We start from the raw sequence: 115,343 nt of genomic DNA on the forward strand, positions 1-115,343 counted from the left end.
CTCAAGACCACCGACGCCGAGTACATCGTCTACATGGACGACGACATCGAGATCGAGCCCGACTGCATCCTGCGCGCGCTGGCCTTCTCGCGATTCGCCAAGTCGCCCATCCTGACCGGCGGCCAGATGCTCAACCTGCAGGAGCGCTCGCACCTGCACACCATGGGCGAGGTCGTGGATCGCGGCATCTTCATGTGGACCGCGGCTCCCAACGTCGAATACGACCACGATTTCTCGAAGTACCCGCTGCGCGACCGCGACAATTCGAAGCTGCTGCACCGCCGCATCGACGTCGATTTCAACGGCTGGTGGACCTGTGTGATCCCGCGTCAGGTCGCCGAGGAGATCGGGCAGCCGCTGCCGCTGTTCCTGAAGTGGGACGACGTCGAATATGGTTTGCGCGCACGCGAACACGGCTATCCGACCGTCACGCTGCCGGGTGCGGCGGTGTGGCACATGGCGTGGAGCGACAAGGACGACGCCATCGATTGGCAGGCGTACTTCCATCTCCGCAACCGCCTGGTCGTCGCCTCGTTGCATCTGCCGAACGACGGCCGTCCGATGGTCATCAACACCGTCAAGGCGACCCTGAAGCACCTGCTGTGCCTCGAGTACTCGACGGTGGCCATCCAGAATCAGGCCATCCGCGACTACCTCGCCGGCCCGGACAAGCTGTTCGAGTTGCTCCCCACCGCGCTCGGCAAGGTGCACGCCATGCGCAAGGAGTACCCGGACGCGGTCATCGTGCCGTCCTCCACCGAACTGCCCATGGCCTCGCGCGCCGATGTGGGCGCGGTCGGCGAGCCGGGCAATCCCATCGCCAAGGTCGCCCGCCTCGGCAAGGGCGTGCTGCACAACTTCCGCAAGGCCAAGCCGCAGCATCACGAGACCCCGCAGCTGAACGTGCCCACCCTGGACGCGCGCTGGTTCCTGCTCTCGCAGGTCGACGGCGTGACCGTAACGACCGCCGACGGCCGCGGCGTCGTCTACCGTAAGCGCGATCCCCGCAAGGCCGCGGAGCTGTTCAAGGAAGCCATGCGCCTGCGCAAGGAACTGGCCGAACGGTTCCCGGAGGTGCGAGAGCAGTATCGTGCCGCGCACGCGCACCTCAGCAGCAAGGCCGCGTGGGAGAACGTTTTCGGCATCACAGGAAATGAGACCAAATGAGCGCACCCCAGTCGGCGTCCGATTCCGATCGCGGTCTGCGAGTGGTCCCGGATACGCCGGCGGCCCCCGCGCCCGCCGAGGTCAAGATCATCAACGCGGTGCAGGCCACCATCGGCCAGAACCCGGCGGTGGTCAAGGCCGCCCGCGGCATGTCCCACTTCGGTGAGCATTCGCTCGGCTGGATCGGCATCGCCGCCGTCGGCGCGCTGGTCGACAAGCCGCGCCGCCGCCAGTGGGCGGGTGCGGCCGTCGGCGCGTTCGGCGCGCACGCCGCCTCCGTGGTGATCAAGCGGATCGTCCGCCGCCCCCGGCCGAACGATCCATCCGTGCAGGTCAACGTGTCGACGCCGAGCAAGCTGAGCTTCCCGTCCTCACACGCCACCTCCACAACGGCGGCGGCTGTGTTGCTGGGCAGGCTCACCGGGCTACCCTTGCCTGCGGTGCTCGTCCCGCCGATGCTGCTCTCCCGGGTCGTCCTCGGAGTGCACTACCCCTCCGACGTGCTCGCCGGTTCAGCGCTGGGCGCCGCATCAGCCGCCGTAGTGCTTGCCGCCGAAAAGAGACTCGCCAAGTGACCGCATCACAGGAAAGAGCGCTTGTTGACATGAGCGAAGAGCCGACCAGCACCGAGCTAGACGAGGCGGTCGTCAAGGGACCGCCGAAGACGCTGGCCGGCGGCCTCGTGAAGGCCATGCGCCCGCGTCAGTGGGTCAAGAACGTCCTGGTGCTGGCCGCTCCGCTGGCCGCGGGCAAGACCGCGGCCGGCGATCTGGTCATCGGCGACTGGCAGGTGCTCGGCAACCTCGGCATCGCCTTCGCGGTGTTCTGCATGGCGGCGTCGGGCATCTACCTGGTCAACGACGCGCTCGACGTGGATGCCGACCGGGCGCACCCGACCAAGCGGTACCGGCCCATCGCCGCCGGCGTCGTGCCGGTCAACCTGGCCTACGCGCTGTCGGTCGTGCTGCTGGCGGCCTCGATCCTGCTGTCGTTCATCGCCTCCTGGAACCTGGCCGTGGTCATGGCCGTCTACATCGGCATCCAGCTGGCCTACTGCTTCGGCCTCAAGCATCAGGCCGTGCTCGATATCTGCATCGTCTCCTCCGGCTTCCTGCTGCGCGCGGTCGCCGGCGGTGCGGCGACCGGTATCGCGCTGTCCCAGTGGTTCCTGCTCATCATGGCGTTCGGCTCGCTGTTCATGGCGGCCGGCAAGCGCTATGCCGAGCTGAAGATCGCGCTCGACACCGGCGCCAAGATCCGCAAGTCCCTGGAGTACTACACGCCGACCTACCTGCGCTTCGTCTGGACCGTGGCGGCCACCGCCCTGGTGGTGTTCTACGGTCTGTGGGCGTTCGAACAGGGTCGGGCCAAGGACACCGAGATGTACGCCATCTCGATGGTCCCCTTCACCATCGCCGTCCTGCGCTATGCCGTGGACGTCGACGGCGGTGAAGCCGGTGAACCCGAAGAGATCGCCCTGGGGGACCGGGTCCTCCAGTTCCTCGCAATCGCCTGGATCGGAGCGGTAGGTGTCGCTGTCTATCTCACCTGACGTGGTAGAGGGAGAAGAGCGAGAGGAGGGCGCGCCGACGGCACAGTTGCCGGTCGGACGCGCCCGCCGGCGTGCGGTCGATTCCGCGCGCGGCTTCACGCGACTATCCCGAACCGTATTCGTCGGTGGGATCCTGCTGACCGCGACCTTGTTCGCGGCCGGCGGCTGGCAGCGGCGCTGGATCGCCGATGACGGCCTGATCGTGCTGCGTACGGTGCGCAACCTGCTCGCGGGCAATGGTCCCGTGTTCAATATGGACGAGCGCGTCGAGGCGAACACCAGCACGGCCTGGACCTACATCGTCTGGTTCTTCAGCTGGCTCACCCAGATCCGGCTCGAGTACGTGGTGCTCGGCATCGCGCTCACGCTCTCGGTGCTGGCCGTCGTCTTCGCCATGCTCGGCGCGGCCCGGCTGTGGGGCGGAACGGGTTCCGTGCTGCTGCCGGCGGGCGTGCTGGTCTACATCGCGCTGCCGCCGGCGCGGGACTACGCCACCTCCGGGCTGGAGTCCAGCCTGGTCATCTTCTGGCTGGCCGTGCTGTGGTGGTGGCTGATTCGCTGGAGCCAGACCGAGAAGCCGCGCCTGGCGAACTTTTTCGGGCTGGTGTTCTTCGCGGGCCTGGCCCCGCTGATCCGGCCGGAGATGACGCTGGTCGGCGCGCTGGCCCTGCTCATGATCTTCTGCGCGCCGCTGCCGGCAACCCGGCTGCGGCCCATGGTGTTCCGCGCGCTCATCGTGGCGGTCGCGGGCCTGGTGCCGGTCGGCTACCAGATCTGGCGCATGGGCTACTACGGCCTGCCCTACCCGAACACCGCCGTCGCCAAGGACGCGGGCGGGGCCAAGTGGGGTCAGGGCTTCGTCTACCTGTGGAACTTCATCGGCCCGTACTGGCTCATCGTGCCGCTGGTGGTGCTGGCGGTAGCCGGTATCGCCGCCGGGCGGGCGTACCGCGCCGACCACACGGGCGGCCGCCATACCGCGGATTCCGATGCGGCCCAGGACAAGAGCCTGCGCCACCGGATCCATCGCCTCAGCCGGTGGCTGCACTCACCGGCCGCGGTGGTCGCGCTCATGCTGGGCAGCGGTGCGCTGCTGACCGTGTACGAGATTCGCGTCGGCGGCGACTTCATGCACGGCCGCATGCTGCTGCCGCAGCTGTTCTGCCTGATCCTGCCGGTGGCGGTATTGCCGCTGCGGGTACCGGCGGGCTGGTTCGGGGTGCCCGGAACGCGCCGACTGGACTGGGCTTTCGCCATTGTGCTGCTGGCCTTCGCGGGCACCATCGGCTGGGCGCTGTTCGCGGCCAACACCACGGCCATCAAGACCGGCACCAAGATCAGCTCGACCGGTATCGTGGACGAGCGGATCTACTACGTGCTCAATACCGGTCACGATCATCCGATCCGGGCCGAGGACTATCTGGACTACCCGCGCATGCGGGCCATGGTGCAGGACATCGCCAACAATCCCAATGGCGGTCTGCTGCTGAACTCGCCGTCGTTCATGGCGTGGTACATCGCGCCGCCGCCGCTGCCCATCCCCGAGGGCGGCGCCGGGCATACCGTGTTCTTCCTGAATCTCGGCATGACCAGCATGAACGTGCCCTTGAACGTGCGGGTCATCGATCAGATGGGTCTGGCGTATCCGCTTGCGGCGCATACCGAGCGGCTCACCGACGGGCGCATCGGACACGACAAGAACCTCTACCCGGACTGGGTCGTGGTGGACACCGGCATGGTGGACAAGCACCCGTGGACGCCCTGGTATCTCGACGAGCGGTGGATGACGCAGGCGCGAGCCGCGTTGAAGTGCCCGGAGACCGAGGCGCTGCTGGTCTCGACCCGGGACCCGATGACCTTCGAGCGCTGGCGGCACAACTTCAAGAACGCGCTCGACTTCGCCAAGTACCGCATCGACCGGGTGCCGAAGTACGAACTGCAGCGGTGCAATATCCCGGATCCGACCGCACCGGTGCCGCCGAAGTAATTCGAAGACGAGCAACCCCCGCGCCCAAAACGGGCGCGGGGGTTTTATTTTGGGGCTTTTGGGCGGGTTTCGTGTTTGGGGGGTTAGGGGGCGAAGCCCCTGAGAACCCCGAGAGTTGTCTTCCGTCTCGATTTGGTAACGCCAAGACCTCGGTTCCGCGATACGCTCTCTGACAACGGCTGGTGCGGCTGATCTTGTATGGGCCGCAACGGCTGTCGCAGTAAACGGATGAAAGGCCGGACGGGTATGCGGGGCGTCACGAGACGAGAAGTGCTGCGGAAATCGGCGCTGGGGGTGGGACTGGCGGCATTGCTACCGTTCGGGGCGACGATGGCGGGAGCGCCCGCGGCGCGTGCGGCCTTCGACCCCAGCGGTTTCGACTTCTGGGTCGAATCGTCCATGGGGCCGATCAAGTCGCGGATCTTCCGTGCGGCGGACGGCAATACGAACCGCGTCGTGTACGCGCTCGACGGTATGCGCGCCCGCGACGATCTCAACGGCTGGGAGATCGACACCAATGTCTCCCGGGCGCTCACCGCCGCCAATATCAATGTGGTGATGCCCGTGGGCGGCCGGGCCAGCTTCTATGCCGACTGGAACGAGCCGAGCACCTTCGCCGACACTCCCGCCGGCACCGACGGCGGCACCGCGGACAACGGCTGGACGCAGATGAACGCGGGCGGCCCGGGCAAGACCTACACCTACAAGTGGGAAACCTTCCTCACCCAGGACCTGCGCAACGCGCTCCGGGATCGCCTGAGCTTCAACGCCACTCGCAACGGCGTGTTCGGGCTGTCCATGAGCGGCAGCTCCGCGCTGCAGCTGGCCGCGTTCCACGCCGACCAGTTCTCCTTCGCCGGTTCGTTCTCCGGTGTGCTGGATATGTCCATGGCCGTTATCCGGCAAGCCATCCGGGTCGCCATGATCGATGCCGGCGGCTACAACATCGACTCGATGGCCGGGCCCAAGGACAAGAAGTGGGGGCGCATCGACCCGGTGCAGTTCGCGTCGAGGTTGAAATCCTCCAATACCCGGCTGTGGATCTCGTGCGGCAGCACGCTGCCCGCGGAGGAGGGCGCCGTGAACGACTCCCAGGTCAACGCAATCGGTTTGGAGGCCGTGGCGCTGCTCGGCACCCGGTCCTTCGAAGCCAAGTTCAACAGCATCGGCGGGCGCAACGCGAGTTTCAACTACCCCGCCGTCGGCGTCCACGACTGGGCCAACTGGGAGGCCCGGCTCACCGAAATGCTCCCCGATCTGTCCGCGAACATTGGCTAAGTCATTCTCGATTCCGCTCCATCCCGCTGGCGGCTTCAGCGCCGAAGCCGCTGGTCAGCCCGGTCGGGGCCACAAAATCGCCGCACAGTGGCCCGGGTCACAAATGTCTCAGTCTGATAACGCCCGGTTAGCCCAGCCACGATAGGGTCTCGGGACGCCCGCCGTGGTCACAAGCACGCGGTGGAACGAACGCGATACGAAAGGCCGAACGGAATATGCGAGGCGCGCACGAAGGACGTCGGAGATCTAGCGGCGGTTGGTTGAAGAAGTCGGTGCTCGGCGTGGCGGTGGCCATGCTGCTACCGCTCGGGGCGTCGGTGGCAGCGGCTCCCGCCGCGAACGCGGCCTTCAACCCGGCAGGGTTCGACTTCTGGGTCGACTCGGCAGAGATGGGGCCGGTCAAGACGCGCATCTTCCGCGCGGCCGACGGCAACACCAACCGCGTGGTCTACGCGCTCGACGGCATGCGCGCCCGCCAGGACCTCAATGGCTGGGAGATCGACACCAATGTCGCGCAGGCGCTGACCGACGCGAACATCAATGTCGTCATGCCGATCGGCGGCCAGTCCAGCTTCTACGCGGACTGGAACGCGCCGTCGAGCCTGCTCGGCATCGAGGGCGGCACCGGTTCGGCCTCGGGTTCGGGCACGCTGTCCTCCTCCGGGTCCTCCTCGGGCTCGGGCGGCCTGCAGATCCTGTCCGGTGGTCCGGGCAAGAGCTACCGCTACACCTGGGAGACCTTCCTGACCCAGGACCTGCGCAATGCGCTGCGTGACCGGCTCGGCTTCAAGTCGACCAACAATGGCGTCTTCGGTCTGTCCATGGGCGGTTCCGCCGCCCTGACGCTGGCCGCCTACCACCCGGATCAGTTCGGCTACGCGGGCGCGTTCTCCGGCTACCTGAACATCTCCGCGCCGGGTATGCGCGAGGCCATGCGCCTGGCCTTCATCGACGCCGGCGGCTACAACGTCGACTCCATGGCGCCGCCGTGGGGCCCGCAGTGGCTGCGCATGGACCCGTTCGTGTTCGCGCCGCGCCTGGTCGCCAATAACACCCGCCTGTGGATCTCCGCCGCCAGCGCCATCCCGGCCGCGGGTGACGTCACCGGTGTCATGTCGGTCATCCAGGGCATGCCCCTGGAGGCGCTCGCCCTCGCCAACACCCGCGCCTTCCAGGTGCGCATGGCCACCCTGGGCGGCGGCAACGCGACCTACGACTTCCCGGCCAGCGGCGTCCACAATTGGCGCAACTGGGAGGCCGAGGTCTACCGCATGCTCCCGGACCTGTCCGCCCACCTCGGATAGGACCAACTCTCGGGACTCTCAGGGGCAAGCCCCTGAAACCCCAAGCTGAAGACGCCCCCGCCCTATCGGGCGGGGGCGTCTTGCGTATGGATTGAGGCGGGAACAAGCGCCAGCCCGCAGTGGTGCCGGGGCTGGCCCGCAGTGGTGCCGGGGCTGGCCCGCAGTGGTGCCGGGGCTGGCCCGCCGTGGTGCCGGGGCTGGCCCGCTGTGGTGCCGGGGCCAGGCCCGCTGTGGTGCCGGGGCCAGGCCCGCTGTGGTGCCGGGGCCAGGCCCGCTGTGGTGCCGGGGCCAGGCCCGCTGTGGTGCCGGGGTCAGCCCGCTGTGGTGCCGGGGTCAGCCCGCTGTGGTGCCGGGGCTAGGCCCGCAGTGGTGCCGGGGCTAGGCCCGCAGTGATGCCGGATTTTGGGGTTGAGCCTCCGCATTGTCGGGGGTTTGGGGGCGGAGCCCCCCGATGTGGTGGAGGGGTTTCAGGGGCTTGCCCCTGAGGGCTCACCGGGAGTGGGTGTTGATCTCGTTCTGGACAAGGCGCGCCTGACACGCCTAACACGCCGAGTTGGACGTCCGATACTCGATCCGTAACGAAGATCAGTACTGCAGGTCGGTTGTGCTCCTTGACGAGAGGGCTAGGTCGATGCGGGTCCGAGGCTTCAAACAGACGGTTCTGGGCGTGGCGGCCGCGGTGCTGTTGCCACTGGGGGTCTCGGTGGTGAGTCCCCCGACAGCATCGGCGGCCTTCGATCCATCCGGATTCGACTTCTGGGTCGACTCGCCCGTCATGGGGCCGATCAAGTCGCGGATCTTCCGGGCGGCGGACGGCAATACCAATCGGGTGGTGTACGCGCTCGACGGGATGCGCGCCACCGAGAACATCAGCGGCTGGGAGAACGACACCAATATCGCGCAGGTGCTGACCAGCTGGAACATCAATGTGGTCATGCCGGTCGGCGGCCCGTCCAGCTTCTATGCGGACTGGGCTGCGCCGAGCTCCTTCTTCGGGATTCCGGCAGGTGCGGGTTCGTCGGCCAATACCGGTTCGGGCGCCACCGAAGTCCTCGGCGCCGGGCCGGGCAAGAGCTACCGCTACGACTGGGAATCCTTCCTCACCAATCAGCTGCGCTGGGCGCTGCGGGATCGGCTGGGGTTCAACCCGTATCGCAATGGCGCTTTCGGCCTCTCCATGGGCGGCAGCGCGGCCCTGACGCTCGCCGCCTACCACCCGGACCAATTCAGCTTCGCCGGATCGTTCTCGGGCTATCTGAACATCTCCGCGCCCGGCATGCGCGAGCTCATCCGCACCGCCATGATCGACGCCGGCGGCTACAACGTCGACTCCATGGCGCCCCCGTGGGGCCCGCAGTGGCTGCGCATGGACCCGTTCGTCTTCGCGCCCACCCTGGTCGCCAACAACACCCGCTTGTGGATCGCCGCGGGCAGCGGCTTGCCGATGGAGGCGGATCTGCAGGTGCCGTTCGGGGTCGCGGCCGATCGCCTGCTGCGCGGTTCGCCGCTGGAGGCGCTGGCCCTGGCGAACACCCGGGCCTTCCAGGTGCGCATGGACACCCTCGGCGCGCGCAATGTGGTCTATTCGTTCCCGAATGCGGGCCTGCACGCCTGGACGAACTGGCAGGACGAGGCCTATCGCATGGTTCCGGACCTGTCGGCGAATATCGGATAGCCGCCGAACTCTCGCTCCATCCGATGCCGCCCGCCCTGACAGGCGGGCGGCATTGTCTTTTATGCCCGCAGTATCACGATTCGGTATCCGGAGGTGTTTCGCTGATCATTGGCTCCGAATAAGAGCCTATAGAGAACTCCAGAGCGGCAACAGCTTCTGCATTTCGGATGTGGTCAACGGTGACCACGCTCGTGAAAGGCGAGTCGATGCGGGTTGTGCGGGTACGCGGCACGAATGTGGTTCGGTACGGGCGCACGCTGTTGCGCCGCTCGCTGGCGGGCGCGGCGCTGGCGCTGACCTTGCCCTTGACGGCGGCGCTGGGTGGTGGGGGAGCCACGGCGCAGGCGGGTTTCAATCCCGCTGGGCACGATTTCTGGGTCGATTCGAGCATGGGCCCGATCAAGACGCGCATCTTCCGCGCACTGGACGGCAATACCCAGCGCGTGGTCTATGCCCTCGACGGCCTGCGGGCGCGCGATGACCTGTCCGGCTGGGAGATCGACACCGAGATCTCCCGGGTGCTGCCCATGTGGAACATCAATGTGGTGATGCCGGTGGGCGGCCGGTCCAGCTTCTATTCCGATTGGCTGGAAACCAGCAATACCAATGGGCAGACCGTGCGCTACGAGTGGGAGACCTTCCTGACCCGGGATCTGCGCAATGCGCTCTCGGCCCGGCTGGGTTTCAATCCGCGGGGCAATGGCGTGCTCGGGCTGTCCATGGGCGGCAGCGCCGCATTGGTGCTGGCCGCCTATCATCCGGAGCAGTTCCGTTATGCCGCATCTTATTCCGGTTATTTGAATGTCTCCGCACCTGGTATGCGGGAGGCGCTGCGGATGGCGATGCTGGATGCCGGCGGCTACAACATCGACGCCATGTGGGGCCCGCCGTGGAGCGAATTGTGGTTGCGCAACGATCCTTTCGTCTTCGCGGAACGCCTGCGCGCCAATGGAACCCGGCTCTGGATCTCCAGCGGCAACGGCCAGCCGGGCCCGCGAGATCAGGTGCGTTCCCCGCTGGATGTGTACAACCTGACGAATGCGGCGGGCCTGGAGACCGTCGCGCTGGCCAATACCCGGGCCTTCCAGGCCCGCATGGAGTCCTTGGGTCCCTGCAATGCGGTGTTCGACTACACGCCCGACGGTGTTCACTCCTGGCACTACTGGCAGGATCAGGTCTTCAAGATGCTGCCGGACATGAGTGCGAACATCGGCTGACTCGGCACGGGGCCCGGAGTCGAAAGGGGCGTAAGGGATTTTCCCGTTGCCGCGACATCACTGGCGTTTCGCGATAAGGTCACCGCACGATTACGGTCGTGCGGGATGGTGGAAATCGGCCACTCATTAGCACCACCTTGCCAATCGCTCGGAAGGTCGAATACCCTCCAGCGAGCGCAAGTGTGATCCAGACCGTGGTAGCGCTTCGCTCACTTCGAAGTGTCGGGATTCGGAGTGAGCGCATCGAGTATGCATGCTGCGGCTCTGCCCTGCGTGCTGCAGCGATGACAACTGAAGACTATTGCAGTAAGAGAAGGAGCAGTATCCATGCGTTTCGGCAGGTCCGCCATGCCGGAGGGAGTCCAGCCCGGACGCCGTAGTGCTCATCGTGGTTGGGGCGCACGACTTCTGGCAGCCGGCGCCGCGGCGCTGGCCATCCCGACCGCCGCTGCGGTAGCAGCCCCGACCATCGCCTTCGCGGCGCCGGTGTACACGCCGATGCATCGCACTCCGGCGGGTGGTTTCGAAGAGCTGATGGTGCCGTCCTCCATGGGCCCGATCAAGGTCCAGGTGCAGTGGGCGCGCAATGGCGGTGGCTCCGCCCTGTATCTGCTCGACGGCCTGCGCGCTCGTGACGACCGCAATGCCTGGTCGTTCGAGACCAATGCGATGGAGCAGTTCGCCAATGACGACGTCACCCTGGTGATGCCGGTGGGCGGTCAGTCCAGCTGGTACGCCGACTGGGTGTCGCCGTCCAACACCAATGGCCAGAAGTACACCTACAAGTGGGAGACCTTCCTGACCAAGGAGCTCCCGGATTTCCTTGCGGGCTACGGTGTCTCGCGCACCAACAATGCCGTGGTGGGCCTGTCCATGAGCGGCCCGGCCGCACTGCGGCTGGCGGCCTTCAACCGCGGTCAGTTCAAGCACGCCTCGTCGTTCTCGGGCCCGCTGAACTGGAACGCCCCGGGTATGCGTGAGGCCATCCGCATCATGATGCTGGATGCCGGCCGCTTCAATGTGGACTCGCTCGCCGCTCCGTGGAGCCCGGCGTGGCTGCGCATGGACCCGGCGGTGTTCGCGCCGCAGCTGAAGGGTCTGCCGATGTACATTTCGGCGGCCTCCGGTCTGCCGGGCCAGCACGATGCGCCGAACTCGGCGGTCGGCGTGTTCAACACCGCGAATGCCATGGGCATCGAGGCCATTTCGATGGTGACCACCCGCCTGTTCCAGGCTCGCCTGAACTCGCTGGGCATCAATTCGGCCATCTACGACTTCCCGGCCGCGGGTACGCACTCCTGGAAGTACTGGCAGGACGAGCTGTGGAAGGCGCGGCCGCACATTCTGGCCGCCCTGGGGCAGTAAGAACCGAATAAGCACGAGAGACCGGCCGTCCTACGGGGCGGCCGGTTTCTTTGTGGCTCCCCATGTTTCGCCCGGAGCCTGTAGAAAACTAATGTGACACCTGTGGTGTGTGATGGATGGGGGAGACGCGGGTGCAGAACTCTGCTGGCGCTCGCGGCGATCACGACAGTACTGGCGACCGCCCCCGCGGCGGTCGCGGAACCGGGGGCGGCGACGGCAGCGGCGCCCGCGATCCGAAATGTGGTTTGGCTGACCGAGAGACGCGTGGCCCTGTGGATCGACTCGCCGGCCATGGGCACGCGGATACAGGTCCAGCTGCTGCTGCCGCGGGACTGGTACAGCCAACCGGATATGCGGTTCCCGACCCTGCTCATGCTCGACGGCCTGCGCGCCGGGGACGATCAGAGCGGCTGGACCAAAGACGCTGGGGCGGAAGCGTTCTACGCGGATAAGAACATCACTGTTGTATTGCCCGTCGGCGGCATGTCCAGCTGGTACACCGACTGGCGCAGACCCGACAATGGCAAGACCTACAAATGGGAAACGTTCCTCACCAAGGAATTACCGCCGCTGCTGGACCAGGGCTGGCGCACCACCAATGTGCGCGGCGTGACCGGATTGTCCATGGGCGGCAGCGCGGCCATGACGCTGGCGGCCCGGAATCAAGGTTTCGTCCGCTATGCCGCCTCGTTCTCCGGCACGCTCACCACCACGACCCTCGGCATGCCCCAGGCCATCGCCTATTCCATGCGCGATGCCGGCGGATACGACGCCGACGCCATGTGGGGCCCGCCCGGCGATGCGGAATGGGCCGCCCACGACCCCTACTCGCTGGCCGAAAAGCTCAGGGGCACCAGCCTCTACGTCTCCAGCGGCAGCGGGCTGGCCGGAGCCTATGACATTCCCAGTGGAATTCCGGGCGTGAGCACCAACTGGGCGGGCATGGCCCTGGAGGTCATCTCGCGTTTCTCCTCGCAGTCCTTCGTCGCCAAACTCAACAAACTCAGCATTCCGGTCTCGGTGAATTACCGTCCCTCCGGGACGCATTCGTGGCCGTACTGGGATTTCGAAATGCGCCAGGCCTGGCCGCAGGCGGCGGCCGCGCTCGGCGTGGAAGCGGCCAAACCGGACTGTGCGGCCGCCGGTGAGATATTGCCGGTGGCGCTGGCCAAGCCCTGGCTGGGGGAGTGCCTGACCAGCGAGTTCGCGGTGGCCGGCGGCGCGGCTCAGGATTTCCGGGGCGGCCGGGTGCTCTGGTCGCAGGCCACCGGCGCGCATGCGGTGGGCGGTATGATCGGCGGCGCGTACGAGGGCGCGGCGGGACCCGCTGGGCGGCTGGGCTTTCCAACTTCGGACGAATCGCCCATTCCTGGCGGGGCGGAGCAGAATTTCCAGCACGGCCGCATTGTGTTCCGGGATGGTAAGGCCGAAATTCAGCTCGGCTGACTGTAAAGTGCTGCGAGGTCCGTGACGCCGATCACTCCATGGTGTCTTTTCCCTGCGGTTCAGGAGTCATTCTCATGGCAGCACAGGGCGAGTCGTGCCCAGGTTCGGTTCGAATAGCGGCAACACAGCATGGCTGGCGGCGCATGGTGGCGACCGTCGTCGCGGTGATCGCCCTGCCGGGATTGGCGGTGCCGGCGCTCGCCGACCCGCCGGCCGACCCCGCGCCGGTGGCCGAGCCCGCGCCGGCGCCGATCGCGGAGCCCGCACCCGAACCGCGCAGGCCCGCAGGCGGATTCGAGGAGCTGATGGTGCCCTCGAGCATGGGCCCGATCAAGGTGCAGGTGCAGTGGGCGCGCGACGGCGGTGACGGCGCGCTGTACCTGCTCGACGGGCTGCGCGCCCGCGACGACTTCAATGCCTGGTCCTTCGAGACCGATGCCCTGCGCATGTTCGCCGAGGACAACATCACCCTGGTCATGCCGGTCGGCGGGCAATCCAGTTTCTATTCCGATTGGCGCGCGCCCTCCAGCACCAATGGCCAGAAGTTCACCTATCGGTGGGAGACCTTCCTGACCGAGGAGCTGCCCGCCTTCCTCGAGGGCTACGGGGTGTCGCGCACCAAGAACGCGGTGGCGGGCTTGTCCATGGGCGGTTCGGCGGCGCTGGCGCTGGCGGCCTATCACCGCGATCAGTTCAAGCACGCCTCCTCGTTCTCGGGCTATCTGAACATCTCCGCGCCCGGTATGCGCGAGGCCATTCGCCTCGCCATGCTCGATGCCGGCCGCTTCAATGTGGACTCCATGGCCTGGCCGTGGAGCCCGGCCTGGCTGCGCATGGATCCCTTCGTCTTCGCGCCGCAGCTGCGCGGCCTGCCCCTGTACATCTCGGCGGCCTGGGGCGTGCCCGGCGGCTACGAGGATCCGAGTTCGCCGGTCGGGGCCTTCAATACGGTGAATGCCGTTGCGCTGGAGGTGTTGTCGATGCTGAACACCCGCGCGTTCAAGACCCGTCTGGAATCGCTGGGCATCGATGCGCGCTACGACCTGCCGGTGCGGGGCACGCACGCGTGGGGCTACTGGCAGGAGCAACTGGCCAATGCGCGCCCGGATATCCTCGCGGCGCTCGCGTCCTGAGGAAAACCGGTCGTTTGCTGAGTGTCTCGGATTCCCGCGCGTCCTACCGGGGGAATCGCCCGATCAGGGGTACAAACATTGTGTGGCTGGAGTTGTTCGTGGGACCGGGCGGGCGCGCAGACGCTGGACGGCGTGCGCCGCGGCAGTCGTGTTTCCGCTCGCCGCGGGCACTTTCGCGGGCGCGGGACCGGCGGCCGCCGCACCCGAGGCGCCGCAGGCGGTACAGGTCCCGGCCACCCTGCAGAAGGCGGTGTGGCTGGGAGATCGCCGGGTGGCGCTGTGGGTGAACTCGCCCGCCATGCAGACCCCGATTCAGGTGCAGCTGTTGCTGCCCCGCGACTGGCGCGCCAAACCGGACGCCAAATTCCCGGTCATGTTCATGCTCGACGGCCTGCGCGCCACCGATGACGAGAACGGCTGGACCAAGGAGGCCGGCGCGGCCGGCTTCTACGCCGATAAGAACGTCCTGGTGGTGCTGCCGGTGGGCGGCCAGTCCAGCTTCTACACCGACTGGCTGGAACCCTTCAACGGCCACAACTACAAGTGGGAAACCTTCCTCACCAAGGAGCTGCCGCCGCTGCTGGAAAGCCAGTGGCGGGCCACCGATGTGCGTGGCGTGGCGGGACTTTCGATGGGCGGCACCGCGGCCATGATGCTGGCCGCGCGCAATCCCGGCTGGGTGCGCCACGCCGCCTCCTACTCCGGCTTCCTCACGCTCACCACGCTCGGCATGCCGCAGATGGTCAACTTCGCCATGCACGATGCGGGCGGGTTCGACTCCACCGCCATGTTCGGGCCGCCGACCAGCCCGGCGTGGAAGGAGCACGACCCCTACGAGCTGGCCGACAAGCTGAAGGGCGTCAACCTGTACGTGTCCAGCGGCAGCGGCACCGCGGGCGCGACCGATCCGCCCGCCGACATTCCGGGCCTCACCACCAATTACGCCGGTATGGGCCTGGAGGTGCTGTCGCGGCTGAGTTCGCAGAACTTCGTGGCCAAACTGCAGAAGCTGAGCATTCCGGTGCAGGTGAACTATCGCCCCTCCGGCACGCACACCTGGCCGTACTGGGATTTCGAGATGCGCCAGTCCTGGCCGCAGACCGCGACCGCGCTGGGCGTGGACAACACCGCGAGCGACTGCAAGCTGGGCGGGGCCATCGGCGGTGTGGCACAGGGCAATACCTGGCTCGGCGACTGCCTGACCGCCGAATACCAGATCGCCAACGGCGTGGCGCAGGACTTCCGCAACGGCATGGTGGTGTTCTCGCCGGCGACGGGCGCGCATCCGGTCGGCGGCGCTATCGCGGGCGCGTACTCCGGTCTGGACGGCGCGGCCAGCGGCCTGGGCTTCCCCACCGGCGACGAGCGCGCGCTGCCGGACAATCGCGGCCGCTGGCAGACCTTCCAGAACGGCTCCATCTACTGGACGCCGCAGACCGGGGCCAATGCCGTGCGCGGCGCCATTCTGGACGCCTGGGGCGCACAGGGATTCGAGCGCGGCCCGGCCGGTTATCCCACCGGGCCCGAACAGCGCACCCCGAACAAGGACGGCGTGGTGCAGGGCTTCGAGAACGGGCCCATGTACTTCAGCCCCAAGACCGGCGCCCATTTGCTGCAGGGCCTGATCCTGGGCAAGTACGCGCAGCTCGGCTTCGAGAACAGCCCGTTCGGCTTCCCCGCGTCCGGGGAGCAGGCGGTCAAGGATCTCGGCCGGTTCGTGAAATTCGAGGGCGGCAATATCTATTGGAGCCCGCTGTCGGGATCCTGGGGCGTGCGCACCGGCCCGATCATGGATGCCTGGGGTGTGCTGGGCTTCGAGAACGGCGTGCTCGGCTTCCCGATCGGCGACGAGGTGCCGGTCGCGGGCGGCACCCAGCAGGCCTTCCAGGGCGGTTCCATCCTGGTGCGCGACGGGAAGGCCCAGGTGCTCGGCCTGACCGGGCAGCCCATCTCACTGCCCAGCCTGTCCCCCTTGACCCCGCAGCCGGTGACCCAGCCCGCCGCGCCCGTGCCGTCCGCCGCGCCGCAGGCTGTGCCCTCCGCGGCGCCACCGGCGGTGCTGCCCGCGCCCCAGCCCGCCGAGCAGCCGGCCGCCCCGCCCGCCGAGGGCATGCCGCTGCCCATCCCGGCGCTCGGTCCCGAGGTGCGTCCCAACTGAGCCGTGCGGCCCGTCCGATCACTGAGAAAGGTATGAGGTTCGGTTGCGAGGGGGTCACGGATGGATGGGTTGCCGCTAGCCTGGTGGCCGAAACTGTGCCCGCAGACAGAGCAAGGAAGCGAATAGATGCATCGGACCCGTGGAAAGGTTCTCGGCGTGGTCGTGGCCTTCGCTGCTACCGGACTGCTCGCCGCGTGTGGCGACAACGATTCGACCGCGACGAGCACGCCCACGCTGGCCCCGACCACGACCAAGGCCAGCACCGCGGCGACCACGCCCGGCGGTGAGACCTCGGCGTCGGAACAGCCCGCGCCCCAGGCCACCGAGACGCCCACCACCGAGGCGGAGCGCCCGCAGCCGGTGCCCACCGAATTCCTCACCACCCCCAGTGACGCCGCGCCGCTGAGCGATCGGGACAAGACGTTCCTGGAGGCGCTGAAGGCCAAGGGCATAACCCCGGCCGCCTCCGATATCGCGCTCACCGCCGCGAATCTGGTGTGCCAGGGCAAGTCCGAGGGCGCCTCCGACGACCAGATCCTCACCTACGTGACCGCCATCGCCGGATCCGATCCGGGCTTCGACGAGTCCAAGATGACGGTCGAGCAGGCCGGCAAGATCTACGTCGAAACCGCGACCGCGAGCTACTGCAACCGGTGATGAGCCGACGCCGATCCGGGGGCCGGAAAGCCAGGGGGTGCCTGCTGGCCGTCGCGCTGATCGTGATCGCGATCATCGTGGTGGTGCTGCTGTGGTACCTGCTGGCGGGCCGCCTGCGGGTGCCGGGGCCGGAGAAACCCGGCCCGGAGAAGCCGACCTCGCAGCCCGCGTCCTGCCCGGATGTGCTGCTGCTGTCCGTGCCCGGCACGTGGGAGTCGTCGAGCACCGACGACCCCTACAACCCGACCGCGAATCCGGCGTCGCTCATGCTGCACATCACCAATCCGATCCGGGCGGCGTTCCCCAATGAGCGGCTCGAGGTCTACACCGTGCCGTACGTGGCCCAGTTCTCCAATCCCATCGCGATTCCGCCGGACGGGCAGCAGTCCTACAACAACAGCCGCTCCGAAGGGATCCGGCGCGCCACCGACAAGCTGGCCGAGACCTATCGGGTCTGCCCGCTGACCACCTATGTGCTGGCCGGGTTCTCGCAGGGCGCGGTCATCGCGGGCGATGTCGCCGCGAGCATCGGCGACGGCAAGGGCCCGGTGCCGGCGGATCAGGTGCTCGGCGTGGCGCTGCTCGCCGACGGCCGCCGCGACAGCGGTCCGGGGCAGGCCATCCAGATCGGCACCAATAATCCGACCGGCGTCGGCGCGGAGGTCGCCCTGCGCGGCCTGAACGTCCCGGGCATCACCATGACCGGCGCCCGGCCCGGTTTCGGCAGTCTGGCCGACCGCACCTACTCCATGTGCGCCGCGGGCGATCTCATCTGCGACTCCCCGCGCCAGGCGCTCAATCCGGCCAACATCATGAGCAGCATCGGCATTCTGGTGCGGGCCGCGGGCAATCCGGTGCACAGCCTCTACAACAGCTCCACGGTGGACGGCAACGGCACCACCGCGACCGGATGGACGGTGGGCTGGGCGACCGGTCTCATCGAGAACGCCCCGCATCCGGCCCACTCCTGAATTCGACCGACCCCCTAGTTTCGGGGTCACGCTGTAGAGTGCTCCGAGATCACGGCCACACCCGGCCGAATCGCCGGACCCCTCCGCCGGGTGCGGCAACTCACACCGATGTCCTACTCGGGGGTAATGACCGACCAAATAGCGACGTTCGCCCCGGTGATCCCACTGGGGCCGAGCCAGTGAGCTGGGATATGTTTGGCCGCTCCGGAGCATGGCCGGACCGCCGCTCTGTAACATGTCTCTGGTTTGAGGACATCTAGCCAATAGACGGTCACCGCGCAGACCGCAATACAAATCTGCAGGTTGGCTCTCGCAAGACGAGCTCCCCCGCGGGCGAAGAGAGTCGGGGCCTCACAGGTAAGGGCGCAGCGCGCCCTCCTGATGCGTGCGCCTCGGAGGAGAAGAAGGAATGGACGAGACTTTCGACGATTACCTCGACGAAACGGGGAACATCACGATTCCCGAGGGCCGCACCCTCGTCGACTACGTCGAGAAGCACACCCACGGTAATGACGCCGATGATCTGGCCTACCGGTACATCGACTACTCACGTGAGCGCGACGGCGTGTACCAGGACCTCACCTGGAGTCAGTTCGGGACTCGGCTGCGCGCGGTGGCCGCCCGACTGCAGCAGGTGACCAAGCGGGGCGATCGCGTCGCGATCCTGGCTCCGCAAGGGCTGGATTACGTCATCTCCTTCTTCGCCGCCATCTATGCGGGCACCATCTCGGTGCCGTTGTTCGATCCGGACGAGCCGGGCCACACCGATCGCCTGCACGCGGTGCTCGGTGACTGCACTCCTTCGGCGATCCTGACGGCCAGCTCCTCCGCCGCCGGGGTCCGCCAGTTCTTCCGTGCGCTCCCCGCGGCCCAGCGCCCCCGCATCATTGCCGTCGACGCGATTCCGGACTCCGTCGGCGAGTCCTGGATCCGCCCCGACATCGCGGTCGACGATATCGCGTACCTGCAGTACACCTCGGGTTCGACACGCGTGCCCGCCGGTGTGGAGATCACCCACCGCGCCGTCGGCACCAATGTGCTGCAGATGGTGAACGCGCTGGACCTGAACTGGAATTCGCGCGGCGTCACCTGGCTGCCGCTCTACCACGACATGGGCCTGCTGACGGTGATCCTGCCCGCCGTGGGCGGCAAGTACATCACCATCATGTCGCCGAGCGCCTTCGTGCGCCGCCCGGCGCGCTGGATCCACGAACTGGCCGCGGTCTCCGACGGCGCCGGAACCTTCGCCGCCGCACCGAACTTCGCCTTCGAACACGCCGCCGCGCGCGCCGTGCCGAAGAACGGCGAGGCCCTGGACCTGTCGAACGTCATCGGCCTGATCAACGGCTCCGAGCCGGTGACCACCTCCTCGATGAAGAAGTTCAACGAGGCGTTCGCCCCCTACGGCCTGCCCAAGACCGCCATCAAGCCCTGCTACGGCATGGCCGAGGCGACCCTGTTCGTCTCCGCCACCCGGCACGAGGACGAGGCCAAGGTCATCTACGTCGACCGCACCGAGCTCAATGCCGGTCGCATCGTGAAGGTCGAACAGGGCGCGCCGAACTCCATCGCCCAGGTCTCCTGCGGCTATGTGGCGCTGTCGCAGTGGGCGGCCATCGTGGACGCCGATTCCATCGACTCCCCCGAGGGCGCGCGCGAACTGCCCGAGGGTCGGGTCGGCGAGATCTGGCTGCACGGCAACAATGTCGGCATCGGCTACTGGGGCCGCGCCGAGGAAACCCAGAAGACCTTCCGCAACAAGCTGGCCAACCGCGTCGAGGGCAGCGTCCACACCGAGGGCGTTCCGCTGGACGGCAACTGGCTGCGCACCGGCGACTACGGCGTGTACGTGGACGGCGAGCTCTACATCACCGGCCGTGTCAAGGACCTGGTCATCGTGGACGGCCGCAACCACTACCCGCAGGATCTGGAGTACTCCGCGCAGGAGGCCTCCAAGGCGCTGCGGCCCGGCTTCGTGGCCGCCTTCTCGGTGCCCGCCAACCAGCTGCCCGCCGAAGTCTTTGCCTCCGACAGCCATTCGGGCATCAAGTACGACGCCGACGACGCCTCCGAACAGCTGGTCATCGTGGGCGAGCGCGGCCCGGGCGCCGGCAAGGCCGACCCGCAGCCCATTGCCGACGCGGTGCGCGCGGCCATCTCCACCCGCCACGGCGTCACCGCCCGGGACATCCTGCTCGTCCCGGCCGGCTCGATTCCGCGCACCTCCAGCGGCAAGATCGCGCGTCGCGCCTGCAAGGCGGCGTACCTGGAAGGCACACTGCGTGGTGGTTACACGCAGCAGGCTTTCCCCGATGCTCCCGACGAGGAGTGAGAGGCGAATGCCTCGATGCGAATGGCGCGGGCCGACTCGGCTCGCGCCATTCACTGCTTGAATCACTGCCGAATCATTGCCGCGCACCGTACACCGACAGGTAGCTTGAGGAACTGATGGCTGAGAACGAGGGCATGACCCCCAACCAGACGACCGAGAACGCTCCAGCGGTGTCCGGCGACGCCGACGCCAAGCCCGCAGGCACCGATATGACGGTGACCGAACTGCGCGAGTGGCTGCGCAAGTGGGTCGCGGACGCGACCGGCCAGCCCCTGGAGAACATCACCGTGGACCGGCCGATGGAGGAGTTCGGCCTGGCCTCGCGGGATGCGCTGGCGCTCGGCGGTGATATCGAGGAGCTGACCGGGGTCGTGCTGAACGCGACCATCGTGTACCAGCACCCGACCATCGGTTCGCTGGCGGAGCGAATCATCAACGGGGAGCCCGACGTTCCGGCCGAGGCCGCCGACGACTCGTTCTACACCGCGGGATTCACGCCGGACGAAGCGCATGATGTCGCGATTGTCGGGTTGTCCACGCGTTTGCCGGGAGCCGGGGACACGCCCGAGTCCACCTGGGAATTCCTGATCAACCGCGGCGACGCCATTCGCGAACTGCCCGAAGGCCGCTGGGACGAGTTCACCGGCGACCCGCAGATCGCCGCCGCCGTCGAGAAGGCCAATACCAAGGGCGGCTACCTCGATCAGGACGTGATCAAGGGCTTCGACGCCGAGTTCTTCGCGCATTCGCCTGTCGAGGTCGAGCGGATGGACCCGCAGCAGCGCCTGATGATGGAGCTGACCTGGGAGGCGTTGGAGCACGCCCGGATTCCCGCGAACACGCTCAAAGGCGAGCCGGTCGGTATCTTCATTGGCACCTCGACCAACGACTTCGGTTTCATCGCCGCGAACAGCCTGGCGGCGCCGCGCGATCCGAACGTGCCGCTCTCTGCCGAGGCGTACGCGCTGATGGGCTCGTCGTCGGCCATCATTCCCAACCGCGTCTCCTACTTCTACGACTTCCGCGGCCCGTCGGTGGCGGTCGACACCGCGTGCTCGTCCACGATCGTGGCCGTGCACGAGGCGGTCCGCTCGCTGCGCAGCGGTGATGCCGATCTGGCCCTGGCCGGCGGCGTGAACTTGATCCTCGCGCCCATGGCGACGCTCGGCTTCGAGGCCAATGGCGCCATCGCCAAGGACGGCCACCTCAAGGCGTTCTCCTCGGATGCGGACGGTTTCGTCCGTTCGGAGGGTGCGGGCCTGGTGGTCCTCAAGCGTCTCGCCGACGCCGAGCGCGACGGCGACAAGATCTACGCGGTGATCAAGGGTTCCGCCGTCAACAATGACGGCCGCTCCAATGGCCTGCTGGCACCGAACCCGGACGCACAGGCAGATGTGCTGCGCCGGGCTTACCGGGATGCCGGAATCGCGCCGTCCACAGTCGATTACATCGAGGCGCACGGCACCGGCACCTTGATCGGCGATCCGATCGAGGCGGACGCCCTGGGGCGTGTCGTCGGTCGTGGACGTGATGCCGACAAGCCGGCGCTACTCGGTTCGGCCAAGTCCAACTTCGGCCACCTGGAGTCGGGTGCGGGTGCGGCCTCGCTGGCCAAGGTGATCATGGCGTTGCAGAACAACGTCATTCCGCCGAGCGTCAACTATGCCGGTCCGAACCCCTACATCCCGTGGGAGCAGGTGCGCCTGCAGGTCGTCGCCGAGCCCACCGAATTCCCGCGCTACAGCGGCAAGGCCACCATCGGCGTCTCCGGCTTCGGTTTCGGCGGCACCAATGCGCACGTGGTCATCCAGGAGTACGTGCCCACCGCGCCCGCTCCGGAAGCCGCCACCGAATCCGATTCCGTCGCCGAGGCCACCGGACTCGACGCCGAGACCACCGATGTGGTCGCCGAGGCCGAGCGCATCGTCGATGCCGCCGCCCCGGAACCGGAGTGGGGCCACCGCGACGAGCCGCTGCCGCTGATCCTGCCGGTGTCGGCCTACCTGCCGTCCCGTCGCAAGCGCGCCGCCGCCGACCTGGCCGATTGGCTGGAAAGCGAAGCGGGACAGGCGACTCCGCTGGAGAATGTCGCCCGCTCGCTGGCCAAGCGCAATCACGGCCGCTCGCGCGGCGTGGTCATCGCCAAGAACCATGACGAGGCCATTGCGGGCCTGCGCGCCATTGCCGAGGGCAAGCCGGGCACTGGCGTGTTCACCGCCGACGCTCCCGCCGCCAAGGGCGCGATGTGGGTGATGGCCGGTTTCGGTGCGCAGCACCGGAAGATGGGCAAGCAGCTCTACACCGAGAACTCGATCTTCCGGAAGACCGTCGACCAGGTCGACGAGCTCGTCATGGACGAGGCCGGATATTCGGTCAAGGAGCTCATGCTCGATGACGCCCAGGACTGGGATCTGGGCACCTCGCAGGTCGGCACCTTCACCATTCAGGTCGGCCTGGCCGCCATTCTGCGCGCGCACGGCGCGGAGCCGGAGGGCGTGGTCGGCCACTCGCAGGGTGAGGTTGCGGGCGCGTACATTTCGGGCGGTCTGAGCCTGGAAGAGGCCGTGCGCGTCATCTGCGCCCGCTCGCGGCTGATGGCCGAGGGCGAGGCCATGATCACCGATGATCAGGTCCGCAATATGGCCCTGGTCGAGTACAGCGCCGAGGCCATTCAGGAAGCGCTGGCCGACTATCCGGATATCGAGGTCGCGGTGTACGCCGCGCCCACCAACACCGTCATCGGCGGTCCGCCGGATCAGGTGGCCGCCATCGTGGCGCGTGCCGAGGCCGAGGGCAAGTTCGCGCGCGTGCTGCAGACCCGCGGCGCCGGCCACACCTCGCAGATGGATGTGCTGCTGGGCGAGCTGGCCGCCGAGCTGGCGGGCATCGAGCCCACCAAGCTCAAGCGCGATCTGTACTCGACCGTGCACAAGGACACCGTGTACCGCGCGGGCCACGCCCCCGTGCACGATGTCGACTACTGGGTCACCAACATGCGCGGCTCGGTGTACTTCACCAATGCCATCCGGCAGGCCGTGGACACCGGCATCACCACCTACCTGGAGCTGGCCCCGAACTCGGTGGCGCTCATGCAGGTGCTGGGCACCACCTATGCGGCGGGCGTGCACAATGCCGCGCTGATCCCGACGCTCAAGCGCAAGGAAGACGAGTCCGCGGGCGTCATCTCCGCGCTGGCGCAGCTGTATGTGCAGGGCCACAAGGTGGATCTGTTCTCGCTGCTGCCCGCCGGTGAGTACGCGGACGTGCCGCGGACGGCGTTCCTGCGCAAGGAGTACTGGCCCAAGGTCGCCGGTTTCGGCGGCGGCTCCGGGAACACCCGGGTGCCGGGCGCGTCGGTGGCGCTGCCCGACGGCCGCCACGTCTGGGAGGTGCAGGCCTCCGCCGTCACCGACCTGGCCGCGCTGGTGCATGCCGCTGCCGCGCAGGTGCTCTCCGAGGTGACCGTCGGCGCTTCCGTCGCGCACGGCGCGATTCCGGCGACCGGCACCCTGACCACCACGCTCACCCCGCATCCGGGCGGCGCGTCGGTATCGGTGCACGCCAAGGAGGGCAATGCCTTCCGGCCGCTGTTCGACGCGGTCGTCACTGCGTCTCTCCCCGCCCACGCACCCCTGGGTGCTCCGCTGCCGGAATCGGCTGCCCCGCAGCCGGTCGCGGCCGCCGCGGTCGAGGTCGCCGAGACCCCCGGTGAGCGCTGGGATCCCAATGGCAAGCAGACCATCGAGGAGCGCCTGGCGATCATTGTCGCCGAGTCCATGGGTTACGCCGTCGAGGATCTGCCCATGGAGATCCCGCTCATGGAGCTGGGTCTCGATTCGCTGATGGCCATGCGCATCAAGAACCGCGTCGAGTACGAATTCGACATCCCGCAGCTGCAGCTGCAGGCCGTGCGCGATGCCAGCCTGCTCGAGGTCGGCAAGGTGCTGCGCTACGCCATCGAGCACCGCGAGGAGCTGGAGGCCGTGGCCGCGCGCCAGGCCGCCGGTGAGGACATCACCGTCGACGCCGACTTCGTCTCCGCCGCGCGGGCCGCCATGGCCGCGGGCGCCGATCCGCTGGCGGCGCTGCCGCAGGCGGCCAAGGACAAGCTGGCGCAAGGCTCCGGAGATGCGGTGCCGACCGTGGCGGATCGCCTGGATGTGGTGACCGATGACGTGGTCGCCGAGGCCACCGAGATCACCGAGGAAGCCGTCGAGGCCGAAACCGCCACCACCGAAGCCGATTTCGAGGCCGCGCCGCCGGTCACCGAGACCGACAAGGACAATGTCCCGCCGCGCAATGCTCCCGAGCGACTGGTGTTCGCGACCTGGGCGCTGGTGACGGGCAAGTCGGCGGGCGGCATTTTCAATCCGCTGCCGAAGCTCGACGACGAGCAGTTCGACAAGCTCGTCGCACGGCTGTCGGAACGCGCCAAGGCGCAGATCGATCCTGAAGAGATCCGGGCCGCGGAAACCATCGAGCGACTGGCCGAGGTGGTGGCGAGCTACCAGGAGCACGGCGACGATGTCGAAGGCTTCGTGCGCACGCTGCGCGCGAAGGAATCCGGCTCGGATGCCACGCCGGTCTTCGTGTTCCACCCGTCGGGCGGCAACACCCTGGTGTACGAGCCGCTGCTCAAGCGCCTCCCGGCCGGCACGCCGATGTACGGCTTCGAGCGTGTCGAGGGCAGCATCGAAGAGCGTGCGCGCCAGTACATTCCGGAGATCCGCAAGCGCCAGCCGGAAGGCCCGTACGTCTTCTACGGCTGGTCGCTGGGAGCCGTGTTCTCGCTGACCGTCGCCCAGATCATGCGCGCCGAGGGCGCGGATGTGCGCCTGGTGGGTCTGATCGATCTGGCGATTCCGGTAGAGCCGGAGATCAATACGCCGGAGGAGCGAATGGAGCGGATGCGCCGCTACCAGGCGTTCGCTCAGAAGACCTACGGGTTCCAGGGCGAACTCGATGACGAGCAGTTGGAAGAGCTGGCCGCGGCGTCCGATGAGGAGCAGATCCAGATCATCACCGAGCTGGTCAAGTTCGCCGGCGTGAACATCCCCGGCGGTGTGCTCGAGCATCAGCGCACGTCGTTCATCGAGAACCGCGAACTGCAGAAGCTGGAGCTGTCCGACTACGACGGACCGGTCGTGCTCTACCTGGCGGACCGCTACCACGACGGTCTGATCGAACTCGAACCCAGGTTCGGCGATCGCCGCCCCAATGGTGGCTGGGACGAGCACATCTCGGATCTGGAGATCATCCACATCCCGGGTGACCACCTGCAGATCATCGATGAGCCGCGCATCGCGACCATCGGCGCCGATCTCACCAAGAAACTGAACGTGATCAACACGGCCGCGAAATAGCGCCATAGCGAAACGGGTTCTGCGAAAGTAGGTTTTGCCGAAAGGAGTCCAGTTGAGCACCACTGCCGAGAAACTCGCCGACCTGCGCCAGAAGTTGGACATCGCGAGGGAGCCGGCAGGTGAAGCGGGAGTCGCGAAGCGGGCCAGGAAGGGTATTCCCTCGGCCCGCGACCGGATCAATATGCTCCTCGATCCGGGGACCTTCGTGGAAATCGGTGCGCTGGTCCGGAACCCGGGTGACAAGACCGCGCTGTACAGCGATGGCGTGGTCACCGGCCACGGTCTGGTGGAGGGCCGCCCGGTGGCGGTCTTCTCCCACGACCAGACCGTCTACGGCGGTTCGGTCGGCGAGATGTTCGGCCGGAAGGTCGCGGGCATCATGGAATTCGCGGCCAAGGTGGGCTGCCCGGTGGTGGGCATCAACGACTCCGGCGGCGCGCGCGTGCAGGAGGCGGTGACCTCCCTGGCCTGGTATGCCGAACTGGGCCGCCGCCAGGAACCGTTGTCCGGCTTGGTGCCCCAGATCTCCATGATCCTGGGCAGCTGCGCCGGCGGCGCGGTGTACGCGCCCATCAATACCGATGTGGTGGTGGCCACCGAAGAGGCCTATATGTTCGTCACCGGCCCCAAGGTGATCCGCGAGGTGACCGGTGAGGATGTCAGCCTCGAGGAGCTGGGCGGGGCGCGCAGCCAGGCGGAGTACGGCAATATCCACCATGTGGCCAAGGACGAGGCCGCGGCCTTCCAATGGGTGCGCGACTATCTCGGCTATCTGCCGTCGAGCTGCCAGGAATTGCCGCCCATCGTGAATCCCGGTCTGGAGCCGGAGATCACGGAGTCGGACCTGGAACTGCGCGGCATCGTGCCGGATGCCGACAATGCCGGCTACGACATGCACGACGTCCTCATCCGCATCTTCGACGACGGCGACTTCCACGAGTTCGGGGAGTCCGCGGGCCGCAATGTCATCTGCGGCTTCGCCCGCGTGGACGGGCGCAGCGTGGGCGTGGTGGCCAATCAGCCCATGGTCTACGCCGGGGCCCTGGACGCCCGCGCCTCCGACAAGGCGGCGCACTTCGTGCGGCTCTGCGACGCCTTCGAGATCCCGCTGGTCTTCGTGGTGGACACGCCCGGCTTCCTACCCGGCGTGGAACAGGAGAAGATCGGCGTGATCAAGCGCGGCGGGCGCTTCATCTTCTCCTTCGTGGAGGCCACCGTCCCCAAGGTGACCGTCGTGATCCGCAAGTCCTACGGCGGCGGCTACGCGGTCATGGGTTCCAAACAGCTGGGCGCCGATGTGAACCTGGCCTGGCCCACCGCCCGCATCGCGGTCATGGGCGCCGAGAGCGCCGTGACGCTGATCGGCGCGAAGACACTGGAGTCCGCGCCCGAGGAGCAGCGGGCCGCCATGCGGCAGCAGATGATCGACTTCTACAACGCCACCGTGGCCACCCCGTGGGTGGCGGCCGAGCGCGGCTATATCGACGCCGTCATCGACCCGGCCACGACCCGCCTGGAGATCCGCAAGGCCCTGCATGTGCTGCGCGACAAGAAACTCCCGCGCAATCCCCGCAAGCACCACCTGCTGCCGCTGTAGGCGCGCTCGCACCCGCTGCGGCTCGCCGATTGTGGCGAATCGATCGGGTGCATTGGGTGGGTATGAGAGTCTTCAGCTATGAGTAGCTCACCGAAGGCATTGCTCGAAGGCGGGCCGGACGGCCTGAAGCAGCGGATCGTGCCGATTACGCCGCCCGGGATCGAACTGCGGGTGGCGCACGGGGGCGGGTACGAGCGGTTCAAGGTGACGCCCAGGTGGCAGGAGACGCCCGAGGGAAGCCTGCCGGTGTACGAGTGGGTTGCGCACGTCGACGCCTGAGGGCGCCGGCGGATCAGGAGCGTGCGGCGCGGCGGATGGGCTGGCGCGTCGGAATGGGGTCGCCGGCGAGGAAGTCGGCGACCACGGTGTAGACCTCGGCCGGTTTCTCCATGATCAACAGGTGTGAGGTGCCGGGGATGACGGACAGTTCGGAGTCGGGAATGGCGCGGTACATCGCGAGGGTGTGCTCCAGCGATACCGCGTCATCGTCTCCGGACATGACCAGCGTGCGGGCCGTGACGGCCCCGAGGTCGGCGGGGGTGAAGGCGGGCTGGGTGCGGCCCATCTCCAGCAGTTTGGCGGCGACCACCGGGAAGTGGTCCTCGCCGTCGGGGGAGACCTCGGCGTAGCGGCTGCCCAGGAAGCGGATGGTGTCCGCGTCGCCGAAGTCGTCCAGCACGCCGGGCAGCACGCCGTCGTGATGGAAGTTGCCGCTGATCAGGACCAGTCTGCGGACCAGGTCCGGGCGGCGCAGGGCCACGATCAGCGCGACATTCGCGCCATCGCTGTGGCCGACCAAGTGGGCGGGTTCGCCGACCACCTTCTCCAGGAACGCGATGGTGTCCGCGGCCATCTGCTCATAGGAGAAGGGACCCTCGACATCGGGGGTGTGGCCGTGCCCGCGGCGGTCGGTCTTGTAGACGCGGAAGCGGCCGACCAGGCTGGGCATGGCGGGGGCGAACATGCGGGAGTCGACGAAAGCGCTGTGCAGCAACACCACCGGCGCGCCGTCGCCGTGGACGTCGTACCAGGTTGCCACTTCGCCGAGCTGAATGTTCGCCATGGGGAACATCCTGCCGGTAGGGGGCGCGCCACTCACAACGGGGACCGGTGTGGTGTGAGCCTCACCCCGGCGGCGGGTGGAAAGCGCAGCGGCCGCCCGCGCATGGCGGACGGCCGCTGTACCGGTCGGCCCGGGCTCAGACGCGCATCTTGCCGGGGGACCACAGACCCGAGCGGGTCTCGGTGCCGGTCTCGATCTGCGCGGGCTTGGCCGGGTAGTACTGGTCGTACTGCTCCAGCGAGCCCCAGTCCCGGTCCCAGTTGTCGTTCAGATAGGTCGGAATGGTCTTGGAGGCCGCCAGCATCTGCGCGAAGCCGAGCGGGCCGCCGAACTCCTCCGCCTGCCAGGTATTGGTGGAGCTGACCGCGAGCGGCCGGTCCGGCAGGATGCGGTAGTTCGGCGCCTCGGCCACGCCGTAGCGGTGGTCGAAGGGCCGCTGGCACGGGAACTGCAGGCCCACCGCCCAGTCCAGCAGGATCGGCTGGGTGCGGCCGAGGTAGCTGTCGATGGTCTGCAGCTTCGGCACCCGCGGCGGGGTGAAGGCCAGCCACTGATCACCGATCAGGATCTGGTCGCTGGCGTGGATGCGCACCGTGTCCGCCTCGGCGGGCAGCGCGTCCAGCGGCACCCGCAGATTGCGCCACGACGGCGCGGGGCCGATGTCGTAGGGCCGGTATTCGCCCAGCTTGGTGACGCTCCCGTCGGCTTCCTTGTGCCCGTACTCGACCAGCAGCTGCTGGCCGTAGGTCATATTGCCGGTGTCGTCGAAGGACATGATGCGCCCGGCCGCCGAGATCACCACCAGCGGGGAATCCACTGCGCGCGGGGGCAATTCGTACCAGCTGGAGTACATCTCGGCGGGCTGCTGCACGCCGTCCTGCCAGCTGCCCATGACCGGGGTGGTGGCCGGATCCAGGCCGAAGGGCAGGGCCACGGTGGAGCCGTTCACGCCCTCGGCGCCCTTGCCGCCGCCGGTGCCCGCGTTCTCGCCGTCGGCGAAGGCGGGGCCCACGGTCTGGGTGGAGGTATTGCCGGTGCCCGGCTTCACCTCGACGCTGTCGGCGTCCAGTTTCTCGGGAACGCCATTGGGGGAGAAGCCGATCGGGTTCGCCCCGGCCAGCGGGTCGCCGTCCTTGGGCGGGTTGGCCGGATCGATGATCGGGGTCAGATTGCCGCCGTTGGGATCGGCTTCGACCAGCACGTCATTGGCCAGGCCACACGAATTGCCGCCGAGGGCATCGAAATTCGATCGCGCCAGCGAGTAGGCCGGATACTGCGAGGCCGCGCCCTTCACCAGCGACAGCACCTCGAACGCCACCATGAGCGCGGCGACCACGGTCAGCGGAATGGCCGCGAACTTGCGAATCCGCCGCCCGCGCTTGGTCTTCCCGTTCTCCAGCGGTTTGGCGTAGCCCTCGCGCAGCGACTGCCACGCGACCACCGCCAGCGCCAGCCCGAACAGCATGAGCATGAGGGTGTTGGACTGGTAGCCGTGCAGCGAGACCCGCTTGTCGAACCACGGCACGCCGAAGCTGGACACGTACCAGTAGCCATTGATGCCCGAGAAGGAGACGGCGAGGGTGAACAGCAGGCCCGCCAGGAAGACCGATCGATTCTTCCTGGACCGCAAGGCCGTTGCCGACACCGCGACCGCGGTCACCGCCGCCAGCGAGCCCGCGATGCCCGCGTACGCGCCGAAGTGGTGCGTCCACTTGGTCGGGTTGAACATCATGAAGAAGATGGTTCCGAACACCACGCCCATGAGCCGCCAGGTCGGCGCGCTGGCAATGCCCGGCACCTGCCGCCGGCGCAGCAGCACCAGCATGGTGGTGATGAGGCAGAGGATCATCACCAGGAAGGCGAACCGCCGCGACAGCGAGCCGTCCACCGTCTCCACGAACAGGTAGTAGTACCGCAGATAGTCCTCGTACCAGGCCAGATTCGGCCCGGTCGCCTGCCGCACCCGGTTGGCCTCCATGATCCCGGCGAAGGTCTGATCGCCGAAGACGACCACCAGCACCAGGAATCCGGCCGCGGCGATGGGCGCCAGCAGGGCGGTGGTGCCGAATTCCTTGTGGCGGCGCACCACGATGCGAACCAGTGGACGGATACCGGCCAGCAGGGCGGCCACACACATGAGGCCGGTCGGCGCGGCGGCCAGTGTGAAGGCCGCGACCAGCACCGCCACGGCGGCGGGCAGCAGGCGCGCGGTGGCAATGGCCCGCTCGATGGACACCCAGGTCAGCAGCGCGCCGAGCGCCACGATCGGCTCCGAGCGCAGGCCGTTGTCATAGGGCAGCCAGAACGCCAGGAACACCAGGCCGCCGGTCCACAGCGCCACCTTCGAGGTGGCGACCCCGCGACCGAGCCGCGGCACCACCTCGCGGCTGATGACCAGCCAGCACAGGATTCCGCACAGCAGCGCGGGAATGCGCACCCAGGGGCTCGCGGTGGAGATCTCGGCGAAGGCCTGGATGACGTAGTAGTACCAGCCGAACGGCGCCTCCGGCACGCCGAACCAGCGGAAGTAGTTGGCCATGTACCCGGCGTGCGGCGCCACCCGCACCATACTCAGGATGTAGCCGTCGTCGGAGGTGTTGGCGCCCACGAAATGCCACAGCACGAGCGTGCCGATAATGCCGCCGTCCGCCCAGGTCGGCTTCAGCCAGTGCCGCGGGAAGATGCGCCGGTGCCCGCGCCCGTCACTGGTGTCGAGCACCGCCAGCGCGCCCATGGCCAGCAGGGTCAGCAGCACCGCCGCCACAATGGCGCTCAGCTTCAGTGCGGTCGGCGTGGAGGAGAATCGCGAGTCCACGTCCATGTGGAACGAAAGGCCCTCGGGGACAGCGCCCTTCAGGTCGGTGAAGACGCCCACCACCTGCGGCCGCAGATCGCCGAGCAGCTGCCCCTCGACCGGCACGGTGACGAGCTCGCGCCCGCCGTCCGCGGTCGGCTGCTCCACGGTGCGGGTCAGGCCCTCGAACCGCGCGTAGGTCCGCTTGTTGTCGGAGGTGATGGTGATGGCCGAGCAGTTCGCCATCTCCGCGCGCGGGGCCGTCGCCACCACGGCATTGCGATCCAGCACGTCGACGGTGTCGCCCGACACCCGCACGAACATGGCCTGCAGATCGGCTTCCTTACCCTGCGGCGGCGCGGTCGAGAGCAGAATGCCGCCGCGCGGATCCAGCTGGTCCACCGCCGAACACGGGATGGTGATCGCCAGCTCGGTCGGCACCTGCGACATGAGCGGCGCCTGAATACTGTCCAGCGTCCCGCCCTGCGGCCAGTTCACCACCGCGGTGGTCTGCTGCACCGGCAGGAAGGGCGCGGCAATGGCGAAGACCGCCCCCAGCACACCCGCGACGATCGCGATGAGCTTCGCGATTCTGTAGTCGCGCGGCGTCGCCGGTTCAGCGGCTGCCGGGGGATTCGGCTTGGTCAAGACAGCGGAGGCGTCGGGCACGGTTGCTGATCGTAGCCCCTCCGCCTCTCCGTGACTTTGCGCACAGCTGGGAGCCGTCGCCCGTTTCGCACGCGTGGCGGCGGTCGGGTGGGGCACCGATTTCGGGGGTACCCCTGAAGTTACCCGGACCTTGCGAAATCAGTTGTTACGTCCCGTACAAAGCCATTGCTCACTTGGCCCGGATCGGGTCGTCCTTGGCCAGTCCGGAGCGGGTTTCGACCGTCACCGACAGCTTCGCCGGATCGGCGTCGGGAACGTACGGCGTGAACTTCTCCAGCGAGCCCCAGTCCCGGCCCCAGTCGTCATTGAGATACGACGGAATGGTCTGGGACTTCAGCAGCAGACCGGTCCAGCCGAGCGGGCCGCCGCCGATATCGTCCTGCCAGGCATTGGAGGCGTCCGCGCCGACGCGGTCGGGCAGGATGCGCCATTCGGGCACCTCGGCCACGCCGTCGTGGTGGTCGAAGGGCCGCTGGCAGGGGAAGGCCAGGCCGACGTGCCAGTCCTCCAGCACCGGAGCGGTGTGGCCGACAACGGAATCCAGGGTGGCCAGGCGGGGCAGGCGCGGCGGGGTGACGGCCAGCCACTGCTTGGGGGTGATGTCCGGGTCATTGGCGACCAGGCGAATGGCATTGGCGCCCACCGGGATCTGGTCCAGCGGGACCCGCAGGTTGCGCCAGGACGGGGCCGGGCCGATATCGATGGGGCGAACCTTGCCGACATCGCTCACGGTGCCGTCGGCGGCGCGGGTGCCGTATTCGACGAACAGGTCCTGGCCGTAGGTTTCGACGCCGTCCTTGTCGATGGAGCGAATGCGGCCGGCCGCGGTCACCACCAGCACTTTGTAGGCCGGATCGGCGCGCATGCCGTCGGTCAGGTCGAGGCGGTACCACTCGGTGGTGAGCTCGGCGGTGGCCTGCTCGCCCTCGGTGTAGCTGCCCATGACCGGCGTGCGCGCCGGGTCCAGGCCGAAGGGCAGGGCCACGGTGGAGCCGTTCACGCCGGCCTGGGCGGTGGTGCCGCCGCCGGTCCCGGCGCCGGTGGTGTTGGTGGTCTTGTTGTCGGAGTCCTTGTCGACGGAGTTGGCGCCGCCGGTCACGGTCTCCTCGGCGTCGGCGGTCAGGTCGGAGGCCACGCCATTGGGGGTGAATCCGGTGTTCTCCGCGGCCAATCCGTCGGCCACCGAACCGGTCCAGGGTTGCAGGAGCGAATCGGCGGTATCGGTCTCGACCAGCACCTCATTGGCGAGGGCGCACGAATTGCCGGTCAGCGCACGCAGATTGGATTCGGCAATGGAGTAGGCCGGGTACTGGGTGACGGCCGCCTTGGCCAGCGAGGCCACCTCGAACAGCACGAGCACGGCGGCCGCGATGGTCAGCGGCATGGTGGCGAACTTGTCGAAACCGCGCACCGGCTTGGGCCGCGTGTACGGCTCGCGGTAGTGCTGCCAGGCCGCGAAGAGCAGGCACAGCACCGCCAGGCCGAGGAACAGCGTGGAGAAGCCCTTGCCCGCGATCAGCGGCGCCTTGTCGAACCACGGCACGCCGTAGGACGACACGTACCACCAGCCATTGGGGCCGGTGAAGGTGATGGCGAGCAGGAAGAACACGGCCGCGGTGAACAGCGTCCGATTGCGCGGCGAGCGAATCCCGTTGACCCCCACCGCGACCGCCGCCAGCGCGGCCACCGAGCCGGCCAGCCCGGCGTACACGCCGAAGTGGTGGGTCCACTTGGTGGGCGTGAACATCATCAGGAACAGCGACATGAAGATGATGCCGAGAATCCGCACCGCCGGGCCGCGCGAGGTGCCCGGGATGCGCCCGTTCTTGCGCAGCATCACCATGACGCACACGAACAGGCACAGGAGCATGGCGAGAATGCCGAAGCGGCGGGCCAGCGAGCCGTCGGGGGAGAGCATGAGCAGCGAATCCCAGCGCGTGCGTTCGTCGAACCACGCCACATTGGGTCCGATGAGGGTGCGCACCCGCGTCGCCTCCATGATCGAGGCAATGGTCTGGTCCGCGAAAACGACCACCAGCACCAGGCTTCCGGCCGCGACCCCCGGCGCGAGCAGCGCGGCGTAACGCAGCAGCGCCGACCCCTGCCCCTTGGCGCGCTTGATGACGACCTGCAGGACCGGCCGGGATCCGGCCACCAGCGCGGCGATGCAGATGAGCCCGGTCGGCCCGGCCGCCAGCGAGAAGGCCGCGATGAGCACCGCCACCGCCGCGGGCAGCAGCCGCCCGGTGGCAATGGCGCGTTCGATGGAGCACCAGGTCAGCAGTGCGCCCGCCGCGATGAGCGGTTCCGGGCGCAGGCCGTTGTCGTAGGGCAGCCAGACGGCCAGGAACACCAGCGCGCCGGTCCAGATGGCGACCTGATCCCGGCGCACCCGGGCGCCCAAGCGGGGCAGCACTTCCCGGCTGATCACCAGCCAGCAGACGATGCCGGCCAGCAGCGACGGCAGCCGCATCCACGGGCTGGCGTCGCTGATCCGCGTCATCCACGCCAGCAGTTCGTACGGCCAGCCGAAGGGCGCCTCGGCCACCCCGAACCAGCGGTAGTAGTTGGCCATGTACCCGGAAGCCTTGGAGGCGCGGGCCATATTGAGGATGTAGCCGTCATCGGAGGTGTTGGCGCCGATGAAATGCCACACCACCAGCGTGCCGAGCACCGTCACATCGGCCAGGCGGAAGCGCCACCAGTGCGCGGGCAGGAAGCGGCGGGCGCGGCGGCCGTCGGCGGTGTCGAGCAGGTGCAGGGCGATGAGCGCGATGATGGTGAACACCACCGCGCCGAGGATCGCGGCTCGCTTGAGCCAGCTCGGGCTGGAGGTGAAGCGCGCGTCGATCTGGGCGGAAGCCGTTGCGGTCCCGAGCTGTTCGCGGGTCAGATCGGTGAACATGCCGACCAGCTGGGGCCGGTTGTCGCCGCTCACCCGACCGGTGAACGGGGTGCCGTCCTGCCGGGTGACCCCGGTGAACTCGACCCTGGTCTGGTGCGCGTCCGAGTGCAGCGTGAGCGCCGTGCAGTCCTGGACCTCCGCCAGCGGGGCGGACAGCAGCGGGATGAGCCGGTCGATCACCGAGACCGTGCGCCCGGTCCCGGCCCGATCCTCGATCTTGATGACCACGCCCTTGTCGGCCGCCTGCCCCGAGGCCGCCGGGATGGTGGAGAACAGCGTCCCGTCCGGCGCGTCCCGCAGCACCTGGCAGGGCAGGTGCACATCCAGGCTCAGCGGCACGTACGACACCAGCGGGGCGTCGATATTCGCCGTTCGGCCCTGCGGCCAGTCCAGTGTGGGCCGATCCTGCCGCACCGGCAGGATCGGGGTCAGCACCGCCAGCAGGAATCCCAGCAGTCCGGAAACAATGGCCACCAGCCGGATGCGATGAAACCCTCGAGTGTCTGCGCGCACGGGTCCCGACTCTATCGACCGGATCCGATACACCGGTCCACGACTCGGCGTCCGGGCCGCCGACACCTCGTAGGATGGGTGTATCCGAACTGGGCGAGGGGCCGGGCCGGGAGAACGTACGAGGAATCAATGACCGAGCTGCGACCGGGCGAAGTACTCGCCGGGTATGTCATCGCGCGGCGAATCGGGTCCGGGGGGTCGGGCGTTGTCTATGCGGCGCGGCATCCGCGCCTGCCCAGGCTGACCGCTCTCAAAGTGCTCGAGCGCGATGAGGCTCGCGGTGACGACGAGGTATGGCGGCGCTTCGAGCGCGAGGCCGATATCGCCGCGCACTTCGATCACCCGAATATCGTGCAGGTCTACGACCGCGGCGTGGCCGAGGGCCGGTTCTGGATCTCCATGCAGTACATCGACGGCTCGGATGCCGGTGAGCTGCACGGTATCTCGCCGGACCGGGCGCTGCGCATCGCCGCGGAGATCGGCGCGGCGCTCGACTACGCGCACGGCAAGGGCGTGCTGCACCGGGATGTGAAGCCCTCCAATATCCTCATTGCCGATCCCGACAGCGGCCGCCCGGAACGGGCGCTGCTCACCGATTTCGGCATTGCCCGGCTGCGCGACGAGACCACCCGGCTCACCCACACCGGAAACATCTCCGCCACGTTCGCTTTCGCGTCCCCCGAGCAGGTGTCGAGCCAGCCGGTCGGGCCGCGCTCGGACCAATACTCGCTGGCCTGCACGCTTTTCGTGCTGCTGACCGACCGCCGCCCGTTCACCGCCGATACGCCCATCGGCTGGGTGCACGCGCACACCCAGGAGCCGCCGCTGCGGATCAGCGCGGTGCGCCCGGATCTGCCCGAGGCGCTCGACTCCGTGCTGGAACGCGCCCTGGCCAAGGATCCGGAGGACCGGTTCCCCAGCTGCGCCGAGTTCGTGACGGCCGCTACCCAGGCCTACTACGCGGACCCGGCGATGGCGGTGACGGCGCCCGCCCGGCCGATCCCGGCGCCGCCGCCCACCGACAAGCGGCGAAAGCGGCTGGGGCAGCGCCTGTTCCGCAGGCAGCTCCTCGTTCCGGCGATGGTCGCGGCCCTGGTCGGCGCGGGTGTGGGATTCGCACTCTCCCGGCACGATTCGACCCCGCCACCGGAGAGCCTGGTGCCGGGCGAATTCCTCGGCACCTGGCTGGCCACCGAAGGCCAGACCAACTATCGCCTGGAGCTGGATCAGGGCCGGCCCGGCGATCATGTGCTGTCCAGCATCGTGGACGGGGTGCTGCCCAATGGTTCCGCCTTCCACTGCGAGTTCTCCGCGCCACTGGTCGCGGTGCCTTCGGAAGGCGACCGGCTGCTCATCGGGCCCTCCGAAATCATTGCCGGCGATCCGGCCAATGCCTGCCGCGCTAACCGGCCCACCACCCTCAGCTTGCTCGACGACGGGCGGGTGAGCCGGAAAACCGATGTGAGCGGGCTGATTACATATACGAACGCGGACGAGCTGGCGAGTTCCTGGGGTGCGGGGCACGCCGCCATCGCCCAGGCCTTCCCGAGCCTGGTGGGGCAGCTGGCCTCCAATGGCCGCTCGGTGGGCTGGCAGGGGGCGGGTTGTCAGAAGCGCGATCCGGGGCCCGGCGATGCCGAAACCGCGCAGGGCGCGCGGCGCATCCTGTGCAATGCCCAGGACGACACCGGGCAGGTGCGCTTCGACTTCTTCGACTTCGGCACGCGCCCACCGCAATCCGCCGGCGTGCTGTTCTTCGGCGGCACCGCCGACGCCTCCACGGTCACGCATCAGGATGTGGCGGGCGCGCTGACCGTCACCACCGACAGCGGCGTCGATGCCGATCAGCCCGATACCGAGGCGCGCCGGATCCTGACCGCCGTCACGTTTCCCGATGGCGATCCGAGATCTCGTTTCGTCCTGGTGGTGCGCTGGCCGGAGCACACTGTAAATGCGGTACTGAGCGAATGGCTTTCGCGTGCGCCGTTGAAGTAGGAGTGCGGACCATGGCCGACCTGGCACCGGGTGCGGAGATCGCCGGATACGTCATCGTGCGCCGGGTCGGGTCCGGTGGTTCGGGCACGGTGTACGTGGCGCAGCATCCGCGCCTGCCGCGGCTGGCGGCCATCAAGGTGCTCGATCCCAGTGGGGTGACCATCGATCGGGAGGCGTGGCGCAGGTTCGAGCGGGAGGCCGATCTCACCGCGCGCTTCGACCATCCGAATATCGTGTCGGTCTACGACCGGGGCGTGGACGCGGGGCGACTGTGGATCGCCATGCAGTTCGTGGAGGGCGCGGATGCCGAAACTCTCAGGGGCATACCGCCGGACCGGTCCTTGCGGATCGCCAGCGGGATCGCGTCGGCGCTGGACTACGCGCACGGCAAGGGCGTACTGCATCGCGATGTGAAACCGTCCAATATTCTGCTCTCCCCGGCCGAGGACGGCCGCGCCGAGCGAGCCTTGCTGACGGACTTCGGGATCGCGCGGCTGCGTGACGAGTCCACCCATCTGACCCGGACCGGGAATATCGCGGCCACCTTCGCTTTCGCCTCGCCGGAGCAGATCCAGGGCTTGCCGCTCGATCCGCGCACCGACCAGTATTCGCTGGCCTGCACGCTGTTCGTGCTGCTCACCGATCAGAAACCGTTCGTGGCCAATGACCTGTTCAGCTGGATCCACATGCACACGCAGGTGCCGCCGCGGCGCATTACCGAGGTGCGGCCGGAGCTGCCCGCGAGTTTCGACGCGATCTTCGAGCGGGCGCTGGCCAAGAGTCCCGAACAGCGATTCGGGGGCTGCACCGAGTTCGTGAACACCGTGTGGCAGGCGTGGGATGCCGAATTCGGCCGGGCCACCACGGGTCCGGTGCATTTCACCGCCGGACCGGGGACGCGAGCGCCGACGACGGTTCCGGCCCGGCCGCCGAACGAGGCCTTCCGGTCGCCGCGGGATGTCCGTCCGGCGCATCGGGCGCCGCCGCCCGCGCGCGATCGCGGCGGCGGGCGGATGGTGGCGGGGATCCTGTTCGGGGCCGCCGCGATATTGCTGGCCGGGGCCGCCTTCCTGATCACCGTGAAACTGGAAAGCGGTGGGAAGCCCAGTGGCGCACCGATGACCGGTGCGGTCACCAGTGTGGTGGAGACGGGATTCCCGCAGACCGGCAGCACCACGGTCCCGGCGGCCGGCCCGGTCGTCACCGCCCCGCCGGCGGGGCAGGTTCCGGCGGGCTATATCGGCACCTGGTCCGGCACGAGCAGCAGCAACAATGACGATTACCGGCTCATCATCTGGCAGGGGAATCTGAACGAGGTGATCATGACCTCGACAATCTTCCGGGGCGGAAGCGTGCTGTGCACCATTGACTACCGGCTGCTGGACGTGTCCGCCTCGGGTGCCGTCACCGTCGGCGACGGCGTTCTCCAGGCGGGAGTCTCGGGGTGCGTCGTGCAGGGGACGCAGACCCTGCGGCTGACCGATGGCACCATCGTGCGCGATCTGTCCGTCAGCGGCCGGGTGACCTATTTCCGGGTGGGCTGAGCCGCGCTCAGATCAGGGCACGCACATCCCACAGCCACACGCCGTCCACCTGCTGGGCGGGGAAGCCGAGCAGCTGATCCATGGTGAGGCGCAGCGCCGTGCTGTTGTCGGTCGGCGGGAGCACCACCACATCGGCCTGCCAGTACCGCAGATCGGCGAAGGCCTGATCGCGCATGGCCTGGTCGACGATCGGAACCCGGTTGGCGCGCTGCGCTTTCGCCAGCAGGCTCGCCGTCGGGCGGTCGTCGGGACCGTAGCGGCCCTTCTTGTCGGCGCCGGTCGGTCCGACGAAATAGCCGCCCGCGAGCGGGAAGTCGAAGCCGGAGTCGATCTGCCAGCGCAGGGCGCGGGCATCCGGCGGCGTGGGCGGCGGCACGATCACCACCGAGCCGTCGTTGACGTACCGGTTCACGGTGCCGTCGGTGAAGAACTGCGGGGTGGGCGCGCGCTGCACCACCGGCAGGATGGTCGGCGCGAGCGGCAGCAGCGCGCAGGCCAGGGCGGCGAACCAGGCGAGCGGCCGCCAGTCGGTGGCGGATTCGCGCCAATAGTCCAGGGCGCGCTGGGTGGCCACGGCCAGGATGAGCGCGATGGCCGGGATGGCGGCCATGGTGAAGCGCGACTCCAGCACCGTATTCAGCAGCGGCACCGACTCCAGCCACCGCCACGGCAGCGCGATTCCCGTGTCGTCCTTGCCGATCATGAGCGTCGAGCCCAGCGACAGGAATGTGAACAGCGCGATCACCACCGCGGCGGCCCGCACCGCGCGTTCCCGCCGCAGCAGAGCGGTGGTCACGGTGACGAGCAGCAGCAGCGGCCAGCCGAAGTAGGAATTCTCCTCGGTCGGATTGATGGCGACATTCTGGCCGTGCATGAGCATGCCGCCCAGCGATTCCGACGGGAACTGGAACAGCGCCTCGAGGTCATTGCCCATGGGGCCGTGGTCGATCATGCGATAGGACTGCGGCCCGAAGAACTGCCACCACAGCGGAATCTCGGTGAGCGCCACCGTGATCAGGGCCGCCAGTAGCACGGTCGGGGTGACGGCGCGCAGGGCGCACAGCCCGGTGCGCGGGCTGTGCAGGTGGTAGACGAGGGCGAAAACGCCGAAGGACAGCGCGAAGATGAGCAGCGGTTCCTCGCCGAGCGCGATCTGCATGGCCACCAGCAGTCCGAGCACGAAGGCGTCGCGCAGCCGTCGCGCCTTGCGGACCTCCAGGGTGTTGTTCGCCCGCTTGGCCATTCGGATGATCTGCAGGGCGATCAGCGGAAGCAGCGCCAGCACCACGAAATTCGGGTGCGCGTTGGCATGCGAGATCATGGCGGGCGCGAACCCGCAGAACAGACCGCCCACCGCGGCGGCGAACCGGGAGGACACCAGTTCTCGTGAGAACAGCCAGTACCAGGCGAAGGCGGTACCGAACAGGCCGAGAGTGAGGACCAGGACGAAGGTGACGGTCGGCCCGAACAGCAGCGTGACCGGCGTGAGCGGCACGCCGACGCCGAACATGGCGGTATTGGCCATCATGTTCACGCCGTCGGGATAGTTCTGCAGCAGCGTGCCGAGCGGGTTCTCCAGACTCGCGACCTTGTGCGCGGTCACCGCGAAGAACCATTCCCACATGGTCTGGTCCTGACCGCTCTTGATCAGGTACCCGTTCGCCGGATGCCGCCACTGTCCCGAGAGCACCAGCACCGCGAGCGACAGATATCCCGTCGCCGCCACCAGGTCCGCCCGCGCGAGCCGGATGCGCCGGGCGATCCGCTGCGGCCGGAATAGCTTGGGGGAAGCCGTTTCCGGTGCGATTCGATCCGGAACCGCCACTTGCCCCTGTGCCACGCGATAACTCTCCTCTTGCCCGATAAATCAGCGGCCCACGCTACCGGGCACGACTGAGATTGCGCTGGCAAGCAGATGAGTTATCCACAGAAATCCGCATCCATCCACAGATTCCGCCCCGGTTCTGTGGATAAGTGATGCAGATCTCGCTCAGCGCTTCACCGCCGGACGACCAGCGTGAACGGACCGATATCGGTGATCACGAACTGTGGATCGGTGAACAGATCCCGTGGTAGCGCAACTGTGTACCGCTTCACATTCGGGTCATTGGGATAGACGTCCTTCGACAGCCGCAACGTGTACTCATCCCCCGACCGTCGGAACAAGAACGCGTCCGGCGCCCGCCACGGGCAATGGTTCAAGGCGTCCACGAACTCCGCCGAGGTCTTCATCGTGCTCCACCGCTCGATCTCGGCCGACCGCGCCGCGAAGTCGGCCAGCGGATTCGCGTAATGCGAAGTGAGCGCCTGGAATCCGAAGTACGGATAGATCGCCAGGAAGCTCGTATCGGCCGTCAGCACCACACTGCCGTCCGCCGGCCGCCCCGTCTGCTCCCGCAGCTTCGCGTCGATCTCCCTGTAATACGACACCGCTGAAGCCGGTCGCTTGTCCGCCCGCACCCCATCCCCATCGGTATCGGTGTACGCGGTCGTGATCTCCGCATCGAGCACATGCGGAATCTCCTGACTGAACGCGACCGCTCCCACCAGCGCCAACACGGCGACGACGGGCTTGAACCGCGCCGGCTCGTGCAGCACCTGATAGACCGCCCGCGCGCCCTCGACGAAACCGAACGACCCGGCGGCGGCCAGCAATGCCAGCAGAATCGGCTCCAGCCGGAAGGACAGCAGCGTGGTCCCTGCGGCGGTGGCCGTCATGGACAGCAAGCACCACAGATAGACGGCCACCACACCGATGCCGAGCGCCTGCGCCCGCCGAGACGACCCGATTCGCAGCACCAGCCAGATGATCCCCAACAGGCAGAACGCCCCGCGCAGCGAGAACTCCATCATCGGCAGCGGCAGTTCCGACCCGGGCTCCGGCAGGTAATGCAGCGCCGTACCCGAACTTGCCGTCCCTCCGCTGGCCGCTTTCAAAAGGTATGGGGCCCAGACGGTCAGCGTCAGCACGCCCGAGATCGCACCGATCACGATCAGTCGCACTGCGATCGGCCACATCATCCGCCATGGTCCGGCCACTTCTTCCGGCGCGGCCTGGCCCGAATGCGCCGCGATCGAATGATGCCGCCGCGCACGCAGCGCCATGCGCCGATCGCGCAGGACGAGTCCCGCCGCCACCAATGCCATGAGGCAGACCGCGAAGACGGCAACCAAGAAGTACAGCGTGTACACGGTGCCGCTCAGACCCAGCAGCAGTCCGGTCCCGACGACCGCACCCCACCCACCGGCCGTCGCGGCGGCGGGTTCGGCCGGTCGATACAGCGCTCCCCACGCCAGCACCAGCATCGGTCCGAACAACAGCACCAGCACCGCGCTATAAGCCTCCGGCGCACCATAAGCCAAGGTCATCGCCGTGGTAGCCGCAGCCACGGCGATCGCCCAATCGGCCCGAATCAGTTTGGACCACAACACGAGTGCGACAGCGGCGGTCACCGCCAGCCCGATGATCGCGTACGGTTTGAACGCCTCCCACCCGGCCATTCCCACCAGGTTCGCGAACCGCCCGCCGAACCAGAACCACCCCGCCGGGTAGTACGGCGGCAACTCCGCATAATTCATATCCCGCAGCGCCGCACTGTCGGTCAGCCGCGTCAGATACTGCGTTCGAAACTCCTGATCCACCGAAAGCCCGAACAGATACAGCTTCGTGGCAGCCAGCGGCATCCCCAACGTCACCGTCACGAAGGTCGAAATCCCGCCCCACGACAGCAATTTCGCCAGCCACGGCCACCGCCGCACCCGCACCAGCACAATCGCCGCCACCAGCATGGCCAGCGCCACCACCTGCCCCACGGTGGTCAGCGCCCGGGTCACATTGGACGAATTGAACGCAGGCCAGTCCACCATCGAGAACGCCACCAGCCCGATCCCGGCCACGACGGCGGCGACCACGGCCGCCGAGACCGCCTCCCCGACCGCGCCCCCGGCCTGTCGCGCCACCAGCGCCCCCCGGCCACTCGCCTGTTCGCTCATTCGCACTCCGCCTCCGGATTCGTATCCTGGACCGCCCAGCAGCCTAGCCACTCCGCGCCGCCACGAATTGTCACCGCCACCACCGCAGCGCGCCGTTCCAGTCACGCGAACCGAACACACGCTGGTCCCACCGCATCCTCGAGTGTCGACGGACCTCTCCGGCACGGCCGGTGGGGTTCGGGTCCTGTCGCCGCCATCGGCGGGTCGCAGGTCCGGCTTCCACTCCGTTGGGGTTTCAGGGGCTCGCCCCTGAGAGTTGTTCTTCCATACGCGACGAGCGGCGGCCGGGGGCCACCGCTCGTCGGTGTCGAGAGTTGGTTTCCCGCGCTCTCCGCGTTGGGGTTTCAGGGGCTTGCCCCTGAGAGTCCCGAGAGTTGGTTAGATCGGCAGGCGCCGGAAGACCGCGCGCGGCACGTGCCGCAGGATCATCATGACGAAGCGGAAAGCGCCCGGGGCCCAGACGATTTCCTTGCCCTTCTCCGAGGCCGCGACGGCCAAGGCCGCGACGTCTTCCTTGTCGACGGTGAGGGGGGCCTCGTCGACGTGGGCGGACATGCGGGTGCGGACCTGGCCGGGGCGGATGACCGTGACGCGGGGGCCGTGCGGGCGCAGCGCTTCGCCGAGGCCGAGGTAGAAGCCGTCCAGGCCGGCCTTGGTGGAGCCGTAGACGAAGTTGGAGCGGCGGACGCGCTCACCGGCCACCGAGGACATGGCGATGATGCGGCCGTAACCCTGGGCCTTGAACTTCTCGCCGAGCAGGACGCCGACGGAGACCGCCGCGGTGTAGTTCAGCTCGGCGGCGATGACGGCCTTGCGCTGGTCCTGCCACAGTTCTTCGGCATCGCCGAGCATGCCGAAGGCCACGATGGCGACGTCCACGTCACCGTGCGCCCAGGCCTGGTCGATGACCTTGGGGTGGGAGTCCATCTCCAGGGCGTCGAAGTCGATGACCTCGACCTCGGACGCGCCGGCCGCCTTCATCTGGGCGACGGCGTCCTCGCGCAGCGGGTCGCCGGGCAGCGCCGCCAGGATGATGCGGGCGGGGCCCTTCTTCAAGTACTCGGCGCAGATCGCGAGACCGATCTCCGAGGTGCCGCCGAGCAGCAGAATGGACTGCGGATTTCCTACCGCGTTGATCACTGAAGCTCCAGCCTTCGCGCCATATCGGACATGAAAACGCCTGTGGGATCGACACTTCGGCGGATCTTGATCCACTCGTCGATCCGGGGGTACATCTGGTGGAAGGTTTCCGCGGTGGTGCGGGAATCCTTCGCGGTGTAGAGACGGCCGCCGAACTCGAGGACACGCTTGTCGAGATCGGTCACCAGCTCGTTGAGACCCGGCTTGATCGGGAAGTCGACGCAGATGTTCCAGCCGGGCATGGGGAAGCTCAACGGAGCCTGGTTACCCGGGCCGAACAGTTTGAAAACGTTCAGCGCCGAGTAGTGCCCGGAGGCCTGGATGTCGATGATGATGTTCTTGAATTCCTCGACGGCCTCGGTCGGCACCACGAATTGGTACTGCAGGAAGCCGTTCGAACCGTAGCCGCGGTTCCACTCCGAGATCATGTCCAGCGGGTGGTAGAACTGCGTCAGGTTCTGCACCTTGCCGGTGTAGTTCCCGCCCATGGCGTAGTACGCCTCGCCGATCGCGGACAGCGTCAGCTTGTTCATGGTGAAGTTCGGGAAGATGTCCGGCACCGTCATCAGATGCGGCGCGTCGAACTTCAGTGGCTTCTTCTGCAGCCGTTTGGGCAGCTCGTCCACCTTCGCCAGCCGGCCACGAGTAATGGTGGCGCGCCCCAACTTCGGCAGCGGGCTGATCACGTCGAACCATGCGCTCGAGTACGTGTAGTTGGCCTCGCTGCCGTCGCTGTGCGCCGCGATGGTCTCGTCCAGCGTGTGGGTCTTCACGCCGTCATTGATGAAGTAGGCCGTCTCCGTCGGCGCCATCTCTATGGTGGCGCGCAGGATGATGCCGGTCAGGCCATTGCCGCCCACGGTCGCCCAGAACAGCTTGGCGTTCTTGCGCGGCCCGATGTGCTGCACGGTGCCGTCGGCGGTGAGCAGGTCGATGGACCGCACATGGTTGCCGAACGAGCCCTCGGAGTGGTGGTTCTTGCCGTGAATATCGGAGGCGATGGCGCCGCCGATGGTCACCTGCCGCGTGCCCGGTAGCACCGGCACCCACAGTCCGAACGGCAGCGCCGCCTTCATGAGCTGGTCCAGGCTGACGCCGCCGTCCACGTCGACCAGGCGGGAATCGCGGTCGATGCGGTGGATGCGGTTGAGCGCCGGCATGTCGATGACCAGGCCGCCCGAGTTCTGCGCGTGATCGCCGTAGGAGCGGCCCAGGCCGCGTGCGATGACGCCGCGGCGCAGGTGCGCGGGCTTGGAGTCGTTGTCCTCCGCGACCATGGCGACCGCTTTGGCGATCAGCTCCGGGTCACTGGTGGAGAGCACTTCGGAGGTGGTGGGTGCGGTGCGACCCCATCCGGTCAACGTGCGAGTCCGCGTCGGCAGTTCGTGAGAAGAGCCGGTCGACGCTGTGTCCGCACCTTCGCTCGCCGAGCTGTCGGCGGCTTCCGTGGTGGTCTGAGCTTTCGTGGACATCGGCATAGAGACTACAGACATAACCGGACAGCGGGCTTGTGTCGCTCATCGCGGGGGCTACTCTTTCGCGTTGTGACCGCGGAACCGCATCTGCCCCTCCCGCCCGAGCTCCCCCTGGTAGACGAACCGGGTGGTACGGACGTTGACCTCAAAACGCAGATCATCCGCTTCGGCCTCACCGGCGGGTTCTCCGCCATTGTCGACTTCGGCCTCTACACCCTGCTGTTCCAGCTGCTCGGTGTGCCCTTGGCCATAGCGAAGTCGATCAGTTTCATCGCGGGAACCACCACCGCCTACCTGATCAACCGCCGCTGGACCTTCAAGGCCGAGCCCAGCCGCAAGCGCTTCGTGGCGGTGGTGATTCTCTACGCGCTGACCTTCGCCCTCCAGGTCGGCATCAACCAGGTCTGCTACTACGCGCTGCCCGATGCGTGGTGGCGCATCTGGCTCGCCTTCGGCATCGCCCAGGGCACCGCCACGGTGATCAACTTCATCGTGCAGCGCGCGGTGATCTTCAAGATCCACTAGTACTCGACGAGCGCGGCGCGCGCCTCTTCCTTGGCGTGGAAGTAGTCGCCGCCCTTGGCGCGAATATTGTCGGTGCCCCATTGGCGGGCCTCGCGGCGGGCGGGGACCAGATGGGGGATGTGTTTACGGCAGTGGATGTAGGCCTCTTCGATATCGACCACCACCCAGCGCTCGGGGACGCGGCCGCGCTCGTTCGGGGGGAGGCCGGGGACGCAGCGGCGCATGAGGGGGTCGTCGACTATGCGGGCGGTGCCATTGATGTGCAGGCCGATGAGATCCTGCACGAAGTCGATCATGAGAATGCCGACGTGCGGGTTCTCCAGGATATTGCCCAGGCTGGCCATGACGCCGTTGCCGCGGTATTCGGGATAGGCGACGGTGCGGTCGTCGACGACGTGCAGGAAGCCGGGCTGCCCGGCGCGGAAGCTGCAATCGCATTCGCCGTGTTTATCGGAGGTCGCGATGAAGGCCATGTCCATCCGGCGGATGAAATCGATCATGTGGGTATTCAATCGATTTCGGACTTGATCGGAGTAGAAGCGGTCCGCGCGGTCTTGTGTACCGTAGCGCTCCTGTAGTTCCCGTTCGCCGTCGCTGCCGTTTCTGATACCGGGCATCGTGCGCCCCCTTTGGTAGCTGAACACCGGATGGAAGAGGCTCGGCCGCGAACATCGGCCATCCGAAATGCTATACGGTTTAACAATTTTAATGTGGCGAATGCGTGAACCGGCATATCCGCCCTGATGGGGCGGGGTCGACTGGCGCCGGACAAACCTTCCCGAGGGAGGATCCTCCCGGATGAAAGGGTCCGCAAGAGCCCAAAGTCGTTTAGCTGTAGGTGAGCTGACCTTGATTACGGGGCGCCGGTCGCCGAGATCCCCAGTGGGGGTTTCGGTTTCGCAATCCTGATTTATCCCTTTTGCATAGTTTGTCCGTATTTCGCACGACGACATCCCCCTTGCATGCGCCGATCATGATGCGCCCGAGGGAAATTAAAGACCGACCACTCGGAATTTAACGCGCCTTCTTCTCCAAACGGGCGCGATCGATCACCGTCACCGCACCCCGCCCCAGCCGCACCACGCCCTGATCCTCCAACTCGCGCAGCACCTTGTTTGCCGTGGCGCGGGTGGTGCCCGCCATGGACGCCAGATCCTCTTGCGTCAACCGGATGAGCGCGGGTTTGCCGCGCTCGTCCCCGTACACGGTGGCCAGGTGCGCCAGCCGCCGCAGCACCCGCGTCTCCACCGGCAGGTACAGCGCCTCCAGCACCGCCGCCGACAGGCGCCGCACCTGCGCGGCCAGGGATGTCGTCAGGAAGCGCTCCACTTGCGGATACTCCGCGCGCAGCTTTTCCAGCTGCGCCCGGTTCAAGGTCAGCGTCTGGGCGTCGGTGACCGCCACGATGGTCGCGGTCCGCCGCGCGTCCGGACTCAGCAGCGCCTGCTCGCCGAACATCTCGCCCGGCCCCAGGATGGTCAGCGTCGCGGTGTGCCCGAGCGGCGTGGTGACCCGCACGATGAGCCGCCCGGCCGCGATCAGGTGCAGGCTGTCGCCGGGATCGCCCTCGTGGCAGACGATATCGCGGCGCCGGAACTTGCGCGGCGTGCACGCGGCGATGAACTCCCGCCGCTCCTCCGGCGAAAGCCCCTCCAGCAGTTCGAATCTCATCGCAGCGCCACCAATTCGTAGACGGCGACCGGCTGGCTCTTGCCCTTGATGTCGAAGTCGCCCAGATCCTTCACCTCGGCCCGCGTCCCGAGCCGCTCCCGGGTCACCGGCCCCACCACCACCGAGCCCGGATCCGCCAGCGCCTCCAGTCGCGCCGCCAGATTGGTGGTGTCGCCGATGGCGGTGAAATTCCGCATCTCCCGCGCACCCACGTTCCCGACAATGGCCGGTCCGGTGTTCACCCCGACCCGGAACATGGGCCACGACATCTCCTCCGAGCCGCCCACCCGTCTCCCACCGCCGCCCTCAACGGGCAGCCCAGGGGCCGGCTCACCCTGCTGCCGTTCCCGCACGGCCGCCGTGGCCCGTTGCAGCGCGAGCCCGGCCCGCGCCGCTCGCAGTGCGTGATCCCGTTGCCGGACAGGCGCATTGAAGATCGCCATCACCGCATCGCCCACGAACTGCACCACGGTCCCGCCCTCGGCCAGGATCTCCGGCACGATGGCCCCGTAGTAGGTGTTCAGCATTCGCATGACCGCCGCCGGTCCGGCCTGCTCCGCGAACGGCGTGTAGCCGCGCAGGTCCGCCATCAGCACGCTGACCTCGTGCACCTCCCCGCCCAGCCCGGCCTGCGACGGGTCGGCCAGCAGCGTCGTCGCCACCTGCGGCGACATGTACGACCGGAACAGCCCGTCCAATTGCTGATAGAGCCGCGCGTTCTCCAGCACCACCGAGGCTTGGGCCGCGAAGGACCGCGCCACCGCGTGCTCGGCCGGTCCGAGTCCCGGATTCGGCTCCCCATAACTGGTCTGCGCACCGTAGATCGCATCGATCGGCGTCTGCTGCGGCGCGGGCCGCCACCCGAAACCCTGCCGCGGCGCACCCGGCCGGCCCACCGCGATCAGCGCCGGGACCGAGGCGCCCGCGCGGGCCAGCTCCAGCACGCCCGCCTGTATTCCCTTGACTGTCAAGGGAAAAGCGAATGCGGTGGGATTGGGCGGCCCGCCGTCGCCGAAGACCAGCCGGCCGCGCTGCACGATCCCGATGCGGACGGCATCGCGTTCGAAGGCGTACCCGGCCAGCTGCTGAATCTCGGTGAGCAGCTCGTGTTCCCCGCGAATCACATTGGCCCGCTCGCCGACCGCCACCAGCGCGCCCAGCCGCCGCACCTGCTCGCGCTCGTCGCCCACCGCGCGCGCACTCTGCTGCAGCACCGCCACCTGCCGTTCGGTGAGCCCGAACCGCCGCGCCAGCTGCTGCCCGACCGCGCCGAGCGGTTCGGCCGCGGACACCCCGCCGCTGGCCCGCTGATCGAGGGCCGCGACCATCTCCTCCAGCGCTCGCGCGTAATCGCGCTGAATGGCGGCGACCGTACTGCGCTGGGTGACGCTGTCGAACAGCCCGCGCACCGACCCTTCCCGCCGGAAGTTGCGGTGCACGCTCACGGCAATGAGCGCGAACGCCACCCCCAGCAGCACATGCCACTCCCACCAGGAGACCCGCCAGCTGCGCCCGAAGCCGACCGCGAACATGGCCTCGGCCAGCAGCACGAAGGCGGTGAGCACACTGAGCAGCACCGTGCTGCGATTGCGCAGATACCGCACGGCATACGCGCCCGCCGCGATCAGATAGCCCGCGCCGCCGACGAACGCGGCCGCCACCAGCGGCCCCTGCGCCTCGGACGGATCCGGCACGATATCGAAGGGCGGCACCCGGGTCAGCGACAGCAGCGCCCACACGCCCATGAGCGTGAGCGGCAGCACCGCGAGCACCTCGGTGAAGCCGTGCGCCCGCCCGGTGGGCCCGTAATCCACCACCGAGGCCAGTGCCGCCACACTGCCCAGGATCATGCCGACCGGCACGGCCACGGTGAAGCCGACATTCGCCGTGTCCACGATGATTCCGGGCGTGGCCAGCGCGTGCAGGCCCAGGAAGCCCGAATTCAATTGGAACACCAGCGAAACCAGGATCAATCGCATATCCCGGTGCGCGCGGGCGGCGCGCAGCATGAGCACGCCCAGCGCCAGCGACAGCAGGGCCGCGCCGAGAATCAGCCAGAAATGCACACCGCGATGCTGGAATTCGTGATCCAGGTGCGGTCGCGCCACCAGCAGCGCCAAGCCCGCGGCGGGCAGCGCGACGTGCACCGCCCACAGCAGTACCCGCAGGAAGGACATGCCCCCGCTCCCTGGATCAGGCGGGACTGAGCGTCACCGGCACACCGTTGAACACGGCATTGCCGGAGGGCACGTCCACGAGCGAATCATCGGTCAGCGCATTGGCGTTCACCCCGGCGTGCGCTCGCGCCACCCGCTGGCCGGAGTCGCCGTGGCCCCAGCCGTGCGGCAGGCTCACCACCCCGGGCATGAGGTCCTCGGTCGGCTCGACATCCACGGTGAGCGTTCCGGCCGCCGATTTCACGACGGCCCGCCCGTTCAGCCCGAGCCGCAGCGCATCATCGGGATGAATCTGCAGCGTGCACCGATTGGACCCGCCGACCAGCGGCGCCACATTGTGCGACCAGCTGTTGTTGGAGCGCAGCTGCCGCCGCCCGACCAGCACCATCTCCGGTTGTTCCGCGGCCAGTCGGCCGCGCAGCCGCTCCACGTCCGCGAGCAGCTGCGGCGGCGCCAGCTCCACCTGTTTGGACGCGGTCCGCAGCACCCCCGGTAGCCGCGGTTGCAGTGGCCCCAGATCGATCCCGTGCGGATTGTCCAGCAGCACTTGCAGAGTCAGCTCCCCGCCGTTCCACGCGCCATAGGGTCCGAGCCGCAGCATCATGTCGATGCGCTGTTCGGTGGTGTTCGCGCCGAGCAGTTCCTCGCGCCGGTCCGCCATCCCCGCCTTGTGCAGCGCCCCGGCGATGACGATCTCGTCCACCACCGTCAGCGGGTCCAGGCCGGGTTGCGGCTCCTGCCCGCTCACCGCCAGCGCCAGCCGCGCCAGCACCGCCGCCTCGGACGGCCGGTCGCCGAGCGGCACCAGCGGCCGCGAGTACCGCGCGTAATTGCGCACCGCGAACTGCAGCAGCGCGAAGTCGTAGTGCGGGGACTGCACGATGCGCGGCGGCGGCAGGATGACATCGGCGTGCCGGGTGGTCTCGTTGAGATACCGATCCACGCTCACCATGAATTCCAGCCCGGCGAAGGCGGCGTCCAGTCGCGCACCGCTGGGCGCGGACAGCACCGGATTCCCGGCCACCGTCACCATGGCCCGGATCTGCCCCTCGCCGGGGGTGAGGATCTCATCGGCGAGCGTGGCGACCGGCAGTTCGCCGAGGGCCTCCGGCAGCCCGCGCACCCGGCTGGCCCAGCGCCCGGGCCGGAACGGGCGGCTGCGCACGATGCCCAGCGCCGCGCCATGGGGGAACATGGCGCCGCCGGGCGAGTCCAGATTGCCGGTCAGCACATTGACGACATCCACCAGCCACTGCGTGAGGGTGCCGAATTCCGCTGTACAGGTGCCGATTCGCGCGTAGACGGCGGCGGTCGGCGCGGCGGCCAGCTCGCGCGCCAGCCGCACGATGGTGGCTGCGTCGACGCCGGTGCGGGCCGCGACCGCCTCCGGCGGGAAAGCCGCTGCGGCAGTGCGCACTTCCTCGAGTCCCTGCGCGTCCACGCGAATATCGGTGAGCCCCTCCGCGAACAGCGTGTGCACGATGCCGAAGAGCAGATACGCGTCACTGCCCGGCCGGATGAACAGGTGCTCGTCGGCCAGCTTCGCGGTCCGCGTCCGCCGCGGATCCACCACCACGAACTTCCCGCCCCGCTGTCGCAGCGCCTTCAACCGTCCCGGGAAATCCGGTGCGGTGCACAGCGACCCATTGGATTCGAGTGGATTCGCCCCCAGCATGAGCAGATAGTCGGTCCGATCCAGATCCGGTACCGGCACCGCGAGCGGATCGCCGAACATGAGCCCGCTCGACACCTGCTTGGGCATCTGGTCGGCGGTGCTGGCGGAGAACAGGTTCCGCGTCCCCAGCGCCCGGACGAGCACCGGCACGTACAGCGCCCCGGCCACGGTGTGCGCATTGGGATTGCCCAGATACAGTCCGACGGACTGGTTTCCGTGCGCGGCGGTGATCTGTGGCAGGCGCTCCCGGATGACCCCGAAGGCCTCCTCCCAGCTAGCGGCCCGCCACCGCCCGGTGGCGCGATCGCGAATCATGGGTTCGGTGAGGCGATCCGGGTCCTCGTCGAGATGCCCGAGCGTGGCCCCCTTGGGGCAGATGAAACCGCGACTGAACGGATCGGCCTGGTCGCCCCGTATGGACGTGATGTGATTGTCGGTGTCCAGGGTGAGCTCGAGCCCGCACACGGCCTCGCAGAGCGGGCAGGTGCGCAGCAGTTTCCGGGTGCTTTCCGTGGCGGCGGTCATAATCAATGATCGCGCGTCGGCCGGAAAGACGTATCACTTCCGCACCAACCGCGCCGCTGCTGACCTGATCTCGCCACGTCGCCGTGCGGATAGCGCAGTTGTGTCAGCGTGTTGACACTCGGCAGGTGTGCGCGCGGACAGACCCGCCGCGCTCCCGCGACGAGGCTGGCCCCATGCGATTCCTGGACCGGACCCAAGCACTGGATGCCCTGAACATCGCCCGGGAGGATGTGGCGGCGGGCACCGCCACGGTGGTCGCGGTGACCATCGGCGGCGCGCCCGGCCTCTTCGTCCGCGCCCCGGAGCCCGCCTCGCCCGATGCGGCCGCGGCCGCGAGCCTGCCGAAGCTCACCTCGCGGCAGCGCGATGTGCTGGATCTGCTCTGCGCGGGCCTGACCAATGCCGAGATCGCCGAATACCTGGTGCTGTCCATCCGCACCGTGGACCATCACGTGTCGGCGATTCTGCGCAAGCTGAACGTGCGCACCCGGCGGGATGCGCGCGCCCTGGTGCTGAATCAGGCGCTGCCGCGCCGTCCGGGCCATCCGGTGCGCCCCAGAACGGCACTCCTGCATCAGAATTCACACCCGTCGCGCATCATTCGCCGCAGCGCGTGATCTGTGTCCGAAGGACGCTCTCACCTCGCTGCATATCGAATATCGATCACAACGCAACGTTTCATCCCATGTACGCGAAAACCGCGGGTGCCGGGGAGCACCCGCGGTTTTCGCGGTTCAACGCCTGCTGCTACGAAGCGATACGGGACACCTGCGGCATGACGCCCTTGGCGGCGGCGCGCACGGCCGCTGCGATGGCCACCACCGGCGGCACCCAGCGCGCCTCGTGCGGAGCAACTTCCCAGCTGGTGGAGCCGGCCGACAGCTGGGTCGGCGGCAGCGGGATGCCCGCACCGTCGGTGTAGATGACCGCACCGCTCGCGCGCAGCGCCTCGAGGGCCATGGCGGCCTTGCCGACCCCGGTGACCAGGTGGATCTCGCGGCGCTCGGCGCCCGGGATTTCGATGATCGGGCCGGTCATGTCATTGGCCCGCAGGAAGCGGCGGACGAAAGCGGCCGTCTCGCCGGTGACCTCGATGCCCGCCACCTGGTCGTCGGTGATCAGGCAGATGCCGTTGGCCGTTTCGGCGACCGTCCAGCCACGCTGGATGCAATCCTGCGCAGATGCGGCCACCGCGGCCGCCGTGACGGAAGACGAAAACGTCGTGCGCACTGGTTTCTCCATTCCCCGGTAGAACTTCTGTGATGCTCTGTGCGGGGTATCGGAACGGGGTGTTCACGGCGTTACACGTTCTTTTTCCTACGGGTTCGCTTGTCGCCCTTATCGAGACCTCTCATAGGTTCCGAGACTCGAAAGTGACTCTGTCACATCCATGACAGAAGGCTGATGCACCGCCACTGCCTGCGATAACGCCGTCAAGCCCGGTTTCGCGACGATTCGCGGCCGCGTATCGCCCGTCCGAGACAGTGTTGTAGAACACATCTCGCACCTGGTGCGCCGCGCCTGCGATACCGGTGACACTTCGCATGGCCGAATCAGCCTGTGCGAGAGGAGATCGACGGCATGACCGACCAATCGGGCGGGAGCGCAGCGGAGCTCGAGGATTTCGAGGAGCCCGTCGAACCCTTCGCCAGTCCGGGCGCCTTCGGTTCCTGGAGCATCGAGGCCGCGCGCGCCCTGCTGGACCTGCAATTTCATCGCGCCGCCACGCGCACGCTGCTGCCGCTGGCCTACATGCTGGGACTCCTGGGCGCCTTCGCCGTCCCGATTACCTGCACGGTGCTGCTGTGGCGGGTGTCGATGCTGCTCGGCCTGGCCTTCGGGCTGGTGGTCGCACTGCCGCTGGGCCTGGTCATCGCCGCCGTGGTGCGGCTGCTGCTGGAGTTCGTGCTCAATGCGTCCCGGCTGGCCGCGCGGGTGGAGCACATCTCCGAACTGGCCGACGATCTGTTCCAGGCACTTTCGGATGTGGCCGAACCGGTCAATCAGCTGTCGGAAGACGTTCGAGCGGTGCAGTTCTGGCGCTTCCGGGGCCGTTCGTCACGGAAATAGCAGGCCGCGCGGGGGGATCGGGATGATCTCGTTGGGCGGCCGGTCCGTGGATCGGTGAGTTTTCCTGTGCAACAATGCGATCGCATAACTCGTAAGGGGGAGGGATGGCATTACCTCAGGGGATCACCGGATCCACCATGCCGCGGCGGCAGCTCGGCCGTCATCTGCGCGATCTGCGCAATCGCGCGCGCATGACGACCAGGGTGGCGGCCCAGCGGCTGGAATGGTCGGAAGCCAAGATCTGGCGCATAGAAACCGGGCAGACCTCGCTGCGCAGCCTGGATGTCGAGGCCATGTGCCGCATCTACGGCGCGCCCGAGGACGCCATCGAACCGCTCACCGCCCTGGCTCGGGAAACCAAGGCGCGCGGCTGGTGGACCGAATACAGCGATGTCATCGATGAGGGGTACGAGGTCTACATCGGTCTCGAGGAGGCCGCGGCCCGGCTCACCACCTATGAGAACGAGCTGGTGCCAGGGCTTTTGCAGACCGAGGCGTACTATCGGGCGGTGCTCGCGGGCGCGTACCCGGGCATCTCGGCCGATCAGGTGGACCGCCGCGTGCGGGTCCGGCTGGCCCGCCAGGCCCTGCTCACCCGGCCCGAATCCCCGCTCCAGCTGGATGTGGTGATCTCCGAGGCGGTGCTCTGGCACCGCATCGGCGGCGAGGAGGTGGCCCGCGGCCAGCTCGACCGCCTGCGCAAACTGGGCGAACTCCCGAACGTGCGGCTACGCCTGGTGCCCGCCGACTGCGGGTACCACCACGGCATGGACGCCGGCCGCTTCGTGCTGCTCGAGTTCCCGGGCAGCCCGGATCGCACCGCAGAACCGCCGGTCGTGTACGTCGAATCGCTGACGGGCGCGTCCTACCTGGACAAAGACCACGATGTGGAGCGCTACCGCGAAGCGTTCGCGGCCGCAACGGGTCTCGCCGTGGACGCCCTGCCCATGATCGAGACCACGCTCGATTCGCTCTGACTGCAGAGTGGGGGGGTTTGGGGGCGGTCCCCCAAACCCCCAAAGGATTCAGGGGCTCCCGAACCCAAACGGTTTCAGGGGTGGGCTCCCGAACCCAAACGGTTTCAGGGGCGGGCTCCCGAACCCAAAGTGTTTCAGGGGCGGGGTTCCCACCCCCCAAAGTGTTTCAGGGGCGGGGTTCCCACCCCCCCATGGGGTTTCAGGGGCGAAGCCCCTGAGAGTCTCCGAGAGTTGGGTTAACTCAACTCTTGTTCCAGCACAGCCCGGTGCGTGGGCAGCGCATCGCTGTGCACCGCGCGCCCCTTGTCGGTGAGACAGACGAAGATCGCTCGCCGGTCGAACTCGCACATGCTGCGCGAGACCAGTCCCTCGCGCTCCAACCTCGCCACCGCGCGTGACAGCGCGCTCTGACTCAGGTGGATATCGCTGGCGAGATCACTCATCTTGTAACTCTCGGCCCCCGCGTCCACGAGGCGGTCGAGGGTTTCGAATTCGCTGAGCCCGATGTGGTGGCGGCCTTGCAGCTCCTTTTCGAGGGCGCACGAGGTCGTCGCGTGCCGGGCCAGCAGATCGCGCCATTCGGCGACCAACCCGCTGGTGGCGGGCCGTTCGACAGGCGCTGTCGACTTCGGCATGACCAGATCCTAGTCGTTCCGGTCGAAACATGCAACCGCATTTAATGCTTGTGCAATTGATGCGTGTGCATGTACTGTCCGATCTTGTGACTTTGACCGAGACCCGCGCCGCAGTGAGCAACGCGGCCGCAGATTCCACACAGTGGCCGATTCGCCTCTGGGGCATGCTCATCACCCTGTGCATCGTGCTGTTCCTGGACGGCCTGGACGTGTCGATGATCGGCGTCGCCCTGCCGTCCATCGGCGCCGAACTCGACCTCTCCCACTCGACCCTGCAGTGGCTGGTCAGCGGCTATGTGCTCGGCTACGGCGGCCTGCTGCTGCTGGGCGGGCGCACCGCGGACCTGCTCGGGCGCCGCAAGGTGTTCCTGATCGCCCTGGCGGTCTTCGCCCTCGCCTCCCTGGCGGGCGCCCTGGTCAGCTCCGGCCCGCTGCTGATCCTGACCCGATTCATCAAGGGCCTGGCCGCCGCGTTCACCGCGCCGACCGGTCTGTCCATCATCACCACCAACTTCGCCGAGGGGCCGGCGCGCAACAAGGCGCTGTCCATCTACACCGTGTTCGGTGCGGGCGGCTACTCCATGGGCCTGCTCTTCGGCGGCCTCATGACCGGCCTCGGCTGGCGCTGGACCTTCCTGCTGCCGGTGCCCGTCGCACTCGCCGCCCTGGTCGCCGCGATCTACCTGGTGCCCAAGGACAAGCCCGCCGAAGAAGGCGGACACGATCTCTTCGGCGCGCTGCTGTCCACCGCGGCCATGCTGCTGCTGGTCTACACCGTGGTCACCGCGCCCGAGGTGGGCTGGGCCTCGGCCCGCACCATCGTCTCCTTCGTGGTGGCGGCCGCCCTGTTCGCCGGCTTCGTCGCGGTCGAGAAGCGGGTGCGGTACCCGCTGATCCGCCTCGGCATCCTGAAGAAGAGCACCCTGGTGCGCGCCAGCCTCGCCATCATCGCGGTGGGCGGCTCCTACTTCAGCTGGCAGTTCATCACCACGCTGTACCTGCAGGAGACCCTGGGCTGGTCGCCGCTGAAGCTGGCCCTCGCCCTGCTGCCGGTCGGCCTGCTGGTGGTGGCCTCGGCCTTCGTCTCCGACAAGCTGGTCGATCGCTTCGGCACCGGGCCGATCATCGGCATCACCATGGCGATCATGGCCGTCGGCTACCTGCTGTACCTGCGGCTGGACACCGATCCGAACTACCTGACCATGCTGCTGCCCGCCGTGCTGCTGATCGGCATCGGCTGGGTCGGCTTCCCGGCCATCAATATTCAGGCCACCAGTGGTATCGACGATGACGAGCAGGGCTTGGCGGCCGGCGTGCTGCAGACCGCCATGCAGGTCGGCGCGGCCATCGTGCTCGCGGTGACCACCGCCATCATCACCTCCGGTTCGATCACCGACGCCACCCCCGCCGAGGTGCTCGACGTCTACCGCCCGGGCCTGGAATTCGCCGCCGGCGTCTCGATCGTCGGTGCGCTGATCGCGCTGTCGGTCTACCTGCCCAAGCGGCGGGCTCGCCAGGAAGCGCAGCAGCGGGAGCTGGAGGTCGAACTGGTCGGCTGACATTCCTACCGGCCGGTCGGGCGCAGCTCACACGACCGACCGGCCTGACCGAAAGGATTGGGGCGCATCGCTAACGCGATGCGCCCCAATGCTGTGGGGGGAAGCGGGGGCTAAGCCCCCGAACCCCCTTAGGGCTGCGCCCGCGGACCTAGGGCTGCGCCCGCGGACCTAGGGCTGCGCCCCGGATGCTCAGGGCTGCGCCCCGGACGCTCAGGGCTGCGCCCCGGACCCCTATAACGCTGCGGCCTGGACCTCTGGGTTGCGGACCTGAACCTCTGGGTTGCGCCACCTGGACCTCTGGGTTGCGCCGCTGGGCCCTTGGGTTGCGCTGCTGGGCCCTTGGGTTGCGCTGCTGGGCCCTTGGGTTGCGCTGCTGGGCCCTTGGGTTGCGCTGCTGGGCCCTTGGGCTGCGCCCCGGGCTTTAGGTTGCGCCGCCGGACCCTTGGTCGGGGCTGCGCCTACAAATCCGCCAAACGTGGTGCGGCTGCGTCTTTTGCCGAGCGGATGAAGGTGAGTGGCTCACCGTCGCGGCCTACCGTCGGCCATTCGATGGCCAGGTCCGGATCGAAAGCGTCCAGGTCGCGGTCGAATTCGGGGGTGTATTCGAGGGAGCACAGGTAGTTGACGGTGGAGTCGTTCTCGAGGGCGAGGAGGGCGTGGCCGAGGCCTTCGGAGAGGAAGACCGAGCGGCGGTCGACGTCGTCGAGGAGCACGCTGTCCCAGCGGCCGTAGGTGGGGGAGCCGGGGCGCAGATCCACGACCACGTCGAGGAAGGCGCCGCGCAGGCAGGTCACGTATTTGGCCTGGCCGGGGGGATCCTCGGTGTAGTGGATGCCGCGCAGCACGCCGGCCGCGGAGGTGGAGGTGTTGACCTGCAGCAGGTCGAAGGGGCGGCCGACCGCCTTCTCGAATTCCGAGGCCTTGAAGGTCTCGACGAAGATTCCGCGCTCATCGCCACGCAGTACCGGCGTGAACTCCCAGGCCCCCGGCACCGCCAGTTCGCGAATCCGCATTTACTCGCCCCGTCCCTGTTCCAGCAGGCCCAGCAGATAGGAACCGTACCCGGAGCGCACCAGCGGTTCGGCCAGTTCGCGCAGCTCGTCGTCGTCGATGTATCCCATACGCCAGGCCACCTCCTCCGGGACTCCGATCTTGAGACCCTGCCGCTCCTCGATGGTGCGCACGTAGTTGGCGGCATCGAGCAGCGAATCGAAGGTGCCGGTATCGAGCCAGGCGGTGCCCAGCCGCAGCACGTCCACCTGCAGCCGGCCCTGTTCGAGATAGGTGCGGTTGATATCGGTGATCTCGTATTCGCCGCGCGCGGACGGTTTCAAACCCCGGGCGATCTCGATGACGTCGTTGTCGTAGAAGTACAGCCCCGGGATGGCGTAGTTGGACCGCGGCGCCTTGGGCTTCTCCTCGATGGAAATGGCCTTGCCGTCGGCGAATTCGACCACGCCGTAGGCGGTCGGGTCCGATACCCGGTAGGCGAAGACCGCACCGCCGTCCAGCTTTTCGAACCGCGCCAGGCTGGTGCCCAGGCCCGGCCCGTGGAAGATGTTGTCGCCCAGCACGAGTGCCGCGGTATCGGCGCCGATGTGGTCGGCGCCCAGCACGAACGCGCGGGCCAGCCCGTCGGGTTCGGGCTGCACGACATAGCGCAGGGAGAGCCCGAACTGGCTGCCGTCGCCGAGCAGGCGGGTGAAGGCCGGGGCGTCCTCGGGGGTGGTGATCACCAGGATGTCCCGGATCCCGGCCAGCATGAGGGTGGACAGGGGGTAGTACACCATCGGCTTGTCGTAGACCGGCACCAGCTGTTTGCTCACCCCGCGCGTGATCGGGTGCAAACGCGACCCGGTGCCGCCGGCCAGGATGATTCCGCGCATGTCACAGCAGTCTGCCAGTTCGGTCCCGGACAGGTGCGGGGAGGTTCCGAGTGGACGGCGAATCGATCACAGCCGTTTACCCGCATACCGATCGGGCGATTAGTGTTGCGTAGGTCACGTTCCCCGTGGTGTTCTGAAACGGCACTATGTGAGATCTCAGCGCCGAGACCTCCGCGCCGGGCGCCGGGCTGTTGCCGGTTCCCCTCGTCGATGGCCCGGCGCGTCAGCGGAGGGTAGGTGCGCCATGGCAGCCACCGGCAATGACGGCGTCGTGAATCCGGATGGGGGCAGCCGCTATTCGCAGGCCCTGGCACTGGGCTGCCGAGCCTTGATGATCAAGCCGCTGGGCGAGACGGTGCCCGTCACCGCCGCCACCATGCCCATGGTCGCGGGAGTCATCAACGGCCTGGCCAGACTTCGGCCCACCCCGCGCGGCGTGGAACGGGAACAGGTGCGGCTCAACGGCTTCCGCATGGAGATCGTCCGCCCGGCCGGCGCGCGGCGCTCGCTGCGCGACGGGGCGGTCATGTATCTGCACGGCGGCGGGTTCTTCCTGTGCGGCCTGGACACCCACCGGCCCGTCGTGGCCGCGCTGGCCCGCCGCACCGGACTGCCCGTGGTGAGCGTGGAATACCGGCAGCTGCCGGAAACCGATTTCGCCGGGGCGATCGGTGATTGCCTCACCGCCTACCGCTGGCTGCTCGGTCATGGCGCCGACCCCTCGCGCATCGTCTTCGCGGGCGATTCCGCGGGCGGCTACCTGACCTTCGCGACCGCCTTGCGGGCCCGCGACGCCGGGCTGCCGGTGCCGGCGGGCCTGGTCGGACTGTGCCCCGCACTGGATCTGGACTGCACCGAGAAGCGCGCGCACCCGAATCTGCGCCGGGACGCGCTGATTCCGCTGTCCGCGCTGGAATCGGTGGTCAAGCTCGGTGCCGAGGTGAACGGCCGGCTGGATCCGGAGCTGTCGCCGGTCAATGCCAGCCTCGCCGGCCTGCCGCCCGCCCTGCTCATTGTCGCCGAGGACGAGGTGCTGCGGCGCGACAGCGAGATCATGGCGCAGCGGCTGGCGCGGGCGGGAGTGCCTGCCACGCTGGAGATCTGGCGCGGACAGGTGCACGCCTTCATGGCCATCTTCCCGAATATGCCGGAGAGCCGGGCCGCCCTGGCCCATGTCGCGCAGTTCGTGCGCGCCCGCATCGGCGCCGAAACCGTCGCGCGCACCGCCTGATCCACTGGGAAGCCGGGAGAAGAGCGAAGCCCCGCCTGGGTGGTCCAGGCGGGGCTTCGCCGCGCAATACCTGCCGGAATTACTTGGCCGGCGGGGTGAACGGCTGGTTGATGGTGGTGAAGTACTGCACGGCGGCCAGGATGGCGACCGGGGCGGTCACGAAGATCTGGCCGGCCAGGGTGCCCAGGAAGCCGACGAGGCTGGCGCCGACGAGGCAGCCGCCCAGCGGACCGGCGCCGAACATGAGCAGCAGCGGGGTGGTGGCCGCGAAGGCGACACCGGCGCCGATGACGCAACCCAGGGCCGCGCCGCCGATGCCGCCGGCCAGGGTGCCGATGGTGGCGCCCATGGCGATGGTGTCCTTCAGGCGGTTGAAGGCCGCGACCTCACGGTCGTACTCGGTCTTCCAGGGGGCCTGGTTCTCGTAGGGCAGCGCGACCGGCTTGTAGACGGCCTTGTCGACCTCGAACTGCGGGGTCAGGGTGGCGGTGCGGTCGGAGATCTCGGCCGCGATCGGGAACTCGAAGTCGTCCACGCGGAACTTCAACTCGGTGCCCGCGACGGTGGTGCCATTGGCGGCCTTGATCTTGAAGACGCCGTCCTCGACGACCATGGAGCCCGCATCGGTCCGGATGATGGTGGAGGTCTCGGTATTGGTGGCGGCGTAGTTGATCACGCCGTTCTCGGCCTCGGCAGCGGGCGCGGCGTTGACGGTGCCTGCGGTGACGCCCAGGGCAGCGATCAGCAGCGCCGACGTCGCGGCGAATTTCCTCATCAGCATTTGGTGAAAACCTCATCGAAGAGCTCGGGGGGACAGGGGAATCGAAATCCAGGGCAGCTAACGTGCGGTGAACCGGCTGTGACCATTCGTTCAAAATCCGTTCACCGCGCGGACTTTCCGTTTGGTGGGATTCCGGAAATATGCAGCGTGCGTAAGGTTTTGACGCACCGCAGCCAACCCAGCGTAGGTAACCTGATGGTCTGTTTGTGACGAAGGTCACAGCAATAGGTGATGAATTGCAATGGATTTCGGTGCGAAAGTCGCGGGCCTGCCACGAAATTGCGACATTTGGGATCGAGGGCGTGTTTCCGGGCCGCGGAATTTGTTTCCTTTTGATGTCCGATTGCGCATAACCGGGACCCGGCGGCAGTGTGCGGAACGCAACGTTCCCGGGCCGGTGCCGTGGCCCACCGCGCGCGCGACGTAGGGTTTCTTCTTGTGCGACTGCTCGTAACCGGCGGCGCCGGCTTCATCGGCGCGAACTTCGTCCACCAGACCGTGACTCGGCGTCCCGGCGTCCAGGTCACCGTGCTGGACAAACTCACCTATGCGGGCAATCGGGCCTCGCTCGACCCGATCGCCGATCGCATCGAGTTCGTGCACGGCGACGTCGCCGACACCGCGCTGGTGGATCGCCTCGTCGGCGGCGTCGACGCGGTGGTGCATTTCGCCGCCGAATCGCACAACGACAATTCGCTCGCCGATCCGTGGCCGTTCGTCCAGACCAATATCGTGGGCACCTATTCACTGCTGCAGGCGGTGCGCAAGCATGGGGTGCGCTATCACCACATTTCCACCGATGAGGTCTACGGCGATCTGGAACTCGACTCGCCGAAGCGATTCACCGAAGACACTCCGTACAACCCGTCGAGCCCGTATTCGGCCGCCAAGGCCTCCAGCGACATGCTGGTGCGCGCCTGGGTGCGGTCCTTCGGCGTACAGGCCACACTGTCGAACTGCTCCAACAACTATGGGCCGTATCAGCATGTGGAGAAATTCATCCCACGTCAGATAACCAATCTCATCGACGGTGTGCGGCCGCGCCTCTACGGCGCCGGACACCAGGTGCGCGACTGGATCCACGTGGACGACCACAACACCGCGGTGTGGGAAATTCTGCAGCGCGGGCGGATCGGGCAGACCTATCTCATCGGCGCCGACGGCGAACGCGACAACAAATCCGTGGTGCGCATGATCCTGGAGGCGTTCGGCCGCGATCCCGACGACTTCGACCATGTCACCGATCGGCCGGGACACGATCTGCGCTATGCCATCGATGCCGGGCTGCTGCGCACCGAACTCGGCTGGGAACCGGAATACCGGGACTTCCGCAAGGGCCTCGAGCAGACCATCGGCTGGTACCGCGACAACGAATCCTGGTGGCGGCCGATGAAAGCCGCCACCGAGAACGCGTATACCGCGGCCGGCGAGCAGGTCCTGTAGCCAGGACCGGCGTCAGCCCCAGACGATGCTGCAGTACTTGGCGATGGCGGCGATCAAGGCGACCGCGGTCGCCGCGGTCACCGCGATGGCCGGGCCGCGCGAAGGCGTGCGGCCCTGGGCATCGGTGAGCCGCAAGGGCATCCAGCGCAGGATCACCGCGAAACCGAGCAGCGCCAGCGGCACGAAATAGCGGCCCTGCACACCGTCGATGATGTAGTAGCCGACCGGCGTGAACGACATGTAGAGCGTCACGTAGATCATGGCCACGCTGGCCAGAATGGTCAGCGCGATCAGCCAGGTCCGCACGGAATTCGCGCTCGCGGCGCTCATTCGGTCGGAGATGCCGAAGCTCACCGCGAAGGCCAGCAGGCAGGCCAGAATGGTGAGCGCCGGGACGTCGATATAGGCGAAGCCGAGCTCACCGAAGAACTGGGTGAACCAGCGCTGATCGCGCAGCGCGATGCTGTCGCCGAAGACGCTGAGGAAGTGCAGCGGATCGCCGAGGATGTCCTTCAGCTGATCGCCGGGACGCACCGTGCCCCACTGGTGTTCGGGCCGCATCAGGCTCATGCCGTCGCCGGTCGGGGCGGCGATCCTCATCCACGCCGCGAAGGCCGCGCCGCCGATGGCCGCGCACAGCCACGGCAGCGCCCGCTGCCACAGGGCCGGACGCTCGCCGTCGCCGAAACCGAAGCGGCGCGCGGGAATCAGCACGGTGAGCATGGCCAGCAGCACGTAAGTCGGCTTGCACACCGGTAGCAGCACGGTCGCGGCGCAGGCGGCGACGGTCTCCGGGCGGCTCAGCCGCTCACCCAGGAACAGGCCCTTCACAATGAGCGCCGACACCAGCAGCGCCAGCGCGTTGGTCACCGTGTCCGCGGTGACCGTGCCGGCCTGGAACAGCGCGATGGGCAGCACCGCCACCGTCAGCGCCAGCCACTGGATGCGATGCCCGCGCAGGATCCGGATGGCGAAGCCGACGATCACCACATAGGCGAGCAGGCCCGCCCAGCGGGTCGCCATGATCATGCCGCCGACGCTCAGATCGAGCGCCTCGGCAATGCGGATGCCCGCGGCCGGGGGCAGATACGGAATCGGCGAGTAGGCGGCGGTATTGGTGAACCAGACCTCGGAGGTCTTGGCCGATACCGGCGCGGCGCCGAGCCGGTCGTAGGCGCCCGCGTCCGCCACCATCGGATCCGGCTCCTCCGGATTCTGCTGGTAGTCGTGGAAGGCGTAGCTCATGAGGGCGTCGATGCTCACCGGCACCTGACCGCCCCAGGCGGGCCCGCGCGTGTCGTGGATCTGCTGCGGGGTGATCCCGCCGTGCGCCACCTGATAGGCGCGGCCGAACTGGGTGATCTCGTCATGACCCCAGAACGGCGGGGTGACCACGGAGAACACCGCGCCGAACACACCGGCCAGCAGGACGAAAACCAGGGTCGCCGCACCGAATCGCCGCTCGATCCCGGCCAGCGCCCGTCGCAGCCCCGTCGCCTCGGTCCGTTCCGATGCCCCGGCCTTCGTTCCGGCGGGCGGGATCTGCGCGGGCGGCGCGACGATCGTCTCGGTCTTGTCGAGCGTGCCGGAGCCGTTGCTCGTCACGTCGGTATCCGGGTCGCCCGGAGCAGCCGTGCCGGTTTCGTCCGTTGTTTCCACAACGTCTGATTCTGCAGTGTCGGCGGGCAATCGCGGCTCCTCCCCGGGCAGTGTGGCGTCCGGCTCGGTCCGGACCGTCATCGCCGGGTACCGCCCGGGCGTTCGGTAGCGGGTTCTTCGGCCCCGACGGCGGAATAGCGCAGGTAGACCAGGCGCGCCGCCTCGTGCCGGGAACGGCGGATACCGTCCAGCACCAGGCCCGCGGTCCAGGCCAGCGAGCCCAGCAGCAGCAGGGTGAAGCCCAGGAACAGCGTCGGGAAGCGCGGCACCTCGTGAATCCGGTAGAACTCGATCACGATCGGGGTGATGAGCACGACCGACAGGATCCAGGCCAGGGTGCCGAACAGACCGTAGAAGGCGACCGGCCGCTCGTGCCGGGCCAGGCCGATGATCAGGTTCAGGATCTTGAAGCCGTCGTGATAGGTGCGCAGCTTGGATTCGCTGCCCGCCGGGCGGTCCTTGAAGCCGACCGGCACCGAGGTCTGCGGCACGCGCAGGTGCAGCGAGTGCACCGTCAGCTCGGTCTCGATCTCGAATTCCTTCGATACCGCCGGGAAGCTCTTCACGAAGCGCCGGGAGAACACCCGGTAGCCGCTCAGCATGTCCTCGACGTTCTCGCCGAACACCTGCGCGACCACGCCGTTGAGCACCCTGTTGCCGGTGGCGTGGCCCGGGCGGTACGCGGACTCGCCGGCCTGTTCGCGGCGCACGCCCAGCACATGGTCGTACGGCCCGGACAGCAGCGCCTCGATCATCTTCGGGGCGGCGAAGGCGTCATAGGTGTCGTCGCCGTCGATCATCAAATAGATATCGGCCTCGATATCGGCGAACGCGCGCCGCACCACATTGCCCTTGCCCTTGCGGTATTCGCTGCGCACGATCGCGCCCGCCTCGGCCGCGCGCACCGCGGTGGCATCGGTGCTGCGGTTGTCGTAGACGTAGACGACGATTCCGGGAACGGCGGCCTTCAGGTCGGTGACAACCTTCGCCACCGCTGCCTCTTCGTTGTGGCACGGCACTATGGCGGCAATGCGAAGCTCGGTGGAGTCCACCCGGTCAATCCTCTGATCGGAAGGCGAATACGAACACGGGGAGGGTACCCGACCCGTTGGGATATATGGGTGGGGCGGGGCTGCGGTAGCGTCGGGCCGGTGTCCAGCAGTGAGTCGACCGCGGTGAGCGAGCAAGACCCCGAAACCCTCGTCACCAAGGTCAAGGCGTTTCTACGGCAGAGCGGCGCCTTCCTCGTCGTCGGCGCGATCGGCTTCCTCGTGGACGCCGGCACCTACAACCTGCTGGTGTTCGTCGGTCCGGGCGGCGAAGGGCTGATGTTCGAGCAGCCGCTGCCCGCCAAGATCATCGCCATCGGTGTGGCCACGGTCGTCACCTATTTCGGCAATAAATTCTGGACCTTCTCCCACAAAGAAGGCGGAAGTCCGGCGCGGGAATACCTCCTCTACGCGCTGTTCAATGTCGTCGCCATCGGCCTGCAACTGGGCTGCCTGGGCTTCTCCCGCTATGTGCTGGACCTGTCGAGTCCGTTGGCGGACAACGTCTCCGGAACACTTATCGGCCAGATCGTCGCCGTGGTGTTCCGTTACTGGGCCTATGACAAATTCGTCTTCACCGGGACGCGGGAGAACGATCGTTAGCGCGGGTTCGCACTGCTGCTGGGCGAGTCGGTTGGTATTCTCGCCCCGCCGTGCGTGACAGTGGAGGTGCGTTCCACGCGTCGGGTGTGCCGGTGTCTGTTGTGATCGAGGGATGTCGAGGGATTCATGGATGCGTCGGCTGGACAAGCCGTGACCGAAATCAATGACCGGCAGACCGCCGGAGCCCCTGCGACGCTGCGCGCCGACCATGCGGCGCCCGAGCGGCTGGTGCTACAGCGCGGTCTGTTCCACGGTCCCGCCCCGCGGATCAGCGAGGAGCTGTACGCGGTGGTGAAGGGCGGCAAGGCGCACCGGGAACGGTTCAGCCTGCGCCTGGACAAGGGCGCCAGCGCGCACACCAATACCTATTTCGGCCGGTTCGCCGCCGCGTACTGGCAGCGCTGGACCACCGTCACCGCCGTCGAGGTCGGCATGACCCTCGAGGTGACCGGCAAGACCAAGGTGCGGCTGGCGGCCTCCGATATCGCCGGGCACCGGCGGGTGGTGGCCACCGCGGAGACCCGGGAGACCGGGCGCATCGTGCTGAGCACGAACCTCGACATGTACCTCGACGGCGGCGCCATCTGGGTGGAGGTCGACGCCATCGGCGGCGAGGTCACCATTACCGATCTGGAGTGGACCGCGGTCGCGCCCGATCACGTGCGGCCGGTCGCCATTGCCATCTGCACCTTCAACCGGGCGCCGGACTGCGCGCAGACGGTGGCCGCGCTGGCCTCGGATCCGACCGTGCTGGCGGCCATCGACGCCGTGTACGTGGTCGATCAGGGCACCGATCTGGTGCAGGATCAGCCGCTGTTCGCCGAGACCGAACCCAAGTTCGGCGACAAGCTGCGCTATATCCGGCAGCCGAATCTCGGTGGCGCGGGCGGTTTCACGCGCGGGCTCTACGAGGTGTCCGCCGCCAATGAGCACGCCGATGTCATCCTCATGGACGACGACATCCTGTGCGAGCCGGAAACCGTATTGCGGCTCAATGCCTTCGCCAATATGACCGTGGAGCCGACGCTGGTCGGCGCGCAGATGCTGTTCCTCTACAACCCCGACTACCTGAATGTCGGTGCGGAGGAGACGAATCTGGGCAAGCTGCGGCACGGCCAGAAGGTGTCCAAGGCGCTGCGCAATACCAGCATGCTCAAGAAGAATCAGGAACGCCGCGTCGACGCCGGCTACAACGCCTGGTGGACCTGCCTCATCCCCGCCGAGGTGGTGGCCCGCATCGGCCTGCCGGTGCCGATCTTCTTCCAGTGGGACGACGTCGAATACGGCCTGCGCGCCCGGGAGAACGGTTTCGTCACCGTCACCCTGCCGAACGCGGCGGTGTGGCACGCCGACTTCTACTGGAAGGATTTCGACGACTGGGCGCGCTACTTCTCCTCGCGCAACTCGCTCATCGTCTCCTCCCTGCACGCCGATCTGGATCCGAAAGCCATTACCCGCCAGCTCTTCCGGGAGATCGGCGAATACCTGGTCGGCATGCAGTACGGCCTGGCGCACACCACCCTGCAGGGCATCGAGGACTACCTGAAGGGCCCGGAAGCCCTGCGCGACGGCGGTATCGCCGCCCTGGCCGCCGCCCGCGCCTCCCGCGCGGACTACCCGGAGACCATCAAGCATCCGGCCGCCACCGCCCCGGTCCCCAACGCGCACATTCATTTGCGCCGCGCCGGCGGTGAACCCAGCCGCCCGCTGCTGATCCTGTTCAAGCGCGCACTCAACCAGTGGACCGGCCGCACCCAGCACGGCCTGGTCGGCATCACCCGCGAAGACGCCCACTGGTGGCACGTCTCCCTGTTCGACCACGTGGTCGTCACCGACGCCTCCCAATCCGGCGTCCGAATCCGCAAGCGCGACAAGGCAACCGCCCGCCGCCTCCTGCTCCGCGCCTACAAACTCCTCAAACAACTCCGCAAGGACCTCCCCGCCCTCCAAACCCGCTGGCGCGCCGCCATGCCCGAACTCACCAGCCGCGAAAACTGGGAACGCCTCTACGGCATCAACGAAAAGCCGTAGCGGCGCAGGCGCGGCCGGTGCGGGTGTTTGCGCGCCGCGTCGTGCCGTGGGTGCGGGTGGTGCCGTGGGTTCGAGCGTCGTGCCGTGGGTGCGGGTGGTGCCGTGGGTTCGAGCGTCGTGCCGTGGGTGCGGGTGGTGCCGTGGGTTCGAGCGTCGTGCCGTGGGTGCGGGTGGTGCCGTGGGTTCGAGCGTCGTGCCGTGGGTGCGGGTGGTGCCATGGGCTCGAGCGACGCGGCGCAGGCGCGGGCGGTGTCGGGGCTCGAGCGTCGCGCCGCAGGCTGGGGGACTGTGGGCTCAGCCCCGCTCTCTCAGCGCCGCAGGCTAAGGGGGTTTGGGGGCTTAGCCCCCCACCCCCCTTCCCTTTTCAGGGCCGCGCGGTGAGCAGTGTGCGGGTGGCGGCCGCAATATCCGCATCGAGCCAGTCCGGCATCGCCTCGGCGTGCGCGTGGCGGCGCAGGGTGGCGTAGGGCAGGTCGACGATCGCCCTCGACACGGCGTCGATCTCGCGTGGCCCGGTGGAACCGTAGACGCCGAGGGTGACGCGGTGCAGTTCCTCGATGAGGGGGGCGTTCATGGTGGCCAGGCGTTCGCGGAACTCGGTATCGGGGGCGCCGTCGAGCAGGTCGCTCACCCGCAGGTTGAGCAGGAGCTTCGCGTCCTCTCGGCATTCGCGTCCGAAGGTGATGGACGCGGCGCTCATGGCCACGCCGGCCTCGAGTGGATCCTCGTTGTCGGCCGCGGCGGCGAGCACCCGGGATTGGAAGCGTTCCAGTGCGCGGATCCACGCGGCGGTGAGCACGCCATTGCGATTGCCGAAGCGGTGGTAGAGCGTGCCGACCGGTGCGCCGCTGGCCTCGGCGATGGCGGCGACACTGGCCGCGCGCGGACCGTCGCGCAGCACCAGGGTGCGCGCTGCGTCGAGGATCACGTCGGTGTCGTGCTTCCGGGGAGGTGCCATGAACTAGTACAGTCCTTCTATATGGAGCGTTTGCCCTATATCGATTCGCATTCCAGGATAGTAACCGCAAATCCTGCGCAGACATGGGCCGCATTGCTACGCACGACCTGCAAGAACCCAGACGATCTCAACACACTGCCCTCCGGTTTCACGCTGGACGAGGCCGATCCGCCCCACCGATTGGCGGCGAAAGGGCAGCATCCGTTCTCCCGCTACCAGCTCACCTTCCTGCTCGAGGAGGTGGAACCCGGCCGCACCCGCCTCACCGCCGAGAGCCGCGCGGCCTTCCCGGGAATCCTCGGCCGCATCTACAAGGCCCTGGTGATCGGTAGCGGCGGTCACGCCCTGCTGGTCCGGAACATGCTGCGGCGCACGGCCGACGAAGCGAGGAACTCGAAATGATCATCCCCGGACAGCGATGGGGCGCGACCCCCGCCGAACTCGCCCTGGATCTGCCGTGCGACGACGAGGTCTCCGGCAGCGTCGTGGTCTGCGACCGCGCCATCTCGATCGACGCGCCGCCGCCGGTGGTCTTCGCCTGGCTCTGCCAGCTGCGGGCCGCGCCCTACAGCTACGACCTGCTGGACAACTGGGGCCGCCGCAGCCCCCGCCGCCGCGATCCGAAGCTGACGGAACTGGCTGTGGGACAACGGTTCATGAGCGTCTTCGAGCTGGACAACTTCACCCCGGATGCGCAGATCACGCTCCGCACCGGGGGCGTGGCCGTCACCTACGCGGTGCGCCCGGCCGACACGGGCAGCCGACTGCATGCCCGCGTCCTCTTCCGCGGCCCGTCCTGGCTGCTCCCGCCGGTGATCTTCGGCGACTTCCTCATGATGCGCAAACAGCTGCTCACCCTGAAAGAGCTTGCCGAGCAGGAGAATCGGGCCGCGGTGTAAACCGTGCGCAGCGCGGTCCGGACCGCGGCCCGGCGCCCTCGTCAGCCGGCGGAACCGGTGTTCGGCCGCGGCCTGTTGTCGACCACCGCCCGCACGTGCTCGATGGTCCACACGTGCCGGAACACGGTGTCGCCCGGCTTGCGGACCGGCGGATCCTGCTTCCAGCTGCCCGGCTGCTGGCGGCCCGGCTCCCAGCTGCCGTCCGGGTTCTGGCGGCCCGGCTCCCAGTCGCCCGGCTCCCAGCGCGGCGGCGGGTTTTCCATGGTGTCCGGCTCGGTGTAGGACGGGCACGCCGCCGAGATGTCCCGCTTGCCGCGGGCGGTCACATAGGTCGTCTCCTCGACGACGACCGTCGGCGCGCCGATTCCGGTGCAGGTCACCTCGTGGGTGATGCGATACGTGTCATCCGTATCGTTCCAGCAGGTGACCTGGTCGCAGGAGACGCCCGGTGCCAGCTCCACCTTCGCGGCGGCCGCCTGCGGCGCCGCCAGGCCCACGGCGGCCGCGAACAGGCCGGTGGCAATGCCGAATCCGGCGGCAAATCGTTTCTGTCGCAATGAACTCTCCTCGATTCGTTATCGCCCCCGAAAAGCGCGGGGAGACCGCGTCTCCCGGGGGGATATCGGCGATCGAATCGAACTCGCTACAGAATTGCGTTCTCGCAGAAAGCCTTTCGCATCACAGGAACAAATCGATGGTGAGCGGACCGTCGCCGGGCGTCACCCGGTACTTGTCCAGATCGGTGATCCCGTGCGCGGCGAGCACCTCGTCGTCGATGAAGAAATTCCCGGTGGTGTCCTTACCGGGCGAGGTGAGCACCAGATACGCGGCGTCGGCGTAGATATCCGGCGTGCGGGAGGTGGAGATCATCTCCTCCCCGCCGAGCAGATTCTTCACCGCGGCCGTGGCAATGGTGGTGCGCGGCCACAGCGAGTTCACGCCGATCCCGTAGGTGCGCAGTTCCTCCGCCAAACCCAGTGTGGTCAGCGACATTCCGTACTTGGCAATGGTGTAGCCGAGCGCCATGCCCGCCCACTTCGGATCCAGGTTCAATGGCGGCGAGAGCGTGAGAATATGCGGATTCCGCCCCGCCTGCGCGGAGTCCTTCAGGGCCGGGATGCACAGCTTCGACAGCAGGAAACTGCCGCGGCAGTTGATGTCCTGCATGAGGTCGTATTTCTTCATGGACAGGATCTCGGTGGGCGAGATGTCGATGGCGGAGGCATTGTTCACCACCATGTCGATGCCGCCGAAATTCGCGATGGTCATCTGCACGGCCTGCTGCACCGCCGCGTCGTCGCGCACATCGCCGACGAACTTCAGCACCGTGCCGCCGACCGCCTCCAGCTCCGCCGCCGCGGTGTGAATGGTCCCCGGCAGTTTGGGATGCGGCTGATCGGTCTTGGCGATGAGCGTGATGTTGGCCCCATCGGCCGCCGCCCGCTTGGCGATCTCCAGCCCGATTCCGCGACTCCCGCCGGACATGATCATGGTCCGGCCCGCCAGCGGCTTGGATGCTTCCGTCATGGTCAGCTCCTGTTCCTTGCATTCGCCCCGGTTCCGATGATCCGCGCATCCATGGCGGCGTGAGGCGAAACCCGCTTCCGACAGTAGGCGCGGAATCGGACCTATGCAACGAGTTGCACAACTCCGGTAGTGCAGGCGCTACCCCGCGGGTTCGGTTTCCGATACCCGAAACTCGGGCGTGCGCGCTATCGGCATCGAGAGATCGTCTTCCTAGGCTCGAAAGGGCCGGGCACACCCGGCCCGAACAGGAGGAATGCACCGATATGCGCATATCCCGGCGGTCCCGTGCCGCCTTGGCTGGTCTCGGCATCGTCGCCGTCCTCACCGCCTCGGCCTGCGGGGCCGACAGCTCGGACACCGCGTCCGGCGGTGCGCCGAGCAGCACCGCCCCCGCTGCCGCGGACACCGCGCTCACCCGGGCGCTGGATGCCGTGGTGCGCAATGGTTTCCCGGGGGTGCAAGTGGTCTTCGACGGGCCCGGCGGCCACCGGGTCGTGACCAAGGGCGCAGGCGATCTCGCCACCGGCGCGCCCATCGCCGATGATGCGCGCGTCCGAATCGGCAGCAATACCAAGACTTTCGTCGCCACCGTGGTGCTGCAGCTCGTCGCGGAAGGCAAGGTCGAACTGGACGCGCCGGTCGAGCGGTATCTGCCCGGCGTGGTGCGGGGCAATGGCAACGACGGCACTCGCATCACCGTGCGCCAGCTGCTGCAGCACACCAGCGGCCTGCCGGAATACCTCGCCGGGGGCAGCCCGGAACTCGCGGCCGCGCCGAATACGCCGCAGCTGGAGGTGCTCACGGATGCGGTGCGCTGGCGGACCTACACACCCGAGGAGCTGGTGCGCGTGGCCATGTCCATGCCGCCGCAGTACGAGCCGGGCGCGAAATCGGTCTACACCAATACCAACTACATTCTGCTCGGCATGCTGATCGAGCAGGTCACGGGCCGGTCCACCGCCGACGAGATCAGCACCCGCATCCTCGAGCCGCTCGGCCTGCGCGACACCTACACTCCGGCGCGCGGCGAAACCGGCATTCGCGGACCGCACCCCGTCGGCTATCAGGACATCGACGGCACGCGAGTCGATTTCACCGAGGAGGATCCGTCCTGGGGCGGGACCGCCGGTGACATGATCTCCACCGGTGCCGACCTGAACCGCTTCTTCACCGCCCTGCTGACCGGGAAACTGCTCCCCGCCGCACAACTCGAGCAGATGAAGCGGACCGTCCCCTTCGACCGGGAGCCCGGCAACTCGTACGGCTTGGGCCTGATCAAGCACAACGTCTCGTGCGGCAAGGAGGTGTGGGGCCACGGCGGCAGCATTCCGGGCTTCGGCACCCATACCGGCGTCGCCGCCGACGGCACGGCCGTCGCGTTGACCGTGAACCAGCTCCCGACCAGCGAAGCCACCGCCGAGGTCGTGTCCCGGGCATTCGACGCCGCGTTCTGCGGCTGAAGGAGAAGACGATGCGCATCGGAAAACTCGCCTGCTCGCGCCGGGTCGTGACGGCGGCCGCGGCGGCCGCCCTGGTCGGTCTCACCGGTGCGGCATGTTCGCCCGCCGCCGACGGCGAAACCCCCTCGGACCGGTTCACCGGCCAGCAGGTGAGCTGGCGGGGATGCGATGACGAGCGCCTGGACAAGGCGGGCGCCCAGTGCGCCGACATCACCGTTCCACTGGATTACGCTGCCCCGCAGGGCGAGACGATGACCGTGGCCATCTCCCGCATATCGGCCACCGATCCGGCGCGGCGGCGCGGCATCATGCTCTCGAATTCGGGCGGGCCGGGTGGCCACGGTCTGGATTTCATGATCGATATCTCCGCCGCCATGACTCCCGACGTCCGCGCCCGCTACGACTTGATCGGCATGGATCCGCGCGGGGTCGGCCGCTCGACTCCGGTGAACTGTGACTGGCCGCGCGGCTTCGGCTTGCAATCGGCCGGTCCCGATGCCGCCAGCTATGCGGAAACGGTTGCCACACAGGCGGATCTGGCTGCTCGCTGCGCCGTCACCGAAGGTGATCGCCTGCGGCACATCACCACTCGCAATACCGCCCGCGATATGGATCTCATCCGCACCCTGCTCGGCGAGGAGCGGACCAGCTACTTCGGCACCTCCTACGGCACCTACCTGGGTGCGGTCTACCTCCAGATGTTCCCGGAGCGCGCCGATCGCTTCGTGCTGGACAGCGCGGTCGATCCCGCCCGCTACGGTGCGGTGCAGATGCTGCAGGACATGGGCCCGGCCAATGAGGCCGCCACCGACTCCTGGGCCGACTGGACTGCGGCCCACGACGGCGAGTACCACCTGGGCGCCACCCGGGAAGCGGTGCGCGCCACCGTATCCGAGCTGGTGCGCCGCGCCGGCGAGCGCCCGATCCGGTTCGGCGAGTTCGATCTCACCGAGCACGAGGTGCCGCTGCTGCTGTTCACCACGCTCGATGATCCGCGCAACTACGCCACGGCCGCCCGGCAGATCCGGCTGCTGGCCGATGCCGCCGCGGGCCGGGCCGTCGAACTCGAACCGGAGCTGTCGAAGAGCCTCGCGTTCCTGCTGCGCGCCGAGCCGCAGGACAATTCGGCACAGATGGCCATTATGTGCGGCGACGTCGCCGCCAACCGCGATCCCGCCTGGTACTGGCGCAATATCGAAGCGGCCCGCGCGACCCAGCCGCTGTACGCCGATTTCGCCAACAGCATCACCCCCTGCGCCTTCTGGCCCGACCCCGCGGAGCCGGCCACCGTGGTGGACAACGCGGTCCCGGCCCTGATCGTGCAATCCACCGGCGACACCCGCACCACCTACGCCAATGCCCAGGGCATGCGCCGCGCGCTCACCGGTTCCCGCATGGTGACCCTGGAGAACGTCGCCATCCACCACATCTTCGGCCGCTACCCCAACGCCTGCGTCTACAACGCGGTGAACGCCTACCTCCGCGACGGCACTCTCCCCGAATCGGACTACAGCTGCCGAGAGGACAGCTGAGCCGCAACGGAATTCGAGCGCCGTCTGCCGACGCCCCTTGACTCGAAGTTGTCGGCACGATGCCGCGTCGTCATCCCGGCGTGTTGGTGGCCGGGATCCACTCCGCGGTGGGAGCAGAGGACAGGTCGCCCCACCGTCGAGTTCACCTGGACAGATGTTCACCGGGAACTGGTGGCGGCATTCGCCGAGAGGCCACCGCCACCAGTTCCCGGTCGGTGGTGTTTCAGACGTCGGCGCGGAACGCGGGCCGGTGTGCGCGGGGCACCGGGGGAAGGATCGCTTAGGAATGCTGTGGATAGGTTGGTGGGATGAGCTGGGATGATGTGGCCGGTGCGACTGGGAGGCGGCGGCCGTGACGGCGTGGGTCGGCAGGCAGTTGCGCGGGCTGCCCGCTGCGCTCGGTTATCTGCTGGGCGGCGTGGTCACCGGTCTGGTGGCAATGTTCGCCATGATCGGATTCGGCTTCGTGCTGGGGTTGAGCGTGATCGGGGTGGGGATTCCGGCGGTTCCGGAGGCCATCCGGCTGCTGCGGCCGCTGGCCCGGCTGGAGCGGCGGCGGGCGGCGGGCTACCTGGGCGAACCGATCGAGGTGGTCTATCAGCCGATGGACGGTGATCTCATCCAGCGCCTGCGCACCATGTTCCGGGATCCGGCCAATCGGCGCGATATCGGATATCTCTGCCTGCACGCGGTGTTCGGGACGCCGCTGGCGCTCATTGCGGTGGCGCTGCCGCTGAGCGCGCTGAATCAGCTTGTGATTCCGGCGTATTGGAAGCTGTTGCCGCCCGGCTCGGTCGACAATTACGGGATCGCGGTCGATTCCTGGGCGACGGCGGGCCTGAGCGTCCTGCTCGCCGTGCCGATCGGGGCGCTGGCCCTGCAGGTGCCGCGGTTCGCCCGGTGGCTGGCGCTGGCGGCGCGGGCGCTGCTCGGACCCGCCGAGGGCACGGTGCTGGCGCACCGGGTCGCCGAGCTGACCGAGACCCGGGCGGCGGCGCTGGACGCGCACGGTGCGGAACTGCGCCGCATCGAACGCGACCTGCACGATGGAGCGCAGGCCCGGATCGCCGCGGTGATCATGCAGCTCGGGCTGGCGGAGCAATTGCGCGAGCGGGATCGTGAGGCGTCCGACGACATGGTGCGGAAAGCGCAGGACACCGCCGTCGCGGCCTTGGCCGAGCTGCGCGATGTGGTGCGCACCGTTTACCCGCCGGTGCTCGCGGATCGCGGCCTGGCGAGTGCGGTGTCGGCGCTCGCCGCGCGGAGCCCGATTCCGTGTGTTCTGGATGTCGGCCGATCCGTCGCGCCGGACGGTCCGGGCTCCGTGCTGGCGGACAGCGAGGCGCGCCCTGCCCGGCGGCGGCCGGCGGCGGTGGAGGCGGCGGCCTATTTCGTCATCGCCGAGGCGCTCACGAATGCCACCAAGCATTCCGGGGCGCAACAGCTTTCGGTGCGGCTCGGCGGCCCGCCGGAACTGCTCGTGGTCGAGGTGTCCGATGACGGGGTGGGTGCGGCGCGGGAGATCGAAGGCGGCGGGCTCGCGGGTATCCGGCGTCGCGCCGAGGCCCTGGACGGGCGCATGCTGCTCAGCAGTCCGCCGGGCGGGCCTACTGTGGTGCGAGTGGAGCTGCCATGCGGGTCGTGATCGCCGAAGATGACGCTCTCCTGCGGGAGGGCCTGGCCCTGCTGCTGAAAACCGCCGGCATCGAGGTGGTCGCGGCGGTCGACAATGCCGACGACCTGCTGGCCGTGGTGACCGCGGACCGCCCCGACGCCCTGGTGGTGGATGTCCGCATGCCGCCCACCTTCACTGATGACGGGCTGCGAGCGGCCGTGCGCGCCAGGCGGATTCATCCGGGACTGCCCGTGCTCGTGCTGTCCGCCTGGGTCGAGGACAGCTATGCCGGTGAACTGCTCGGTGACGGCGCGGGCGGGGTGGGCTATCTGCTCAAGGAGCGGGTCGGCAATGTGGAGCGCTTTCTCGATTCGCTGCACCGGGTCGCGGCGGGCGGCACCGCCATGGATCCCGAGGTGATCGCCCAGCTGCTCGTCCGCCGTCGCGCCGACGATCCGCTCGCCGCGCTCACTCCGCGTGAGCGGGAGGTGCTGGCCCTGATGGCGGAGGGACTCGGCAATGCCACCATTGCCGAGCGGCTGGTCGTCACCGAAGCCGCTGTGCACAAACACATCCGGAGCATTTTCGCCAAGCTCGGCCTGGCCGCGGACGATGCGGGGCACCGCCGGGTCCTGGCGGTGCTCGCCTACTTGAACGCCTGATGGGCGGTGTCGGCGTAGCCGCCCTGGGCCGCGCATGGCCGGAGCGTATGCGGCGGTGACGCTGGGGCGGGGTTGCTGGTGGCGGCGATTACCCGTGAAAGCCGCCACCAGACCCCGTGGTCAGCCGTTCCGATCAACGGCGGCGACCACGCTCCTTGTACATCTGGCGCTGGGCCTTGCTGATGCTCCGCCACGCCTTGTCGCGTTCGGCGCGCAGCCGGTTGTCGGTGCGCGCCGCCATCCACTCGTTCTCGCGGCTCAGCTTGCGGTAGCTGTCGAGCCGGCGCTGCGGGAGCTCGCCGGATTCGATGGCCGCCCGGACCGCGCAGCCCGGCTCCGTCGCATGTGCGCAGTCGGCGAAACGGCATGCGGCGGCAAGGGATTCGACATCGCTGAAGGTGCGGCCCAAGCCCTCGGCGGCATCCCAGAGACCGACCGAGCGCAGGCCGGGGGTGTCGATGAGGGTGCCGCCGGTGGGCAGCGGCCGCAGTTCCCGGTGCACCGTGGTGTGGCGACCGCGTTTGTCTCCTGCCCGAACTTCGTTGGTGGCGAAGACATCCGCTTCCAGCAGGGCATTGGCGAGCGTGGATTTGCCCGCGCCGGACGCGCCGAGCAGGGCGACGGTGCCGTCGAGCATGGCGGTCAGCACCTCCATGCCGTAACCGGTGGACGCGCTCACCGCGAGCACGGTCGCGCCGGGCGCCACGGCGCGCACCTCGTCGACCGAAAGATCCGGGGCCAGATCGGCTTTCGTCAGGACGACGACCGGCTGAGCGCCGGATTCCCAGGCCAGGGCGAGCATGCGCTCGATGCGCCCGAGATCCACGTCGTCGCCGGCGGCGCAGATCAGCACCGTGTCCACATTGGCGGCCAGCACCTGATGCGCGGAGCGGGCCTTGGCATCGGAATGGCCGGATACCGCGGCGCGGACGATGGCGGTCCGGCGCGGCAGCAGCTGCCGCACCATGCGGTGGGCGTCGATGGCCACCCAGTCGCCGGTGCACAGCCCGCTGATCTCGGAATTCGAGGGCGGGCACTGGGCGCGCACGATGGCCGCGCGCAGGCGGCTGGCGTAATCGGAGGTGGGCAGCGGCGCCGCCACATCGCATTCACTGCGATCCATGCGGAGCACGCGGGCCGGAATCAGCGAATCACCGAGCAGCGGAAGGTATTCGGCGGCGATGGCCGGGGTCCAGCCGTAGGGAGCGAGCAGGTCGAAATCGACCAGAGACATGATGGGGGAGTCCTTTGTCGGGCACTGAGCCCGTCCCGGGACTCAGCGCTGGGAAATCGAGATGGATACGCGTGCGGCGAAAACTCGCCGGGGCACGACAATCCGCACCGTCGTCTTCACGTAAATCCACCTCCTCGACTCCCTCGAGCAGCCGCTAACGGCCGCGCACCGAACAGAACGGCATCACCTTCTCAGGTCCGCCGAATCCCCGCAACCTATTTTTCGGGGCTGTGTTTGATTTGTGGGGGGGCACCCCCACGCCCCCGGCGGGGGACACCCCCGCACCCCCACAGGGGCTAGCCCCCGTACCCCCCAAGGGGATTCGCCCCTTGACCCAGTTAGGGGGTTGTGGGCTTCGTGGGGGCTTCGGCCTGCGGTTTTCCGAACTGTTCGCGGCGGCCCAGGCGTTGTAGGCGCAGCCATTCCACGAAGCCTGCGGGATCTTTCTGCTGGAGCAGGAAGAACCAGCCGAAGCGGGCCAGCTCTTGCGGCAGCAGTTTGCGCATGCCCGGTTGTGCCATGAGGTATCCGCGGTTGCGGTAGGTGAAGTACCGCTTGACCGGATCGTCCGGGTACTGGGTGTGCATGCGCCCGCCGAGGATCGGCTTGAACTCCTCTGAACCATTGGGGTGCAGGTAAGCGGTCTGCAGGCAGGTGCCGAACGGCAGTCCGGAGCGCACCAGCCGGCGGTGCACCTCCACCTCGTCACCGCGCACGAACAGGCGTAGGTCGGGCACGCCGATCACGTCCACGGCCTCCGCGGAGATGAGCGCGCCATTGAACAGCGAGGCGATGCCGGGCAGGAAATCCTCGTCGCCGAGTTCGGAGCGCAGCCGCCGCCACACCACGCCGCGGCGCAGCGGGAAGGCCAGCCGGTCCGGATCGTCGATATCGGCGACCACCGGCGACACCTCGACCAGTTGATGCCGCCGCGCGCAATCGAACAGTGTGGCAAGCACTTCCGGGCCCTCGGGCCGGCCGTCGTCATCGGCCAGCCACACCCAGTCGGCGCCCTTGGTGAGCGCGTGCAACATGCCGAGCGCGAAGCCGCCCGCGCCGCCGAGATTGTGTTCCGAACCCAGATAGGTGGTTTCGATCGGCTGCTGGTTCACCAGCTCGGCGACCTCGGGTTCATTGGCGTTGTCCACCACGATCAAATGGTCGATGGCTCGGGTCTGGGCGCAGAGCACCTTCAGCGATTCGGCCAGCAGTTCACGGCGTCTGTGCGTCACCACGATGGCGACGACGCGGGCGTCGTCGCCGAAATGCGGCGTGGTGGGTTCAGTCATGCGGGATTCCGTTCGGGTTCACGTTCGCGTTCCATATCCCGCAGCACCGCTGCCACGTGATCGCCCGCCTCCGGGCCTTCGTAGGCGCGCACCACTTCCTCGATGCCGCCGTGCATGCGCACCTGGCCGTGATCGATCCACAGCGCGGAATCGCAGAGCTGGGCCAGGAATTCGTTGGAGTGGCTGGCGAAGACCAGAATGCCGGAGCGCGAGACCAGTTGCTGCAGCCGGATGCGCGCCTTCTTCATGAATTCCGCGTCGACCGCGCCGATGCCCTCGTCGAGCAGCAGGATCTCCGGATCGATGGAGGTCACCACGCCCATGGCGAGGCGCACCCGCATACCGGTGGAGTAGGTCCGCAGGGGCATCTCGAGATAATCGCCCAGTTCGGTGAATTCGGCGATCTCATCGATTTTGGCCAGCATTTGCTTGCGTGTCTGCCCGAGGAACAGGCCGCGAATAATGATGTTGTCGTAGCCGGAGATCTCCGGATCCATGCCGACGCCGAGATCGAATACCGGGGCCACCCGCCCGCGAATCCGCGCACTGCCGCGGGTCGGCTCGTAGATGCCCGAAAGCAGCCGCAGCAGTGTGGATTTGCCCGCGCCATTGTGGCCGACCAGGCCGATCCGATCGCCTTCCTTCAGCGACAGATTGATATCGCGCAGCGCCTCCACGACCACCACATCGGACTGATTGCGCCCGATGGCGCCGCCCGCCTTGCCGAGGAACGCCTTCTTCAGCGACCGCGATTTGGCGTCGAAGATCGGGAACTCCACCCACGCGTTCTGGGTCTCGATACTCACATGGTCAGTCATTGAGCCTTCACACCCAGTAGGGGACGCGGGAACGGAATTGCTTCATGGCCAGTATGGCGACAATCCAGCCGACGACCGTGAAGGCCAGCACCACCACCCAGCTGCGCAGCACGATGGGATCGCCGAGCAGCGGCGCGCGCACGATCTCCAGATAGTGATAGGTCGGCACCAGTTCCACCAGCTTGGCGCGCTCGCTCACCGCGCCGCCCTGATCGTGCAGCGCCTTGGTGCTCCACATCACGGGGGTGAGCACGAACAGCATGAGCGTGGTGCTGCTCAGGATCGGCGCGAGATCGCGGTACCGGGTGCTGAAGATGCCGAAGGCGATGGAGACCCACATGGCATTGGCGAACAGCAGCAGGATGCCGGGAATGGCGAGCACCAGGGTCCAGTCCAGGTTCTTCCACACCCCGAAGGCCGCCAGCATCACCACATAGATGGCCATGTTGTGGACGAAGAAGAGGAACTGCCGCCACACCAGGCGATAGACGTGCACGCTCAGCGCCGAGGGCAGCTGTTTGATCAGCCCTTCGTTGGCGATGAACACGTCCGAGCCCTCGAGGATGCTGGCGGAGATCACACCCCAGACGATCAGGCCGACCGTCACATAGGGCAGATACTCCCGCAGCGGCTGGTCGAGCAGCGTGGAGTACAGGATGCCCATGGCCGCCGCCTGCAATCCGGTGGCGATGGTGATCCAGAACGGCCCCAGCACCGACCGGCGATAACGCTGCTTGATGTCCTGCCAGCCGAGCGAAAGCCACAGCTCACGCTGCGAAAACCCGTCGCGGAAGTCCTTGAACGCGCGACGGAAGGATTGCGAGTCCGACACTAGCGGCACCGGAGCATTGTCCGTTGTCGCTTCGGCCGTGGCCGAGTCGGGAGGGGCAGCAGCAGGCACAGCACCCGACCTTATCTAATAGCCGTCACGTTGCGACGGGAACCTGCCGCCGATCCGAGCCTCCGGGTGTCAGAGGTATTGCCCGCTGCCGCTGGAACCGCTCTGGTGGCGGGGGTCGGCCTGGCTCGCGCCCGGGGGGAGGGCTTGGCGCATTTGTTCCAGCTGTGCGCGAGCCGCCATCTGCTGAGCGAACAGGGCGGTCTGGATGCCGTGGAAGAGGCCTTCCAGCCAGCCGACCAGCTGGGCCTGGGCAATGCGCAGCTCGGCGTCGGAGGGGATCTGGTCGTCGGTGAAGGGCAGCGCCAGCCGCTCCAGCTCCTCGCGCAGCTCGGGGGCGAGACCCTGCTCCAGCTCGCGGATGGAGGTCTTGTGGATCTCGCGCAGCCGGGTGCGGCTGGCGTCGTCGAGGGGTGCGTGGCGGACCTCTTCGAGCAGCTGCTTGATCATGGTGCCGATGCGCATGACCTTCGCGGGCTGTTCGACCATATCGGCGAGGGACTCCTCCCGTTCGCCGGATTCGCCGGAATTCTCCTCGCCGACAACCTGTCCGGTGAACTCCTGCGGTTCCCCGCCGATCTGCGCCGCGGGCGGGATGATCAGCGGTTTACCCTCGGGCCCGACTACGACAATGGATTCGGGTGTGCCATCCGATTGCGTCATGCACCCCATCATTCCGTGCCACCTGCGATCGCGCTAAGTACCCTCGCCCGGCGAAGCCAGCAAACCGTCCCTACCGTTACCGCGGGTTGCCCCTTCCCTTTAGAGTGGCCAGCATGACTTACGACGTCGCAAGGGTGCGGGGCCTCATACCGTCCCTGGGCGACGGCTGGATCCATCTCGACCCGCAAGCGGGCATGCTGGTCCCGGATTCGGTATCACGGGCCGTCTCAACAGGTTTCCGGACCTCCGCCAATACGCACACCAACCGGCACGGCGCAGCCAAGCGCAGCGCCGCCATCCTGGAGGCCGCTCGCGAGGCGGTCGCGGATCTGGTGGGCGGCGATCCGGCCGGTGTGGTGCTGGGTCCCGACCGGGCGGTCCTGCTGGCCTGGCTCGCCGAGTCGCTGAGCTCGCGGCTGGGTCTGGGCACCGGGATCGTGCTGTCGCGCCTGGATGACGAGGCCAATGTCGCGCCGTGGTTGCGCATCGCGAATCGCTATGGCGCGCACGTGCGCTGGGCCGAGGTGGAGATCGAGACCTGTGAAATGCCGGCCTGGCAGTTCGAGGAGCTCATCGGCCCCACCGCCCGTTTGGTCGCTTTGACCGCCGCCTCCCCGATCGTCGGCTCCGCACCCGCCGTGCGGGTGGCCGCCGACCGCGTGCACGAGGTCGGCGGTTTACTGGTCGCGGACTGCTTCGGCGCCGCGCCGTACGCGCTCATCGACATCGACGAACTCAATGCCGATGTGATCGCGCTGAGCGCACCCGCCTGGGGTGGGCCGCAGATCGGCGCGCTGGTCTTCCGCGATCCCGCGTTTCTGGACCGCATTCCGTCCATGTCGCTCAATCCCTATGCCAAGGGGGCCGAGCGCCTGGAGGTCGGCGGGCACCAGTACGCGCTGCTGGCGGGCTTGACGACCTCCATCGACTACCTGGCCGGACTCGACGAGCGCGCCACCGGCACGCGGCGGGAGCGGCTGGAAATGTCGATCACCTCGCTGCAGGACTATCACGATCAGCTGTTCGAGCATCTGATGTCGGTGCTCGACACCATCCCGAACCTGACCGTGATCGGCCGCGCCTCCACCCGCATCCCAACGGTCAGCTTCACCATTTCGGGCATGCAGGCGGAGAAGGTCTCGGCCAAACTGGCCGACGCCCGCATCGGCACGCTGAGCGGGTCGCACGGCGGCAGCCGGCTGCTCGACGCGCTGGGCGTGAACGACGAGGGCGGGGCCGTCACCATCGGTCTCGCGCCGTACACAACGAAATTCGAGATCGATCAGCTCGGCCGCGCCCTCGCGGCCCTGGACAGCTGACCGCTAGGGTTCGCGGATCCGCAGGATCACCTTGCCGACGGTGTCGGCGGAGTCCAGCAGCGGATGCGCCCGCGCCACCTCGGCGACGGGTACCTCCGCGGCGACCACCGGCGCCACGGTCCCGTCGGAGACCAGCGGCCACAGATGGCGGCGCAGTTCGGCAATGATCTCCGCCTTGCTCCCGCGTCCGGACTCCGGGCGGCGGCGCAGATTGGTGGCGTGAATACTGCCGCGTTTGCCCAGCAGCGCAGCCAGATTCAGCTCGGCCGTGACCCCGCCCTGCATGCCGATGATCACCAGTCGCCCGTCGTCGGCGAGCGCGTCGACATTGCGCGCCAGGTAGGCCGCGCCCATATTGTCGAGAATGATGTCCGCGCCGTTGTTCTCGGCCTTCAGCACCGAGACGAAATCCTCGTCCCGGTAATTGATCAAGATGCTCGCGCCCAATTCCGCGCAGCGCTCCAGCTTGGCCTGCGATCCGGCCGTCACCGCCACCCGCGCGCCCAGATGGGCCGCCACCTGAATGGCGTGCGTGCCGATGCCGCTGCCGCCGCCGTGAATCAGCAGCAACTGCCCGCTGTGCAGCCCGGCCGTCATCACCAGATTCGACCAGACGGTGGCCGCCACCTCCGGAAGCGCCGCCGCGGCGGCGATATCCAGATCCTCCGGCACCGGCAGCACCTGGGTGGCCGGAACCAGCACCCGCTCGGCGTAGCCGCCGCCGGACAGCAGCGCGCACACCCGATCGCCTGCCCGCCAATCCCGCACGCCCGGACCGACTTCCGCGATCACGCCGGAACATTCCAGCCCGAGAATCTCGCTCGCGCCCGGCGGCGGCGGATAGAAACCCTGCCGTTGCAGCAGGTCGGCGCGGTTCACCCCGGCCGCCACCACATCGATCAGCACCTCACCCGGCCCGGGCGCGGGCAGGTCGGGCGCCTGCGCCCAGGACATGACTTCCGGTCCACCGAATCCGTCGAGCGTCACCGCATACATGAAAGCGAGCGTACGACGGGCACTCACCGATTACTGTCAGGTCGTCCTGGGCGGGAGCACAGCATCCTGTCAGCTTCGCCGGGCATTGTGAGATCCGAAAGGAGTTCCATGATCACCTTCCTGACCATTCTCGCCGCCATGATCCTGCTGACCGCCATGGCCATTTCCGGATTCGTCGCCGACGAGTCCCCGCGCGCCCTGGTGCGCGTGCGCAGCCGTCATCGCTGAAAGTTCCGGCGTCGTATCGCTGAAAAACAGCGCCGAAAAGAACTTCCGACCCCGCCCGTGCCGAGCGGGAAAGCACTAGCGTCTCCGGCATGAGCAGTTTCGCCGACTACCAGCACGAGATCTATTTCTCCGGCCTCGCGGGCAACCTCCCCTCGCTACCGATCACGGCGGCGGGACTGGAAGAGCGGGCCCGGGAAGTCCTGGCGCCGGCGGCCTTCAACTACGTGGCGGGCAGCGCCTCGGCCGAGCGCACCGCCGCCGCCAATACCTCGGCCTTCGAGAAGTACCGGCTGCTGCCCCGCATGCTGCGCGGCGCCAGCGGTCCCGGCGCCCGCGACCTGTCGGTCGAGGTGCTCGGAACCCGGCTCGCCGCACCGGTTCTCACCGCACCCATCGGGGTGCTCGGCCTGCTGCACGAGCGCGGCGAGACCGTGGTCGCCGAGGTGACCCGGGAACTGGGCATCGGCATGGTGCTGTCCACCGCCGCCTCCTCCACCATCGAGGAGGCCGGGGCCCTCGCCGGCGACTGGTGGTATCAGCTGTATTGGCCCAATGACGTGGAATTGGCGCGCTCCTTCGTCGAACGCGCCGAAAAGTCCGGCGCCAAAGCGATTGTCGTCACCGTCGACACCCCGAGCCTGGGCTGGCGCCCGCGCGATCTGGAGCTGGCGCACCTGCCGTTCCTGCACGGCAACGGCATTGCCAACTACCTGTCCGATCCGGTCTTTCGCGCCAAGCTCAGCGCCCCGCCCGAGGAGAGCGAGGACGCGCTGCGCATGGCCATCCTCACCTGGGCCGGCCTGTTCGGCAATCATTCGCTGCGCCCCGCCGATATCGCCCGGCTGCGCGACTGGACCGAACTGCCCATCGCGGTGAAGGGCGTGCTGCACCCCGACGACGCCCGCCAGTGCGTGGACGCGGGCGCGGACGCGGTCGTGGTCAGCAATCACGGCGGCCGCCAGGTGGACGGCGCGGTCGCGGCCCTCGACGCCCTGCCCACCATTGTCGCCACCGTCGGCGACCGGGCCGATGTGCTCTTCGATTCCGGTATCCGCACCGGCTCCGATGTCATGATCGCGCTGTCCCTCGGCGCCAAGGCCGTGCTCTACGGCCGCCCCTGGGCCTACGGTCTGGGTCTCGCGGGCCGCGACGGCGTCCGGCACGCGCTGCGCTGCCTGCTCGCGGATTTCGATGCGGCCATGGGGCTTTCGGGCTGCACCTCGCTGTCGGACCTGAGCCGCACCATGATCTCCTCGTTCCGCTGACCGTTTTCGCCGCTCGTCCGGGTTCGCGGCTACCGGCCGGTTAGAATGTGGTTCGTGGCTGTCGAATCCGGCGGCCGTTTTGCGGCCGAACCGAGGTGGCTCACCCCGGAACAGCAACGCGCGTGGCGGGCCTACATGGATGGCAGCCAGCGCCTCATGGCCGACCTCAATCGCCAGTTGCAACGCGACAGCGATCTCTCCTTCGCCGACTACCGCATCCTCGTGAAACTCTCCGAGGCCCCCGGTCGCTCGCTGCGCATGAGCGACCTCGCCGACGGCGTGCTGTCCTCCCGCAGCCGCCTCACCCACCAGATCCGCCGCCTGGAAGCCCAGCGGATGGTGCGCCGCACCGCCTGCGAGGACGACGGCCGCGGCGTGCTGGCCCAGCTCACCGAGGAGGGCATGCGCCGCCTGCGCGCCGCCGCCCCCGGCCACGTGGCCGCCGTCCGCCGCTATTTCATCGACCTGCTCACCCCCCAGCAGCTCGCCGCCGTCGCCGCGGCCCTGGACCTGGTGAACCTGGCCTCGGACCACCGCGCCGGGACCTGAGCCCGGACCTGAGCCGGATCGGGCACTGCTACCATCAGACGCCTGGAAGCGTGGCAGAGCGGCCGAATGCACTCGCCTTGAAAGCGAGCGTCGCGAGAGCGACCGGGGGTTCAAATCCCTCCGCTTCCGCCAAATCTTCACGGTGAGGGTGTGTTTCGTGCGCAGTTGGGTCGGTATGGGAATTGCCGTTCTGGCGCTGCACGTCTTGGGCTGGGGGACCCTGCTGCTGTTCGTGGTGCCCGGCCAGTACGAGGTGCAGGGCGCGGTCTTCGGCGTGGGCCTCGGCGTCACCGCCTACACCCTCGGCATGCGGCACGCCTTCGACGCCGATCACATCGCCGCCATCGACAACACCACCCGCAAACTGGTGGCCGAGAACGGGCGCGACAAGACCCACACCGTCGGGTTCTGGTTCGCGCTCGGGCATTCCACCATCGTCTTCGTCATGGTCGCGCTGCTGGCCTTCGGCGTGCGCGCGCTGGCCGGTTCGCTGGAGGACGAGAGTTCGCCGCTGCACACCTGGACCGGGCTGTGGGGCACCAGTGTCTCCGGCACCTTCCTCATCGCCATCGGCCTGCTGAACCTGGTGTCGCTCCTCGGCATCTGGAAGGTGTTCCGCCGCATGCGCGGTGGCGATCTGGACGAGGCGGAGCTGGAGAAGCAGCTCGACGAGCGCGGCCTGCTGAACCGGATCCTCGGCCCGGTGGTGCGGCTGGTCCGCAAACCCTGGCAGATGTACCCGGTCGGCGTGCTCTTCGGCCTCGGCTTCGACACCGTCACCGAGGTCGGCCTGCTCGTGATCGCCGGCGGCGCGGCCGCGACCGGCCTGCCCTGGTACTCGATTCTCGTGCTGCCCGTGCTGTTTTCGGCCGGTATGGCGCTATTCGATTCGCTCGACGGCTCTTTCATGAGCTACGCCTACGACTGGGCCTTCGCGCGACCGGTCCGCAAGATCTACTACAACCTCATCATCACCGGCCTCTCCGTGGCCGTCGCGCTCCTCATCGGCGTCCAGGAGATCATCTCCATCTTCGTCGAAAGACTCGACATCACTTCGGGTTTCATCGCCTGGATCGGCAACCTCGACCTCGGCGACCTCGGCTTCATCATCGTCGGCCTGTTCGTGCTCACCTGGGCGGTGGCCGTGGCCGTCTGGCGCCTCACGGACATGGAGGCGCGCTGGGAACGCGACCTGGCCGCCGACTGACCTCCGGCACCGGATCAAGCCATACGTCGACCGGGAACCGGTGGCGGCGTTTCACGAGAAGCCACCGCCACCAGTTCCCGGTCGAAGGCGTTTCAGAGGGTGGGGGTCAGCTCAGGAAGCGGGCGATTGTGGCCGGGGCCGTGGCGAAGGCGAGGAATTGGTCGTTTTCGTGGGGGTCGCCGGCGGTGATGCGGACGCCGTCGGTGCCGTAGGGGCGGACCAGGACCCCGGCTTCGGCGCTGGCTTCGCCGTATTCGAGGCTGCGGTCGCCGAGGGGGAGCCAGATGAAGTTGGTTTGGCTCGGGGGGACGGTGTAGCCGGCTTCGAGGAGGGCGGTGCGCATGCGGTCGCGTTCGGCGATTACGGCGTCGGTGCGTTCCAGGAGTTCGTGGCGGGCCTCGAGGGAGGCGATGGCGGCGGCCTGGGCGACCTTGTTGACGCTGAAGGGGATGTGGACCTTCATGAGGGCGGTGATGACGTCGGGGGCGCCCACGGCGTAGCCGACGCGCAGGCCCGCCAGGCCGTAGGCCTTCGAGAAGGTGCGCAGGACAACGACATTGGGGCGGTTGCGGCCGATTTCGATGCCGTTGGGGTGCTCACCGGCGGGGAGGCGGAGGTATTCGTAGTAGGCCTCGTCCAGGACCACGAGAACGTCGGCGGGGACCGCGTCGAGGAAGCGGGTGATCTCGGCTTCGGTGCGGGCGGTGCCGGTGGGGTTGTTCGGGTTGCAGACGAAGACTAGGCGGGTGTTCGGGGTGATGGCGGCCGCGAGAGCGTCCAGGTCGTGGGTGAATTCGCTGTCCAGCGGGACGGTGACGGCCTGGGCGCCGCCGACCCGGGTGACGATCGGGTAGGCCTCGAAGGAGCGCCAGGCGAACAGCACCTCGTCGGCGGGTGCGAGACAGGTGATCTGGACCAGTTCCTGGCACAGCGCCACGCTGCCGCAGCCGACGGCCACGTTCTCCAGCCCCACGCCATTGAAATCCGCTAGCGCCGTGCGCAATTCGATCGCGGCATTGTCGGGATACCGATTGACCGTCTCCGCGGCCTCCGCGATCGCCTTGGCCACCGACGGCAGCGGCGGGAAGGTGGTCTCGTTGCTGGCCAGCTTGACCGCGCCGGGGTGGCTGCGGCCGGCCACGTACGCGGGGATGGCATCCAGGTCCGGTCGAATGTGCGCACTCACCCCTCCACCCTAGGTGGAACCGGGCAGTTGGATGCTGGGTGGTGTCACCGGGTTTGCCGAAAGTGGACGCGACATCGGAAAGTTTCCGGGGACGGCCGGAAAATCTCCGGAACGAGATCACCTCCGAAAAGATTTATCCCGACTTTACCTAGCGCAACTAGTCTGGCTCTATGTCGGGCGTTTACCGCGATCTAGCACCCGTGCACGACACCACCAGGGTCCCCCTCACCGTGATCGAACCCGACGGTCACACCCGCGGCGGCATCGTGGTCCTGCACGAATCACGTGAATTCACCGAGCCATTGCTGGAACTCATGCGCTCGCTGTCGGAGGACGGATGGACCGTGCTGGCCCCCGACCTCTTCCATCGCTCCAATGGCATCGCACCCGACAAGGTGTTCGGCGCCGAGCTGTTCGCCGATTTCGACGCCTGCTTCGACTGGCTCACCGGGCGCGGCGTCTTCCGCGACTGCATCGGCGTGCTCGGCTTCGATTCGGCCGGCACCGCCGCCGCCCTCGTCGCGACCAACAGCCGCATCGGCGCCGCGGTCAGCGTCGCCTGCCCCGGCATCGAATCCGCGCTCACCCCGCAGGCCATCGATCTGGTGACCGCCGTCCCGGATCTGAAGGCCCCTTGGCTGGGCCTGTTCGGCGCCGACGATCCGCGCACCCCGGCCGAGCAGGTCGACCGCCTCCGCGAGGCCGCCGCCCGCGCGGATGTGGCCACCCTGGTCGTCACCTACCCGGGCCTGCACCACCGCCCCGACCATCCGGGCTTCGATCCGGCCGCCCTCGACGACGTCTGCGTCGTCGACGCCCAGACCCGCATCTTCGATTGGTTCGACAGTCACCTGCGCTGACCAGCCGTTTTGCCTATTGGTCGGCTGCTGTGTAATCTTTCGTCCCGGCGGTTCGAAAGGACCGGTGCCCTCGGAAGAGAAGGCTCCAGGAGGCGTGCCAGAGCGGCCGAATGGGACTCACTGCTAATGAGTTGTCCCTTCACGGGGACCGGAGGTTCAAATCCTCTCGCCTCCGCCAAGCCCGGTACGCCGGGTGCCATACAAGTTAATAGCCATGCGCCCGTAGCTCAACGGATAGAGCATCTGACTACGGATCAGAAGGTTGGGAGTTCGAGTCTCTCCGGGCGCGCAGCAAGAAGCCCCGCACCAGTGGTGCGGGGCTTCTTTTTCATATCAAGCGCATTTTTGAATTTCATTTGTCGAATCGAATTGTTCTTTTCCGATTCTCTCCTCAGCAAAGACCACAGCGACTTCACAGGATTGATTGCTTTTCTCTATTGTCATGAGCAATATTTCCTGCAAATCCAAATATCGGATCACCGCCGCGGCGCTCGCGGCCGCGACGATCATGGGTCCCGCCGCCGCGGTGGTCGCGGCCGCACCGGCGCAGGCCGCACCGCTGAGCACGGACGAGGGCACCGGCGTCGGCCGCTTCGACAAGGACGGCTACGACCGCAACGGGTTCGATCGCAACGGCTACGACAAGCGGGGCTACGACCGCAACGGCTACGACCGCAACGGATTCAACAGCGCCGGCCACGACCGGAACGGATTCGACCGCAACGGCTACGACAAGCGCGGCTACGACAAGAAGGGCTTCGACCGATTCGGAAGGGACCGTGACGGTTACGACAGGAGCGGTTTCAACTTGTCCGGATACAACCGCGACGGATATGACCGGAGTGGTTACAACCGGGCCGGCTACGACAAATGGGGATACGACCGCAAGGGCTTCAATAAGCGCGGCTTCGACCGTTACGGCTATGACCGTGCGGGTTACGACCGCTTCGGGTTCGACCGGAAGGGCTTCGACCGCAACGGCAATCCGCGACCGGCGCTCGCCCCGGCCCCGCCCGCACCGCCGCTGCCCGAACCGGTCGAGCAGTTCCTGCGCACGCTGCCCCAGCCCATCGAGCAGGTCGTACGCCCGCCCGTGGAAGCGGTCTTCGCCCTCCTCCCGCGCTGACGCGGGGCCGCATGTGCCCTATCTCACTTCCAGGCGGCGAGATCCGGAAGATCTCCGGTGAGATCCGCGCCCGGATTGCGTCCGATGAGCCAGGCGGCGAGCGCGTGCGCCGGGCCGCTGACGGTGGTGGCCGGGTCGCCGAGGGTTTCGGTGTAGCCGGTGTCGGTCGCGGTGACGGTGAAGCCGGTGGCGCCCTTGGCGGCCTGATCGGCCACCGACTGCGGGAGCAGGCGGGCCACGAAGTCGGCGGGCCAGTCCTGGGTCGTGTAGCCGAAACCCAGGTCGACGTGATGGATCTCGACCTCCAGCAGGCGCATCCACACGACGCGGGTGGCCGGGATCTCGCCGCCCTGCCGATTGCGGACGGTGGTCTCCCAGCGGTCCTCCGGCATGACCCGGGCCAGCGCCAGCCAGCGCTCCGCGGAGGCGGTGAGGTCCTCGAGCTGTTCGCGCAGCGGGCGGGGAGCGCCGGCCTCGATATCGGCCTCGCGCAGGAAAGCGCTTGCGTACTGCGGGGTCTCGATCCCGGTGCGGGCCCACAGCAGCAGGTTGACGAGGCTGTCGGCATTGCGGGACAGATGCGCGAGCACGTGCCCGCGGGTCCAGCCGGGCAGTAGCGACGGTTCGACCAGATCGGCGTCGGAGAGCTTGGTGACGGTATCGAGCAGGCGATCGGTCGCGGCGGCGACAGTGTCGAGCTGGCGGGGGATGGTGAATTCCGTTGCGTCGCTGGTCACATTCCGACCCTACGTTCGGCCACGACGATTTGCACCGCCAGCGCCAGCAACCACAGGGACATGGCGCCCACCTGGATGCGCTGGGCGATGCCGAGACCGTAATTGCCGGACAGATTGTCCGCGATCAGCATCCACGCGGTCACGATCGAGCCGAAGATCAGGATCCACAGGCCGGTGTGCCGCAGGATCGGCCAGCGGTCGTAGGTGAACGCGGCCACGGTGAAGGCGACCATGGCGATGAAGATCGAGAACACCGCCAGCGAACTGGTGAGCGCGTGCACCTGGTGCAGTTGCGGGAACAGGCCGCTGCCACCGGAATCCGCACCGGGTTTCAACGGCCACTGCGCGTCGGCGATGGTGGCCGCGCCGAAGCAGGCCAGCGCGGCCCAGGCGATGGTGGAATACCGCCGGCGCGCGAACAGCAGCAGGCCGCCGATGCCGGCGATCAGCAGCAGGGCGCCGGTCACGGTGTCGCCGGTGGTGAAGAGCCGGCGGTACGGTGCGCCGTCTTCGGCGAGCTGGCTGAGGAAGGTGTTGGTGGGATCGCTGTCGATCGGCAGCACGAATTCCAGGACCCAGGAGGAGTAGCAGATGCCGGCCAGGCCGATGAGCAGGGCGACGCCGTAGCGCAGCAGCCGACGGCGTGATGCGGGTGGCGTACTCGGTGCTGTCTGCTCGGTTGGCGTCATTGCTCGTGCTCGCTTTCGCTGGCCTCGCTGCCCTGCCCATTGTCGCCCATGCGCCCGCCCGGCCGTCACACCTCGCTGGTCAGCGCGTTCAAAACCTGGTCGGCGGCCGTATCGGCGGTTTCGTGCTCCCACACCCGCACCACGGTCCAGCCCGCCGCCCGCAGCCGCGCATCGGTGTCCCGATCGCGCGTCACATTCCCGGCCAGCTTCTCCGCCCACCATTCGGCATTGTTCTTCGGGAAGGTGGCGTGCTCCGGGCAGCTGTGCCAGAAACAGCCGTCCACGTACACCGCGATCTTGCGGCGCGGGAACACGATGTCGGCCCGCCGCCGCAATCCGGGCAGCGGCGCACGATCCACGAAGAACCGCGCCCCGCGCCGATGCAGCTCCTTGCGCAGCGCGATCTCCGGCTCGGTGCCGACACGCCGCTGCCGCGACATGCGCGCACTGGTCGCCGCATCGGTCGGCGGTCGCCGAGCGCTCACCGCACCCCTCCTCCGATCAGGCGGCCTCGCGCGGAAATCCTCCCATTCGATCGAGGTGGTTCTCCACATCGTCGAGGAATCCGGGCGGAAAGCGCAGCGTGCCCATGCGGGTGCGGCGCAGGAATCCCGCGGTGGCGCGGGCGGACAGCAGCCGCACATCGTCGAGGAACCAGCGCAGATCCTCGTACGGCGCGTGAACGGGCCAGGTGGACACCGGAACTCGATGCACCACGCCATCGCGGCCCCACGCGGCCGTCGGCCAGCTGCGGCGGCTGTGCGGTTCGCCCTCCGGGAACGGATCCGCGGCCGGCTCGGCGAGGCGGCCGCCGATCCAGGTCGCCATGCGCACGCTCACCGCATTGCCGACCAGTTTCCAGCGATGCCCGGCGCGCACGCCCGGGACGCCGAGCGCCGGGGCGGTCCACTCGCGGTCGAAACCCTGCAGCCGCTCGGCGTCGGTGATGCCGGGCGTGACGATCTCCCCCGACGGCAGGCGTACTGCCGGCGGGCTCGCAATGCCCAGGCCCGAACCGCCTTTCAGCGTCGGCACCGCGTTCACCGCCCAGCCCAGCCCGCGCGTCCCCTCGGTCCAGTAGAACCCGCACGGATCGTGCGCCGGATCGCCGACCTCCCGCGGCCCGGCATCCGCGCCGAACAGGATCGGCCGCGGATCCTCGGTGCGCGACGCCAGCATGAGCACCCGCTCCCGCCGCTGCGGCAATCCGAAGGCGCGCGCATCGACCACCCGGTAGGCCCACAGGTACCCGAGCTCCTCGAGCGCGGCGGTGATGTGCCGCATGGCCGCTCCGCCGCCCAGCTGCAGCATGAACGGCACATTCTCGATCAACAGCCAGCGCGGCCCCCGCTTGCGCTTGACCAGCCGGAACACCTCGTCCACCAATCCCGAACGCGCCCCGGTGATTCCGGCCGTCCGCCCCGCCTGCGACAGGTCCTGGCACGGGAATCCCGCCGCGACGAGCTCGGTTCCGGCGGGCAGCGACCGCAGCCGCGTCACATCCGAATGCAGTGCCACGCCCGGGAAATGCGCTCCCAGCACCGCCTGCGCGCCCGCGTCGATCTCGCACAGCAATTCGCTGCGGAATCCGTGCGCGGACAGCCCGAGCTCCAGCCCGCCGATCCCGGCGAACAAGCCGACCATCCGCGCGCCCGTCACCACACGTCCCTTCCACCACGGAGTTCCCCTGCCGGCAAGCACGTTACTCGAGTCCCCCGCGCCCAATCGAGATCAACACCGTTCCACACCCCGCCGAGCGGGCATCGGCGCAGGCGAATGCCGGGAACACGCCTGCACCATGACATGCTGGGCAAAGGTCGCGGGGGTGCTGGACGTACGGTTATGGGTGTGACGGAGAGCGGGAGCGAGGATTCGACGACGCCGGCGCCGCGGTGGCCGGCGATTCTGACCTGGCGGGCGCACAATGCGTCGCGGATGGAGTCCGTCCGGGTGGTGCTCAGCGGCAATCGGATTCGCGCGGCGGGACGCATCATCGCCGGCGAATGCGAGGATCATCCGGCCTTCAGCGCCTCCTACGACCTCGTCACCGATGAGAACGGCGTGACGCGGCGGCTGTCGCTGCGCAGCACCCTCGCCACCGGGGAGCGGCACGCGTCGATCGCCCGGGACGAGGAGAACTACTGGCTCATCGACGCCGGTGGCACCCATGTGCGGTCCACCTTCGGCGGGGCCCTCGACGTGGACGTGGTGCTGAGCCCGTTCTTCAACACCCTGCCGATTCGCCGGTACGGGCTGGCGCACGCCAGCGAGGACGTGCAGGTCCCGGTCGTGTACGTGCGCCTGCCCGATCTGCTCGTCGGCGAAGCGAGCCTCACCTACAGCAGCGGCGTGGACGGGATCCACGTGCTGTCGCCGGTGTCCAGCGCCACCGTCACCGTCGACGCCGATGGGTTCCTGCTCGACTATCCGGGGCTCGCCGAACGGATCTGAGTTCAGCCGAGCGAGGTGAGGACGCCGCCATTGCGTCCGGCCGCGGCCAGGCGGGTCAGCCAATCGTGGTCGCCGGGCGCGATACCGGTGATCCGCTCGCGCACCGCGTCCTCGTAGTCGGTGCGGGCGTCATGCCCGGCCGTGGTGAGCTCGGCGAGGGAATCGGTATCACGCAACGCGTCACGGGCCGCCGTGAGCAGGCGCAGCGTGTCGTCCAGGACGTCCACCAGGGCGGTGGCATTCGGTTCGCAGATGGCGCGGACCAGCTCGGGTGCGGTCGCGGCGACGCGGGTGCCGTCGCGGAAGGATCCGGCGGCCAGGCCCAGGGCCAGCGGTCCGCCATTGGCGCCCTGCACGGCCAGGGCCTCGGCCAGCACATGCGGCAGGTGCGAGATGCGGGCGACCGCACTGTCGTGTTCCTCCGACAGCACCGGCACCACGACCGACCCGCAGTCCAGGGCCAGTTCGGCGACTCGACGCCACGGATCCGCGTGCACCTCCGGGTCCACGCTCACCGCCCAGGACGCGCCCTTGAACAGGTCGGGAGTGGATGCGGCCCAGCCGGATTCACTGGTGCCCGCCATGGGGTGCCCGCCCACGAAGCGCGCGGACAGCTCGTGCCGGTGCACCGATTCCCGGACCGGGCCCTTCACGCTGATCACATCGGTGAGCGCGCAGTCCGGGGCGAACAGCTTCACATCCGAGAGCATCGCGTCCAGGGCGGGCATGGGCACGCCGATGACGATCAGCGCGTCGCGCTCCGCGGCCCGCCGCAGCACCGCCTCCGCATCGCTGCCCACCTCGAATCCGTCGGCGCGCGCGGCCGCCGCACCCGGCTCCGACCGGTTGTATCCCCATGCTTCGTACCCGGCCGCGGCCGCGGCGCGCAGCACCGATCCGCCGATCAAACCGGTGCCGAGGACACAGACAGCTGCTTTCGGATCGCCCGTCATGCGATCAGATTCGCATACGACTTCAACATTTCCCCCGAAGCGGACTACCGTTGCGGCCATGGCAGCACAACGCTCGAGCACGAACAGGGCGGCGTCGGACGATTACGACGACGTGGAAGGGTTCGCAGTGGCGGTTGTCCGCGAAGAAACAACGTGGAAATGCACGCCGCTGTCCGCGGCGGCATTGAACAGTCTGTCCGCGGCCGAGCAGGAGCTGCGCGACCTGAGAAGTTCCGGCGCCACCTTCGGCCTGCTCGACGTCGACGACGAATTCTTCATCATCCTGCGTCCCGGCCCCACGGGCAGCCGCATCCTGCTGTCCGACGCCACCGCCGCGATCGATTACGACATCGCGGCCGATGTGCTCGAAGAGCTGAATATCGAAATTCCGGATATCGACCCGGACGATATCGACGACATCGAGCCCTGGGAGGAAGGCGACCTCGCCGTCCTGGCCGATCTCGGCCTCCCCGAACCCGTCCTGTCGGTCATCCTCGCCGAGACCGATCTCTATCCCGACGAACAACTCGGCATGATCGCCCAGCGCCTGGGCTTCGCCAATGAGTTCGCCGCCGTCCTGGACAAACTCCCGCGCTGAGCGCATGACCACCGACACCCCCCGCGGCACCGCCCCGGCCCCCCGGCCCGGCGGTGCCGCCCTGCTATCCGACGAAGCCATGGTCCGCGTCGCCCTCGCCGCCGCGGCCGCCGCCGACGGCCGTGACGTCCCCGTGGGCGCGGTCGTCTTCGACTCCGAGGGCCGCGAACTGGCCCGCGCCGCGAACGCCCGCGAGGCCCTCGGCGACCCGACCGCCCACGCCGAGGTGCTGGCCCTGCGCGCGGCGGCCCGTGTCATGGGCGACGGCTGGCGCCTGGACGGCGCGACCCTGGCCGTCACCCTGGAACCGTGCACCATGTGCGCGGGCGCGATCACCCTCGCCCGCGTGGGCAAACTCGTCTTCGGCGCCTGGGAACCCAAGACCGGCGCCGTCGGCTCCCTCTGGGACGTGGTCCGTGACCGACGTCTCAACCACCGCCCCCAGGTCCGCGGTGGCGTCCTCGAATCCGAATGCGCTGCTCTCCTGGATGATTTCTTCAAATCCCAGCGCCCCTAGCAACCTGTTCAGCCGATTTCGGTATTCACCGGGTCATCCGGTAAAGTCACCGGCGGTGGCGTGTCCGAGCGGCCTAAGGAGCACGCCTCGAAAGCGTGTGAGGGGTAACCCCCCTCCGAGGGTTCAAATCCCTCCGCCACCGCCACGAGCCCCTCATCTGCCTCAGATGAGGGGCTCTTCCATTGCAGGGATGGGGCAAACCTCAGGCCCGATAGGTGTCGTGAAACGCCTCGCGGACGATCGTGGCGTCGGGGGCGTCACGGCCCGCTATTTCCTCGACCACCTCGGCCACGCGCCAGAAGCTGGACGGGACCAGTCGCCCGGACGTCACGGCTGTGAGCGCGACATGTGCCGCCTCGTCCGGTTTGTCGGCTGCCACAAGGGCAAGTCCCAGATCCAGATTCGCCGTTGCGATGCGGCGAGGCCGGATCGCAACGGCGTCAGCGAGTTCGGAGAGAACGTGGCGCGCGTAGGTTTCCGCGGCCGGATCACCCAGCCAGGCCAGGGTTGTCGCGATGTAGGAATCCGACTTCGCCGGGGCGTATCGGAAGTGATGCTCAGGCCGATCGGGAATCTGAATGCCGGATACCAGCCGGGTCACTAGATGCAACGCGGCGTACGTTCCTTTGCTGTCGCCGAGGCGAGCCAGCGCTCGGCCTTCCTGCGCTGTCGCCTGAACGAATGCCGAACCACCTTGTGGGGCAATGGCTTGCGCCGCCCGCGACAGCTGAGCCGCCGCAAGGAAGTCACCGGCGGTCAACTGCTGCCATGCCCGCGTTTCGAGGCACCATGCGGCGATTTCCGGATGCGCTGCCTCCGTGGCTATCTCCCGAGCCAAGCGCAAGCGCGCCGCCGCCGCGCCAAGCTGGCCGAGATCGATATGGCACGTACCCGCCAAGAGTGACAGCCAGCCGACCGCGACGATCAGGCGTCGGTGATCGCCCAGGGACTTCCTGCCGTCCATGAGATGCGATCCATAACGACGGAGCATAGAGCTCAACGAGTCAACCCAGTTCTGCGGCGGTGGTTCCGAAACGACCTCGACCGGGAACTGGTGGCGGTGGCTTCTCGCGAAATGCCGCCACCATCTCCCGGTCGGCGGTGTTTCGGATCGCGGCTGTTCGTTCAGTTGTCGTAACGGAAGCGGCACGCGAGGATCTCGACCACTTCGTCCGTGCATCGATACACCATTCGATGTTCGTCGGTGACGCGCCGCGACCACCACCCGGACAGGTTGTTGCGCAACGGCTCCGGCTTACCGATGCCGTCCGCGTTGCCATTGCGGGCGGTGTCGTCGATCAGCCGATTCAGCTTCCGTAACACCGCTCGATCATTGACCTGCCACCACTGATAGTCATCCCACGCATTCGGGTCGAACAGGATCTTGCGGCTCACGCATCGGCCTCGCCATCATCGACCTGAATCAGTTCGTGGTGTTCGAGTTCGCCGCGTTCGGCGCGGTCGATCGCTTCCATGAGACGGCGGGCGTTGGCGCGGCTGGACAGCAAATAGCTGGTTTCTTTCAGCGCCGACCATTCCCGCAGGCTGATCACGACGGCCGCTTCTTTGCCTCCGCTGCGGGTGATGATCACCTCGTCGTTGTCTTCGGTAGCGGCGTCCAGGACGGCCGCGAAGTTGGCCCGTGCCTCTGTGGCGTGCATGGCTCGCATGGTGCTGCTCCCTCAGTCGATGACGCCAGTGTACGGGATCGCGTACTGAATCAGATACACATAATGCGCAAGGGGTCAGCGCATGGTGATCCGTTAGAGGAACTGGGCGAGGGTGCCGGTGCTCGGGTCTATCGGGAGGGGGAAGCCGTTGGCTATGCAGGAGCTGCCGGCGTTGAGGCCTACTCGGTGGACTTCTATGTCTAGGCGGCGGCCTGTTTCTTCGGGGGCGCCGGGTGGGGAGTAGATGACGTCGAGGGTGTGCCAGCCCAGGCGGGTGGGGGTCCAGGAGGCGTAGCCGCCGTTGGGGCCGCCTTCGGGGGAGGGGTCGGGGAGGACCGGGTAGGGGGCGCCGTCTATCCAGATGGTTGCCGAGGCCACGTCTCGGTTGGGGATGCTGACGCCGACCTTGTGGGCGCAGCCCATGACGGGGCCTTGGTTGCCGGTGTACAGGACGATGGGGCCGCCCACGTAGGCCGAGGCGGTGCCCGGTGCCAGGGAGAGGAGTAGGGCGGCGGCTGCGGTGGTCAGGGTCAGCCGGGTGGGGGAGAGCTTCATGGTGGTGGCTCCTCGGGGGTCGGATGGTCCGATCACGTGCCAACAGCCGAGCTCAGGAGATCGTACGCGCCGCGAATGACGATCGTGCCCGCGCGCCGCCAAGAGACGATCGCCCCCAACCCGGACCGGGTTGGGGGCGATCGTCATTGATGCACGGTCAGCTGACGCCGACCGGTTCCCTCTTGGACATGTCGACGGGGGCCGAGGCTGCTTGGAGTTCGCGCAGCTTGGTGCCTTCCACATCGATGTCGGGGAGGATGCGGTCCAGCCACTTGGGCATCCACCAGGACCAGGGACCCATCAGGACGAGCAGGGATGGGATGAGGACCATGCGGACGAGGAAGGCGTCGAGCAGGACGCCGGCCGCGAGCGCGAAGCCGAAGGACTTGGCGGTGGCGTCGGATTCCAGCAGGAAGGATCCGAAGACGGAGATCATGATGATGGCCGCGGAGGTCACGACGCGGGCGCCGTGGTGGTAGCCGCTCATCATGGCGTGCTTGGCGGACTTGCCGCGCACGAACTCCTCGCGCATGCGGGTCACCAGGAACACCTGGTAATCCATGGCCAGGCCGAAGACCAAGCCGATCAACATGATCGGCAGGAAGCTGACCAGCGGGCGCGGATCGTCGATCAGGCCGAAGGTGCCCTTCTGGAAGATCAGCACCGTCGCGCCGAAGGTGGCCGCCATGGAGAGCAGGAAGCCCAGGGCGGCGGTCAACGGCACCAGGATCGACCGGAACACCAGGATGAGCAGGATGAACGCGGCGCCGGCGACGATGGCCAGATAGGGCACGATCTTGCTCAGCAGGGCGTGGTCGACATCCGCGTAAATGGCTGTGGTGCCGGTGATTCCGTACTCGATGCCGTACTCGGCCTGCAGCTTGCCCTCGGCGTCGCGGGCGTCGCGCACCAGATCCTTGGTGGCCTGGTTGTTCGGCCCGGACTCGGGCACGGCATTGAGCATGGCGCCCTGGCCGTCCTCGCTGAACACCGGCGCGGTCACGTAATCCATGCCCGGATAGGAGGCGAGCTCCTCGCGCAGCGCGTTGGCCGCTTCCTCGCGCCGGTCCGCGGCGACGCCGCTCAGATCGGTGGCGACCATGAGCACACCATTGCTGCCCTCGCCGAAGCCCGCGGTGCGCAGCTCGTACGCCTTGCGGACGGTGGACGTCTTGGGCATGGCGTCCTCGCCGGGCAGGCCCAGCTCCAGACCGGCGGCGGGCGCGGCGAGCGCGCCGAGCACCAGCACGCTCAGCAGCAGGGTCACCGCGGGCGCCTTGCCGATGAGGCGGGCGAAACGCTCGCCATTGGTGACCGAGGTGTCGTCCTCGGGGTCGTGCTTGGCGACCAGCGGCAGCTTCGGCTTGAACAGGAACCGGCCGAGCGCGCCCATCAGCGCCGGCATCAGCGTGATGGCGGTGAGCACCGCGAACGCGGCCGCGATGGCGCCGCCCAGACCCAGGAAGGTCAGGAATTCCACGCCGACGATGCTCAGCCCGACCAGCGCGATGATCACGGTCAGACCGGCGAAAACCACCGCCGAGCCCGCGGTGCCGAGCGCGACGCCGGCCGCTTCCTCGGGCGAATCCTGAACGGACAGTTCGGATTTGTACCGCGACACGATGAACAGCGCGTAGTCGATGGACAGCGCGATGCCGATCATGGAGGCCAGGAAGGTGGTGAAGCTGGGCACCTCGATGACGGAGGTGCCGAGGAAGATCACCGAGGTGGCCGCGCCGAGGCCCACGATGGCGGTGACGATCGGAACGAAGGCCGCGACGATGGCGCCGAAGGCCACCATCATGACGACCAGCGCCACCGCCATGCCGATCAGCTCGGCCTTACCGCTGGGCTGCTCCTGCTCGGTGGCGATGGAGCCGCTCATCTCCACGGTCAGCCCGGCGTCGCGGGCCACATCGGCGATGTCGTAGGCCGCCTTGCGATCGTCGGCCTTGATATCGGTGAAGTTGGGAATGGTGAACGGCACATTGAGCACCGCGACCGAGTCGGGATCGGTCTTGCCCAGCACGTTCAGCGGCGCCTCGGAGCATTTCGAGACATCGCGATCGGCGCCGAGGCAGCCCATCTTCTCGGCGATGTCGACCGGATTGACCAGCGGCTTGCTGTGGTCGACGATGCCGAGTTCACCGAGCTTGACGATGAGGGCGTCGATGGCCTTCTTGTTCTTCTCATCGGTCAGCTTCCCGCCCTCGGGGGCGGCGATGACGTAGGTGCCGGTGACGGCCTCGAACTTGAAGGCTTCCGACGCGCCGGGGAAGTGCTTGTCGAGAATCTCGTTGGCCCGCGCGGACGGCAGCTCGGGCATGCTGAAGTCATTGCTCATGGGCTCCTTGAGCTGCGCGCCCAGGCCGCCGAGCAGCATGAACAGCAGGAGCCAGACTGGTAAGACGATCCATTTGCGGCGGAAGGCGAATTTGCCCCACCGGTAGAGATATACGGACACGAGGGGTCTCCTGGCGTTATTTCTCGAGGCTTTGCTTTGGGCGCGTAGGCAGCAATTGCCGCGGGAGCCCCTGCCCGGCTCTGTCCGCCTCCACGTGATAAATCTGCCTACCGTGCGGTAGGTAGACTACCGACCCGGAAAGTGGAGGAACAACCTCAATTTTTCCGGCGTTACTCGCACCGCGACGCGAGGTGAAAGGATGGGATCATGGGTGGACATGCCGTCTCGGAGACCGTTGTCGCAGGTAGAAGCACCAAGGACGCGATTCGTGACGCCGCCATCCGGTTATTTACCAGCAAAGGTTTCGAGCAGAGCAGCCTCCGCGAGGTCGCCGATGCGGTGGGAATCACAAAGGCTTCGCTCTACTATCACTACGCTTCCAAGGTCGATCTGCTGGTCGCCATCATCGAGCCGATCTTCGACGGCATGCGCGCGACGGTGGAAAGCCTGGAGGGCAAGCCCCATTCACCGGAAGCCGTGCGCGCGGTATTGCACGATCACCTGCACGATATGCTCGGCCACCGCACCGCCGGCGTGCTGTGCATGCGCGATACCGTCGCCATCGTCAATGCCCTCGGCAATCGCTATCCGGACATGATCGATTTGCACCACCGCATGGTCGAATGGCTGGCCGGCCCGGACGCCGGCGATGAGGCGATCATGCGCGCCGCGGCGGCGATGCAGGTGCTCAGCGTGGCTTTCATGTCGCAGGAAGCGGTGCCGGAGGCCTCCGAGGAGCTCATCGAAAGCGTGTTGCTGGAATCCGCGCTCGGCGTGCTGAATCCGAGGGGATAAAGTTTCGCTTCGCCGACCACGAGATCAGGAGTAACCGTGCACATCACCGCGAAAGTCGATTACGCGGTGCGCACCTTGGTCGAAATCGCTAAGGCGCAGCAGGATTCGGTGAAGGCCGATGCCATTGTGCTCGCGCAGGACATTCCGCCGAAGGTGCTGGAATCGGTGGCGGCGGATCTGCGCAAGGGCGGATTGGTGACCAGCCGCCGCGGCCCGGACGGCGGGTACCGGCTGGCCCGGCCCGCCGGGCAGATCAGCATCGCGGATGTCATTCGCACCGTGGAGGGCCCGCTCGCCTCGGTGCGCGGGCAGCGCCCGGAGGATGTCGCTTATACGGGCGCGGCCGAGCCGTTGCAGCGGGTGTGGATCGGTCTGCGGGTGAACATCCGCGCGGTGCTCGAGCGGGTGAGCATCGCCGATATCGCCAATGACCTGCTGCCGCCCTTCCTGGACGAGCTGCTGCACGATCCGGATGCCTGGACCCGCCGCGCCCGCCCGGTGAACGGTCCGGCCGAGGTGTACGAGAGCAATCCCGCCACCGAATGGCGAGATCTGGATCAATCAGACATCTAGCACAAGCCGGACATGTGAATCGAAAACGTTCCGGCGGCCCCATGGGCCAGGCGGTAGCCTGCCAACATCATGTTGATCAGACTTCTCCGCACCTTCTTGGCGCCCTACCGCACCCAGCTGGCCGGGGTCGTAGTGCTTCAGCTGATCGCGGTCATCGCCATGCTCTACCTGCCCAGCCTGAATGCCGACATCATCGACGACGGCATCACCAAGGGCGATATCGGCTACATCTGGACCACCGGCGGATGGATGCTCGCCATCACCGCCGTGCAGATCCTGGCCCAGTCCGCCTCGGTGTACCTGGGCGCGCAGGCGGCCATGGGCGCCGGCCGCGATATGCGGGCCGCGCTGCTGCACCGGGTGAGCACCTTCTCCGCGCGCGAGGTCGGCATGTTCGGCGCGCCGTCGCTCATCACGCGCAATACCAATGACGTGCAACAGGTGCAGCTGCTCATCCTCATGAGCGCGACCATCCTGGTGATGGCCCCGATCATGTGCGTCGGCGGCATCATCATGGCGCTGCGCGAGGATCTCGGCCTGTCCTGGCTGCTGCTCATCGCGGTGCCGGCGCTGGGGCTGTCGATGGCCTTCATCATCACCCGCATGGTGCCCGGCTTCCGGAAAATGCAGGAGCGCATCGACAGCGTGAACCGCGTACTGCGCGAACAGATCACGGGTATCCGCGTGGTCCGCGCCTTCGTGCGCGAGCGGCAGGAGACCTGGCGCTTCGGCGTGGCCAACAAGGAGCTGACCGAGACCTCGCTGTACGTAGGCCGCTATATGGCGCTGATGTTCCCGCTGGTCATGCTGATCTCCAATGTGACCGCGGTCGGCGTGATCTGGTTCGGCGGGCACCTGGTCGACGACGGAACCATGCAGGTGGGCTCGCTCACCGCCATGCTGTCCTACATCCTGCAGATCCTGACGGCGGTCATGATGGCCTCGTTCCTGGCCATGATGGCCCCGCGCGCAGCGGTGTCGGGCGAGCGGATCGGCGCGGTGCTGGACACCGAGACCTCGGTGGAGCCGCCGCGCCTGCCGCGGGAGTTCACCGGCGATCCGGCCTCGGTGGATTTCGCCTTCGCCGAATTCAAGTTCCCGGGCGCGGAAAAGCCGGTGCTGCGGGGGATCCGGTTCCGGGTGGAGCCGGGCACCACCACCGCCGTCGTGGGTTCCACCGGTTCGGGCAAGACCACGCTGATCAACCTGATCCCGCGGCTCGTCGATGTGACCGACGGCGCGGTCTCGGTGGGCGGCACCGATGTGCGGCACCTGGATCTGGAACTGCTGCGCAATCGGATCGGCCTGGTGCCGCAGAGGGCCTACCTGTTCTCCGGCACCATCGCCTCGAACCTGCGCTACGGCAAGCCGGACGCGACCGATGAAGAACTCTGGGCGGCCCTGGAGATCGCCCAGGCCGCGGACTTCGTGCGCGAGATGCCGCAGGGCCTGGAAACCCCTGTCGCGCAAGGCGGTACGACCGTCTCGGGCGGTCAGCGCCAGCGCCTGGCCATTGCCCGCGCCCTGGTGCGCAAACCGCGGGTCTACCTGTTCGACGACTGCTTCTCCGCCCTGGACGTCGCCACCGACGTCCGGGTCCGCGAGGCCCTGGCTCCGGAGACCGCCGATGCCGCGGTCATCATTGTCGCGCAACGCATCTCGACCATCCGCGACGCGGACCAGATCGTGGTGCTGGAGGACGGCGCGATGGCCGGGATCGGCACCCATGACCAACTGCTGCGGGACTGCCCCGAATACCGGGAGATCGTGGAGTCGCAGTTCAGCGCGGAGGAGGTTCGATGAGGCCCGGAGCACCGAATCCCGGCGCGCCGGATGCGAAGGCCAAGTCCTTCGGTCCGTCGTTGCAGCGCTTGCTACGCCGGCTGGCGCCCGAACGCCTGTTCCTGACCATTGTTTTCGCACTGGCCGTCGTCTCGGTGGTGCTCAACACCCTGGGCCCGCAGCTGCTCGGTGACGCCACCAATCTCATCTTCAACGGCGTGGTCGGCAAGGAGATCGGCCAGTCGCTGCCGCCGGGCACCACCAAGGAGGACGCCGTCGCGGCCCTGCGCGCCGCCGGCGACGGCACCTTCGCCGACATGCTCGCCAGCATGGACGTGATTCCCGGTGTCGGCGTGGACTTCTCGGCCGTCGGCCGGGTGCTGGCCCTGGTGCTCGCGCTCTATGTCGCCGCCTCGGTCTTCGGCTGGCTCGGGTCCTACCTGCTCAACATCATCATCAACCGCACCGTCATGCGGCTGCGCAATGAGATCGAAGCCAAGATCCATCGGCTTCCCTTGAGCTACTTCGACTCCCAGGCGCGCGGCGATGTGCTCTCCCGCGTCACCAATGACGTCGACAATATGGCGCAGTCGCTGAACCAGACGCTGAGCCAGCTGCTCATCTCGGTGCTGACGGTCTTCGGCACGCTGGGCATGATGTTCTGGATCTCGCCCATGCTGGCGCTGATCGCCCTGCTCACGGTGCCTTTGGCGATCGTGGTCACCGCGCAGATCGCCAAGCGGTCCAAACCGCATTTCGTGGATCAGTGGAAGACCACCGGCGAGGTCAACGCCCAGGTCGAGGAGGCCTTCACCGGGCACGAGGTGGTGACCGCCTTCGGCCGCGGCCGCGAGGTCGGCGAGCGCTTCGACGAGACCAACGAGCGGCTGTATCAGGCCTCGTTCAAATCGCAGTTCATCTCCGGCCTGATCATGCCCGCCATCATGTTCCTGGGGAACCTGAACTATGTGCTGATCGCCGTGGTCGGCGGCCTGCGGGTGGCCTCGGGACAGCTGTCGCTGGGTGAGGTGCAGGCGTTCATCCAGTACTCGCGCGGGTTCACCCAGCCGCTCACCCAGATCGGCTCCGTGATCAACCTGCTGCAATCCGGAGTCGCCTCGGCGGAACGGATTTTCGAGATCCTGGATGCCGATGAGCAGATTCCCGATCCGGAGGTCGAGGACTCCCGTCCCGTGGATCGCGGCCGCGTCGCCTTCGAGCGGGTGTCGTTCCGCTACGAGCCCGACACCCCGATCATCGAGGAGCTCTCGCTGGTCGCCGAACCCGGTCACGTGGTCGCCATCGTCGGCCCGACCGGTGCGGGCAAGACCACCCTGGTCAACCTGCTCATGCGCTTCTACGAGGTGGACGCGGGCGCGATCACCATCGACGACGTCGACGTCACCCGCATCGCCCGCGATCGGCTGCGCGCCCGGATGGGCATGGTGCTGCAGGACACCTGGCTGTTCGGCGGCACCATTCGCGAGAACATCGCCTACGGCAATCCGAACGCCTCCGAGGAGGAGATCCTCGAGGCGGCCCGCGCCGCCTACGTGGACCGGTTCGTGCACGCGCTGCCGCACGGCTACGACACCGTCATCGACGAGGAGGGCTCCGGCGTCAGCGCCGGTGAGAAGCAGCTCATCACCATTGCCCGCGCCTTCCTGGCCAAGCCGTCCATCCTGATCCTGGACGAGGCCACCAGCTCGGTCGACACCCGCACCGAACTCCTGGTGCAGCACGCCATGGCCGCGCTGCGCCGGGATCGCACGAGTTTCGTCATCGCGCACCGGCTCTCGACGATCCGCGATGCCGACACCATCGTGGTCATGGAGAAGGGGCGGATCGTCGAGCAGGGCACCCACGCGCAGCTGCTTGCCGCCCACGGCCCGTACTACCGCCTCTACCAGGCCCAGTTCGCTGCCGCCCTGGATACCGACGACGAGGATCCCGACGAGGTGCTGCTCACCAAGTCCGGCAGCCAATAACACTGAGTCGCAAGCGAATCCCGGGACCGGCCGGTCCCGGGATTCGGTGCTTCAGGACCCGAGGATCGCGCAGGTGGTGGTGCCGTGCGCGTAGAGCTTGCCGTCCGCGCCGATGATCCGGCCCTCGGCGGTACCGGTGGTGCGGCCGACGTGAACGGCGGTCGCCTCGCACCGCAGCGTCGGCGTGTGCGCGAAGACTGGGCGCAGCAGATTCACATTGAGCTGCATGGTCGTATACGCCCGCCCGGCCGGCAGCGCGGACATGACGGCGCTGCCCAGCGCCGAATCCAGCAGGGTGGCAAGGAATCCGCCGTGCACCGAACCCATCGGGTTGTACAGGTGCTCACCCGGCTCGCCCTCGAACACGGCCCGGCCGGCGTCGACCTCCACCAGCCGGAAGCCGAGCGTGCCGCAGATCGGGGCCTCGGCCACCGCGCCCGACAGGCTCAGCCGGAGCAGTTCCAGCCCCGAGCGCCCGGCGGCGTCGGCATAGGAGGCGGGGAGGTCCCAGGTGTGCGTGCGGGAGCGCAGCGTGGCGGTTTCGGTCATGCCTTCAAACCTAGGATCGCCGATCCGCCGCCGACAGTGGCGGAAGCGACACGTTTGATACCGTTTCCGTCATGAAGGTGGCCGTGCTGGTCTACGACGGGGTCTTCGACACCGGGCTCGCGGCAATCCTGGATGTGCTCTCCACCGCCAATGCCATGCGCGAGATGCTGCCGCAGCCGCCGCCGGAATGGGACGTGACCACCGTGGCATTCGGCGATGGAATCCGCACGGGCGCAGGCCATCTCGTATCGACCGCGCCCGCGCTGGAGGCCGGGAACGCCGAGTTGCTGATCGTGCCCGCCCTCGCCGAACGCCGCCCGGCGGCGCTGCTCGAGCACGTGTCGGGCGAGAACTCGGCCCGGGTGCGGCAGCTGGTGGCCGAGACCCGGGAGCGCGAGATCCCGATCGCCTCGGCCTGCACCGGCACCTTCCTGCTGGCCGAGTCCGGCGTGCTGAACGGCTGCCGGGCCACCACCAGCTGGTGGCTGGCCCCGGTCTTCCGCAACCGGTACCCGGCCGTCGCCCTCGAGCAGACCAGCATGGTGACCGTCAGCGATGGCGTCACCACCGCGGGCGCGGCCTTCGGCCATATCGACCTGGCCCTCGCCATCGTCCGCGCGACCAGCCCGGCCCTGGCCGATCTCATCGCCCGCTACCTGGTCGTCGACGCCCGTCCCGCGCAATCGGCCTACGTTATCCCCAGCGCCCTGGCGCAGAGCGATCCCCTCGTCGCCGACTTCGAACGCTGGGTGCGCGCCCATATGGACCGGCCCATCACCATTGCTGACGCCGCCCGCGACCTGGGCGTCGGCGAGCGCACCCTGCAACGCACCGTGCAGCGCACCCTCGGCACCTCGCCCGTGCGGTTCGTCCAGGACCTGCGCATCGAACAGGCCACCCACCTCATCCGCACCACCGATCAGCCGCTCGACGCCATCGCCCGCCAGGTCGGCTATGAACACGCCAATACCCTGCGCGTGCTGCTGCGCCGCCGGACCGGCCGCACCCCCGCGGCCCTGCGCGGGTCGTAGGGTTTCGAGGGCGCCGCCCCTGCGAGTTCCGGGAGTTGGATGACCTGGGAGGATGGAGGTCGTGTCTGCTGAGTTCTCCTTCAAGGTCGGTACCAGGCTCGACAACGGCCGGCACGGCCGCTCCGGTCTGATCAGCACCCCGCACGGTGATATCGCCACCCCGGCGTTCATCCCGGTGGGGACCAAGGCGACCGTGAAAGCGGTGCTGCCGGAGACCATGAAGGAACTGGGTTCACAGGCGCTGCTGGCCAATGCCTACCACCTGTACCTGCAGCCGGGTCCCGACATCGTGGACGAGGCGGGCGGCCTGTCCACGTTCATGAACTGGCCCGGCCCGACCTTCACCGACAGCGGCGGCTTCCAGGTCATGTCGCTGGGCGTCGGCTTCAAGAAGGTCCTGGCCATGGAGGCCGTCGGCGTGCAGAACGACGATGTGATCGCCAAGGGCAAGGAGCGGCTCGCCCATGTGGACGAGGACGGCGTCACCTTCCGCTCGCATCTGGACGGTTCCAAGCATCGCTTCACGCCCGAGGTGTCCATGGGCATCCAGCATCAGCTGGGCGCGGACATCATGTTCGCCTTCGACGAGCTCACCACGCTGCTGAACACCCGCGGCTACCAAGAGGAATCGCTCGAGCGCACGCGCCGCTGGGCGCAGCGCTGCCTCGACGAGCACGAGCGGCTCACCGACGCCCGCTCGCATCGCCCGTACCAGGCGCTGTTCGGCGTGATCCAGGGCGCGCAGTACGAAGACCTGCGCCGCAAGGCCTGTCGTGATCTGGAAGCGCTGCGCGGCGCCGCCGGAACGGAATTCGACGGCTACGGCATCGGCGGCGCGCTGGAGAAGCACAATCTCGGCACCATCGTCGGCTGGTGCTGCGATGAGCTGCCCGAGCACAAGCCGCGGCACATGCTCGGCATCAGCGAACCGGAGGATGTCTTCGTCGCCGTCGAGAACGGCGCCGACACCTTCGACTGCGTGAATCCCTCGCGGGTGGCGCGCAATGCCGCTATCTACGTCGACGCCGGCCGTTTCAATATCGATCAGGCCCGGTTCAAGCGCGATTTCACGCCCATCGACGAGAACTGCGACTGCTACACCTGTCAGCACTACACCCGCGCCTACCTGCATCACCTGTTCAAGGCGAAGGAGATGCTGGCGTCGACCCTGTGCACGATTCACAACGAGCGCTTCACCGTGCGCCTGGTCGACCGCATTCGCGAGAGCATCGACGGCGGGTACTTCGACGACTACAAGACCGAGTTCCTCGGGCAGTGGAAGGGCCGGATCAAGGCTCCCGGCCTCTGAGGCCGGCGGCCACGGGTGTGAGGACCCTGTGGACAGGGCCCCCACACCCGAGCGATCAGCTCTGCAGCGCGGGCACCTCGACCGGCGCGTAGCTGGGTTCGCGCTTCTTCAAGAACGCGATGACCCGGTAGGTGATGGGCAGCACCAGCACCTCGGCCAGCGTCTTCCAGACGAAGCCGACGACCACGTAGTTGACGAATGCTCCCCACGAGTTGATGCCGATGGCCGTCGCCGCGATGGAGCAGAAGATCAGCGTGTCGCCGAATTCGCCGACCACCGTGGACCCGATGAGCCGCGCCCACAGGTGCTTCTCCTTGGTCCGCTCCTTGATGGCGACCAGCGTGGCCGAGTTGAGCATCTCGCCGACGAAATAGCCCGCCAGGCCCGCGAGCACCAATTGCCAGGTGGTGCCGAGCACATCGCGGAAGGCCTGCTGGTTCGGATAGAACGAGGCCGCCGGCAGCTGGATGGCGATGTAGAAGCAGCCCAGCATCAGCACCAGCATGGCGAAGCCGGTGTAGATGGCCCGGCGAGCGGCCTTGAAGCCGTAGATCTCGCTGAGCACGTCGCCGATGATGTAGGCCAGCGGGAACAGGAAGAACGCGCCGTCGAGGGTCAATGGCAGGACCTCGACCGGCCCGATTTTCAGTGATTGATCGGTGAAGAATTGAACGCCCTTGGTGGCGCAGATATTCGAAATGATCAGTACTGCCGTGAACAGGGCCACGACCGGTGTGTAGTAGCCCCCCGCCGCCTTCGCGAATGCCGCGTGTTCGGTGGCGGGGCGTCCAGATTCGGCGGTATCCGCCTTAGATAGTGCATCACTCACGAAGAGAACAGGATACCCGTGTCGTCGTCCGGTGGAATAGGCTGGTCCAATGACGAATCCCGGGGACTCCGACGAGTGGTGGAAGCAGTACGGCGGTGAAGGCGTCTCGCCGGATTCCCCGTCCTCCGGATCGAATCCGATCCAGCCGACCCCGCCGCCGGCGGGTTATTCCTCCGCGCCGGATCTGCACAAGCAGCAATCCTATACTCCGCCGCCGCAGCAGTACCCGAATTATCCGCCGTCGCAACCGAATCCGGTGCAGCAGAATCCAGCGGGCGGATATCCGCCGCCCGCACCCGCGCCCGCGTACGGCCAGAACTCCGGCGGATACCAAACCCCGGGTTATCCGCAGCCGGGCGCGTACCCGCAGCCGAGCGGGTATCAGCCCTACGGCTATGGGCAGCAGCCCATGGGCACCAATGGCATGGCCATCGCCTCGCTGATCGTGTCGATCCTGGGCTTGAGCACCATGCTGTTCTGCTTCCTGCCGATCGGCTCGCTGATCGGCCTGATTCTCGGCGTGGTGGCGCTGAATCAGGTGAAGCAGTCCGGCCAGGACGGCAAGGGCCTGGCCCTGGGCGGTATCTGGGTGGGTGCGGCCGGTCTGGCGATCGGCGTGTTGCTATGGGTGTTCGTCGGCGCGGCCCTCATCAGCGGCAGCTAGTCGCGGCACCGGTGAGACGACAGCGGGGCACATCCGAAAAGTATGTGCCCCGCTTCGGTTTTCGTTATCGAACCCGGACGGCTCAGCCCTTGATGACCTGGGTGCCGCCGGCCAGCTTGTCGTGCCAGCCCTGCTTGTTCGGGTCCTGCTCGATGGTGACGGCGATGTAGATCATCATGCCGAGGCTCACCAGGTTGCCGATGCAGTAGACCATGCCGATCGGGACGAACAGGTTCCGCATGATCGACTGCTTCGGGTCCAGCTTGGCCGCGCCGCCCGGCGCCACGATGCGCAGGCCGAGCAGCTTCTTGCCGAGGGTGGTGCCCTGCGAGGTCTCCATCGCCACGAAGTAGGCGGTGATGATGCCGTAGGTGAGGACGGCGCCGATGATGCTGCCGACGATGCCCCCGATCGCCGACTGGACGAACCAGCTGATGATGCTGGCCGGAATGCCGGCGATCAGGAAGTCGATGACGCGGGCGCCGAAGCGGGTCCACAGATCACCGGGCTGCGCACCGCCGCCGAAGCCGGGCGCACCGTAGCCGCCGGGCTGGTTGGGGAAGGGCTGGTAGGGCTGCTGGCCGTACGGCTGCTGCTGACCGTAGCCCGGCTGCTGACCGAACTGCGGCTGCTGCTGGGCGTAGGGGTCGGGCTGGCCGTAGGGCTGCTGTCCGTACGGCTGCTGTGGCTGCTGCCCGTACGGATCGGACTGCTGGCCGTAGGGCTGCTGGCCGTACGGCTGGCCGGGCTGGCCACCCTGCGGGTACGGCTGCTGCCCGTACGGCTGGCCGCCCTGCGGATACTGGTTGGGGTCGTACCCACCGCTTGTCATGGTGTCGCCGTCCTCGTTCGGAAGTGGTTCGTATCGGGATCTGGTCGAGTGCGTACGTTACGGATACGAGCTGGGTTGCAACAAGCCGTTGGGATCGAGTGTCCACGGTTCGCGCGGCAGATTTTCCGGCCGGAATCGCGCGAGCAACTCCGCCGGGGTCGTCGCGGCGGGATAGCCCAGCGAATCCGCCAGCAGCGCGAACACCTGCGCGGGCGTCTCGCCCAGGGCGATCCGATCGCGCAGGGTGACCGCGCCGTCGCGCTTGGCCAGCCGCTGCCCGGCGGTATTGAGCGCCAGCGGCACATGTGCGTAGTGCGGGACCGGCAGGCCGAGCAGCGTGGCGAGATAGGCCTGACGCGGGGTGGAGGGCAGCAGATCGTCGCCGCGCACCACCTGGTCGATGCCCTGGGCGGCGTCGTCCACCACGACCGCGAGGTTGTAGGCGGGCATGCCGTCGCCGCGGCGCAGCACCAGATCGTCGACCGCGCCGTGATAGCTGCCGTGCAGCTCGTCGGTGATGGCGAAGTCGGTGACCGCGGCCCGCAATCGGAGCGCGGCCGGTCGTCCTGCGGCGCGTCGTTCGGCGCGTTCGGATTCGGTGAGATCGCGGCAGGTACCCGGATACGCGCCCATGGGCCCGTGCGGCGCGGTGGCGGCCTGCTGGATTTCCCGCCGGGTGCAGAAGCATTCGTAGGTGAGCCCGGCGGCGGTCAGCTGCCCGATGGCCGCCTCGTATCGGTCGAGACGCTCGGATTGCCGCACCACCCGCGGGTCCCAGTCCAGCCCGATGGCGGCGAGATCCGCCAATTGCCGCTCGGCCGCACCGGCTTTGACGCGGTCCAGATCCTCGATGCGCATCAGGAACCCGCGTCCGGTCGACCGCGCGAACAGCCAGGCCAGCAGCGCCGTCCGCAGATTCCCGAGGTGCAGGTCGCCGGACGGGCTGGGTGCGAAACGCCCGTATCCACTCACGTCCGCCCATGCTAGGCGGCGGCTGCGGTCCCGCAGCTATTGCTCCGGACCCACAGCCGATGCGTGGGACGTTCGCACGCTTCGCACCGCCGCAGTTCCTTCGCAATCTTGCGGGCTCACACAAAAGGTGTGAAGTAACAGCGTGTCTGTGAGTTCAGCGAATGCGCAGGTGGGGGCGCAGATCAATCTCCGGAATGGGGTCATCCCCGGCCAGAGCGGCCAGGATGCGGCGGGCATGGGCCGTCAAACCGGGGGAGTCGATGTCGTACGGCGCCGGCCCGAAGGCTTCGAGCCGGTGCACCGCGCGCTCGAGTAGGGTCCTTGCACCCTTCGGATTACCCCGTTGAATGTGGGTCAGGCCAACGGCGTATTGCGCGAGGCCCTGCCATAGCATCCTTTCGGCGAACGGCCCGTTCTTCCACGCTGCCTCCAATACCTCGTGTGCGAAGAAAGCCAGGCCGTCATCGAGCAGGCGCTGAGCGTACTCGAGCGTCTGTTCGGGTGACAGATTCAAATCGTCCGGTATGCGAGCAACGCCCGGACTGCCGAAGGGGAGAGGTCGCCCAAAACGGTCACGGGGTCGGGCATTCCGGGCACGCCCGGTCTCATCGCGATCCCGCTCGATATCGTCCGGCATATCCTCGGTCATGGCTCCATGATCCCGGATGGCAGCCCGGACCGGCCGGTCGGAGTTTGCCAGAAGGTCAGCTAATCGGCCGACAACAATTCTGCGACTTTCACATTCCGTGCGCATCGAATTGCGGCTATTTTTGTGCAAATAATTAGCTGGCTAACCTTGCCGCATGTTTGCTGATTGAAAACGAAAGAATGCGATCTCCTTATGACGAACCCTGCTAGTGTTTAGCGCGGGAACGGCCATCGGGGGTGCATTCCCACCGTGAAGTGCAGAGAGTGGGTTGTACGGGGAGGTTGCGTGCAGCCCGAGGCGTACGACGGATCCGCGAATCTCCATGGATCCCAACCCCTTCAAGATCGATGCCAGCAAGATCTCGTGCTTGACGCAAGAAAGGAGCTAGTACTGTGAACGTTGATTACACAGGCGCGGTTTGGCGTAAGAGCAAATACAGCGGCCCGAACGGTAACTGCGTAGAGGTCGCGTTTCTCAAAGGCGGCAATGTCGCGGTCCGTGACAGCAAGGACCACGGCGCCGGGCCGATCTTGGCGTTCACCCCTGGCGAGTGGGATGCGTTCGTATCGGGCGTATCCGATGGGGAGTTCAAGCGAGCCTGAGCAAGACGAGCCTGAACTGTAAACAGGGGCCCCGAGTCGACGTGGACTCGGGGCTTTTCGCTGGAGAGGGCACGGGCCCTACTTGTGGCCGTTGCCCGCCACGCGGCCGTTCTCCTGCGCGCGGCGCAGCACCGCCAGCTGCTGGTGCTCCGCCTCCTGTTCGACCACCCGGTTCTGCTCCCGCTCGGCGGGCGGGTCGGCGATGAAGAAGCTGCCGGTTCCCGGGCGGCCGGCAATACCGAGTTCGTTCATCTTCTTGGGCACGCGAGCCCCTTGATATTCCAGCGGAACGGGGTGCCCGTGCTCGTCCACCGGCCCGAGCGGCTGATGCAGCTCGATGTACTCGCCGTGCGGAAGCCGCCGCACCACACCGGTTTCGATGCCGTGCTCGAGCACGGCGCGGTCGCTGCGCTGCAGGCCCAGGCAGAGCCGGTAGGCGGCGAAGTAGGCCAGCGGCGGTCCGAGCAGCAGGGCGATGCGGAAGAACCAGGTGGTGGCATTGAGCGAGATGTCGAACTGCAAGGCGATGATGTCGTTGACGCAGGCCAGGGTGAGGATGACATAGAAGGCCAGCGACATGGCCCCGATGGCGGTGCGCACCGGCACGTCCCGCGGGCGTTGCAGCAGATTGTGGTGGGCGCGATCGCCGGTGAGGCGTTTCTCGATCCACGGATACACGATGAGCAGCACGAAGATCAGCGGCATGAGGATGCCGACCGCGAATGCGCCCGGCACGGTGTGCCCGAAGATGTAGAGCTCCCAGGCCGGGAAGAGCCGCAGGAAGCCGTCGGTCCACATGAGGTAGAAGTCCGGCTGGGTGCCGGCGGAGACCTGAGAGGGGTTGTAAGGCCCCAGATTCCAGATCGGATTGATCTGCAGCAGCCCGCCCATGAGGGCCAGGACGCCGAGGGTGAAGGCGAAGAACGCGCCCTGATCCAGCGAGAACACCGGCACGATGCGGGCGCCGATCACATTGCGCTCGGTGCGGCCGGGGCCCGGGTACTGGGTGTGCTTCTGATACCAGACCAGCGCGATGTGCACGGCGATGAGCGCCAGCATGATGCCCGGGAACAGCAGCACGTGCGCGATGTAGAGGCGCGGCAGGATGATGGTGCCCGGGAAGTCGCCGCCGAACATGAGCCAGTGCAGCCAGGTTCCCATGACCGGCGCGCCCATGGTGATGCCGGCGAAGGCGGCCCGCAGCCCAGTGCCGGAGAGCAGATCGTCGGGCAGCGAATAGCCGAAGAAGCCCTCGAACATGGCGATGATCAGCAGGATCGAGCCGATCACCCAGTTGGCCTCGCGGGGCCGGCGGAAGGCGCCGGTGAAGAACACCCGGCACAGGTGCACGATCATGGCGGCGGTGAACAGCAGTGCGGCCCAATGGTGTACCTGCCGCACGAACAGTCCGCCGCGGACGTCGAAGGAGATTTCCAGGGCGGTCTCGTAGGAGCGGGACATGGTGACCCCGCGCAGCGGCTGATAGGACCCGTTGTAGATCACCTCGGTCATGGAGGGATCGAAGAACAGGGTCAGATATACGCCGGAGAGCAGCAGAATGATGAAGCTGTAGAGCGCGATTTCACCGAGCAGAAACGACCAATGGGTCGGAAAGATCTTGTTTATCGATCTTTTGACGAAGTTCGCGGCCTGATACCGCTCATCCGCCGAATCGGCTTGTTCGGCCAGTCGACTTCTGGTTGCCATCGCGGTCACCCGCTCCCGCAGAGAGTGGTAAGGCTTCTACTACAAACGGTAGCACCCAACCGGTCTGCGCCGTACGGTCTTTGGATAAGGTCATTGCGTGAATTCCCTGGCGCCACGGGACGCCACCATGTACTGGCTGTCCGCCCGGACCCGCAACGATCTGTTCCTGCTCTACTGCTTCGCCGATACCGGCGCCACCGCCGGCGAGCTGCGTGCGGCCATCGCCGCGCGGGCGGCGGGCATTCCGGATTTGCTGGTACACGTGCTGGACACTCCTGCAAACATTGCGTATCCGATTTGGGCGCCTTGCGAATTCATGGCGGACCAATTCACCGAACCTCCACTG

The 115,343-nt window shown here is 67.7% G+C and carries 96 protein-coding genes, 4 tRNA genes and 1 pseudogene (2 of these 101 cut by a window edge); 57 read left to right on the plus strand and 44 right to left on the minus strand.

Translation table 11 applies throughout. The features are described from left to right. From ACYQ5L_RS00825 to ACYQ5L_RS00910, 18 genes and pseudogenes are all read left to right on the plus strand, one after another. On the plus strand, positions 1–1,167 hold the 3' portion of the coding sequence (locus ACYQ5L_RS00825; protein ID WP_459954912.1) for a glycosyltransferase. 771 nt of this gene lie to the left of the window's left edge; 1,167 of the gene's 1,938 nt are visible here — the last part of the coding sequence; its start codon lies beyond the left edge, outside the window; it ends in the stop codon at positions 1,165–1,167. Next, entirely contained in the window at positions 1,164–1,742 is a 579-nt protein-coding gene (locus ACYQ5L_RS00830) for a phosphatase PAP2 family protein (protein ID WP_379193989.1), read from the plus strand. The genes ACYQ5L_RS00825 and ACYQ5L_RS00830 overlap by 4 nt, the downstream gene beginning before the upstream one ends. Positions 1,743–1,771: 29 nt before the next feature. Next, on the plus strand, positions 1,772–2,719 hold the full coding sequence (locus ACYQ5L_RS00835; RefSeq protein WP_459954913.1) for a decaprenyl-phosphate phosphoribosyltransferase: 948 nt from the start codon (positions 1,772–1,774) through the stop codon (positions 2,717–2,719). A gap of 1 nt (position 2,720) precedes the next feature. Next, a complete protein-coding gene (locus ACYQ5L_RS00840) occupies positions 2,721–4,706 on the plus strand; it encodes an arabinofuranosyltransferase AftB family protein (protein ID WP_459954914.1) in 1,986 nt (661 codons plus the stop codon). 246 nt (positions 4,707–4,952) lie between these two features. After that, positions 4,953–5,984 (plus strand): alpha/beta hydrolase, encoded by a 1,032-nt coding sequence (locus ACYQ5L_RS00845; RefSeq protein WP_459963281.1) that lies wholly within the window; start codon positions 4,953–4,955, stop codon positions 5,982–5,984. 215 nt (positions 5,985–6,199) lie between these two features. Continuing rightward, entirely contained in the window at positions 6,200–7,288 is a 1,089-nt protein-coding gene (locus ACYQ5L_RS00850; protein ID WP_459954915.1) for an alpha/beta hydrolase, read from the plus strand. 631 nt (positions 7,289–7,919) lie between these two features. After that, positions 7,920–8,963 (plus strand): alpha/beta hydrolase, encoded by a 1,044-nt coding sequence (locus ACYQ5L_RS00855; protein ID WP_459954916.1) that lies wholly within the window; start codon positions 7,920–7,922, stop codon positions 8,961–8,963. 206 nt (positions 8,964–9,169) lie between these two features. After that, complete coding sequence (locus tag ACYQ5L_RS00860) at positions 9,170–10,180, plus strand: alpha/beta hydrolase (protein WP_459963282.1); 1,011 nt, start codon at positions 9,170–9,172, stop codon at positions 10,178–10,180. 327 nt (positions 10,181–10,507) lie between these two features. Beyond that, complete coding sequence (locus ACYQ5L_RS00865; protein WP_379193995.1) at positions 10,508–11,545, plus strand: alpha/beta hydrolase; 1,038 nt, start codon at positions 10,508–10,510, stop codon at positions 11,543–11,545. 93 nt (positions 11,546–11,638) lie between these two features. Further along, a pseudogene (locus ACYQ5L_RS00870) lies at positions 11,639–12,952 on the plus strand (alpha/beta hydrolase-fold protein); the annotation flags it as partial. Positions 12,953–13,134: 182 nt separating this feature from the next. Next, entirely contained in the window at positions 13,135–14,124 is a 990-nt protein-coding gene (locus tag ACYQ5L_RS00875) for an alpha/beta hydrolase (protein WP_459954917.1), read from the plus strand. Between the two features lie 82 nt (positions 14,125–14,206). Then, a complete protein-coding gene (locus ACYQ5L_RS00880; protein ID WP_459954918.1) occupies positions 14,207–16,282 on the plus strand; it encodes an alpha/beta hydrolase-fold protein in 2,076 nt (691 codons plus the stop codon). Positions 16,283–16,408: 126 nt separating this feature from the next. After that, on the plus strand, positions 16,409–16,939 hold the full coding sequence (locus ACYQ5L_RS00885; RefSeq protein ID WP_459954919.1) for a DUF732 domain-containing protein: 531 nt from the start codon (positions 16,409–16,411) through the stop codon (positions 16,937–16,939). Further along, positions 16,939–17,910: a cutinase family protein gene (locus ACYQ5L_RS00890; RefSeq protein ID WP_459954920.1), complete on the plus strand. Its 972-nt coding sequence runs from the start codon at positions 16,939–16,941 to the stop codon at positions 17,908–17,910. The genes ACYQ5L_RS00885 and ACYQ5L_RS00890 overlap by 1 nt, the downstream gene beginning before the upstream one ends. A gap of 409 nt (positions 17,911–18,319) precedes the next feature. Then, positions 18,320–20,242 carry a long-chain-fatty-acid--AMP ligase FadD32 gene (gene fadD32, locus ACYQ5L_RS00895; RefSeq protein ID WP_459954921.1) on the plus strand — a complete coding sequence of 641 codons (1,923 nt, stop codon included), beginning with the start codon at positions 18,320–18,322 and terminating at the stop codon, positions 20,240–20,242. Positions 20,243–20,358: 116 nt separating this feature from the next. Next, a complete protein-coding gene (pks13, locus tag ACYQ5L_RS00900) occupies positions 20,359–25,605 on the plus strand; it encodes a polyketide synthase Pks13 (protein WP_459954922.1) in 5,247 nt (1,748 codons plus the stop codon). Between the two features lie 52 nt (positions 25,606–25,657). After that, positions 25,658–27,202 carry an acyl-CoA carboxylase subunit beta gene (locus ACYQ5L_RS00905; protein WP_459954923.1) on the plus strand — a complete coding sequence of 515 codons (1,545 nt, stop codon included), beginning with the start codon at positions 25,658–25,660 and terminating at the stop codon, positions 27,200–27,202. Positions 27,203–27,280: 78 nt separating this feature from the next. Beyond that, the gene (locus tag ACYQ5L_RS00910) at positions 27,281–27,481 is read left to right on the plus strand and encodes a DUF5988 family protein (protein WP_379194003.1); all 201 of its coding nucleotides are present in this window, start codon (positions 27,281–27,283) and stop codon (positions 27,479–27,481) included. A gap of 13 nt (positions 27,482–27,494) precedes the next feature. On the opposite strand, the gene ACYQ5L_RS00915 is transcribed toward ACYQ5L_RS00910, so the two are convergent. The 3 genes from ACYQ5L_RS00915 to ACYQ5L_RS00925 all read right to left on the minus strand — a co-directional run bounded on the left by ACYQ5L_RS00915 (position 27,495) and on the right by ACYQ5L_RS00925 (position 35,161). Further along, positions 27,495–28,265: an alpha/beta fold hydrolase gene (locus ACYQ5L_RS00915; RefSeq protein ID WP_459954924.1), complete on the minus strand. Its 771-nt coding sequence runs from the start codon at positions 28,263–28,265 to the stop codon at positions 27,495–27,497. A gap of 136 nt (positions 28,266–28,401) precedes the next feature. Continuing rightward, entirely contained in the window at positions 28,402–31,728 is a 3,327-nt protein-coding gene (locus ACYQ5L_RS00920) for an arabinosyltransferase domain-containing protein (protein ID WP_459954925.1), read from the minus strand. A 169-nt stretch (positions 31,729–31,897) separates the two neighbouring features. Beyond that, the gene (locus ACYQ5L_RS00925; protein WP_459963283.1) at positions 31,898–35,161 is read right to left on the minus strand and encodes an arabinosyltransferase domain-containing protein; all 3,264 of its coding nucleotides are present in this window, start codon (positions 35,159–35,161) and stop codon (positions 31,898–31,900) included. A gap of 114 nt (positions 35,162–35,275) precedes the next feature. Between ACYQ5L_RS00925 and ACYQ5L_RS00930 the strand changes: the two genes are divergently transcribed. Further along, the gene (locus tag ACYQ5L_RS00930) at positions 35,276–37,141 is read left to right on the plus strand and encodes a serine/threonine-protein kinase (RefSeq protein WP_459954926.1); all 1,866 of its coding nucleotides are present in this window, start codon (positions 35,276–35,278) and stop codon (positions 37,139–37,141) included. Positions 37,142–37,152: 11 nt separating this feature from the next. Then, on the plus strand, positions 37,153–38,685 hold the full coding sequence (locus tag ACYQ5L_RS00935; protein ID WP_459954927.1) for a serine/threonine-protein kinase: 1,533 nt from the start codon (positions 37,153–37,155) through the stop codon (positions 38,683–38,685). A 7-nt stretch (positions 38,686–38,692) separates the two neighbouring features. On the opposite strand, the gene ACYQ5L_RS00940 is transcribed toward ACYQ5L_RS00935, so the two are convergent. The 4 genes from ACYQ5L_RS00940 to ACYQ5L_RS00955 form a co-directional block, all read right to left on the minus strand. Next, entirely contained in the window at positions 38,693–40,525 is a 1,833-nt protein-coding gene (locus ACYQ5L_RS00940) for a glycosyl transferase (RefSeq protein WP_459954928.1), read from the minus strand. Between the two features lie 158 nt (positions 40,526–40,683). Further along, on the minus strand, positions 40,684–42,678 hold the full coding sequence (locus tag ACYQ5L_RS00945; RefSeq protein ID WP_459963284.1) for an arabinofuranosyltransferase: 1,995 nt from the start codon (positions 42,676–42,678) through the stop codon (positions 40,684–40,686). A gap of 378 nt (positions 42,679–43,056) precedes the next feature. After that, positions 43,057–43,818 carry a decaprenylphospho-beta-D-erythro-pentofuranosid-2-ulose 2-reductase gene (locus ACYQ5L_RS00950; protein WP_459954929.1) on the minus strand — a complete coding sequence of 254 codons (762 nt, stop codon included), beginning with the start codon at positions 43,816–43,818 and terminating at the stop codon, positions 43,057–43,059. Then, positions 43,815–45,296 carry a decaprenylphosphoryl-beta-D-ribose oxidase gene (locus tag ACYQ5L_RS00955; RefSeq protein WP_459954930.1) on the minus strand — a complete coding sequence of 494 codons (1,482 nt, stop codon included), beginning with the start codon at positions 45,294–45,296 and terminating at the stop codon, positions 43,815–43,817. The genes ACYQ5L_RS00950 and ACYQ5L_RS00955 overlap by 4 nt, the downstream gene beginning before the upstream one ends. A gap of 66 nt (positions 45,297–45,362) precedes the next feature. Between ACYQ5L_RS00955 and ACYQ5L_RS00960 the strand changes: the two genes are divergently transcribed. Continuing rightward, positions 45,363–45,818 carry a GtrA family protein gene (locus ACYQ5L_RS00960; protein WP_379194015.1) on the plus strand — a complete coding sequence of 152 codons (456 nt, stop codon included), beginning with the start codon at positions 45,363–45,365 and terminating at the stop codon, positions 45,816–45,818. Here the strand turns inward: ACYQ5L_RS00960 and ACYQ5L_RS00965 are convergent. From ACYQ5L_RS00965 to ACYQ5L_RS00980, 4 genes are all read right to left on the minus strand, one after another. Then, positions 45,815–46,435 carry a pyridoxamine 5'-phosphate oxidase family protein gene (locus ACYQ5L_RS00965; protein WP_459954931.1) on the minus strand — a complete coding sequence of 207 codons (621 nt, stop codon included), beginning with the start codon at positions 46,433–46,435 and terminating at the stop codon, positions 45,815–45,817. The genes ACYQ5L_RS00960 and ACYQ5L_RS00965 overlap by 4 nt on opposite strands. A gap of 397 nt (positions 46,436–46,832) precedes the next feature. Continuing rightward, positions 46,833–47,489, minus strand: coding sequence for a Crp/Fnr family transcriptional regulator (locus tag ACYQ5L_RS00970; protein ID WP_459954932.1), 657 nt, complete (start codon positions 47,487–47,489; stop codon positions 46,833–46,835). Continuing rightward, on the minus strand, positions 47,486–49,666 hold the full coding sequence (locus ACYQ5L_RS00975) for an adenylate/guanylate cyclase domain-containing protein (RefSeq protein ID WP_459954933.1): 2,181 nt from the start codon (positions 49,664–49,666) through the stop codon (positions 47,486–47,488). Before ACYQ5L_RS00975 ends, ACYQ5L_RS00970 begins: the two co-directional genes overlap by 4 nt. A gap of 16 nt (positions 49,667–49,682) precedes the next feature. Further along, a complete protein-coding gene (locus tag ACYQ5L_RS00980; RefSeq protein ID WP_459954934.1) occupies positions 49,683–51,866 on the minus strand; it encodes a molybdopterin-dependent oxidoreductase in 2,184 nt (727 codons plus the stop codon). A 173-nt stretch (positions 51,867–52,039) separates the two neighbouring features. Between ACYQ5L_RS00980 and ACYQ5L_RS00985 the strand changes: the two genes are divergently transcribed. Further along, positions 52,040–52,483 (plus strand): response regulator transcription factor, encoded by a 444-nt coding sequence (locus ACYQ5L_RS00985; protein WP_459954935.1) that lies wholly within the window; start codon positions 52,040–52,042, stop codon positions 52,481–52,483. A gap of 130 nt (positions 52,484–52,613) precedes the next feature. On the opposite strand, the gene ACYQ5L_RS00990 is transcribed toward ACYQ5L_RS00985, so the two are convergent. Continuing rightward, the gene (locus ACYQ5L_RS00990; protein ID WP_459954936.1) at positions 52,614–53,096 is read right to left on the minus strand and encodes a hypothetical protein; all 483 of its coding nucleotides are present in this window, start codon (positions 53,094–53,096) and stop codon (positions 52,614–52,616) included. 351 nt (positions 53,097–53,447) lie between these two features. Here ACYQ5L_RS00990 and ACYQ5L_RS00995 point away from each other — a divergent pair, with 351 nt between their 5' ends. Together ACYQ5L_RS00995 and ACYQ5L_RS01000 are read left to right on the plus strand one after the other, a co-directional pair. Continuing rightward, complete coding sequence (locus tag ACYQ5L_RS00995; protein ID WP_459954937.1) at positions 53,448–53,936, plus strand: DUF4282 domain-containing protein; 489 nt, start codon at positions 53,448–53,450, stop codon at positions 53,934–53,936. Between the two features lie 104 nt (positions 53,937–54,040). Then, complete coding sequence (locus ACYQ5L_RS01000; RefSeq protein ID WP_459954938.1) at positions 54,041–54,913, plus strand: helix-turn-helix domain-containing protein; 873 nt, start codon at positions 54,041–54,043, stop codon at positions 54,911–54,913. A gap of 236 nt (positions 54,914–55,149) precedes the next feature. Here ACYQ5L_RS01000 and ACYQ5L_RS01005 read toward each other — a convergent pair whose 3' ends face one another. Next, positions 55,150–55,548, minus strand: a complete 399-nt coding sequence (locus ACYQ5L_RS01005; RefSeq protein ID WP_459954939.1) for a MarR family transcriptional regulator — start codon at positions 55,546–55,548, stop codon at positions 55,150–55,152. 44 nt (positions 55,549–55,592) lie between these two features. Between ACYQ5L_RS01005 and ACYQ5L_RS01010 the strand changes: the two genes are divergently transcribed. After that, positions 55,593–57,107: an MFS transporter gene (locus tag ACYQ5L_RS01010; RefSeq protein ID WP_459954940.1), complete on the plus strand. Its 1,515-nt coding sequence runs from the start codon at positions 55,593–55,595 to the stop codon at positions 57,105–57,107. A 458-nt stretch (positions 57,108–57,565) separates the two neighbouring features. On the opposite strand, the gene ACYQ5L_RS01015 is transcribed toward ACYQ5L_RS01010, so the two are convergent. Both ACYQ5L_RS01015 and rfbA read right to left on the minus strand, forming a co-directional pair. Then, positions 57,566–58,120: a dTDP-4-dehydrorhamnose 3,5-epimerase family protein gene (locus ACYQ5L_RS01015; protein ID WP_459954941.1), complete on the minus strand. Its 555-nt coding sequence runs from the start codon at positions 58,118–58,120 to the stop codon at positions 57,566–57,568. Beyond that, entirely contained in the window at positions 58,121–58,993 is an 873-nt protein-coding gene (rfbA, locus tag ACYQ5L_RS01020) for a glucose-1-phosphate thymidylyltransferase RfbA (RefSeq protein WP_459954942.1), read from the minus strand. It lies immediately after the preceding gene. A gap of 244 nt (positions 58,994–59,237) precedes the next feature. Here rfbA and ACYQ5L_RS01025 point away from each other — a divergent pair, with 244 nt between their 5' ends. Continuing rightward, a complete protein-coding gene (locus tag ACYQ5L_RS01025; protein ID WP_459954943.1) occupies positions 59,238–60,224 on the plus strand; it encodes an alpha/beta hydrolase in 987 nt (328 codons plus the stop codon). Positions 60,225–60,303: 79 nt separating this feature from the next. Here the strand turns inward: ACYQ5L_RS01025 and ACYQ5L_RS01030 are convergent, their stop codons facing one another. Beyond that, positions 60,304–61,005, minus strand: coding sequence for a DUF8020 domain-containing protein (locus tag ACYQ5L_RS01030; protein WP_459954944.1), 702 nt, complete (start codon positions 61,003–61,005; stop codon positions 60,304–60,306). A 438-nt stretch (positions 61,006–61,443) separates the two neighbouring features. Here ACYQ5L_RS01030 and rfbB point away from each other — a divergent pair, with 438 nt between their 5' ends. Continuing rightward, positions 61,444–62,448: a dTDP-glucose 4,6-dehydratase gene (rfbB, locus tag ACYQ5L_RS01035; RefSeq protein WP_459954945.1), complete on the plus strand. Its 1,005-nt coding sequence runs from the start codon at positions 61,444–61,446 to the stop codon at positions 62,446–62,448. A gap of 12 nt (positions 62,449–62,460) precedes the next feature. On the opposite strand, the gene ACYQ5L_RS01040 is transcribed toward rfbB, so the two are convergent. Both ACYQ5L_RS01040 and ACYQ5L_RS01045 read right to left on the minus strand, forming a co-directional pair. After that, on the minus strand, positions 62,461–64,107 hold the full coding sequence (locus tag ACYQ5L_RS01040; RefSeq protein WP_459954946.1) for a DUF2142 domain-containing protein: 1,647 nt from the start codon (positions 64,105–64,107) through the stop codon (positions 62,461–62,463). Between the two features lie 77 nt (positions 64,108–64,184). Beyond that, a complete protein-coding gene (locus tag ACYQ5L_RS01045; RefSeq protein ID WP_459954947.1) occupies positions 64,185–65,159 on the minus strand; it encodes a glycosyltransferase in 975 nt (324 codons plus the stop codon). 99 nt (positions 65,160–65,258) lie between these two features. Here ACYQ5L_RS01045 and ACYQ5L_RS01050 point away from each other — a divergent pair, with 99 nt between their 5' ends. Together ACYQ5L_RS01050 and ACYQ5L_RS01055 are read left to right on the plus strand one after the other, a co-directional pair. Further along, entirely contained in the window at positions 65,259–65,759 is a 501-nt protein-coding gene (locus ACYQ5L_RS01050) for a GtrA family protein (RefSeq protein ID WP_459954948.1), read from the plus strand. Between the two features lie 126 nt (positions 65,760–65,885). After that, complete coding sequence (locus ACYQ5L_RS01055; protein WP_459954949.1) at positions 65,886–67,790, plus strand: glycosyltransferase; 1,905 nt, start codon at positions 65,886–65,888, stop codon at positions 67,788–67,790. 364 nt (positions 67,791–68,154) lie between these two features. Here the strand turns inward: ACYQ5L_RS01055 and ACYQ5L_RS01060 are convergent, their stop codons facing one another. Continuing rightward, the gene (locus tag ACYQ5L_RS01060) at positions 68,155–68,748 is read right to left on the minus strand and encodes a TetR/AcrR family transcriptional regulator (RefSeq protein WP_459954950.1); all 594 of its coding nucleotides are present in this window, start codon (positions 68,746–68,748) and stop codon (positions 68,155–68,157) included. A 93-nt stretch (positions 68,749–68,841) separates the two neighbouring features. Here ACYQ5L_RS01060 and ACYQ5L_RS01065 point away from each other — a divergent pair, with 93 nt between their 5' ends. Both ACYQ5L_RS01065 and ACYQ5L_RS01070 read left to right on the plus strand, forming a co-directional pair. Beyond that, positions 68,842–69,150, plus strand: coding sequence for an SRPBCC family protein (locus ACYQ5L_RS01065; protein ID WP_459954951.1), 309 nt, complete (start codon positions 68,842–68,844; stop codon positions 69,148–69,150). Then, positions 69,147–69,647: an SRPBCC family protein gene (locus ACYQ5L_RS01070; RefSeq protein ID WP_459954952.1), complete on the plus strand. Its 501-nt coding sequence runs from the start codon at positions 69,147–69,149 to the stop codon at positions 69,645–69,647. The genes ACYQ5L_RS01065 and ACYQ5L_RS01070 overlap by 4 nt, the downstream gene beginning before the upstream one ends. Positions 69,648–69,688: 41 nt before the next feature. Here ACYQ5L_RS01070 and ACYQ5L_RS01075 read toward each other — a convergent pair whose 3' ends face one another. Together ACYQ5L_RS01075 and ACYQ5L_RS01080 are read right to left on the minus strand one after the other, a co-directional pair. Beyond that, positions 69,689–70,204 (minus strand): hypothetical protein, encoded by a 516-nt coding sequence (locus tag ACYQ5L_RS01075; protein WP_459954953.1) that lies wholly within the window; start codon positions 70,202–70,204, stop codon positions 69,689–69,691. A gap of 121 nt (positions 70,205–70,325) precedes the next feature. Continuing rightward, the gene (locus tag ACYQ5L_RS01080; RefSeq protein ID WP_459954954.1) at positions 70,326–71,174 is read right to left on the minus strand and encodes an SDR family oxidoreductase; all 849 of its coding nucleotides are present in this window, start codon (positions 71,172–71,174) and stop codon (positions 70,326–70,328) included. A 263-nt stretch (positions 71,175–71,437) separates the two neighbouring features. Between ACYQ5L_RS01080 and ACYQ5L_RS01085 the strand changes: the two genes are divergently transcribed. The 4 genes from ACYQ5L_RS01085 (at position 71,438) to ACYQ5L_RS01100 (ending at position 76,443) form a co-directional block, all read left to right on the plus strand. Then, positions 71,438–72,634 carry a serine hydrolase domain-containing protein gene (locus tag ACYQ5L_RS01085; RefSeq protein ID WP_459954955.1) on the plus strand — a complete coding sequence of 399 codons (1,197 nt, stop codon included), beginning with the start codon at positions 71,438–71,440 and terminating at the stop codon, positions 72,632–72,634. An 11-nt stretch (positions 72,635–72,645) separates the two neighbouring features. Then, positions 72,646–74,166 (plus strand): alpha/beta hydrolase, encoded by a 1,521-nt coding sequence (locus tag ACYQ5L_RS01090; protein ID WP_459954956.1) that lies wholly within the window; start codon positions 72,646–72,648, stop codon positions 74,164–74,166. A 352-nt stretch (positions 74,167–74,518) separates the two neighbouring features. After that, positions 74,519–75,811 (plus strand): sensor histidine kinase, encoded by a 1,293-nt coding sequence (locus ACYQ5L_RS01095; protein WP_459954957.1) that lies wholly within the window; start codon positions 74,519–74,521, stop codon positions 75,809–75,811. After that, a complete protein-coding gene (locus tag ACYQ5L_RS01100) occupies positions 75,799–76,443 on the plus strand; it encodes a response regulator (RefSeq protein WP_459954958.1) in 645 nt (214 codons plus the stop codon). The genes ACYQ5L_RS01095 and ACYQ5L_RS01100 overlap by 13 nt, the downstream gene beginning before the upstream one ends. A gap of 133 nt (positions 76,444–76,576) precedes the next feature. Here ACYQ5L_RS01100 and rsgA read toward each other — a convergent pair whose 3' ends face one another. The 5 genes from rsgA to ACYQ5L_RS01125 all read right to left on the minus strand — a co-directional run bounded on the left by rsgA (position 76,577) and on the right by ACYQ5L_RS01125 (position 81,345). Beyond that, the gene (gene rsgA / locus ACYQ5L_RS01105) at positions 76,577–77,677 is read right to left on the minus strand and encodes a ribosome small subunit-dependent GTPase A (RefSeq protein WP_459954959.1); all 1,101 of its coding nucleotides are present in this window, start codon (positions 77,675–77,677) and stop codon (positions 76,577–76,579) included. Between the two features lie 338 nt (positions 77,678–78,015). After that, positions 78,016–78,966 carry a galactofuranosyltransferase GlfT1 gene (glfT1, locus tag ACYQ5L_RS01110; RefSeq protein ID WP_459954960.1) on the minus strand — a complete coding sequence of 317 codons (951 nt, stop codon included), beginning with the start codon at positions 78,964–78,966 and terminating at the stop codon, positions 78,016–78,018. Continuing rightward, positions 78,963–79,784 (minus strand): galactan export ABC transporter ATP-binding subunit Wzt/RfbE, encoded by an 822-nt coding sequence (gene wzt, locus ACYQ5L_RS01115; RefSeq protein WP_379194046.1) that lies wholly within the window; start codon positions 79,782–79,784, stop codon positions 78,963–78,965. Before wzt ends, glfT1 begins: the two co-directional genes overlap by 4 nt. 7 nt (positions 79,785–79,791) lie before the next feature. Further along, complete coding sequence (wzm, locus tag ACYQ5L_RS01120; RefSeq protein ID WP_459954961.1) at positions 79,792–80,625, minus strand: galactan export ABC transporter permease subunit Wzm/RfbD; 834 nt, start codon at positions 80,623–80,625, stop codon at positions 79,792–79,794. Between the two features lie 129 nt (positions 80,626–80,754). Then, a complete protein-coding gene (locus ACYQ5L_RS01125; RefSeq protein WP_459954962.1) occupies positions 80,755–81,345 on the minus strand; it encodes a bacterial proteasome activator family protein in 591 nt (196 codons plus the stop codon). A 113-nt stretch (positions 81,346–81,458) separates the two neighbouring features. Between ACYQ5L_RS01125 and ACYQ5L_RS01130 the strand changes: the two genes are divergently transcribed. Next, positions 81,459–82,664 carry a cysteine desulfurase-like protein gene (locus ACYQ5L_RS01130; protein WP_379194049.1) on the plus strand — a complete coding sequence of 402 codons (1,206 nt, stop codon included), beginning with the start codon at positions 81,459–81,461 and terminating at the stop codon, positions 82,662–82,664. A gap of 3 nt (positions 82,665–82,667) precedes the next feature. Here ACYQ5L_RS01130 and ACYQ5L_RS01135 read toward each other — a convergent pair whose 3' ends face one another. Further along, the gene (locus tag ACYQ5L_RS01135) at positions 82,668–83,660 is read right to left on the minus strand and encodes an NAD(P)H-quinone oxidoreductase (RefSeq protein ID WP_459954963.1); all 993 of its coding nucleotides are present in this window, start codon (positions 83,658–83,660) and stop codon (positions 82,668–82,670) included. A 317-nt stretch (positions 83,661–83,977) separates the two neighbouring features. Between ACYQ5L_RS01135 and ACYQ5L_RS01140 the strand changes: the two genes are divergently transcribed. From ACYQ5L_RS01140 to nicT, 4 genes are all read left to right on the plus strand, one after another. After that, a complete protein-coding gene (locus ACYQ5L_RS01140; protein ID WP_459954964.1) occupies positions 83,978–85,153 on the plus strand; it encodes a lactate 2-monooxygenase in 1,176 nt (391 codons plus the stop codon). 45 nt (positions 85,154–85,198) lie between these two features. Then, positions 85,199–85,702 (plus strand): MarR family winged helix-turn-helix transcriptional regulator, encoded by a 504-nt coding sequence (locus tag ACYQ5L_RS01145; protein ID WP_459954965.1) that lies wholly within the window; start codon positions 85,199–85,201, stop codon positions 85,700–85,702. A gap of 44 nt (positions 85,703–85,746) precedes the next feature. Continuing rightward, positions 85,747–85,834: transfer RNA gene (locus ACYQ5L_RS01150), tRNA-Ser, on the plus strand. 43 nt (positions 85,835–85,877) lie between these two features. After that, positions 85,878–86,909 carry a Nickel transporter NicT gene (nicT, locus tag ACYQ5L_RS01155; RefSeq protein WP_459954966.1) on the plus strand — a complete coding sequence of 344 codons (1,032 nt, stop codon included), beginning with the start codon at positions 85,878–85,880 and terminating at the stop codon, positions 86,907–86,909. A gap of 106 nt (positions 86,910–87,015) precedes the next feature. On the opposite strand, the gene hisC is transcribed toward nicT, so the two are convergent. Further along, entirely contained in the window at positions 87,016–88,095 is a 1,080-nt protein-coding gene (gene hisC, locus ACYQ5L_RS01160) for a histidinol-phosphate transaminase (RefSeq protein WP_459954967.1), read from the minus strand. Between the two features lie 170 nt (positions 88,096–88,265). Here hisC and ACYQ5L_RS01165 point away from each other — a divergent pair, with 170 nt between their 5' ends. The 4 genes from ACYQ5L_RS01165 (at position 88,266) to ACYQ5L_RS01180 (ending at position 90,081) form a co-directional block, all read left to right on the plus strand. Further along, positions 88,266–88,955: a dienelactone hydrolase family protein gene (locus ACYQ5L_RS01165; protein WP_459954968.1), complete on the plus strand. Its 690-nt coding sequence runs from the start codon at positions 88,266–88,268 to the stop codon at positions 88,953–88,955. 88 nt (positions 88,956–89,043) lie between these two features. Further along, positions 89,044–89,133: transfer RNA gene (locus ACYQ5L_RS01170), tRNA-Ser, on the plus strand. A 38-nt stretch (positions 89,134–89,171) separates the two neighbouring features. Then, positions 89,172–89,244 (plus strand) — tRNA-Arg (locus ACYQ5L_RS01175). A gap of 153 nt (positions 89,245–89,397) precedes the next feature. Further along, positions 89,398–90,081 (plus strand): hypothetical protein, encoded by a 684-nt coding sequence (locus ACYQ5L_RS01180; protein WP_459954969.1) that lies wholly within the window; start codon positions 89,398–89,400, stop codon positions 90,079–90,081. 23 nt (positions 90,082–90,104) lie between these two features. Here the strand turns inward: ACYQ5L_RS01180 and ACYQ5L_RS01185 are convergent, their stop codons facing one another. The 4 genes from ACYQ5L_RS01185 to ACYQ5L_RS01200 all read right to left on the minus strand — a co-directional run bounded on the left by ACYQ5L_RS01185 (position 90,105) and on the right by ACYQ5L_RS01200 (position 93,151). Next, positions 90,105–90,818, minus strand: a complete 714-nt coding sequence (locus ACYQ5L_RS01185) for a maleylpyruvate isomerase family mycothiol-dependent enzyme (protein ID WP_459954970.1) — start codon at positions 90,816–90,818, stop codon at positions 90,105–90,107. Then, a complete protein-coding gene (locus tag ACYQ5L_RS01190) occupies positions 90,815–91,507 on the minus strand; it encodes a DUF998 domain-containing protein (RefSeq protein WP_459954971.1) in 693 nt (230 codons plus the stop codon). Before ACYQ5L_RS01190 ends, ACYQ5L_RS01185 begins: the two co-directional genes overlap by 4 nt. Before the next feature lie 65 nt (positions 91,508–91,572). Beyond that, the gene (locus ACYQ5L_RS01195) at positions 91,573–91,992 is read right to left on the minus strand and encodes a very short patch repair endonuclease (protein ID WP_459954972.1); all 420 of its coding nucleotides are present in this window, start codon (positions 91,990–91,992) and stop codon (positions 91,573–91,575) included. 16 nt (positions 91,993–92,008) lie between these two features. After that, entirely contained in the window at positions 92,009–93,151 is a 1,143-nt protein-coding gene (locus ACYQ5L_RS01200; RefSeq protein WP_459963285.1) for a DNA cytosine methyltransferase, read from the minus strand. Between the two features lie 198 nt (positions 93,152–93,349). On the opposite strand from ACYQ5L_RS01200, the gene ACYQ5L_RS01205 reads away from it, so the two are divergent. Then, entirely contained in the window at positions 93,350–93,958 is a 609-nt protein-coding gene (locus ACYQ5L_RS01205; RefSeq protein WP_459954973.1) for a putative glycolipid-binding domain-containing protein, read from the plus strand. Positions 93,959–93,960: 2 nt separating this feature from the next. Here ACYQ5L_RS01205 and ACYQ5L_RS01210 read toward each other — a convergent pair whose 3' ends face one another. Further along, positions 93,961–94,911 (minus strand): prephenate dehydrogenase, encoded by a 951-nt coding sequence (locus ACYQ5L_RS01210; RefSeq protein WP_459954974.1) that lies wholly within the window; start codon positions 94,909–94,911, stop codon positions 93,961–93,963. Positions 94,912–94,969: 58 nt separating this feature from the next. Here ACYQ5L_RS01210 and ACYQ5L_RS01215 point away from each other — a divergent pair, with 58 nt between their 5' ends. From ACYQ5L_RS01215 to ACYQ5L_RS01225, 3 genes are all read left to right on the plus strand, one after another. Next, positions 94,970–95,509 carry a tRNA adenosine deaminase-associated protein gene (locus tag ACYQ5L_RS01215; protein WP_379194060.1) on the plus strand — a complete coding sequence of 180 codons (540 nt, stop codon included), beginning with the start codon at positions 94,970–94,972 and terminating at the stop codon, positions 95,507–95,509. A gap of 79 nt (positions 95,510–95,588) precedes the next feature. Beyond that, positions 95,589–96,026 (plus strand): nucleoside deaminase, encoded by a 438-nt coding sequence (locus tag ACYQ5L_RS01220; RefSeq protein WP_459963286.1) that lies wholly within the window; start codon positions 95,589–95,591, stop codon positions 96,024–96,026. A gap of 54 nt (positions 96,027–96,080) precedes the next feature. Further along, positions 96,081–96,171: transfer RNA gene (locus ACYQ5L_RS01225), tRNA-Ser, on the plus strand. A 57-nt stretch (positions 96,172–96,228) separates the two neighbouring features. On the opposite strand, the gene ACYQ5L_RS01230 is transcribed toward ACYQ5L_RS01225, so the two are convergent. The 5 genes from ACYQ5L_RS01230 to ACYQ5L_RS01250 form a co-directional block, all read right to left on the minus strand. Next, complete coding sequence (locus tag ACYQ5L_RS01230) at positions 96,229–96,990, minus strand: NsdA family TPR-like regulatory protein (RefSeq protein WP_459954975.1); 762 nt, start codon at positions 96,988–96,990, stop codon at positions 96,229–96,231. A gap of 161 nt (positions 96,991–97,151) precedes the next feature. Then, positions 97,152–97,421 carry a Txe/YoeB family addiction module toxin gene (locus ACYQ5L_RS01235; protein WP_459954976.1) on the minus strand — a complete coding sequence of 90 codons (270 nt, stop codon included), beginning with the start codon at positions 97,419–97,421 and terminating at the stop codon, positions 97,152–97,154. After that, the gene (locus tag ACYQ5L_RS01240; protein ID WP_459954977.1) at positions 97,418–97,696 is read right to left on the minus strand and encodes a type II toxin-antitoxin system Phd/YefM family antitoxin; all 279 of its coding nucleotides are present in this window, start codon (positions 97,694–97,696) and stop codon (positions 97,418–97,420) included. Before ACYQ5L_RS01240 ends, ACYQ5L_RS01235 begins: the two co-directional genes overlap by 4 nt. A gap of 93 nt (positions 97,697–97,789) precedes the next feature. After that, positions 97,790–98,251: a hypothetical protein gene (locus ACYQ5L_RS01245; protein ID WP_459954978.1), complete on the minus strand. Its 462-nt coding sequence runs from the start codon at positions 98,249–98,251 to the stop codon at positions 97,790–97,792. Positions 98,252–98,408: 157 nt separating this feature from the next. Beyond that, positions 98,409–100,715, minus strand: a complete 2,307-nt coding sequence (locus ACYQ5L_RS01250) for an MMPL family transporter (RefSeq protein WP_459954979.1) — start codon at positions 100,713–100,715, stop codon at positions 98,409–98,411. 207 nt (positions 100,716–100,922) lie between these two features. Between ACYQ5L_RS01250 and ACYQ5L_RS01255 the strand changes: the two genes are divergently transcribed. From ACYQ5L_RS01255 to ACYQ5L_RS01270, 4 genes are all read left to right on the plus strand, one after another. Further along, complete coding sequence (locus tag ACYQ5L_RS01255) at positions 100,923–101,510, plus strand: TetR/AcrR family transcriptional regulator (RefSeq protein WP_459954980.1); 588 nt, start codon at positions 100,923–100,925, stop codon at positions 101,508–101,510. Between the two features lie 36 nt (positions 101,511–101,546). Then, a complete protein-coding gene (locus tag ACYQ5L_RS01260; protein ID WP_459954981.1) occupies positions 101,547–102,083 on the plus strand; it encodes an RrF2 family transcriptional regulator in 537 nt (178 codons plus the stop codon). A gap of 69 nt (positions 102,084–102,152) precedes the next feature. Further along, complete coding sequence (locus ACYQ5L_RS01265) at positions 102,153–103,886, plus strand: ABC transporter ATP-binding protein (protein ID WP_459954982.1); 1,734 nt, start codon at positions 102,153–102,155, stop codon at positions 103,884–103,886. Beyond that, positions 103,883–105,853 (plus strand): ABC transporter ATP-binding protein, encoded by a 1,971-nt coding sequence (locus ACYQ5L_RS01270; protein ID WP_459954983.1) that lies wholly within the window; start codon positions 103,883–103,885, stop codon positions 105,851–105,853. Before ACYQ5L_RS01265 ends, ACYQ5L_RS01270 begins: the two co-directional genes overlap by 4 nt. Before the next feature lie 51 nt (positions 105,854–105,904). Here the strand turns inward: ACYQ5L_RS01270 and ACYQ5L_RS01275 are convergent, their stop codons facing one another. Continuing rightward, a complete protein-coding gene (locus ACYQ5L_RS01275; RefSeq protein ID WP_459954984.1) occupies positions 105,905–106,402 on the minus strand; it encodes a PaaI family thioesterase in 498 nt (165 codons plus the stop codon). A gap of 71 nt (positions 106,403–106,473) precedes the next feature. Here ACYQ5L_RS01275 and ACYQ5L_RS01280 point away from each other — a divergent pair, with 71 nt between their 5' ends. Both ACYQ5L_RS01280 and tgt read left to right on the plus strand, forming a co-directional pair. Then, the gene (locus tag ACYQ5L_RS01280) at positions 106,474–107,433 is read left to right on the plus strand and encodes a GlxA family transcriptional regulator (RefSeq protein ID WP_459954985.1); all 960 of its coding nucleotides are present in this window, start codon (positions 106,474–106,476) and stop codon (positions 107,431–107,433) included. A gap of 61 nt (positions 107,434–107,494) precedes the next feature. Beyond that, a complete protein-coding gene (gene tgt / locus ACYQ5L_RS01285) occupies positions 107,495–108,742 on the plus strand; it encodes a tRNA guanosine(34) transglycosylase Tgt (protein ID WP_459954986.1) in 1,248 nt (415 codons plus the stop codon). Positions 108,743–108,797: 55 nt separating this feature from the next. On the opposite strand, the gene ACYQ5L_RS01290 is transcribed toward tgt, so the two are convergent. Further along, positions 108,798–109,571: a queuosine precursor transporter gene (locus tag ACYQ5L_RS01290; protein WP_459954987.1), complete on the minus strand. Its 774-nt coding sequence runs from the start codon at positions 109,569–109,571 to the stop codon at positions 108,798–108,800. 49 nt (positions 109,572–109,620) lie between these two features. On the opposite strand from ACYQ5L_RS01290, the gene ACYQ5L_RS01295 reads away from it, so the two are divergent. Then, positions 109,621–110,235: a DUF4190 domain-containing protein gene (locus ACYQ5L_RS01295; RefSeq protein WP_459954988.1), complete on the plus strand. Its 615-nt coding sequence runs from the start codon at positions 109,621–109,623 to the stop codon at positions 110,233–110,235. A gap of 82 nt (positions 110,236–110,317) precedes the next feature. Here ACYQ5L_RS01295 and ACYQ5L_RS01300 read toward each other — a convergent pair whose 3' ends face one another. From ACYQ5L_RS01300 to ACYQ5L_RS01310, 3 genes are all read right to left on the minus strand, one after another. After that, complete coding sequence (locus ACYQ5L_RS01300; RefSeq protein ID WP_459954989.1) at positions 110,318–111,067, minus strand: RDD family protein; 750 nt, start codon at positions 111,065–111,067, stop codon at positions 110,318–110,320. A gap of 57 nt (positions 111,068–111,124) precedes the next feature. Further along, on the minus strand, positions 111,125–112,039 hold the full coding sequence (gene gluQRS, locus ACYQ5L_RS01305) for a tRNA glutamyl-Q(34) synthetase GluQRS (protein ID WP_459954990.1): 915 nt from the start codon (positions 112,037–112,039) through the stop codon (positions 111,125–111,127). Between the two features lie 154 nt (positions 112,040–112,193). Then, a complete protein-coding gene (locus ACYQ5L_RS01310) occupies positions 112,194–112,688 on the minus strand; it encodes a DUF309 domain-containing protein (RefSeq protein WP_459954991.1) in 495 nt (164 codons plus the stop codon). Between the two features lie 392 nt (positions 112,689–113,080). Here ACYQ5L_RS01310 and ACYQ5L_RS01315 point away from each other — a divergent pair, with 392 nt between their 5' ends. Then, positions 113,081–113,290 carry a DUF397 domain-containing protein gene (locus ACYQ5L_RS01315; protein WP_459954992.1) on the plus strand — a complete coding sequence of 70 codons (210 nt, stop codon included), beginning with the start codon at positions 113,081–113,083 and terminating at the stop codon, positions 113,288–113,290. A gap of 78 nt (positions 113,291–113,368) precedes the next feature. Here the strand turns inward: ACYQ5L_RS01315 and qcrB are convergent, their stop codons facing one another. Continuing rightward, positions 113,369–114,997, minus strand: coding sequence for a cytochrome bc1 complex cytochrome b subunit (qcrB, locus tag ACYQ5L_RS01320; protein ID WP_459954993.1), 1,629 nt, complete (start codon positions 114,995–114,997; stop codon positions 113,369–113,371). A 97-nt stretch (positions 114,998–115,094) separates the two neighbouring features. On the opposite strand from qcrB, the gene ACYQ5L_RS01325 reads away from it, so the two are divergent. Continuing rightward, on the plus strand, positions 115,095–115,343 hold the 5' portion of the coding sequence (locus tag ACYQ5L_RS01325) for a WS/DGAT/MGAT family O-acyltransferase (protein WP_459954994.1). It continues 1,224 nt past the right edge of the window; the window shows 249 of its 1,473 coding nt (coding positions 1–249); the start codon lies at positions 115,095–115,097; its stop codon lies beyond the right edge, outside the window.

The organism is Nocardia sp. IFM 10818 (assembly GCF_054655275.1).

Excerpts from the sequence above, each read along its gene's own strand:
- ACYQ5L_RS00830 (WP_379193989.1), top strand. The coding sequence starts at position 1,164 with ATGAGCGCACCCCAGTCGGCGTCCGATTCCGATCGCGGTCTGCGAGTG.
- ACYQ5L_RS00835 (WP_459954913.1), top strand. The coding sequence starts at position 1,772 with ATGAGCGAAGAGCCGACCAGCACCGAGCTAGACGAGGCGGTCGTCAAG.
- ACYQ5L_RS00845 (WP_459963281.1), top strand. The coding sequence starts at position 4,953 with ATGCGGGGCGTCACGAGACGAGAAGTGCTGCGGAAATCGGCGCTGGGG.
- ACYQ5L_RS00850 (WP_459954915.1), top strand. The coding sequence starts at position 6,200 with ATGCGAGGCGCGCACGAAGGACGTCGGAGATCTAGCGGCGGTTGGTTG.
- ACYQ5L_RS00855 (WP_459954916.1), top strand. The coding sequence starts at position 7,920 with ATGCGGGTCCGAGGCTTCAAACAGACGGTTCTGGGCGTGGCGGCCGCG.
- ACYQ5L_RS00860 (WP_459963282.1), top strand. The coding sequence starts at position 9,170 with ATGCGGGTTGTGCGGGTACGCGGCACGAATGTGGTTCGGTACGGGCGC.
- ACYQ5L_RS00865 (WP_379193995.1), top strand. The coding sequence starts at position 10,508 with ATGCGTTTCGGCAGGTCCGCCATGCCGGAGGGAGTCCAGCCCGGACGC.
- ACYQ5L_RS00875 (WP_459954917.1), top strand. The coding sequence starts at position 13,135 with ATGGTGGCGACCGTCGTCGCGGTGATCGCCCTGCCGGGATTGGCGGTG.
- ACYQ5L_RS00885 (WP_459954919.1), top strand. The coding sequence starts at position 16,409 with ATGCATCGGACCCGTGGAAAGGTTCTCGGCGTGGTCGTGGCCTTCGCT.
- ACYQ5L_RS00890 (WP_459954920.1), top strand. The coding sequence starts at position 16,939 with ATGAGCCGACGCCGATCCGGGGGCCGGAAAGCCAGGGGGTGCCTGCTG.
- fadD32 (WP_459954921.1), top strand. The coding sequence starts at position 18,320 with ATGGACGAGACTTTCGACGATTACCTCGACGAAACGGGGAACATCACG.
- pks13 (WP_459954922.1), top strand. The coding sequence starts at position 20,359 with ATGGCTGAGAACGAGGGCATGACCCCCAACCAGACGACCGAGAACGCT.
- ACYQ5L_RS00910 (WP_379194003.1), top strand. The coding sequence starts at position 27,281 with ATGAGTAGCTCACCGAAGGCATTGCTCGAAGGCGGGCCGGACGGCCTG.
- ACYQ5L_RS00915 (WP_459954924.1), bottom strand. The coding sequence starts at position 28,265 with ATGGCGAACATTCAGCTCGGCGAAGTGGCAACCTGGTACGACGTCCAC.
- ACYQ5L_RS00930 (WP_459954926.1), top strand. The coding sequence starts at position 35,276 with ATGACCGAGCTGCGACCGGGCGAAGTACTCGCCGGGTATGTCATCGCG.
- ACYQ5L_RS00935 (WP_459954927.1), top strand. The coding sequence starts at position 37,153 with ATGGCCGACCTGGCACCGGGTGCGGAGATCGCCGGATACGTCATCGTG.
- ACYQ5L_RS00945 (WP_459963284.1), bottom strand. The coding sequence starts at position 42,678 with ATGAGCGAACAGGCGAGTGGCCGGGGGGCGCTGGTGGCGCGACAGGCC.
- ACYQ5L_RS00955 (WP_459954930.1), bottom strand. The coding sequence starts at position 45,296 with ATGCCGATGTCCACGAAAGCTCAGACCACCACGGAAGCCGCCGACAGC.
- ACYQ5L_RS00965 (WP_459954931.1), bottom strand. The coding sequence starts at position 46,435 with ATGCCCGGTATCAGAAACGGCAGCGACGGCGAACGGGAACTACAGGAG.
- ACYQ5L_RS00970 (WP_459954932.1), bottom strand. The coding sequence starts at position 47,489 with ATGAGATTCGAACTGCTGGAGGGGCTTTCGCCGGAGGAGCGGCGGGAG.
- ACYQ5L_RS00975 (WP_459954933.1), bottom strand. The coding sequence starts at position 49,666 with ATGTCCTTCCTGCGGGTACTGCTGTGGGCGGTGCACGTCGCGCTGCCC.
- ACYQ5L_RS00980 (WP_459954934.1), bottom strand. The coding sequence starts at position 51,866 with ATGACCGCCGCCACGGAAAGCACCCGGAAACTGCTGCGCACCTGCCCG.
- ACYQ5L_RS00985 (WP_459954935.1), top strand. The coding sequence starts at position 52,040 with ATGCGATTCCTGGACCGGACCCAAGCACTGGATGCCCTGAACATCGCC.
- ACYQ5L_RS00995 (WP_459954937.1), top strand. The coding sequence starts at position 53,448 with ATGACCGACCAATCGGGCGGGAGCGCAGCGGAGCTCGAGGATTTCGAG.
- ACYQ5L_RS01000 (WP_459954938.1), top strand. The coding sequence starts at position 54,041 with ATGGCATTACCTCAGGGGATCACCGGATCCACCATGCCGCGGCGGCAG.
- ACYQ5L_RS01005 (WP_459954939.1), bottom strand. The coding sequence starts at position 55,548 with ATGCCGAAGTCGACAGCGCCTGTCGAACGGCCCGCCACCAGCGGGTTG.
- ACYQ5L_RS01010 (WP_459954940.1), top strand. The coding sequence starts at position 55,593 with ATGCTTGTGCAATTGATGCGTGTGCATGTACTGTCCGATCTTGTGACT.
- ACYQ5L_RS01015 (WP_459954941.1), bottom strand. The coding sequence starts at position 58,120 with ATGCGGATTCGCGAACTGGCGGTGCCGGGGGCCTGGGAGTTCACGCCG.
- rfbA (WP_459954942.1), bottom strand. The coding sequence starts at position 58,993 with ATGCGCGGAATCATCCTGGCCGGCGGCACCGGGTCGCGTTTGCACCCG.
- ACYQ5L_RS01025 (WP_459954943.1), top strand. The coding sequence starts at position 59,238 with ATGGCAGCCACCGGCAATGACGGCGTCGTGAATCCGGATGGGGGCAGC.
- ACYQ5L_RS01030 (WP_459954944.1), bottom strand. The coding sequence starts at position 61,005 with ATGCTGATGAGGAAATTCGCCGCGACGTCGGCGCTGCTGATCGCTGCC.
- ACYQ5L_RS01055 (WP_459954949.1), top strand. The coding sequence starts at position 65,886 with ATGGATGCGTCGGCTGGACAAGCCGTGACCGAAATCAATGACCGGCAG.
- ACYQ5L_RS01060 (WP_459954950.1), bottom strand. The coding sequence starts at position 68,748 with ATGGCACCTCCCCGGAAGCACGACACCGACGTGATCCTCGACGCAGCG.
- ACYQ5L_RS01070 (WP_459954952.1), top strand. The coding sequence starts at position 69,147 with ATGATCATCCCCGGACAGCGATGGGGCGCGACCCCCGCCGAACTCGCC.
- ACYQ5L_RS01080 (WP_459954954.1), bottom strand. The coding sequence starts at position 71,174 with ATGACGGAAGCATCCAAGCCGCTGGCGGGCCGGACCATGATCATGTCC.
- ACYQ5L_RS01085 (WP_459954955.1), top strand. The coding sequence starts at position 71,438 with ATGCGCATATCCCGGCGGTCCCGTGCCGCCTTGGCTGGTCTCGGCATC.
- ACYQ5L_RS01090 (WP_459954956.1), top strand. The coding sequence starts at position 72,646 with ATGCGCATCGGAAAACTCGCCTGCTCGCGCCGGGTCGTGACGGCGGCC.
- ACYQ5L_RS01100 (WP_459954958.1), top strand. The coding sequence starts at position 75,799 with ATGCGGGTCGTGATCGCCGAAGATGACGCTCTCCTGCGGGAGGGCCTG.
- rsgA (WP_459954959.1), bottom strand. The coding sequence starts at position 77,677 with ATGTCTCTGGTCGATTTCGACCTGCTCGCTCCCTACGGCTGGACCCCG.
- glfT1 (WP_459954960.1), bottom strand. The coding sequence starts at position 78,966 with ATGACTGAACCCACCACGCCGCATTTCGGCGACGACGCCCGCGTCGTC.
- wzt (WP_379194046.1), bottom strand. The coding sequence starts at position 79,784 with ATGACTGACCATGTGAGTATCGAGACCCAGAACGCGTGGGTGGAGTTC.
- ACYQ5L_RS01125 (WP_459954962.1), bottom strand. The coding sequence starts at position 81,345 with ATGACGCAATCGGATGGCACACCCGAATCCATTGTCGTAGTCGGGCCC.
- ACYQ5L_RS01130 (WP_379194049.1), top strand. The coding sequence starts at position 81,459 with ATGACTTACGACGTCGCAAGGGTGCGGGGCCTCATACCGTCCCTGGGC.
- ACYQ5L_RS01135 (WP_459954963.1), bottom strand. The coding sequence starts at position 83,660 with ATGTATGCGGTGACGCTCGACGGATTCGGTGGACCGGAAGTCATGTCC.
- ACYQ5L_RS01140 (WP_459954964.1), top strand. The coding sequence starts at position 83,978 with ATGAGCAGTTTCGCCGACTACCAGCACGAGATCTATTTCTCCGGCCTC.
- ACYQ5L_RS01145 (WP_459954965.1), top strand. The coding sequence starts at position 85,199 with ATGTGGTTCGTGGCTGTCGAATCCGGCGGCCGTTTTGCGGCCGAACCG.
- nicT (WP_459954966.1), top strand. The coding sequence starts at position 85,878 with ATGGGAATTGCCGTTCTGGCGCTGCACGTCTTGGGCTGGGGGACCCTG.
- ACYQ5L_RS01165 (WP_459954968.1), top strand. The coding sequence starts at position 88,266 with ATGTCGGGCGTTTACCGCGATCTAGCACCCGTGCACGACACCACCAGG.
- ACYQ5L_RS01180 (WP_459954969.1), top strand. The coding sequence starts at position 89,398 with ATGAGCAATATTTCCTGCAAATCCAAATATCGGATCACCGCCGCGGCG.
- ACYQ5L_RS01190 (WP_459954971.1), bottom strand. The coding sequence starts at position 91,507 with ATGACGCCAACCGAGCAGACAGCACCGAGTACGCCACCCGCATCACGC.
- ACYQ5L_RS01200 (WP_459963285.1), bottom strand. The coding sequence starts at position 93,151 with ATGGTCGGCTTGTTCGCCGGGATCGGCGGGCTGGAGCTCGGGCTGTCC.
- ACYQ5L_RS01205 (WP_459954973.1), top strand. The coding sequence starts at position 93,350 with ATGGGTGTGACGGAGAGCGGGAGCGAGGATTCGACGACGCCGGCGCCG.
- ACYQ5L_RS01210 (WP_459954974.1), bottom strand. The coding sequence starts at position 94,911 with ATGACGGGCGATCCGAAAGCAGCTGTCTGTGTCCTCGGCACCGGTTTG.
- ACYQ5L_RS01215 (WP_379194060.1), top strand. The coding sequence starts at position 94,970 with ATGGCAGCACAACGCTCGAGCACGAACAGGGCGGCGTCGGACGATTAC.
- ACYQ5L_RS01220 (WP_459963286.1), top strand. The coding sequence starts at position 95,589 with ATGGTCCGCGTCGCCCTCGCCGCCGCGGCCGCCGCCGACGGCCGTGAC.
- ACYQ5L_RS01230 (WP_459954975.1), bottom strand. The coding sequence starts at position 96,990 with ATGGACGGCAGGAAGTCCCTGGGCGATCACCGACGCCTGATCGTCGCG.
- ACYQ5L_RS01240 (WP_459954977.1), bottom strand. The coding sequence starts at position 97,696 with ATGCGAGCCATGCACGCCACAGAGGCACGGGCCAACTTCGCGGCCGTC.
- ACYQ5L_RS01245 (WP_459954978.1), bottom strand. The coding sequence starts at position 98,251 with ATGAAGCTCTCCCCCACCCGGCTGACCCTGACCACCGCAGCCGCCGCC.
- ACYQ5L_RS01255 (WP_459954980.1), top strand. The coding sequence starts at position 100,923 with ATGGGTGGACATGCCGTCTCGGAGACCGTTGTCGCAGGTAGAAGCACC.
- ACYQ5L_RS01265 (WP_459954982.1), top strand. The coding sequence starts at position 102,153 with ATGTTGATCAGACTTCTCCGCACCTTCTTGGCGCCCTACCGCACCCAG.
- ACYQ5L_RS01270 (WP_459954983.1), top strand. The coding sequence starts at position 103,883 with ATGAGGCCCGGAGCACCGAATCCCGGCGCGCCGGATGCGAAGGCCAAG.
- ACYQ5L_RS01275 (WP_459954984.1), bottom strand. The coding sequence starts at position 106,402 with ATGACCGAAACCGCCACGCTGCGCTCCCGCACGCACACCTGGGACCTC.
- ACYQ5L_RS01280 (WP_459954985.1), top strand. The coding sequence starts at position 106,474 with ATGAAGGTGGCCGTGCTGGTCTACGACGGGGTCTTCGACACCGGGCTC.
- ACYQ5L_RS01295 (WP_459954988.1), top strand. The coding sequence starts at position 109,621 with ATGACGAATCCCGGGGACTCCGACGAGTGGTGGAAGCAGTACGGCGGT.
- ACYQ5L_RS01300 (WP_459954989.1), bottom strand. The coding sequence starts at position 111,067 with ATGACAAGCGGTGGGTACGACCCCAACCAGTATCCGCAGGGCGGCCAG.
- ACYQ5L_RS01310 (WP_459954991.1), bottom strand. The coding sequence starts at position 112,688 with ATGACCGAGGATATGCCGGACGATATCGAGCGGGATCGCGATGAGACC.
- qcrB (WP_459954993.1), bottom strand. The coding sequence starts at position 114,997 with ATGGCAACCAGAAGTCGACTGGCCGAACAAGCCGATTCGGCGGATGAG.